The organism is Paraburkholderia fynbosensis, assembly GCF_902859935.1.
Lineage (GTDB): Bacteria > Pseudomonadota > Gammaproteobacteria > Burkholderiales > Burkholderiaceae > Paraburkholderia > Paraburkholderia fynbosensis.
Genome location: NZ_CADIKI010000021.1, coordinates 1 through 115,343 on the forward strand (window position 1 = coordinate 1; position 115,343 = coordinate 115,343).

Genomic DNA, 115,343 nt, shown 5'->3' on the forward strand with positions numbered 1-115,343 from the left:
AACGGGGATCGTTGCCTCGTTCAAGTTTGCCGCTTCGCCGATCACCACAACTCGAAAACGTGCCGCGGACTTCAGCGCTTCGAGCCAAAACAAGACTTTTTCAACACAATCAGAAGGCGAGCCGACGTTCGCAGAGTCGGCACGAAGGGCCCTTATTGGCCGAACGCGGGCCTACGGCGAACGCACCAAATCGACCCATACCGGACACCTATTACTCTAGCTTTAAGGTCGGGAGTTATATGGAAGGCCGACTCGCCATCATCACTATGGTCATTTCCCTCTTGCATCCGACATCTGATCAATCGGCAGTTGAAATCGAAATTTCGCGTGATTAGACATACCCAGCGTGGGATTGTCGGGAAGTAAGACTATATACGTCTCTCGCGACACGGATGATTGGATAGCGTCGCTTTTATGTTCCGCTGCCTCCGCAAACGACCCTTTGATCGCGAGTATAATCAACAGGCCAATGATCAGCAGATAAAATGGGCAAACCGCAATCGCCCACATTGTTCCGAAGGTCGATGTGAAGCTGTTTTTCAAGACACTTGTGTCCATGCTGAACGTAACTGGAGGATTGGCCGTGGAGGCGATTTCGTACAGTTTTCTGTAAAGTCTTTCGTGCCTAAGGTAATATGCATCTAGCCACCAGAAAAGCAAAACCGGCACGATCGCAATATAAAATCCAGATTTCGCGTCGGACGTAACGGCAATAATGGCCGCGACTAGAGCCACTGACCAGCCTTTCACGATAAAAACGTTCCCAGCCATTCGATTTATGGCGCCTTGAATAAACCCTAGGTAAGCGATCTTCGCCTCTTCCATAATTAATTCAACTCATAGAGTTTGTCGAGTGCTTGCGCGCTCTTTGCATTGGTTGATTTGCTCCAACCACTGAGATCGTCGGCACTCAGGGGACTAAGGTGGCTTAAGTCGACGTCATATGCAACATCAACCGAGTCAAAGGTGTATGACTCGTTGGCTGCCTTCACGAGGCGTCTTCCTCGATGCTCGTCCTTAGTCCTCTTTCGAATCAAGCCTGTCATTGCAATTTCCGAATATATCCAAGGGGACATAGTGAAACCGGAATTTCCAATATTGTCATTCAGCGTAATGGATTTTGGCGTATTAATGAAAAACACGCACTCACACGAATCTAGCATTTTTGCTAACGCAATAGTCAGCATCATATGGACATGACTAGTTGTCTGATTTCTCTTCTGGTAACTATATATACCAGTTTTCTTGTCTTGACAGTACTGGTCATCGATCATCTTAAGTAGCGTCTCGGAGTATCCCCAAACGGTTGAATCAATGAACGAAGTCAATCCAAATTTATTTTTTAGCCAGCCTGCAAGCTGAATAACCAGCCGCTCATCCTGATGTGAATGCGACAGAAAAATGTCAGCCTTTACTTCCGGAAACCATTTTGCGCTGATCTTACTGGCGACCAGATGACCTTTTGAATCCTTAAAAGAATCGATCTTATTCTCGATTGCCGTCCGATCCGCATCGAAAATCAATTGGCCTATTTTTTGGTATTCTTCGGCCGCTGTTGGAAAGTGAAAATTTGAAACATTGAATCCCCGATACATAGATCTTCCTTTTTATATCCTAAGAACTCAACACGTGCGAAGAGCTCGTAGTTGTTCAGATTTGGTCGATGTCCGCATGCATTTTAGGAGAGACAGCGAAACAGGTGCGGATTATATAACGACAGCAAGGCACCGGGCGTCGTTAATGCCAGCCGCCTGATTCATTTCGATGCAGCACCCAACGCGAACGCTTTTGTTTTGCAAGCGAATGTCTCTTCATGGCCGAGGCCGTGCAAAAACGCGAGTGATCACCTAGACTTAATGAACCCGTTTCGATGAGAGGCGACGATGGGGCGTTATGTCGAAGGTGAAGACCGCAAGCAGGTTACTCTGCTTCCAGAATGTCTTGAGGATTTCATCACAGAGGACAATCCAGTCAGAATCATCGACGCGTTCGTAGAAGAGCTCGAACTGGCCTCGCTCGGGTTTGAAGGCACCACACCGGCTATCACGGGTCGGCCGTCTTACCACCCAGCGGTATTACTCAAGATCTATATCTACGGCTATCTCAATCGAGTGCAGTCAAGCCGGCGACTTGAACGTGAGTGTCAGCGCAATGTTGAAGTCATGTGGTTGACTGGCCGACTCGCGCCCGACTTCAAGACCATCGCGGAGTTCCGCAGAAGCAACGGCGAAGGCATACGCAATGTATGTCGGCGATTTGTGACGTTGTGCCGGGATCTGAAGCTGTTCACGCAGGCTATCGTCGCCATCGACAGCAGCAAATTCAAGGCAGTTAACAGCCGCGACCGGAACTTCACGCCGAACAAGATCGAAAGACGCCAGCAGCAAATCGAGCAAAGCATTCAGCGTTACCTTGATGCGCTCGAAACCGCGGACCGGACGCAACCGGGCGAAGTCGAAGCGAAGACGAAGCGGTTACGAGAGAAGATAGACACACTCCGCGAACAGATGCGTGATCTGAAGAGAGCAGGAGAACTGCTCAAGGATTTGCCGGAAAAGCAGGTCTCGCTAACCGATCCCGACTCACGTTCGATGATTTCGCAAGCCAAGGGAACGGGAGTCGTCGGCTATAACGTGCAGGTTGCTGTCGACGCCAAACATCATCTCATCGTCACCCACGAAGTCACGAACGTTGGCAGTGACCGTTCACAATTGAGCAAGATGGCAAAGGCTGCACGTGATGCCATGGGGAAGAGAAAAGTCAAAGCGCTCGCCGACCGCGGTTACTTCAATGCTCCCGAAATCAAGGCGTGCGATGAGGCGGGCATCGCCGCGTTGGTGCCCAAATCACTAACCTCGGGCGCGAAGGCTGACGGACGATTCGATCGTGGCGATTTCATCTACCTCGCCACAGACGATCAGTACCAATGCCCAGCGGGGCAACGGGCGATTTACCGGTATAGCTCCGTCGAGCGCGGTGAGCTGACGCTGCGTACATACTGGAGCAGCGCCTGCCCACGTTGCCCGATTAAACACCAGTGCACGCCGGCCGATTATCGGCGCATCCGTCGCTGGGAGCATGAAGATGTGCTTGAAGCGATGCAGCGCCGTCTGGATCGTCAGCCAAATGCAATGACCGTGCGTCGCCGTACTGTCGAGCACGTGTTCGGTACCCTGAAGCACTGGATGGGTTCGACGCACTTCCAGACACGCACTATCAGTCGTGTTGCGACTGAAATGAGCTTGCACGTGTTGGCATACAACTTCAAGCGTGTCATCAGGATCCTCGGGTTCGAAAAGGCGATGCGTGCCATGAGGCTGGCAGGCGCGTGAACCCAGGTGAGCAGAATGGTGACCGCGCGCGACGATCGATCTAACCTTGGCGTGACGAGCGCTTTTGCACCCCGCAACGCTCGAACCGGTGCTTTGAAAAATGCGCGCAGGGGAAAGTCGCGCGCGCCCCTACTGAGGTGGGCGATGACCGCGTTTTTACACGGCCTCGGCCGATTGGGTGAGCCCGCGAACGACCGCCAATTGGCGCTCCAGCTCGAACTACCTGAGTTTGCTAACTGACCGTTGCGGGGAAAGCTATCTGACCGGAGTGGGTCGAAAGCGGGCCAAGGGTCCAGCGGAGTGGGGCAGTACGGGCTGCCGTTGGCGTCCTGCCTGTCAGAGAAGACGCCCGGTCATCGGGTGTCTTCTTTCCCCTACAAGTCGGAATTTTTTTTTCTTTATCTGCGGCAGCGCTTTTTCACTTACCGGGCGCAGTTTTCACTTTCCGTGTCACCCGACAACTGCGCAGGCGCGACCAAATAACCTCACGGTTGCGCGCAGTCCGATGGACATCCGGTTCATGTCGTCACAGTCACCTGGCATAACGCCTTTATCACGCGACTGTGGCCAGGCCGGGGCCGCTACACTCGGTGCATGCGACACTTCGGGGCAAAAATGGACATTCGACCGCTGCACACTGAAGATGACTATCGGACGGCGCTGGCAGAAGTGTCGGCGCTGGTCGATCGAGACCCGGAACCCGGCACGCCGGAAGGCGACAGGCTAGGAATAACGAGCGTCCTCGTGGAGGGCCACTCCGGCACTCTCACGAACGAAGAACGGCTCGCGTTCCTCGCTGGGTGGCGAGCAAAAAATCTCGGCGCTAACCCATGCTGCTCTTTCTAGACACCGAATACACCGGCTTGGGTCAACGACCGCCGAAACTCGTCAGCCTCGCCCTCGTGGCTGAGGACGGCTCGCGCGAGTTCTATGTCGAGCTGGCCGACACATGGGCGATCGATGACTGTACGGCATTCGTGCAGCGGGAAGTGCTGCCGTTGCTCGACAAACCCGGCACGACACGCGCCGAGGCACGCGCAACGCTTCGCAGCTGGCTTGCCGCTTCGCCGCGCACCGTGCAGGCCGCATGCGACTCGGAAACCGATTTTCGATTCTTGGTCGACCTGCTTGGCCCCGATCGCCCTGCGAACCTCGCCGATCGATACTACGACTTACGCCCCCTAATCGATACGACAGTCTATGACCGCGCAGTGCAGGATTACTACCGCAAGGACCGTCGCGTGCATCACGCGCTCGCTGACGCAAGAGCCTACCGGTATGGCTGGCTGGCGTGGATCGACGCACACAAGGGAGCCTGAATTGAACCTACCGCCGGAACCAGCCGCATCGGAAAGTACTGCACCGCACCGGTCGGCAGCGCGCGCGGCACCCTCGCCCGTTGCCCATCCTTTTCGTGAAGGAATGGACGATCGCGGAGCACCGCCTGCGCGACCAGATAACCTCGCGACGTACGCCCGTATGAAGACGTCTCGAAGTTGCGCGCGACCTCGGTTGCGGAAACCTCGCCGCCGATCGTCGCGCTGTGGCAATCCGACTCATGACTACGTACAACGTCATTTCTATGACGTGCAGCCGCTCAAATCTGACATAAGCGCTATTATGCCAAGTTGAATTTTGGCCCACGGAAACTCATTCAGCTTGCCGCAGCAGCCAGTGCCGGACTTCAAATCGCGCTGAGCGCCGACTTGGGAAGGCGAGTTCTTTGCCCGATCTGAATCCGCCTGAAGCAGAGTAAACTTAAGCCCGATACAGGCATCACGAGGGGCAATTGCACCGAAGGCTTTGAAAAAGCTCACAAGCAACGAGCTAACAAGATTCATTTCTCGCGAACGCTCGACAAGTGAGCCGTACCTATTAAAGTTTATTAAAGGGCGCTGTGCGGCTCTCAGACGTACGCCGGTTGCGCTCCTTAACGCGGACCACGACTGCTCGGCATGAAAGTCACGCACTTTTTTTTCGAACTCTTCCGGGCGATCGAGGAGGGATTGTGTCGAGCCAACCCGCGGCAACCAAGGCGTCACTAATGGGTGTTCCTCGTTCTGCCATGTGTGCCAGAAATCGATCCTCCGCGCCCGCGGTCCGATACGCCACGTCCCGCGCAGCTAATGCCAGCTGTATCGGAGCATAATTTACGAATGAAGCATTTTTAGAAAGCATATCGAAAGGCGAATGTTCCGGACGGTCATAACCGCGGTTATTCCAAATCCAAATATCAAAGGTTAACAACCAAGCAACAAGATCAAGATCTTGTTCACTCGCCTCACCTGTATGGACGACCTTTTCCAGCCGAGTCCACTCCTCTAACTGAAGATAGCGTGCGAACGTCAGCGGTACTTTCGCAACCAGCGAAGCCCGAAGAGCCTCGCTCCAGAGCACGTTCGATTTGAGGCCGGCACACGCAAAAACTGCTTCCATGAGATAGACGGAAAACACATCAGATGCGCAAACCATTCGCCAAAAAACGTCGGGGGATGAATCCATTTTCTCGCGGAAAGCGCTGCGAATAATTGGCAGCTCCGAGCGGTCGATTTTCTTGCGCGCTTCACTGGTCGCCTTGCGCCAAGTATTTGGAATTTTCATCATGTCTGCACGCCGCGTCCAAACGAACGCGCGTCGCACACCTGCCGCCTCACTATCGGAACGTGCATGTTTCACGCTTTTGGAGTACAAGCGAGAGAAAAATGCGGCCTCAAATATCCGACCACCTTCTTCATTTTGTTGAATTTCCTGCTTAGGGGTGCGGGGGCGACCCGGAACAAACGAGTTGCGCAAAGCACGATAAATCGTGGGATTAATATTATCCAAAAACGGAAGTGCAATTGATACGATATTTCGACCATTATCCCGATGCGGTCCTGCGGCGCCACTGGCGAGCACGCCAAACTCGCGATCAAATAAACGGCGCGCTGCGGTTTCCGGCTTCAAAATCAACGACATCGAAAAAAGCATCACTCCGGCAAGGTTCGTGTCTGGGCTTTCGAAAGCCAAGACCATGCTCGCCACAAAGAGAGCTTCTGCAAATTCTGGATTCAACGATGGAATGGGCGGGTCAAATATTATTCCCTTCAATAATGCAATCGAAGAATTCGCGCCTCGGCCGGACTCACTAATTTTTAACTTCTGCTCGTCCGAGAGCTGCGGCAACTCCATGCCTGCGCGGATCAATACCGCATCCAGTCTGCGTCGAACGCTTACGGATTCATAGAATTCGTCATGAATTTGAACGGCGAGTGCTTTGTTCTCAACATTTTTGTCAATCCAAGCGCGCAGCGCCCCTTCTATCGCCCTCACATCATTAGACTCGTTACATGTCAACAAACATTCAAATGCCTGCAGTAAAATATCTGCGGAAAATTCCTCTGCGGGTTCGATTGCATCCTTCAATAGGCCGATAAGCAGCAAAACAGCGTCTCGGCTGAGATGCTTCTTATTGCCGTCAACTAATTTTTGTACAAAAAAGCTTTGTCCTTGTATAGACTTTAAGCTCGCCACCAGTAGGCGAACGACTTCGCGCCATCGAGGATGCTGCAATTCGCCACCAAGTTCATCCCAAATTGATTGCGCCCCTTTCACTTCTCCGAACGCCGAAAGGTGTGTGGCACACAAGTACTCTTGGAACGTCAAATGAATGAAACTATAGAGCCCGTCTCCAGCTTCGATAAGTAATCCCGCGGCGTTTTTTATGAACCCAAGAAAAATCTCGGCCTGATCCTCTGCTGGATCATCGGTCTCTTTTGGACGTTCGCGTTCGTTTATGTAATCAGTAAGAAACGCTAGGAGATCATTGTGCGAAACAACCGAGCGCCCCTGAGCGCCAAGACTCCGTTTTTGCATCCAATATGCGATGGCCTCTATTCGCAAACGATTTCTGCGTTCGACGCGCCCCTTTACCGCCTCCTCATCTCGCCGTTTAGCCTTATACCACGTGTTTAATAATGTTTCTGTGCATTTCTGATACAGAATGACTCGCTGATCTGGTAAAACGGCATCAATTCTATGGACTAGCGTGACAATAGTCAGTAATAGGGGATTTCGCGCGAGATCACGAATGGATTCACTGTCCGTATGCTTTATGACACGAATCAGGTCAGCAGCGTTTCTTTTGCTTTCAACGTCATCCTCAATTCTAGCCGCGTACCAATCCAAAATGAACTTCTCAATCTCTGCCGGGCGAAGTTTTGCGACTCGATAGTGCCCATACGTTTCATCAAAGCGGATCTCTGCCTCGTATCCTACAAGCCGAGAGCTTACTATTATGGTGTTGCCTGGATAACTAGTCGAAAATGATTCGATCCGCTTTCGAACCACCGATTTATACCTGGTGCCGGGAAGCTCATCCAAACCGTCAAACAAAATGACGGCTTGCCCGCTCTCCAAATAGAATTCGTAAAATGAAATATCTAGCGCCGGAATGCTAAAATCGGCCCTTGCAACATCCAAAACATACTCCAGAAGCGAGAGGTTTGCGTTCGATTTCAATTCGTCAGCGTAACGGCGTAACGTCACCACAATCGTAAGTCGATTATCGTTGACTTTCCCGCAGCGCGTTTGCAGTGACTCGGCAATTCCGACCAATGCCAAAAATGCCAGTAGCGTGGATTTTCCCGATCCCGGGTCACCCAGTATTATACTTCTTGCACCCGGAGCAAGCAGCGTAACGGGGTCAACGCGAGGCGTGTCGTCAACCTCCTCTGGCGAGCGTTCGGGAAGAACCGAAAGTGGAATGTATATATTTTCTAACGGGACACGTCTTGATGTCTCGTCCTTGTACACAGACATACCGACAAACTCGATACGTCCATATCGGTTTTTCATTTGTTGATTATATAACGTCCGGATCTCTTGTATGGTTTTACGCCGCGTCATTCCGTCAACCACCAATTCAGGGTAGTAAAAAAGACTGAGATGCGGCGCCTGCATAAATAGGGATACGAGCTTAGAATGGCCGATATGTTCTATTTCGAATTTTTCCTTGAATTTTTCTCTTAGACTTTCGAACCAGTCCACATCGCCGCCACCTTCCCGTCGGCCCGAATTTGTAAAATCATTGGGTGTGACAAGAACCCATTTTTGTAGTTTGAGTCGTTTTGCCCTCTTTGTGGCATTTGTCAAAGATGAAGCTATCTCCGCCCGATGATTATCAGACAATGGAGATGGAAAATATTTATATTGATATCCAATGACTTCCTTGGACTTGCTCTTTCGAGAATAGCTGTCCAATCCTTCAAAATCCCCCGCGGCATCATCGAACAGCGAAAATTCCATGCCTAACTTTTTTGCTTCATTAAGTAAAAGGAGTCCGACGATTCGGCCGAATTCTTTCCCGCTCTCTGTCCCCAAGGGTAGGGTGCTTGTTAACGGCAATACAGCGGGTAGACGAGAGCTTTTAGGCATAGGTCACTTTTATAGGAGATATTGACTGTTCATGCTCATCATGTGGATGTCACGCCAGCCCCATTGAGGCAATGCAGCGACATTCCCCACACGCTTTTTTCAGATAACTTTACCCTTTATTTGGGGTCGTTACGAGCACCAGCTGCAGGAGTCAGCGGTGCCCTCGACCAGCCCCCGATACTTTTGACCAGTGCTACTTTGCTGTTCGGACCGCATCGAGCGACCCGACAAGCTCATCGACAATTTCGTGTGCGAAATCAGCAGGAATTGTAAGCACAATGTGTTCAGTAGACACTGCGAGGCTGCCCCTACCCCAGCTTCTTTGCTGGATGAGCCATATGCGCAAGACTCGCTTGCCGGTCGCAATTCGAGGCAGTCGAGGCTATTTGGTCGCACCTTCCGCCCGCCGAAGCGCCCCGAATGACCCGCGACTACTTTGAGTGCCATGAATATGCCGGTCGGTCGCAGTCAAAAATGCGTCGCAAACGACGCACTTTTGACGCATTCAACTGAGCGGACCGACACGCCACTTTCCAGACGACGCGCGTTCAACGCGTCTGTGACGCATTCTTGCACCCTGAACCGGCGGCAGCAGCAGCCTATGCGCTGCCAACAACGTATCCATGACGCAGCCGCCCGTCGGGCGGACTGAGCACGCCCCACCCGGACGTTAACTGGGCTTCTCATTCCGATCGCGTCGCTTCGCGCTAGCGATCTTGAAGCGCGCTAGGCGATCGACCTTCGGCGAATGCTTAATCGGCCGGGATGTCTGAACGGCGAGAGCCTTGACTCGTCCTCCGCCTTTTCGTGCGTGAATCGCATGACCATATTTGCCGATGCTGTAATCGCAGAGGTGCCCCATAAACTTAGCCGCGTCTTCCAACAGGACGTCGGGGTCAGCCTTTAGATCCGAGGCAACTTGGTGGCGGAAGCAATATGGACTCACCCGCGTTCTCAACGCGGGGAATACACTTCTCCCGAGAGCGACGACGCTGTTGTACAAGTAATCTGCGTTGTGGCTAATCTGCCGCTGCCCTGTGCCGTTGACAGTGTTCTGCGCTACCAGCGTTCGCAAGAACGTCAATGCCAGGTTGGCATCGGCATCTATCTTGAACGCATAGTGCCGCTTGGGTTGGCCGCGTTCACGCCCACCGGCATCTGTGCATTTCGCCCCTGACACCTCAATCACTAGAAGATCGTTACGCAACAGCATGCGCACGCCTTGCTCGATTTCGGCGGGACGGCAACCAGTTAACCAGAGTACTGCCAAGGCTGGGAGCAGTTGGGGCCGAGCTTGCCGCCATTCAGGTTCGAATGCGCGCGCCCACATGTCCTCACGCCAGCTTGCAGGCAGCGATTTGAGTGCCGGCTTCTTCGCTTTCCCCATTCCTTTTGCCTCCTTGTGAATTAAATTCTGGCCAGTTCGGTGACCGTCTCAGTTTGATCTCTCATGCGGTCAGAAATCTGCCAAGAACCACCCCCGATCTGCTTCGCATCTCGACCCCTGAGGGGTGTGGGCTTGGCGTTTTCCGGGCGCAACTCGCCATGTCTTTCGCATGTCTGAGTTGTGCCCGGAAAACGCCAAGCCCCCTCTTGTCCGACATGAATTTCGGACAAGAGACCGACATGGTTTCGGCAGGTTGGAAGTCGGCATGGGACGGGGTCTGGTCGAGTGAGAGCGCGTGCATGGCGAGGTGTCGATCAGCCGGTATGCGACGGCTCGTGGCGCACTCGCGCCCGCCCGTGGACGGTTGCGCTGCCCACCCCACTTCGGGCGTGGGCAGCGCCGGCCCGCGTCGCTGGCCGGCGTCCCGCGACCGCCCACCGGCTCCCCGCGGCGATTGCCTTCGGCCTGACGCGCCGCGATGCGGCTTGCCCAAGTTAGAAGCGCTACTCAGCCTCTTCCCTGCAAGCCATAGCGATCGATACACGATCGCGTCTCGCGCGCGCCGTCGCGCCCGGATCGAGGCGCACGGGAACCGCCGCCCGTAGGGCGTGGGAAGAGCGCCGGCCGCGCTGCGGGCGGGCGATCCGGACAGGCCACTGCAGGCTAATGGTGTTTGGGGGCCGTCAAGGCGCGAAGCGCCGGTTTTGCCACCGCTTGCCGGGGCGTAGCAACGTGCAGGGCGCGCACCGCCTCGCGCGCGCGGTTTGTAATACGTTTGTCTACGTTTGTAAACGCGGCAGAGACTTATCTGGTAGGGGTTTCCGGGGCATAAATGGGAGACTTTCCGGGTGAATTGGGAGACTGGCCGGGCGAGTAGGAGAGTTTCCGGGTGCCATCCACAGGCGAAATGGGAGAAAAGCCGGGCGTTATTCACAGTTGTTGATATCCAAGCGTCCTTGCGGATCGCGTTTGAAATCGAAACGCAGTGCCGAAACCTTTCGCCCCGATTTGATTGGTTGCCAGTTGATTTGCCAGCCGTCCTTGTCGGTCAGCTCCGTCACGGCCGGCTCGATTACCCATCGCCGGAGGTCTTTGAAGTTCTTGACATGGCTGGGCTTGGCGTCCATCGCCTTTGCGAAATCTTCGAGGTCGATTCGCTTCCACCCGGTGTCTTTGAACTGCATCAGCATTTCAAGGAGCCGCCATGAGTAGATCGAACGGAGGCCAGCGGCTTGTTTGAGCAAGTAGGTGGTGTGATTGCCGCGCAGCATTGTCAGGTAGGGCGTGGCCTCGTGACTGAAGCGCAGCTCGATCCACGCCTCACCCTCGTGGTAAGTGATGCCGCTGACCCAGTGATCGAGGTGAATTTTGAGGCCGCGCTTGGTCGGCTCCTCGCGCCGGATCATTCGGTCGAGCAGTGACTTCGACACAACCTTCAACTGCTCGTAGGCGGTGTTCGGATCGATGCGGAAAGTCTCCGCATATTCTGCGGCTGAGAGCGTTATCTTGTAGCGCCCCTGATCGAGCCGCACACTGTCGAGCTTGGCCGCACACGACTTCACGACCCGCTGTTCAGCCAGCGTCTTGAGTCCATGTGACGCGGCTACAAGGTCGTTCCTGAGCGTTACATGCCTCTCAGAAAGATGGAGATCTGACCGTATTGACCGCGCGTGCAGCGACGCCTTCAGCTTGACCCGCCGTGGTTTCGGATTTCCCATCGACGTCTCGCCGTCGCACTCCAATGCGAAGGCGACGACGGGCAAGTCGGAGTGGTCTTTGGTCACAACGATAACTTCCCGCGCTAACGGATGTCCGACTTACGCGGTGGCCCCCGGCGCTTCGAGGCCGTATTAAGACCATTCAGCCATTCGCGGACGTCAGCCGCACGCCAACGCACGCAGCGGTTTCGGCTCATGGCAGGGCGAGGAAATTCGCCGTGCATGTTCCGTTGGTAGAAGGCGCCCGGGGTGATGCCGAGAAGGCAAGCGAACTCCTTGGGCGAGATCAGTGCGCTCGGGTCTAGCTGTGCGAACGTGACGCGAAAATCACTGGCAGAACCAGTTTCCTCGATCGGCATTTGCGCGCTCCATATGAATCAGGTAGTCTGATTTCAGATGTTCGGCGCGCCGGCATTTGTCGGGAATGACGGATAAACAAGGGTTTCAAGATGACCAAGCCCCGCAGTGGCAGTACCAAGTACCGAAAGGCGTCGACCTACTGGCTCGGTAAGGAACTCTGGAAACCTGTCGGGAAGGCAAAGAGAACTCAGGCTCTGGCCGAACAGCGCTTAGGACTCGAAGGCGGCAAGATAGCTTCGATGGTTTGCCAGACGACGCGTGGCCTCCAGGAATTTGAATTCGTTCAAATATCGGGAGATGCCTACAGGGATGCCCAATTAAGCGACGAGTTTGTCTTTGAATTTGGATTGGGGCCGCTCGTACAAGAGCGGCTTCTACCCTCGCAAATTGAAACTTATCTCGCTCGTCGCCACGAGGCTTGGAAGATCTTCTCCGATGGCGTCGCTCGACTGCGGAAGGGCCTTTTCCCAGTGACCGAGAACGGGAGACCCAAGAAACTGTTGAAGGCCACCCCAGAGGAGGTTGAAGCCGTAATGCTTGTTTGGCTGCAGAAGATTGAAGCGCTTCGTTGCTTAGTAATGGACTGCGAGGATTACAAACATAGATTCATGTCGGCAGCTGCTGATGGCACCCTCGATGTTGATTTGCGCGGCGATCTAGTTATCAACCTCAATGATCCGGACAGGCTATGCCTCATAACTGATGGTGGTACACCCTACGCTCCATATCCATCGCGCCTTGTCCCAGTGGCGAATGCGACTTGGGACGAAGAGGCAGGAGTCTTCGTTGGAGATTTTGGCTATCTATAGGTATGCCCGACTGGTATTCTGGCGGAAAAGTGGCGGAGTTCGCGACTAATGCGAACGAAGACGAGCTGAAACGACGAGAGCTATACCGATTAAAAAATTAGTATAATCAAAACGTTAGTTGCGCATGGCCTTGCGTACAACTGGGCGATTTCTCCCTCCGAAGGCAGGGGTTGCTGGTTCGATCCCAGCCGGGCGCACCAATTCTGGCCGAAATTTCGGCGCTGGTTTCTTCTCGTTTCATCCCCCCGTCTCTGCTGCATCCTTGAGTTCGTCGCATATCGCAGTCGTCGATCTGGCGTGACCTCAGTTCTATCGACTCGCATTTCCACATTCGCAATCCCCGTCGTCCTACCCACGGCGCGAAAATCCAACGCGCGTCGCTGCCGCTGACATGTCGGCACAAGCTTGTTGAAAGCGGCGCCTGCGATTAGAATCCCCCGGTCACTGGGGAGTAGCCTTCCTTCATCCTTTGAAGGAGAGCGTGTCAACATACTTGGCCTGTGGGTCATGGCGCGTTCGACCGGTTCGGTTTGGCGAGACCATTGACGTACTGCCTCGTTCTGGTCGGACGGGTGGCGGTGCGTCATTGGTTCGTCACATACGTCCGACCGTGGAGTTGCCCTGTGAATCACCGTAGGTTTCCGTCAAGAATCCCCACATATTGCCCGCATGCTTGCGCATCGGCTCATCATCCAGCGAGCAGCCGTGCTTTCGACGCATGCGCCGGGAGCCTTGCATGACCGGTTTGCTTGTCGAACTCGCGATCATGCTGCTCGTCATTCTGGTGGCAGCCGAACTCTTCACCAATGCGCTCGAACATCTCGGCGAACGTTTGAAAATCTCCGAAGGTGTGACTGGCTCGCTGTTCGCGGCCGTCGGCACCGCGCTGCCGGAAACGCTCGTGCCGCTGCTTGCCATCGCGGGCGGCACGAGCGATAACACCGTCAACCATGAAATTGGCGTCGGCGCGATTCTCGGTGCGCCGCTGATGCTCTCCACGCTGTCCACGTTTCTGATGACGCTCGCCATTCTTGGCGCGCGCGGAGTCAAGGGCTGGGTCGCGCCCGAGCGCACCGGCTTCACGCGGGACCTCAACTATTTCCTGTGCGCGTTCGTGCTGGCGGCCGCGGCGATGTACGTGCCGCACGAGCAGATGGTCGTGCGCGCGTTTTTCAGTGTTGCGCTGGTGGGCGTCTACGTGACCTACGTGGTGATGACGTTTCGCGCGTCGAATCAGCTCGTCGACGCCGGGCACGGCACCGAAGCGCCCGGCAAGATGCTGCTGTCGCGTCTCGGCTTACCGACCAATTTCGCGACCATCGTGCTGCAACTGATCGTGGCCGTCGCGTTGCTGGTGTGGGGGGCGGAGGGGTTCATCCACGGCGTGCGGGGTGTGTCGCAAGCGGTGGGCGTGTCGCCGCTGCTGTTGTCGCTGCTGATCATTCCGATCGCCACGGAGCTGCCGGAGAAGGTCAACAGCATCTTGTGGATCCGGCGCGGCAAGGACACGCTCGCGTTTGGCAACATCACCGGTGCGATGGTTTTCCAGGGGACGCTGCTGCCCGCGATCGGCATTCTGCTGACGCCGTGGACGCCGCGTATCGAAGTGGTGACGGGCATCGTTATCACGCTGGCCGCTGCCGCGTGGCTTCGCGTCAATGTGCGCGAGCGCGGTGTGCCGGTGTGGGCGCTGCTTCTATGCGGCGTGCTGTACGTCACTTATCTGGTGGTGACGCTGACGCGTTGAGCGCGCGGCCGCGCAAGTTGGCCGGTTCGAGTGCTCGCTCCGATGAGCGCCGGTGCGGTCACATCGAGGCTCGGTGCCGCCGGGAGCGGCCGATTGTCAGCGGCCTCGACCGGTCGTTAACGGCGGCACTCTGGCCGGCTTGAGGCCTGCATCTGCAACTTGTTTGCTCGATCCGGCAGTGGATGTTTTCGTCTGTCGAATCGACGAATATGCGTGTTGTCGCCATAAAGTTTTTCCTGGACGGGCCGTTACCACAAACAAGGCGGGCGGCAAACGAACATAGCTGCCTCGTTCGCTGATGCCTTGATCTATATGGCATGTAACGGGCTGACGGCCCCCAATAGGAGAATTTTCATGCTCGGAATTAACAGCAACATCAACTCGCTGGTTGCACAGCAGAACCTGACCGGCTCGGGCAGCGCACTGTCGCAAGCAATCACGCGTCTGTCGTCGGGCAAGCGCATCAACAGCGCAGCGGACGACGCAGCAGGCCTGGCAATCTCGAACATCATGCAGACCCAGATCAACGGTCTGACGCAAGGTGTGTCGAACTCGAACGACGGCGTGTCGATGGTGCAAACGGCATCGAGCGGCCTGTCGTCGCTGACTAGCAGCCTGCAACGTATCCGCCAGCTCGCGACGCAAGCGTCGAACGGCAGCATGACCGATACCGATCGCGCAGCGCTGCAACAGGAAGTGACGCAGCAGGTCGCGGAAGTGAACCGTATCGCATCGCAAACGACGTACAACGGCATGAACGTCCTCGACGGCTCGTTGGGCAGTGCGTCGTTCCAGGTCGGCGCAAACGTCGGTCAGTCGATCTCGCTGAATCTCTCGCAGTCGATGTCCGCTGCTTCGATTGGCGGCGGCGTTCCGGCAGCGGGCAACACGCTCGGCTCGTTCTCGGTCTCGCTGGATAACACCGGCAAAGCGGCGGCGGCTCCGGGCATCACGTCGATCACGGCTTCGTGGGATACCTCCAAGGGCGCGGTCTCGTACACGGACCAAAACGGCAACGCTATCACCGACGCATCCACGCTTTCCTACTACACGGCAACTACGACGGGTACGCCCCCGGCTGCAGCGGGCGATCCTTCGGATACGCTCGCGGTTGCTGCCAACGCCAACGCTACTATCACGCAGATCAACGTGCTTGCCGACGGTAAGGGCGGCTTTACCCTCACGGACCAGAATGGCCAGGCCTTGAATGTCACTGCTGCTACCAACATCTTCGCGAGCGCAGCTACTCCTCCTGCTACGGACGCCAACGGCAATACCACGCTGACTGGCGAAACCGGTGCGCAGATGGTGACCGACATCGAAGCGGTCACGGACGCTGGCGTCACGACTGACGCGAATGTCGTGGCTCAGGACAAGGTTACAGCCGCAGTGGGCACGACCATCGACAAGCTGAGCACGTCGAACACGGTTTCGCAGATCGACATCTCGACCAAGGACGGCGCTTCGGCAGCAATGCTGACCATCGACAACGCGCTGAATGCGGTCAACAACCTGCAAGCAACGCTCGGCGCGGCGCAAAACCGCTTCACGGCAATCGCCACGACGCAGCAGGCTCAGTCGACCGACCTGTCGTCGGCCCAATCGTCGATTCAGGACGCCGACTTCGCACAAGAAACTGCTAACCTGAGCAAGGCGCAAGTGCTGCAACAAGCTGGTATCTCGGTGCTGTCGCAAGCGAACTCGCAACCGCAGCAGATCCTGAAGCTCCTGCAGTAATCGGCTTCATGTAGCAACGCAACGCGTCCCGCCCGCCCCACCCGGCGCGTGGGACGCAAAACCATCGGGAGGCCTGCCTCCCGATTACCGCTTTCAGATCTGAATCGATTCACACGGCATCGCCGAAACACGGAGCCTGTCCATGTCCACCGTATCCTCGACCGGAAGTTCGATCGCCAGTACTGTCGCTGCCACCACCGCAGCGAGCAACGCCGCGCTGCAGGCAGCCGCTCAGTCAATCATCAGCGGTTCGACCAATTCGTCGATGGACGTGAATTCGCTCGTGACGGCGCTCGTCAACTCCAAGATCGCCGGCCAGGCTGCGACGCTCGCAGCAGAGCAGACGACGGACAATACCCAGATTTCCGCCTACGGCACGCTCTCGGCGGCACTTTCCGCGCTGCAAGCCGGACTGACCTCTCTCTCGGATGGCACGGCCGTGAACGACTTCACGGCGACGATGAGCGGCACCGGAACCGGCATCACGGCCACGGCGGCCAGCGGTGCCGTGGCCGGCACGTATTCGATTGACGTCGCCCAGGTGGCGACGGCCCAGGTGCTGAGCTCGACCGGCTATGACGCGAAGACGCCGCTCGCCTCCGGATCGAGCACGATGACGCTCTCCGTGGGCGGCAAGAGCACGACGATTTCGCTCGACAAGTCGAACAGCACGATCTCCGGTATCGCCGCGGCCATCAACAGCGCGAGCAACAACCCGGGTGTTTCCGCTACCGTCGTCAACGGCGCGGACGGCGCCCACCTCGTGCTGCACTCGACCTCGACAGGCTCCGCAGGCGCGATCAGCGTGCAGATCACCGATTCGAATGCGAGCGACGCACTGAACAATCTCGCCGTGTCGAGCAACAACGGCACGACGTTGGCCGGTACGTCGGGCGCCACCAGCGCGCAGCTCGCGGCCAACCAGTCGACGCTCGACGACGGCTCGGGAACGGGCGTCAAAAGCACGGCCTACTGGACCCAGACCACGGCCGCGCAGGACGCCTATTTCACGATCGACGGCACCGGCGTCACCAGCTCGACGAACACGGTGAGCTCCGCACTTTCCGGCATCACGCTGAACCTGACTGCTGCTTCCGTCGATACGACCGGTTCGACGCCACAGACGCTAACGGTCGCGCAGGACACTACCTCGCAGGCGAACACGATCAACCAGTTCGTCACGCTGTACAACACGCTCGTCACGACGATGGGCACGTTGACCGCGTACAGTTCGACCGCGACATCGCAGGGCGTGCTGCTGGGCGACTCGACGTTGAACATGGTGCAGAATCAGTTGGCCTCGATCGTCTCGACCGGCGTCAAAAACGGCAACACGACGACGAGCCTCGCTTCGATCGGCATCTCGCTGAATGCGGACGGCTCGCTCACGGTCGACGACGACACGCTGAACAGCGCATTGAAGGACAATCAGTCGACGGTGGCGTCGCTCTTCAACTCGACCAATGGTGTCGCGGAGCAGTTGAACAGCAACATCACCAGCTACCTGTCGGACGGCGGCGTCATCAAGACGCGCACTGACGCACTCAACGCGGACCTGACCAACCTCACGACGCAACAGACCTCGCTGACGAACTATCAAACCCAGCTCACCAGCATGTACAACGCGCAGTTCACGGCGCTCAACACGCTGATGGCGACGATGAACAGCAACTCGCAATATCTGACGCAACTGTTCGGCGGCACGAACAGCGCCGGCGCGCTGTCCGACAACAAGAGCTGAGTGGAAGAGGGAGGCAGGACATGGAATTCGCGACACGCATCGATCGTATCTGGGAACTCACCAAGTCCATCGAGCAGGCTGCGGCCGTCGCGGACTGGGAGCGGGCGGCGCAGCTCGCGGACGAGCGTTCGCCGCTGCTCATGTCGCTCGGTGCGCAGCAGGCGCCCGCCGCGCTCGAGGTGCTCAGGCAGATTCACGAGATCGACACCCGGATCGCCGCGGAGGCGCAGTTGGCCCAGAGCGAACTCGCCGCGGAGTACCAGGCCAGCATGCGGGCCACCCGCAACGTCAGCCAATACCAGCGCATCGCGCAGTTCTGAAGCCGGCGGTGAAGCGCGAGCCGCGTAAAAAATACTGAGCCGCTTGCAGGCTGATCCACTCGATGCGCTGCAGCGCATTCAAAGTGGGCGTATTCTCATTCGTTCGCCCGTTATTGATCGTGGAGAACGCATGCAAAAGCGCAGGATTGGCCGCTCGGAATTGCAGGTCGCGCCGCTTATGTTCGGCGGCAATGTATTTGGCTGGACAGCGAGTGAAGCCGCCTCGTTTTCCATTCTCGATGCGTTCGTCGATGCCGGTCTCGACTTTATCGATACCGCCGATGTTTATTCCGCCTGGGTGCCCGGTAATCAGGGCGGCGAGTCGGAAACCATCCTCGGCAAATGGTTCAGGCAGAGCGGCAAGCGCGACAAGATCGTGCTCGCCACCAAGGTGTCCAAGCATCCGCAGCGCAAGGGCCTGTCCGCGGCCAATATACAGGCGGCGGTCGAGGATTCGCTGCGGCGCCTGCAAACCGATTACATCGATGTTTATTTTTCCCACGACGACGACACCGAAACGCCGCTTGTCGAAACGCTCGGCGCGTACCAGAAGCTGATCGAGGCTGGCAAGGTGCGGGTGATCGGCGCGTCAAACTACAGCGGCGCGCGCGTCGAAGAGGCGCTCGCCGTGGCCCGCCAGCACGGATTGCCCGAGTATCAACTGCTGCAGCCGGAGTACAACCTGTACGACCGCGCGGAATATGAACGCGATACCGAACCGGTGGCGCTCGCCCATCAACTCGGCGTGGTGGTGTATTACAGTCTCGCGAGCGGCTTTCTGTCCGGCAAGTACCGCTCGCAGGCCGATCTGGCCGGCAAGGCGCGTGGCAGCCGGGTCGAAAAGTATCTGAACGAGCGCGGCTTGCGGATTCTCGGGGCGCTCGACCGCGTCGCCGACCGACACGGCAGCACGCCGGCCGCGATCGCGCTGGCCTGGCTGATTGCGCGGCCGAGCGTCACGGCCCCAATTGCCAGCGCGACCTCGGTGGACCAGCTGAAAAGCCTCGCGGCGGCCGTCCACCTGATGCTGACTGGCGACGACATGCGCGAACTGGACGACGCGAGCGCCTGATCGTTTGGAAGACCTGGCGGAATCGCCAAACCCCTGGTAGGATGGAGAGTTTCCTGATATCATCGGGAGTGAATTGAGATCTTTGCCTGTTTCGTCAGCGGTTTTCATTGATGAAAGGTTGGCGAAACGGCAACAGGCGCGGCTTCTGCAATACGTCTGTCCGCGTTCCGCGGTGAGCTCCACACACCTCTCTTTTCCGGCCTCCGTGGCCGCTTTGCCTCTCGTTTCATTCGTGGTTTGGCCGGGGGTTTCCCCGCGTTTGCCTGTTACTGGCCATGAATCGAAACGACCGGAGGGCCGGCGCGTGAGCGGTCTCCCCGCCACGCAAATTAACCCGTATCAAGTGATTGATTTAGGAATTACATGACGACGATTCTTCTGAAGGAAAACGAGCCGTTCGAAGTGGCAATTCGCCGCTTTCGTCGCGCAATCGAAAAGAATGGCCTGATCGCTGAACTGCGTGAGCGCCAATCGTACGAAAAGCCGACTACGGCACGTAAGCGTAAGAAGGCTGCTGCTGTGAAGCGCCTGCACAAGCGCCTGCGCAGCCAGATGCTGCCGAAAAAGCTGCACTAAGCAGGCTTTTCCGGACGCCGAACGGCGGTGTGAGCTTCGAAAGAAGCCACATCGCCGTTTTGCTTTTGGGCGCTGTTTTTGGATCTACGAAGTCGCGACTTTGCGGGGGACTGGCCGAGCGAAGCCCAAGTAGGGCCTCGGCCGGTCCGGGATGCGGTGAACCTCCGGCAAGGCAAACGCGCCTACGGCTGCGCCTCGCCTCGCCGACGCCTTCGCGCCCGTTCGTTATGCGGCGTTCTCCAGCCGGTCGGCCGACAGGCTGAATTGACGGGCAATCGAGCCCAACCGTTCGCGCCATTCCCAGGTGCCGAATACGTCGTGGACATTTTGCAGGCAACTGAGCCGATCGACGGTGGCCTGGTCGTACACGTTGATGCGTGCGCGCGGGAGCGCCTTTTTCAGCGCCGAGACGCCGATGTCCATGTAAGTGGGCACCGCGATTGGCGTTTTGCCGATAAGCGGACCGGAATACCTTCCATCGCAGTCTTGCAGTCGCGCCAGTTGGCGAATTCCGGAGTAGCACGGCGAAAGGCCGTCAAAATTCCCGCGGTCGACGCGTCGTGTCCTGCGCGGAATCGCGGCTGTCACCTGCGCAGCGCACATCACCGCTCATAGCCGTATAACGGTCGAGATGCGCCGGAAGCGCAGTCGGGCTTTGCCGGATAGGTTGTTGATGAGTGTCCTGAAGATATGCAGCACGCCTTCCTCGTCCCTGCGGCCTTGCGCCCGCGGGCCAGATGCCGCGCGAGGCGCGGCGGTGCTCGGGATTTTCCCTGGACGGCTTTCCTTTGTTAGAGCCGCGGCGCCAGGAGACTCCGGTGACCTCGGTGGGCGAGGCGCCGGCCAACCCGTGGCCGGTTCAACCGGCCTTGCGGTTACGCCCCTTCTTCCCCAGCGCGGCGCATCGCGAGCGGCACATGCAATTCGTCTCGTGGTCGTTCACCATGCCGACCGCCTGCATGAATGCGTAGCAGATCGTCGAGCCGACGAACTTGCAGCCGTAGCGCTTGAGCCCCTTGCTCAGCGCGTCCGACACCTCGGTCGACGCGGGTGCCTGCTTGTAAGAGGCCCAATCGTTCTGCATCGGCGTCTGGTCGACGAACGACCACACGAAGTTCGCGAGCGAACCGTGCTCGGCCTGAATCTGCTGGACGGCGCGTGCGTTGCTAATGGCCGCTTCTATCTTGCCGCGGTGGCGCACGATGCTTTCGTCCGTCACCAGCTTATCCACGTGTTTCGGCGTAAAGCGCGCCACTGCGTCGATATCGAAGTCGGCGAACGCGCGGCGATAACCGGCCCGCTTGTTGAGAATGGTCGACCATGACAAGCCCGCCTGAGCGCCTTCCAGCACGAGCATCTCGAACAGATGTTGATCGTCACGCGAAGGCACGCCCCATTCAGTGTCGTGGTAGTGTGCGAGCGCTTCGCTCGATACCCAGTTGCATCGCTGTGTCACTGTCGCGCTCCCGTTGTGATGTCGCCCGCCAGCATAGCGGAAGCGGCGCGCATCGCAAGCTGGCCGTTGGGCCAATTGCGGGATTGAAAATGACCTGCCACGCTATGCGCTATCCACTCACGGAACTCAATCGACTCGATGAACCAGGACTTCTTTCTGATCGGCATTGACGGCGGCGGCACCGGTACGCGCGTGGTGCTCGGCGACGCGCAGGGGCGCGAACTCGCACAAGCGGCGAGCGGGCCGTCGGGTTTGGGGCTCGGCATCGAGCGCGCATGGCAGGCCATCGAGGCCGGCTGCAGCGAAGCGTTCAAGCGCGCGGGCAAGACATTGGACTGGTCGCGCTGCGTGCTCGGCTGTGGCCTCGCGGGCGTCAACAATCGTGACTGGCTGGCCGAGTTTCGCGCGCAAGCGCCGGAGGTCGCCGGACTCGCGGTGGAGCAGGACGCCTATACGACGCTGCTCGGCGCGCACGGCGGCAAGCCCGGCGTGATCGTGGCGCTTGGCACCGGCAGCGTGGCGGCTTCACTGGCCGCAGACGGCGCATTTCTCGTCGCCAGCGGTTACGGCTACCCATCGGGCGACGAAGCGAGCGGCGCGTGGCTCGGCCTGCGGCTCATCGTCCATGCGCAGCAGGTGCTCGACGGCCGTGTGCCTAGCGACGACCTCGCGCGGGCGCTGCTCGCCTGCATCGGAGCGCAGGACCGCGACGGTCTGGTCGTGTGGCTCTGTGCGGCCAATCAGACCGCTTATGCGAAGCTCGCGCCGGTTGCGTTCGAGCATCGCACGCATCCGTTCGCGGCGCGATGGCTCGGCGAGGCAGGCGTCGAAGTGGGCAAGATGATTGACGCGCTGGACGCCTCGGGAACCCTGCCGGTCGCCCTGTGCGGCGGGCTCGGCGCGCCGTTGCGCGAGTATTTGCCGCAGGTCTACCAGGCGCGTCTGCGTGAGCCGCTCGCCGACTCGGCGCATGGTGGATTGCAGCTGGCGCAGCGCGAAGCGGCGCGTCTTGCCGGCTGAGAATCGCTGGCGGTGGCAGCCGAGATCCTGCGTGCGCGACCGGGGACGGTAAAATACGCACTTCGACGCTGCCCCGACCGCTCATACCATGTACAAAGTCATCGCCACCGATCTCGACGGTACCCTGCTCAACGCCGACCATCAGGTGGACCCGTTCACGGTCGCCACCGTGCGCAAACTGGAAAGCGACGGGCTGCGGTTCGTGATCGCAACGGGGCGCCATTTTTGCGATGTCGCGGGTATTCGTGACTTGCTGGGCATCAGTCCGTATCTGATCACGTCGAACGGCGCGCGCATTCATGCGCCGGACAACGCCGTGATCCACGCCGACGACCTGCCGCCGGCCATCGTCCAACGTTTGGTGCAGCCGGAAATCGCCGGTGCGCATGGCCGCGTGATCGTCAACCTGTTCGCCGACCAGGCGTGGCTGATCGACCGCGATGCGCCGGATCTGCTGAAATTCCATCAGGACTCGGGCTTCACCTACGAAGTAACCGATCTGCCGAAACACGACGGCGTCGACATCGCGAAGGCGCTCTATATTGGCGAGCCCGCCGACCTCGCGCACGTCGCGGAGAATCTTGCACGGGAATTCGGCGACGAACTGTACGTGACCTACTCGCTGCCGGATTGTCTGGAAGTGATGACGTCGAACGTTTCGAAGGGGCGCGCGTTGCAAATCGTGCTCGAGCAGCTCAGCGTGGACGCGTCGCAGTGCGTGGCATTCGGTGACAACATGAACGACATTGACCTGCTGGAAACGGCCGGCCACCCTTTCATGATGAACAACGCCAATCCCGATCTCATCGCGCGTCTGCCGAACGTGCCGCGCATCGGCAACAACTTCGAAGCGGGCGTCGCGCACCACTTGCGCAAGCTCTTCTCGCTCGACGACGAGCTGATGTCCTGATCCGCATGAACCCCGGCCCGCATCCACGTTCGTGAAGGCGGGCCGGGTTGGCGAGTGAGGCCGGTCTATCAGCGGCGCGGCGGGTCAAATCAAGGCTACTCACGCCTGGCCGTTCCCCGCGCGAGGATCAAACTCAATCGTGCCAGCCGCCTCGGCGGTCGCCCCTGTTATCGTGGCCCCAGTGGCGATTGTCGTGACCCCAGCCGCGGTCATCCCGATGGTCGCCGCGATAATAGTCGCCGCGCTCATACCGATGATTCCAGCCACCGTAGTACACCGGCTGCGGCGCCGCATAGACGCGGGCGGGCTGTGCATAAACCGGTGCGCCAAGGGACAGGCCGATATTCAGATTTGTATGCGCTTGCGCGACCCCGCATGCGCCCGCCGCGAGCCCGGCAGCAACCAGCAAATGAGTGACGATGCGTTTCATCTTCTTCTCCTGTGAGGCGACGTAGGTGTGTCGCACAGGACCAATGTACGCATTGCGCTCGGCTTTGATTGCGACGAGATGTTACGGACTGAAAGCATCGTCGCAGTGTTCCAGCGGAACGAAGCGCGGCATCGGCTTAGTTCGTGCATCGCATGCAATTCGCTCGACAGCCTGTCGAATAAGGGTTTTCAGCGTATCGAACCTTGCCGGATCACGGACTGTGCTGTACTCGATTCAATTCGCGCCGAGCGCTGCGTAATCGCGGCTTACATCTGTATTACCCAATTAATCTGCCGCATTCGTCGAAACCGCAGCAGAGGCGGCTGCCGACGGCGCCTCCGGCAGCGCCGCGCAAGGACAATCGGTCGCGCGTCCGTCCAGCCCTTGGCGGTCAACCTTGAAACTGGCGCGCGCCGTGCCGTCCCGCCAGTCGAGGCGAACGACATAAATACTGTCGAAGTCGCCGCTTTCCCAATTTGGAACGTCAGCGGAGTTGCCGCCGTGCGCGCTCACCATCTGGCGCAATAGCTTTACGATAAGTTTGTGCTCCCACGCGACGACGATCAGCTTGTTCCGGTTGGCCGGATTGACGAGCGCGGTACCAAGCTGGTCGATCTGCGCAAAGCCGTACGGCGTTTGCACCGGCATCTGGAATTGAATGGCCGTCGGCTCGATCGTTGCCAGCGGACGAACGTAGTAATAAGAACGGCCATTGTCGTCTTTTTGCTGCCCGGGATCGGGCGCATAGATCGCATCCGGTTTGCCGAACTTGGCGGCGATCACGGCCGGCAAAGCAAGCGCCCGGTTGAGGCCCTGGCAGTTCAGTTGACCGAAGCCTTGCGTGGGTTTCTCGCCATGTCGCACGAACACCAGCGTTTCGATGTTGCCATTGCCGTCGGCCGCCTGCGCGGCGGGTAGCGCGAGCACGCCAGCGCACAAACCTCCGATGATAGGTGCGACGCGATGCAGGAATCTGCGGGAGTGAATCATCGGTAGCACCTGTGCGAGCCTGGAAGTGGCCGATTCTAGCAGCGCGTTCATGGCCGGCCACTGCCGGACGACAAGCCAGTGCGTCACGCTTGCACCAATACAAAGCGGGCGCCGTAGCGCCCGCTTTGACTGCGTCGATCAACGAACCTGCCGTTCAGTCGAGCGCCATTTCTTGCGCATTGCCGCTTCGGCTCTCTGCGATCAACGGATAGATCACGCCCGCGATCACGGCGCCGAGGATCGGCGCGACCCAGAACATCCACAACTGATCGACCGCTGCCCCGCCGACGAACAGTGCCGGGCCAGTGGAGCGCGCCGGATTGACCGACGTGTTGGTGACCGGAATCGAAATCAGGTGAATCAGCGTCAGGCACAGACCGATGGCGATCGGTGCGAAGCCGGCCGGCGCGCGCTTGTCGGTTGCGCCGAGAATCACGAACAGGAAGAAGCCGGTCATCACAACTTCGCAGATGAACGCTGCAGCGAGCGAATAGTGCCCCGGGGAGCGCTCGCCGTAGCCGTTACTGGCGAAACCGCTGGCGACGAGGTCGAAGCCCGGCTTGCCCGAGGCGATCAGCGACAGCACCAGCGCACCCAGAATCGCACCGATCACTTGCGCGGCGATGTATGGCACCAGGTCGCGAGCCGGAAAGCGGCCGGCGACGGTCAGTCCGACGCTCACGGCCGGATTCAGGTGGCAGCCGGAAATATGACCGATCGCAAAAGCCATGGTCAGCACGGTCAAGCCGAATGCGAGCGACACGCCCACGAAACCAATGCCCAGGCCATGAACCGGGCCGGCGAAGTTCGCGGCGAGGACCGCGCTGCCGCAGCCCCCGAGCACGAGCCAGAAAGTGCCGAACAGCTCCGCGGCAACGCGCTTTGACAACTGCATGATTGGTAATCCTAAAAAGGTTGATGCTTCCGGAGCACACACGGCGGACTGCGGTGCATGCCTTGACCGCGCAATTCTAGGTAAAGACCGCCAAACAGGGTGTCAACAATTGTCAAGGGCGAGGGCTGCTTTACCGATTATTGGTCGATAAAAATCCTGTTTTATCATTCACCGATGGTTAATAATTATCAGAGGAAATCTTCCTAAATCGGTATTATTGGCCATTGCGAATTTTTATAATTACAGTTAGTCTGCCGTCGAATGAGTTCTAAAAAAGGGGAGAACCGAATGTCTCAATATGCAGACCTCAAGGCGCAGATCGCCAAATTGCAGGCACAAGCAGAAGAAGCGCGGCGTACTGAAATTGACAATGTGGTCGCCGACATCCGCCAAAAGATCGCTGAATACGGTCTAACCGCACAGGACCTCGGCTTTGCCGCCGCCGCCAAGCGCGGACGGCCACCCAAGAAGGCGCCGCTGCCGGCGAAATACCAGGATCCGAAATCAGGCAACACGTGGAGCGGACGGGGCAAGCCGCCCAAGTGGATTGTCGGCAAGAATCGCGAGCGCTTTTTGATTGGCGCGGTTTGAGTCGCGCTGCGGCGAGACCGAAAGCCAATTGAAGGTCGATCGGCGTCCCGTTTTATCTGCCGAACGCTAATTCGGGATGGAAGCGTATCCATTCCCGGCATTAAAAAAGCCGCCCTCGGGGGCGGCTTTTCTGTGGAGGAAGGGATAACGCCGAATTCCTCGCCTGCGCAAACGATTCGCATGTCAGACTTGCCTGCTATTGACCCGCAATTGGGAATGCGCGGGAAAGCGATGCACGCAGCAGGTAAGTGACCCAATCAACTGTCAAAGCGGCTGAACGCGAAAGCGCATCAGCCGTTTCAAACACGGCTGTTAGCCCACGGCAACCTGCCGCAATACCGGGCGGCGCGTTGCATCGATCAGTGCCGAATAGCCATCGACATAGTTTTGCGCCATCGTTTTCGAACTGAAGCGGCGCTCGAACTGCGCGCGGATTTCAGTGCGCGACAATTCATCGAGACGCTGCAGCGCGGCGACCGCCCCTTGCACGTCCTCGACGATGTAACCCGTCACACCGTGATCGATCACTTCCGGCACCGAACCGCGGTTGAACGCGATTACCGGCGTGCCGCATGCCATCGATTCGATCATGACGAGGCCGAACGGCTCCGACCAGTCGATCGGGAACAGCAACGCTTTGGCGCCCGACAGAAACTCAGGCTTCTGCGCTTCGTTAATTTCGCCGACGAACTCCACGTGCGCCATCGACAGCAACGGCTCGATTTCACGCTTGAAGTATTCCTGATCGACCTTGTCCACCTTGGCGGCGATCTTCAGCGGCAAACCGCTTTGCGCAGCGATCTTGATAGCTGTATCGACGCGCTTTTCCGGGCAGATACGGCCGAGGAACGCGAGGTATTCGGGTTTCTTATGCGCTTGCGGCGTCAGCAATTGTTCCGGCAGGCCGTGATAGACCGTGTTGAGCCAATTGGCCTGCGGCAGCGGCAAACGCTGCGAATCGGAAATCGACACCACCGGCACATTCGAAAACGCGTCGAACACTGGCTGCAACTCCGGCAGATCGAGGCGGCCGTGCAACGTCGTCACGAATGGCGTGTCCATCGTGGTGAAGAGCGGGAACGGCATGTAGTCGAGGTGAAAGTGCAGCACGTCGAATTCATGCGCGACCTTGCGTACCTTTTCCATCATCAGGACGTGCGGCGCCAGTGCGTCGCGGATCGTCGGATCGAGGCGCAGTGCACGCGGCCAGCATGCGTCGAGATTCGCGGACGTGACTGAGTCGCCGCTCGCAAACAGCGTGACATCGTGGCCGAGGTCGACGAGGGCTTCGGTCAGATACGACACGACACGTTCGGTGCCGCCATAGAGTTTCGGCGGGACAGCTTCATATAGCGGCGCAATTTGTGCGATTCGCATGCGTTTCTCCTATTCACAACGGCTTCGCACAGCGGCGCTCGAGTAGAGCGAGGAGCGAAGGCCAGACGGACGGTGGGCGCGGTATGCCGCCGCCCGGGGGTGCTCCGAACCTGCATCGGGTAATTCCTTAGCGTTCATTATCGGGATCGGCCGCGCTAATTCGAGTCATTTTTCAAACGCTTAATGTTGTTACAGCGCGAAACATCGCGCGTTACAGCGTATCTGGAGGGCTGTCCCGATAAACGGGACGCACGTGACGTGGCCCGCACCGACGAACGCTGAACGGCTGACAGAGGGCAGTAGCAATTCGCGGGCCTGTGCGGCCGGACGTTGGGAAGAAAGGTCTACACGAGTCACATTGCATAGCAGTGAAAACGTCATATAATTGCTTTTCACCGCTGCACCGATGCGGAGTGTGAACCGACACGAACTCACCGGTTAGTTCGGCCCGCTTTCAGCAAAAAATTCAAGGCGCATCACGCATCCCAAGCTGGGCGCCGCCTCGCTTCATTCAATCCCCCGCGCAGCCGTCCGTGTAGGAAAAATTCCTACAACAATGACGGATTAATCCGTCAAACAGGCAGGGTGTCTCTCCGATTTTCGTTCGTCCCCCCTTTCGAGACAATGGCCGCAAGATTAGGAGCGAGCCAATTCGTGCGGTTTAAGCGCGCGCGTTCGAGCAAACGTTTCCGTAAACGGCCTGACCAGCCAGATATACCCCGGGGGAATCATGAGCGCGACAAGCGATATGCTCAATGAGATCAGAGAAGTCAACCTGTCTTATCTCCTGCTTGCGCAGCGTCTGCTGCGCGAAGACAAGCCTATGGGCATGTTTCGCATGGGGATTTCGGACCAGCTAGCCGATGTGCTTGCCAATCTGTCGTTGGCGCAGACCGTCAAGCTCGCGGCGTCCAATCAGGTGCTGTGCCGTTTCCGTTTCGACGACCATGCCGTGCTGTCCGCGCTCGCGGACAAAGGCAAATCGAGCGCCGTGGCCCAGGCGCATTCCGCGATCCTGATGGCAAGCCAGCCGGTCGAGCAAATCGGCTGATGGCGATCCGCTTCTCACACAAAGCGATCGGGCGAGGGGAATAGCACGCGGATGGCCACTAAAAGCGTCGTACTCGAAGTCAGGGAAATCACCCTGGCCATCGAACTGATTGAGCTTGGCGCGCGTTTGCAATTGCTGGAGGCGGAAACCAGTCTGTCACGCGACCGGCTCATCAAGCTGTACAAGGAACTGAAAGGGGTGTCGCCGCCGAAGGGCATGCTGCCGTTTTCGACCGACTGGTTCATGACCTGGCAGCCCAACTTTCACTCCTCGCTGTTCTACAACATCTACCGTTTCATGGCCGGCCACGGCGGCTGCCAGACGATCCAGTCGATCGTGAAGAGCTACCGGCTCTATCTGGAACACGTCCGGCTGCACGACGACGAGCCCGTGCTCAGCCTCACGCGCGCGTGGACGCTGGTGCGCTTCTTCGACTCGGGCATGCTGCAGATGACCACCTGCTGCCGGTGTCGCGGGCATTTTGTCGCGCATGCCCACGATCCGCAGCACGCCTTCGTCTGCGGGCTGTGTCAACCGCCGTCGCGTGCGGGTAAGACAAAGAAATTCGCCGACGCCCGGGTCCGCGAAAGTCTCGCCGCCGTCCAGGCTTGAGCGCAACCGGCTGGGTTGCGCGCCTCGCATGCCGCCAGCGCTGCGTCCGGCGGGCCTCACGGTCCGTACGACCGGCTGCCGGGCGGCCTCATGCCGCCGCTTACGCCATACGCCGCGCACGCTTGCCGCGCCGGTTGAGCAGCCCTCTGGTTTACACCGCAGCGACCAGCCGCTTTTCCGTCAAAGTTTTCTGCTCCGTTGCCGTAAACCAGATTAACGACGGTCACCGTCGCTTCTTTGTGAGGGCTCGGCAGTGCTGATTTTCGTGGGAACACTCGTGACGCTTTTGTCCGTTTTCGGCGGTTACGCGCTGGAAGGCGGCCATCTCGGCGCGCTGCTGCAGCCCGTTGAAGTGCTGATGATCGTCGGCGCCGGTATCGGCGCGTTCATTCTCGGTAACGGAATGAAGACCATCAAGGCGACGGTGCGCGTCATCCCGACCCTCTTCAAAGGCGCGAAGTACAACAAGGACGTCTACATGGAGCTGATGGGGCTGCTCTATGTCCTGCTGGCGAAGGCGCGCAAGGAAGGCACGTTGACGCTGGAAGCCGACATCGATGATCCGACCAAGAGTCCGATCTTTACGCAGTACCCAAAGATCCTCGCCGACAAGCACATCATCGAGTTCCTGACCGACTACCTGCGCCTGATGGTGGGCGGCAACATGAACGCGTTCGAGATCGAAAGCCTGATGGACGAGGAGATCGAAACGCACCACCAGGAAGGCGAAGCGCCCGCGCATGCGCTGAACAAGGTCGGCGACGCGATGCCGGCGTTCGGGATCGTCGCCGCGGTGATGGGCGTGGTGCACACCATGGCCTCGGCCGACAAGCCGCCTGCGGTGCTCGGCGAGATGATCGCGCAGGCGCTGGTCGGCACCTTCCTCGGCATTCTGCTTTCGTACGGCTTGATCGGACCGCTCGCGAGCGTCGCCGAACAGCGTGTGACCGAGTCGACCAAGATGTTCCAGTGCATCAAGGTGACGATTCTGGCGAGCCTGAACGGCTACGCGCCGGCGATCGCCGTCGAGTTCGGCCGCAAGGTGCTCTTCTCGACCGAGCGCCCGTCGTTCGCCGAGCTCGAAGAGCACGTGCGCCGCGTCAAGGCGAAGTAAAGGGCGCCGGGAACCGAACCGATGAGCAAGGACAAAGACCGCGCCATTGTCGTCAAGCGCTCCGCGCCGAAGAAAGCCGGCCACCACGGCGGCGCGTGGAAGCTCGCGTACGCGGACTTCATGACCGCGATGATGGCGTTCTTCCTGCTGATGTGGCTGCTGAGTTCGGCGTCCACGGTGCAGTTGAAGGGCATCGCCGATTACTTCAACCAGCCGTTGAAGATCACGCTGTGGGGCGGCGACCGCAGCGCCGAGGATTCGAGCATTCTGAAGGGCGGCGGCCGCGACATCTCGACCGACGCGCAAGGCGTGACGCGCTCCACCGACGGCTCGAGCAGCCGCGCCGAGCGCACCGTTTCCCATAGCAACGAAGAGTCGGTGAAGCAGCTGCAAGGCGAGCTGGAGCGTCGCGAGCAGGTCCGCTTGCACGATCTGCAGGTCAAGCTGATGGCCGCGATCGAAGCGAATCCGGTACTGCGCCAGTTCAAGCAGCAGATCCGCATCGACTCGACGCTGACCGGCTTGCGCATCGAGATCGTCGACTCGCAGAAGCGGCCGATGTTCGCGACCGCCAAAGACCAGGTTGAGCCGTACATGCGCGACATTCTGCGCGAAATCGGCCACACGCTGAACGACGTGCCGAACCGCATCATCGTGCAGGGGCACACGGACGCCGCGCAGTATGCGGGCGGCGAGAAGGGCTACAGCAACTGGGAACTGTCCGCGGACCGCGCGAATGCGTCGCGTCGCGAGCTGATCGGCGGCGGCATGGACGAGGCGAAGGTGATGCGCGTGCTCGGCCTCGCCTCGACGCAGAACCTGAACAAGGCGGACCCGATGGACCCGGAAAACCGCCGCATCAGCATCATCGTGTTGAACAGGAAGTCGGAGGATGCGCTCAATCATGACGACTCCACCACGACCACCCTGTCGGACGACGCAGCCGGCTCCAAGCCGCTGCTGCAAAAACTTGCGCAGCCGGTGACGGTTGCACCGAAGTTGCCGGCGCCAGCGCCGGCGGCCCAGTAACAGACAGCGGTCGCCACACCGAAGCACGCGCCCCACTGGCGCGCACGGCGCGGCGATCCCAAGCGTTAAGTGCAGCGAGGTTTCAATGATCAGGCACATCCTGGCAATCGACGATTCGGCATCGATGCGGCAAATCCTGGCCGCAACGCTGACGACAGCGGGCTACGAAGTGACGCTCGCGGCGGACGGCGACGAAGGGCTCGAAAACGCCCTCGCGATGTCGTTCGACCTCGTGCTGACCGACCAGCATATGCCGGGCAAAACCGGTCTCGACCTGATCACCGCGCTGCGCGGCAACCCCGCTTACCAGGCGACGCCCATCCTCGTCCTCACGACGGAATCGGGCGAGCCGTTCAAGGCTGCGGCGCGGGCGGCGGGCGCGACCGGCTGGATCGAAAAGCCGCTCGACCCCGACCTGCTGACCGAACTGGTGGCGGCGCTGGCCGAGCCGGATCAGGCGTAAGCGCCCCTTAGACAAGACACGTTATAGAAAGCGCTCGGCGCGGCGGCATGGCAGCCCAAGCCCAGACAGGAACTCTCGCGGTGACCCAGGCATGACACTCGACATCACTCAGTTCTATCAGACCTTCTTCGACGAAGCGGACGAACTGCTCGCGCAGATGGAGCAGTTGCTGCTCAATCTCGATATCGCCCATCCGGACCCCGAAGACCTCGCGGCGATTTTCCGCGCGGCGCATTCGATCAAGGGCGGCGCGGCGACCTTCGGCTTCACCGCGCTGACGGAGACGACCCACATTCTCGAATCGCTGCTCGATCGCGCGCGCAATAACGAACTCGTGCTGCGCAAGGACATGATCGACACGTTCCTCGAAACCAAGGACGTGCTGTCCGGCCAGCTCGCCGACTATCGCGCGAGCGCGGAGCCGGACGCGGCAGTGGCCCGTGCGATCTGCGCGAAGCTCGAACAGTTGCATGCGGAGAGCCGCTTCGGCGGCGCGCCCGCCGAGGCGCATGCCGTCTTTGACGCGGCGCCTCAAGCCGCGGCAGCGGCACAAATTGAAGTACAGGCAGCAGAAGTACAACGCGGCACCCCGCCCGAGCACGTCGTCGAACAGGCGGTGCAGGCGGCGGGTGAATGGACTGACGGCGAACCGGCACAGACCGGGCAAGCCGCGGAGGCAGGCATTGTCGGCGGCAGCGCCGACAATGCCGGTCCCCATCTGAAAATTACGCTACGGGGCGTTGGTGAGAAGGACCAGGAACTGCTGGCCGAAGAGCTCGGCAACCTGGGCAACATCGTCGGGCAGGTCAAGAGCGGCGGCGATCTGATGCTGTGGCTCGCGACAGACGTACCCTCCGACGACATCATCGCCGTGTGCTGTTTCGTGATCGACGAAAGTCAGATCTCGATCGGCCGCGGCACCGCACCGGCGGACGAGATGCAGCAAGGCGAACCTGGAACGCCCGACGCTGCCGCCTCGATCCCGGTGCAAGCAGCACAGGCAACACCGGCAGCACACGCGGTTCAGGCGGACCAGGCAGCATCGCCGGCGGCCGGCATCGCTGCGTCCGCCGGGTCGGCGGCGCAAGGGCAGTTCGACGCGCCGGCGGCATCGGCAACCTCGGCAGCCCCGGCGCCCGCCGCGGCCCAATCGGCTGCTACGCCCAACGCGGCGGCATCGGGCGCGGCCGCGCCCGCCGAACACGACCGCAAGGCAGCGCGTCCGGCGGCTGCCGCCGCAGGCGCCGAAGGCAGCTCGATTCGCGTCGGCGTCGAAAAGGTCGATCAGCTGATCAACCTGGTCGGCGAACTGGTGATCACGCAGGCGATGCTCGCGGAAACCACCAGCACGTTCGACCCGGCGCTGCACGATCGCCTCTTCAACGGCATGGCGCAGCTCGAGCGCAACGCGCGCGATCTGCAGGAAGCGGTGATGTCGATCCGCATGATGCCGATGGATTACGTGTTCAGCCGCTTCCCGCGTCTCGTGCGCGATCTGGCGGCGAAACTCGGCAAGGAAGTCGAACTCGTCACCTTCGGTCAGGCGACCGAACTCGACAAGAGCCTCATCGAACGGATCATCGATCCGTTGACCCACCTCGTGCGCAACAGTCTCGACCACGGCATCGAAACCGTGGAGGCGCGGCGCGCGGCGGGCAAGGATTCGACCGGGCAACTGGTGCTGTCGGCGGCGCATCATGGCGGCAACATCGTCATCGAAGTAAGCGACGACGGCGCGGGTCTGCGCCGCGACAAGATTCTCGCGAAGGCGGCCAAGCAGGGCATGCAGGTCAGCGAAACCATGACCGACGAAGAAGTCTGGAACCTGATCTTCCTGCCGGGCTTTTCGACGGCGGAACAGGTGACCGACGTGTCGGGCCGTGGCGTCGGCATGGACGTGGTGAAGCGCAACATCCAGTCGATGGGTGGTCACGTCGAAATCACCTCGCACGCCGGCAAGGGCAGCACCACGCGAATTGTCCTGCCGCTCACGCTAGCTATTCTCGACGGCATGTCGGTGAAGGTCGGCAGCGAGATTTTCATTCTGCCGCTGAACTTCGTGATGGAGTCGCTCCAGCCGCGAGCCGAGGACATCTACACGGTGGCCAACGGCGAGCGTGTGGTGCGCGTGCGCGGCGAATATCTGCCGCTCGTCGCCTTGCACGAAGTATTCAACGTCGAAGACGCGAAGCAGGAGCCCACGCAAGGCATCGTCACCATCATGCAAACCGAGGGGCGCCGCTTCGCGATGCTGATTGACGAGCTGGTGGGACAGCAGCAGGTGGTCGTGAAGAATCTCGAAACGAACTACCGCAAGGTGCACGGCATTTCCGCCGCGACCATTCTCGGCGACGGCAGTGTCGCGCTGATCGTGGACGTGGCGGCGCTGAACCGCGAAACCCGTAACGCGCACGGCGCGATGAGCCTCGCATGATGACCGTGACGCGCGCGGAGCGTGCACGGCGCACAGCATTCGCAACACTCATTCAACTTATTTCATCCCAACCGTTTGGGGGCTAACGTGGCAGAAGTCCAATCCATCAATTCGAGCGGCGCGAACGGTACGAGCAGCCGCCGCGACGCGCAGCAGGCGGACGCCGGCGGTCAGGAGTTCCTCGTCTTCACGCTCGGCGCCGAAGAGTACGGCATCGACATCCTCAAGGTGCAGGAAATCCGCGGCTACGACAACGTCACGCGAATCGCCAATGCGCCCGAGTTCATCAAGGGTGTGATCAATCTGCGCGGCATCATCGTGCCGATCGTCGACATGCGCATCAAGTTCCATCTGGGCCGCGTCGAGTACGACCATCAGACGGTCGTGATCATCCTGAACGTCGCGCATCGCGTGGTCGGGATGGTGGTCGACGGCGTGTCCGACGTGCTGACGCTCGCCGCCGACCAGATCATGCCGGCGCCCGAGTTCGGCGCGACGCTGACGACCGAGTACCTCACGGGGCTCGGCACCGTCGACGGCCGCATGCTGATTCTGATGGACATCGAAAAGCTGATGACCAGCCGCGAAATGGCGCTGATCGAAACGCTCGGCGTCTAGGCGGAACACGGCGTGAGCACAACGGCCAGGCCGAAACGAGAGATAGGTAAGGGAGCGTGAAGATGCTGAACAGGTGGTCGATCCGCACGTCGTTGACAACGGTGGGGGTCCTTCTGGTTGCGCTGACCGTGACGGTCGGCGCCCTCGGGCTAAGCGCGTTGAATCGTGCGAGCCAGTCGCTCGATCGCATCGCGCGCGGCGACCTGGTGGCGATTCATGCACTCGACGACGCGGCTTCTTACCTGTTGCGCTCGCGTCTCGCGGTGGACCGCTTCAACACGCTGTCGGCCGCGGGTAATGCGGACGAAGCGAAGAAAGCGATCGACCGCGCGCAGGAACTGCTCGCGAAGGGCAACCAGAACTGGCAGACCTATCTCGACGCACCGAAATCCGGCATCGACCAGGCCTTGCTCGACGACGTGCTCGCGAGGCGCACGGCGGTGATGCACGACGGTGTCGAGCCGGAGTTCGCGGCGCTGAACGCGAACGACATGGCCGCGTATCACGCGATCGCCGATACGAAGATCAGCCCGATGTTCATCGCGTACGACGCGGCGTCGGCGGCGGTCATCAAGGCGTTGCAGCAAGGCGTGACGCAGCAGCAGGAGAGCGCGCAGGCCAACGCGTCGCTGATGATGACGCTGATCGTCGCGATGACGGTGTTCGCATTGCTGCTGGTGGTGGGCATCCGCTTCGCGCTGCGCGGGCTGATCGTGCAGCCGCTGAAAGATGCGACGAACTGCTTCGAGCGGATCGCCTCGGGCGATCTGTCCGAGACGATCGAGGTGTACAGCCGCAATGAAATCGGCCGCCTGTTCGACGGCATCAAGCGGATGCAGCAAAGCCTCTCGACGATGGTGAAGGCGGTGCACAGCAGCGCCGAATCGATCGACACCGGCGCGCGCGAAATCGCGATGGGCAACACCGATCTGTCGCAGCGCACCGAACAGCAGGCCGCTTCGCTGCAGGAAACCGCGTCGAGCATGGAGCAGTTGACCGGCACCGTGCGGCAGAACGCCGAGAACGCGCGCCAGGCGAGCCAGCTCGCCGTCAACGCGTCCGACATCGCCACGCGCGGCGGCGACGTGGTGAGCCAGGTCGTCACGACGATGCAGGACATCGCGACCAGCTCGAACAAGGTCGTCGACATCATCGGCGTGATCGAAGGCATTGCGTTTCAGACCAATATTCTCGCGCTGAACGCGGCGGTCGAAGCCGCGCGCGCCGGCGAACAGGGCCGCGGCTTCGCGGTGGTGGCTGGCGAAGTGCGCAGTCTCGCGCAGCGCAGCGCGAGCGCCGCGAAGGAAATCAAGGAACTGATCGGCGACTCGGTCGACAAGGTGCAAAGCGGCTCGGCGCTGGTCGGCCGCGCGGGCACGACGATGGACGAGATCGTGCAGGCGGTGCGCCGCGTGACCGACATCATGGGCGAAATCAGCGCGGCGTCCGAAGAGCAGTCGGGCGGCATCGAGCAGGTGAATCGCGCGGTCGTGCAGATGGACGCAGTCACGCAGCAGAACGCGGCGCTGGTCGAGCAGGCAGCAGCGGCTGCCGGGTCGCTCGAAGACCAGACGCGTCAGTTGCAGGCGGTGGTGAACGGCTGGAAAGTGGCCGGCGGCCAGACGCGCGCCGGCGGTACGGCGGTGCGTCAGCAGGCGGCAGCGCGAGTGAACGGCGGCGTGGGCTCGCAGTCCGGTAAAGCCGTGGCGAAAGCGTCGACGGCGAACGGCGCGGCGCATCCGGCGGCGTCAAGCGTTTCAAGCGCAACAAGCGCAGCAAGCTCGGACACTGCGGCATCGGCGGCGAACCCCGCGCCGGCTTCAGCGAGCCACGACGCAGGCGCACGCGTCGAACCGGCGCTCAAACCGAAGGCGACGGCCCGCGCAGCTACCGGCGCCGTTGCGCGTCCGGCTCCGGCGATTCCTGCTACGGCAGGCGCAGACGCGGATTGGGAAACGTTTTAGGAAGTGGCACAAAGACATGCAGTCATTCGGCATCTCGCCCGTTGATGGGCGAATCATCGAAGCACGCTGGTTCAGCGTGTCGCGGGCCGACTGCGTGTTGGCAAACCTCGCGGGCGGGCGCGACCCCGCGAACACAACCGTTTCTGCGCTGGCGTCTTCGCCGGGCGGCAAGCGGAATGGCTCGTATCGCAGGCAGGAATTCACATGATGGCAACGCGCGCACAACAGCGACCCGGACGGGCAAGTCCCGAACGGGCCACGCCCGATCGGGCGGAGTCGGGCAGGTCCAGCGAGCAGGCACGGGACTTCGAATTCACGTCGGCGGATTTCGCTCGCATTCGCGAGCTGATTCATCGCAGCGCGGGCATTTCGCTGTCGGATCACAAACGCGACATGGCGTACAGCCGCCTCGCGCGCCGCCTGCGTGCACGCGGCCTCGACACCTTCAAGCAGTATCTCGATCTGCTCGAAGCGGAAAACGACTCTGCCGAGTGGGAAGCGTTCACCAATGCGCTGACTACCAATTTGACGGCGTTCTTCCGCGAAGCGCATCACTTTCCGATTCTCGCCGACTTCGTGCCGCGTCGCGCACAGCCAGTGTCCGTGTGGTGTTCGGCGGCGTCGACCGGTGAAGAACCGTATTCGATCGCGATGACGCTGATCGAAGCGCTCGGCGAAAGCGGCGCGCGCCAGGCGTCGGTGCTCGCCACCGACATCGATACCCAGGTGCTCGCGAAAGCCGAAGCCGGCGTGTACCAGTTCGACCAGGTGAAGCACCTGTCGCCCGAGCGGCTCAAGCGCTTCTTCCTCAAAGGCACCGGCGCGCATGCGGGAATGGTGAAGGTGCGCCCTGAAGTGCGCGCGCTGGTGCGCTTCGAACAACTGAACCTGACCGACCGCGACTACCAGTTGCGCTCGCAGTTCGACGCGATCTTCTGCCGCAACGTGATGATCTATTTCGACAAGCCGACCCAGGCGCAAGTCCTCGGACGCTTCGAGCCGCTGATGAAAGCGGGCGGCCTGCTGTTCGCCGGGCACTCGGAAAACTTCACGTACGTGACGCAGGCATTCAAGCTGCGCGGCCAGACCGTCTACGAATTGACGCGCGACGTGGGCGGCGCCCGCCCTACGTCACGCACGACGGGCGCAACGGGTAACACCGCGCACCACACGACGAGCGGGGTGGCAGCATGAGCAGCGCCCTGCCGATCGCATCGAATCTGTATTACGACAACCACTTCCAGCGCCCAGGCGTGAAGCTGTTGCCGAACGAGTTCTATACCACCAGCGAAGACATGGTGCTCGTCACCGTGCTCGGTTCGTGCGTCGCGGCCTGCATCCTGGATCGCACGGCCGGCATCGGCGGGATGAATCACTTCATGCTGCCCGACGACGGCGCGGACGTCGCGCAAGCCGCATCGGATTCGATGCGCTACGGCGCATACGCGATGGAAGTGCTGATCAACGAACTGATCAAGGCGGGCGGGCGGCGCGAGCGCTTCGAAGCGAAGGTGTTCGGCGGCGGCGCGGTGCTCGCGGGCATGACGACGATGAACATCGGCGACCGCAATTCGGAATTCGTGCGCCGTTATCTGGCGACCGAAAAAATCCGCATCGTCGCCGAGGATTTGCAAGGCTCGCATCCGCGCAAGGTTGCCTTCATGCCGCGCACCGGCCAGGTGATGGTGAAGAAACTGCGCGTGCAGCAGGAAGCGGGCGTCGCCGAACGCGAACGCGCGCTCGTGCGGCAGAGCCCCGAAGCGCGCGCCGAACGGCTCGCGGCGGCGCGCAAGCGGGTCGAACTGTTCGCGGCGCCCGCCGCGGCGCGCCCGCGCATCGAGCTGTTCGGCGCGAGCCCGCGACCGATTAATTCAAACAACGCCAGAACCACAGAGGAGGCGTGAGCGCTGTGCAAAAGATCAAAGTACTGTGCGTCGACGATTCGGCGCTGATCCGCAGCCTGATGACCGAAATCATCAACAGCCAGCCGGACATGACCGTCGTTGCGACCGCACCCGACCCGCTGGTCGCGCGCGAACTCATCAAGCAGCACAACCCGGACGTGCTGACGCTCGACGTCGAAATGCCGCGCATGGATGGGCTCGACTTCCTCGAGAAGCTGATGCGTTTGCGGCCGATGCCGGTCGTGATGGTGTCGTCGCTGACCGAGCGCGGTAACGAAATCACGCTGCGCGCGCTGGAACTGGGCGCGGTCGATTTCGTCACCAAGCCGAAGGTCGGTATTCGCGACGGTATGCTCGACTACTCGGAAAAGCTCGCCGACAAGATTCGCGCGGCGGCCCGTGCTCGCGTGCGCCAAGCCGCGCCGGCGCAGCATGCGGCAGCGCACGCCGCACAGGCCGCGCATGCGTCGGCCGGCGCCGCGCCGCTTTTCAACAATCCGTTGCTCAGTACCGAGAAGCTGATCATCGTCGGCGCGTCGACGGGCGGCACCGAAGCGATCCGCGAAGTGCTGCTGCCGCTGCCGCCGGATGCGCCCGCCGTTCTGATCGCTCAGCACATGCCGCCGGGGTTTACGAAATCTTTCGCGCAACGCCTCAATGGTTTGTGCCGGATTACCGTTAAAGAAGCTGAGCACGGCGAACGCGTGCTGCCCGGACATGCGTATATCGCGCCGGGCCACGCGCACTTGTTGCTGGCGCGCAGCGGCGCTAACTACATCGCGCATCTGTCGGACGAGCCGCCGGTCAACCGGCATCGTCCGTCGGTCGACGTGCTGTTCCGTTCGGCCGCGCAGCATGCGGGCAAGAACGCGGTCGGCGTGATTCTGACCGGGATGGGGCGCGACGGCGCCGCCGGGCTGCTGGACATGAAAAAGGCGGGGGCGTACACCCTCGCGCAGGACGAAGCGAGCTGCATCGTGTTCGGCATGCCGCGCGAAGCGATTGCGCTCGGTGCGGCCGACGAGATCGCAGCGCTGCCGGAAATGAGCCGGCGCGTGATGGCGCGTTTGTCGTCGATGGGTGACCGCGTTCAGCGGGTATGATGCGCACCGGATGGAGCGAGGCGGTCAAGCGCCGCAACATGGAACATGCAAAGGGAATGAAATGGATAAGGGAATGAAGATTCTGGTAGTTGACGACTTTCCGACGATGCGCCGGATCGTCCGCAACCTCCTCAAGGAACTGGGCTACTCGAACGTCGACGAGGCGGAAGACGGTCAGGCGGGTCTCGCGCGTTTGCGCAGCGGCACCTACGAGTTCGTGATCTCCGACTGGAACATGCCGAACCTCGACGGCCTCGCGATGCTCAAAGCCATTCGCGCCGACGCCGCTCTCGCGCATCTGCCGGTGCTGATGGTAACGGCCGAGTCCAAGAAGGAAAACATCATCGCGGCGGCGCAGGCCGGCGCGAGCGGTTATGTCGTCAAGCCGTTCACGGCCGCGACGCTCGACGAGAAGCTCAACAAGATTCTCGAGAAGATGGCGAAGACCGGGAGCTGACGTGAATTTGCCGACCCATGCGCCTCACGCCGAAGCGGTCGGCGAGAGTGGCGACCACGCGTCCGACCGCATTCTCGCCCGCATTGGACAACTGACGCGCACGCTGCGCGATTCGATGCGCGAGCTCGGGCTCGACAAGCACGTCGAGCGTGCGGCGGAAGCCGTGCCCGATGCCCGCGATCGTCTGAAGTACATCGCGGACATGACCGAGCAGGCTGCCGAGCGCGTGCTGTCGGCGATCGATGTCGCCAAGCCGGTTCAGGAGCAACTGCAGAAGGACGCGGGCGAACTCGACGCGCGCTGGGAGCAGTGGTACGCGGCGCCGATCGAGCGCGAGGAAGTGCGCGCGCTGATGAACGACACGCGCACCTTCCTGCGCGGGGTGCCCGAGGCGACCGGCGCGACCAACGCGCAGCTGATGGAGATCATGCTCGCCCAGGACTTCCAGGATCTGACCGGCCAGGTGATCAAGAAGATCACGGATGTCGTGTACCTGATCGAGCAGCAGTTGCTCGGCGTGCTGGTCGAAAACATCGCGCTCGAACGGCGCGAGCAGTTCGCGGCCAACGCGGCGGCGCTTGCCGCCGAGGTGTCCCCGACCGGCAGCCCCGAACATCTGCTGAATGGCCCGCAGATCAATCCGGAAGGCAAGACGGACGTGATGCAGGATCAATCGCAGGTCGACGACCTGCTCGCCAGTCTGGGTTTCTGACGCTGGCAGCGCTGGTGGCCGCCTGTCGGCCACGCGGCCTCGTCAGGCAGCCCAGGCCAGCCATTCGTTCGCTCCGCTCGGCCATCATCACGCATGGCAAGCCGCGCCTCCCCGCGCGCTTGCTGTCTCTGCGCGCGAACCACAGGCATACTACGGGCTCAAGCAGCGGCACGGCGCTCCGGCGGATATAGTCGCCGGCCGGTGGCTCGGTGGGCGAGGCCCCTCATGATTCCCACCGCGGCCGTGCCGTATGATCTGCCTATTTGCAGCCGGTTCGCGCGCGATGCGAACCGAGCCGCAGCTCGGGAGGAGCACCACCATGTGGAGTCATATACGCCGCGCCGGGTTCGTTACGGCGTTAGCCTTGCCCTGTTCGCTGTTGGCCGTGCAGTCCGCTCACGCGGGACTGGGCGGGGCGCCGATGACGCCACCCGCGGACGCATCGGTTTCTTCCCGCGTGGTCCAGCCCGGCGGCGGCATTGCCGCCTCGGCGGCCCAGAGCGTGATGCGTTCGGCATCGAGCACCACTTCTTCCGCTTCCTCGTCCTATACCGTGCGTGAGACCACGCTCGGCAACGGCACCGTGGTGCGCGAATATCTCGCCGCCGACGGCGCCGTCTTCGGCATTGCCTGGCGCGGCCCGCAAATGCCGGATCTGAACGATCTGCTCGGCAGCTATTTCCCGCAGTATGTCGCCGGCGTGAAGGCCGTGCGCGCGGCGCGCGGCGGTGCCCGCGGTCCCGTCAGCGTCGACCAGAGCGGGCTCGTGGTGCGCTCCGGCGGCCACATGGGCGCGTTCAGCGGGCAGGCCTGGCTGACGCCCGCGCTGCCCTCCGGCGTCAGCGGTTCAGACATCCAGTGACGGCGAGGACGACCATGCGAACCCAGCATCTCGGTATGAACCTCAAAGGCTGGCTGCAGGCGGCTCTCGCCGTGGCGCTTCTGGCGACGCTCGCCGCATGCGGCGGCGGAGACGACGGCAGTTCCGGTGGCCATTCGTCGAGCATCCTGAACGGCGGTTCGCTGCCGGCCAGCCCGACCCAGCAGCCGATCGCCGCGACCGCCGCGAACACCACGCCGATCACGGTGGGGCGGGGCGTGAATGGCGTCATCAATATTCCGACGGTCAGCGTAACGATTTGCGCGCCCGGTTCGACGTCCAATTGCCAGACCATCAGCAACATCCAGCTCGACACGGGTTCGTTCGGGCTGCGGGTGGTCAGCTCGGCGCTGAACGCATCGCTGCTCGGCGCGCTGCCGGTCAGCAGCGTGAACGGCGCGCAGCTCGCCGAGTGCGCGACCTTCGCCGACGGCTTCACCTGGGGCACGGTGCGCACCGCGACCATCGCGATCGGCGGCGAAACCACGACGGCCGCGATCCCGCTGCAGATCATCGGCGACAAGGACGCGAGCACGGTGCCCTCGCGCGGCTGCGGCAACGGTTCGGCGGAGAACACGGCCGCCGATCTCGGTGCCAACGGCATACTCGGCGTCGGCACGGCGCCCTTCGATTGCGGCGCGACTTGCGCGGACGCGGCGACCGCTGCGACCTACAGCAACTACTTCGCTTGCCCGGCCGGTACGTCATGCAGCCGCACGGCGGTGCCATTCGCGCAGCAGGTCGCCAATCCGGTGGCCAACTTCGCGCTCAACAACAACGGCTTGATCGTGCAGATGCCGCCCGTGCCGGACGCGGGCGCGCCGTCGGCCAACGGCACGCTGGTGTTCGGCGTTGGCACGCAATCGAACAATTTGCTCGGCGCAACACAGGTTTTCACGACCGACGCCTATGGCGATATGAACGACAGCACTTTCAACGGCACGCCCGTGCAGGCGTTCCTCGATTCGGGCTCGAACGGCTATTTCTTCACCGATAGCTCGCTCGCACTGTGCGGCAGCAATTTCTCGGGCTTCTACTGTCCGAACTCCGCGCAGACCCGTTCGATCACGCTGGTCGGATTGAACAAGACGACCGCGAGTGTCAGCATCGGCATCGTCAGTGCGGGCACGCTGTTCAGCAACGGCAACAACTACGCGTTCAACAACCTCGCCGGGCAGATCGGCGGCGGCAGCAGCTTCGACCTCGGGCTGCCGTTCTTCTATGGCCGCCATGTGTACTACGGCATTGACCGGACCCTGAGCGGCGGCCAGGCGCCCTATGTGGCCTTCTGATGCGTAGCGCCGCAACGTAAGACCGGAGCGCCGCGCGAGTCACGCGCGGCGCTCCGCTTCATCCGTCGAAATACCCCCCTTTCTCCGCCCTTATCCGCCGATCGCCGCTTGCGTCGAGCGGGAATAATCGCTCTCACTGGAAAGAGGCGTCGTGCCTCGGCCGACTGGAGAGCTTTTGTGGCAGAGGACAGCGACCTCGAAAAGACCGAATCAGCCACTCCCCGGCGCCTGCAGAAGGCGCGCGAGGAAGGGCAGATCGCGCGTTCGCGGGAACTGTCGACGTTCGCCCTGCTGGCGGCGGGGTTCTACGGCGTGTGGGGGATGTCCGGCAGCATCGGCGAGCATTTGCAGAACATGCTGCGCGCGTCGCTCACGTTCGACCACGCCAGCAGTTTCGAAACCAGCCGCATGCTGATCGGCGCGGGCGCGGCGAGCCGCGAAGGCTTCTACGCGCTGCTGCCGATTCTCGCCTTCACCGGCCTCGCCGCCTTGCTCGCCCCGATGGCGCTGGGCGGCTGGCAGCTGTCGGCGAAAGGTCTCGAACCGAAGTTCAGCCGGCTCAACCCGATTGAAGGCTTCGGCCGGATGTTCTCGATCAACGGGCCGATCCAGCTCGGCATGTCGCTCGTGAAGACGCTGGTGGTGGGCATCATCGGCGGCACGGCGATCTGGAATCGCCGCGAAGAGATCGTCGCGCTCGCCACCCAGCCGTTGCATATCGCGCTTGCCAACTCCGTGCATCTGATCGCCGTATGCTGCGGCATGACAGTCGCCGGGATGTTCGCGGTCGCCGCGCTCGACGTGCCGTATCAGCTCTGGCAGTTCCACAAGAAGCTGCGCATGTCGAAGGAAGAAGTGAAGCGCGAGCATCGCGAAAGCGAAGGCGACCCGCACATCAAGGGCAAGATTCGCCAGCAGCAGCGCGCCATTGCGCGTCGCCGGATGATGACGCAGGTGCCGAAAGCCGACGTCGTGGTCACCAACCCGACGCACTTCGCGGTTGCGCTGCAATACGCCGACGGCGAGATGCGTGCACCGAAGGTGGTCGCCAAGGGCGTGAACCTGGTGGCCGCGCGGATTCGCGAAATCGCCGCCGAGAACAACGTGCCGCTGCTCGAAGCGCCGCCGCTCGCGCGGGCGCTGTATCACAACGTCGATCTGAACCGCGAGATTCCGGGCCCGCTGTATGGCGCGGTCGCCGAGGTGCTCGCGTGGGTGTATCAGTTGCGGCGCTTCAAAACCGAAGGCGGCGTCGCGCCGGTCGCACCGACCGATTTCGACGTGCCGCCGGAACTCGACAAAGGCGGCCTATCGGATGATGAAGCCGAGCAGGAAGCCGCCGACGTCCTAACCCCCGCTAACGACGACGCTTCAGGAGCCTCCGCATGAACGCTCGCGCCGGTTTCCTCGCCCGACGGCCGGAAGCCTTGAGCAGCACCAACCTGCGCGCCCTCGCCGGGCCGGTGCTGATCTGCATGATTCTCGGCATGATGATTCTGCCGTTGCCGCCGTTCCTGCTGGATCTGCTGTTCACCTTCAACATCGCGCTCTCCGTGATGGTGCTGCTCGTCAGCATGTACACGATGAAGCCGCTCGACTTCGCCGCGTTCCCGAGCGTGCTGCTGTTCTCGACGTTGCTGCGGCTGTCACTGAACGTCGCCTCGACACGCGTCGTGCTGCTCGAAGGCCACACCGGCCCGGACGCGGCCGGCCAGGTGATCGAATCGTTCGGCCACTTCCTTGTGGGCGGCAACTTCGCGGTCGGTATCGTCGTCTTCATCATTTTGATGGTGATCAACTTCATGGTGATCACCAAGGGCGCGGGGCGGATCGCGGAAGTGTCCGCGCGCTTCACGCTCGACGCGATGCCCGGCAAGCAGATGGCGATCGACGCCGACCTGAACGCCGGCCTCATCAACGAAGAGCAGGCCAGAAAGCGCCGCTCGGAAGTCTCGCAGGAAGCCGAGTTCTACGGCTCGATGGACGGCGCGAGCAAGTTCGTGCGCGGCGATGCGATCGCCGGTCTGCTGATCATGGTGATCAACATCGTCGGCGGGCTGATCGTCGGAATGGTCCAGCACAACATGGACTTCGCGGCGGCGGGCAAGAACTACACGCTGCTGACGATCGGCGACGGCCTCGTCGCGCAGATTCCGTCGCTGGTGATTTCGACCGCGGCCGGCGTGATCGTGTCGCGCGTCGCGACCAACGAGGACATCGGCACGCAGCTCACCGGCCAGCTGTTCACGAACCCGCGCGTGCTGATAATCACCGGCTGCATTCTCGTGCTGATGGGCCTGATTCCGGGCATGCCGCACTTCGCGTTTCTGGTGCTCGGCGGCGGTCTGATCCAGCTCGGCCGCACGATGAAAAAACGTGCCGAGGAGCGCAAGACCAGCACGGCACTCGTCGATGTCGCGCCAGCCGCGCTGGCCCCGGTCGAAAACACCGAAGCAAGCTGGGACGACGTGACGATGATCGACACGCTCGGCCTCGAAGTCGGCTACCGGCTGATCCCGCTCGTCGACAAGAACTCGGACGGCGAACTGCTCAAGCGGATCAAGAGCATCCGCAAGAAGTTCGCGCAGGAAATCGGTTTTTTGCCGCCGGTCATTCATATTCGCGACAACCTCGAATTGCGGCCGAACGGTTACCGCATCGCGCTGAAGGGCGTCGAAGTGGGCGTCGGCGAAGCGTTTCCGGGGCAGTGGCTGGCGATCAATCCCGGTCAGGTCTCCGCCGCGCTGCCCGGTACGCCAACTCAAGACCCGGCGTTCGGCCTGCCCGCCATCTGGATCGATACGAATCTGCGTGAACAGGCGCAGGTGTACGGCTACACGGTGGTCGATTCGAGCACGGTGGTGGCCACGCACCTGAATCACCTGGTCGTGACGCACGCGTCGGAACTGCTCGGCCGCCGCGAAGTGCAGGCGCTGCTCGAACGGATGCAGAAGGACACGCCGTCGCTGGTCGACGATCTGGTGCCAAAGACGCTCCCGCTCACCACGCTGCAGAAGGTGCTGCAAAACCTGCTGGAGGAAGGCGTGCCGATCCGCGATTTGCGCACGATTCTCGAAGCGCTCTCCGAACATGCGTCGAAGATCAGCGACGCGCACGATCTCACCGCCGCCGTACGGCTCGCGCTGGGCCGCGCGATCACCCAGCAGTGGTTCCCCGGCACCGGCGACATGCAGGTGATGGGCCTCGATTCGAATCTGGAGCGGGTGTTGTCACAGGCGCTCTCGACCGGGGCGAATCCGGGACTCGAGCCGGGGCTCGCGAACACGCTGCTCAACGAAACGCAGAAGGCGATGACGCGTCAGCAAAACCTCGGCCTCGCACCGGTGCTGCTGGTGCAGCATGCTTTGCGGCCGATGCTCGCGCGCTTCCTGCGCCGCAGCCTGCCGCAGTTGAAGGTGCTCTCGTATGCGGAAGTGCCCGACACACGTAACGTGAAGGTGGTGAATCTGATCGGCGCACACGGTTGACGCGCTGCCCGGCGTTCGCAATCGCACAAGCAGACGCAGACCCGGACGCAGACCTGCGCGCAGCCTTTCGCCGGCGCCCTCGGGCGCCGGTTTTCATTTCGGCGGCTTGCCCGCTGCACCCCGCGCTCGCTCCGATGCAGATCCGCGCTCGTCGCGAAAGCGCCGTGCCAGGCCGCTCGAAGGTCTGTCTGAAACCCGCGTGCACATCGCGCCGGCCGAGTTTCCATCGCGCGAATTGCCCACCTTTAACGGTCTTTATCCATCGATCGTCGTTCGACAGCTTTCGCAATAATTGACCTCAATGGGAAGCGGTGTGTTGCCGGTCCGTCAGTCCGTTTACCTCATCGGGGGTCCAGCTTGAACATTCGTAAATTTGTCGGTGCCAACAGTCGCGATGCACTGCGTCTCGTGCGTGAAGCCTTGGGCCCGGATGCGGTCGTGCTGTCCAATCGCACGATGGACGACGGCAGCGTCGAGATCGTCGCGCTGGCCGACAGCGACCTCGCAGCCATCACGCCGAAGGCTCGCGAAGGCGCCAGTGCGGCACAAGCCGCGCCGACAAGTTCAGGTGCTGGACTGGCACTGCCCGCCGCGCCGCGCGCGCTGCCTGCGATGCAAGCGAACCCGTATGCGAGCGGCATGCCCGACGTGTTTTCGTCGGTGTTCGGCGCGAGTCCCGAAGCGGGCGCTGAAACGATGCCCGCCAGCGCGCCGCTCAGCACAGCCGCGATTGAAGTGACACCGGCCGTTCCGAAAGCAGCGGCGCCAAAAGCGATGCCCCAACTTCAGCCCACAGCCGCAGCAATGGCTCCGACCACGGCCTTGCCGGGCGCGGCAACGAACCCGGCGCCGGCGTTCGGCCAACCTGCAGCGCAGCCGATTCCCGCCGGACCGAGCGCCCGCGCAGCCGCCGCGCGTCTCGCTGAAGACATGCGTGCCGACCTGCTCAAGGCCGCCGGCGTGCCTGTCATGCCCGCCGTGCCGAAGGCAGAGGCCACCGCGCCGCGCACGATGGCCGAATCGAATCCGTGGCTCATCGACCATGCGCGTCGCATCGCCGCCGAACAGCAGCAACAGGGCGAATACAGCGCGCGCCCCGCGGCCATGACGCCGTCCGCAGCCACCGCGAAGGGACTCGGCGCCGCCGTCGAAATCAACCTGGCCGCAGCCCAACCGGTCGCGGCCACGCCCGAGACCGACACGCCCGACTGGGCCCGTGAAGCTGCGCAAGCGGCCGCGCGCCGCAGCGCGCAAAAGCTCGCGCCGGTGCAATCGGGCCAGGACGAAGCACGCACGCCGGCAGCCGTGGCCGAAGCGATCAAGGCGCGCATGGAGCAGGTCGTCAACGACACCGTGATGAACGAACTGTCGTCGATGCGCGGCATGATGGAAGAACACTTCGCCGGCCTGCTGTGGGGCGATCGTCAGCGCCGCAGCCCCGCGCGCGCCGCGCTCACCAAGCACCTGTTCGCCGCGGGCTTTTCCGCGCAGCTCGTGCAGATGATGGTCGACAACCTGCCCGACGAAGTCGAGACGATGGACGGCGGCATGGCGTGGGTGCGCTCGGTGCTCGAATCGAACCTGCCGGTGATGGAAGACGAAGACGCGCTGATGGAGCGTGGTGGCGTGTTCGCGCTGATGGGCCCGACGGGCGTGGGCAAGACGACGACCACCGCGAAGCTCGCCGCGCGCTGCGTGATGCGCTTCGGCGCGAGCAAGGTCGCGTTGCTCACCACCGACAGCTACCGGATCGGCGGCCACGAGCAGTTGCGCATCTTCGGCAAGATTCTCGGCGTGTCGGTGCATGCGGTGAAAGACGGCGCCGATCTGCAACTCGCGCTCTCCGAACTGCGCAACAAGCACATCGTGCTGATCGACACGATCGGCATGAGCCAGCGCGATCGCCTCGTGTCCGACCAGATCGCGATGCTGTGCCGCGCCGGCCAGCCGGTGCAGCGCCTGCTGCTGCTCAACGCGACGAGTCACGGCGACACGCTCAACGAGGTCGTCCAGGCGTATCAGCGCGCGCCGGATCGGCAGCCGCTCGCCGGCTGCATTCTGACCAAGCTCGACGAAGCCACCAATCTCGGCGGTGTGCTCGATACGGTGATCCGCTACAAGCTGCCGGTGCACTACGTGTCGACCGGTCAGAAAGTGCCGGAGAACCTGTACGTCGCCACGAAGAAATTCCTCATCAAGAGCACCTTCTGCATACCGCGCGATAACTCGCCGTTCGTGCCGCATGACGACGATATTCCGGCGCTGCTGTCCTCGCTATCAGCACGTTCGACGGCCGAGTTGCACGAGGTCCGCTTTGGATAAGCTCATTTCGGATCAGGCGGAGGGGCTGCGGCGGCTGCTTGCCCGCAGCGGCGCACGCGTGATTGCGATGACGGGCGGCCCGGCCGGTGTGGGCTGCACCACGGTGGTGGTCAACCTCGCCGCGGCGCTCGCGCAGCAGGGCAAGGACGTGCTCGTGGTCGATGAATGCGTGGGTGAGCGCTCGGTGAGCGCGATGCTCGGCGGCTTGCGCGGCGCCGGCAATTTTTCGACGGTGATGCGCGGCGAGATGACGCTCGACGACGCCGCCGCACGACACGCGCTGGGGTTTTCGGTGCTGGCCGCTTCGCGCACCAACCGCGAAGGTCACACGGCCGCGCAGTTCAACGTGCTGCTCGGCGGTTCCGCCGACATCGTGCTGATCGACGCGCAGCTCGACGAGCAAGGCCACCTGTCGCCATTCGCGCGGCAGGCGCACGACGTGATGATCGTCACGCGCGTATCGGCGCAGGCGATCACCGACACGTACGCATGCATGAAACGTCTGCACTACGCCCATGCGATCGCCCAGTTCCGCGTGCTGACGAACCACGTCCAAAGCATGAACGACGCGCATACGACGTTTGCCAACCTGGCCGGCGTGGCCGGGCGCTACCTGGCGGTGGCGCTGGAAGACGCCGGTTGTATTGCCGCCGATGCGCGGATGGCGCGAGCCGAGGAGTTGTCGCGTTGTGTCGTCGATGCGTTCCCATCGACACCGGCTGCGCGCGACTTCCGCCACCTCGCCGCCGAATTGCAGTACTGGCCGATGCGGCCAGCGATGTCGTCGCAAACGCCCTGGATGGCGCCTGCGACCGTTACAGCGGCGCAACACGCCGACCAACCGTCCGCGCAGCACGCCTGAGAGGCGGCACAAGGACAAGGGGAGCACGATGTATAACGCCCAGGGAAAGATTTCCCAAGCCGAAGTTCTGACGAAGTACGCACCGCTCGTGCGTCGCCTCGGCTTGCAGCTCGTCGCCAAGATGCCGGCGAGCGTCGATCTCGACGATCTTATCCAGGCCGGCATGATCGGATTACTGGATGCCGCTGGCCGCTACAAGGAAGATCAGGGCGCGCAGTTCGAGACCTACGCCAGCCAGCGGATTCGCGGTGCGATGCTCGACGAGCTGCGCAGCAACGACTGGTTGCCGCGCAGCTTGCGGCGCACCTCGCGCGAGGTCGAAACGGCGGTGCATAAGGTGGAGCAGAACCTGGGCCGCTCGGCGAGCGAAACCGAGGTGGCCGAGCACCTGCAGATGCCGCTCGACGAATATCAGTCGATGCTGCAGGACCTGCATGGCAGCCAGTTGATCTACTACGAAGACTTCGACCGCTCCGCCGACGACGAGCCGTTTCTCGACCGCTACTGCGTGGATCATTCCGACCCGCTGTCGGCGCTGCTCGACGACAGCCTGCGCTCGGCGCTCGTGGAGGCGATTGACCGCCTGCCGGATCGCGAGAAGCTGCTCATGTCGCTGTACTACGAGCGCGGCATGAACCTGCGCGAAATCGGCGCGGTGATGGAGGTCAGCGAGTCGCGGGTGTGCCAGTTGCACAGCCAGGCCGTGGCGCGCCTGCGCACGCGGCTGCGGGAAATGGCCTGGGCGAACGCCGAGGCGAACTGAAGCGGGATTGTTCGAGGTTAAACCGGTAGCGCTACACGCACACCGCGTTCCTCAGGCATCAGCCATTTCATGTTCGGCGGCGAGCGCGAGAAAGGCCGAGCGCGACATGCCGCGCGCCTGCGCGTACGCGTCGATCTCATGCACCAGCGCCTCGGGCAGTGAGATGTTGATGCGAACCGCTTTCTTCAGCGCCGGAATATTGCGCGTGGTCACGAGGCCCCACGTGAATCCTGCGAAGCCAGGATTGAGCCGATGCTCGTCGAGCGTCCGGCGTTCGGGCAGCGGCATACCTTCGTCGATCAAGGTCTCGAGATGCGATTCGATGGCCTCTTTCGCGTTCGCGTAGGCTTCCTCCAGCGTATCGCCTGCCGAGTGGCAGCCCGGGATGTCGGGCACCACCACGCCGAACGCATGCTTCTCGTCACCGGGCTCGATGGCGATTGGAAAGACCAGGTTTTTCATTTCAGACCCGCCTGTTTCAGAATGCTGTTCAGGGTGCCGGGCGGCAGATCCTTTTTCGGATGCGGGATGGTCACGAGACCGGGCTTTACCGCGTGCCGAAAATGATGGTGGCTGCCCGTTATCCGGACGAGTTGCCAGCCATCGGCGTGGATCAGTCTGACGACCTCGGCGCTGTTCATATTGCACTCCTGAAACTATACACACGATTACACAACCTCGCTAGTGAGCGGAGTTTTGCCTGTGGATGCGCCGCGACGCCAAAGCCGCGGCGGCGGCGGCGAAAACTCGATTGGGGATGACATTTCAACGCGACGCGGCGTTGTGCGCCAGCTAGCCAGATGGCTAACGTTGGAGCGCGAGAGCGGGCAATGAGGTGAGGGCGCCGCAATAGAAAAAGGCTCGTCGATGACGAGCCTTTGCGTTCAGCCTAGGTGTGGCCGACAGGGCCGGGGTCGGTGCGGCAGCCACCTGGCCGCCGATGCCTTCAAACTCCGGAGTGCGCCGGAATCCGCCCATCGGGCCCGTAGAAGTTGTTGGCCTTGCGCGGTGCGTGCACCTGCAGCGCAGCCAGGGCGCGCTGGTTGTAATCCATTCGCACGCGGATCAACTCGCCATTGTTGGTATTGGCGCGCCGGGCGCGCTCGACGGCTTTTTGCAGCAGCGACCACTGCGCGGCGATCCGCGCATCCGAGTCGGCCGCCAGTTCCATACCGGGCCAGCCGGCCGGCAAGCCCAGCTCGGCCAGTTGCGCGTCGCGCGCTGCTTCCAGGCGCGCGAGCACGCCAATCAGCTCGGTCTTCTTTTCGACGATCGAGGGCAGTTCTTCCAGCGCCGACGCGGAGGCCAGAACCTTGGACTCGATGGTCAGGATCGAGGCGAACGCCTCGACGGTCGAATATTCGTCGATGAGGGTGGCAAGCAGGGCGTCTTTCATCTCAGCAACTCGCTGGGCACGGCGGCTCGCGCATGATTCGCGAGCCGGGTTGGTCGAACGCCGCCCGGCATTTCACCGCACTTCGCTGTGCCGCTCAATGGCCGGTCGACGAGGTCTTGTTCTGCAACAGGTCGCGCGCCGTCTGCAGCACGCCGTCGGCGATCTTGCCGGAATCGATCTGCAGCGTGCCGCCCTTGATGGCCTGCTTGATCGACTCGACGTGCGCCGTGTCGATGTCGGCCGAGCCGGACGCCGCGAGACTGCGCAGATGCTGCGACAGGCCCGACAGGCTGACGCTCGCGTCGCCCGAACCGCTGGCCGTGGTGGCCGCCGCCGTGCTCGCAGTCTGCGCGGTGCCGGCCGCAGGGGTGCTGTCGCTCTGTTGCGAGCGGGACAGGGCGTCTTTCAACGTCGGCAGATTCGAATTGGTTGTGGAATCGACTTTCACGATGGGCTTCCTGAACGATTTGATCCTGATAACGGCAACCGCTGATCAAAACTTTAGCGCAACCGGTCCACACCGGACCCTGCTTTTCCACGCGATCCGTCCCCTTCGATGCCGCCGCCGCCCCAGCCGGTTCCGACGTGTGGCGCAGGGCGGTCCGCCCGTTCACAGTTGAATCTCCACGGTCGCGCCGTCCCTGACGATGCCCGAGATGACCTGCCCGTTCGCGGTTTTCACCCGCACCTGCTGGCCCGGCGACGCGTTGTTCATCGCGCTGCCTTCGGCCGAGATCGAGAAGCCGTTGCCGGCAGCTACGACCCGCACCGTCTGGCCGATCGCGACCGCGGATGCGCTCTTGAGCATGTCGCGGCGCAGCGGCATGCCGCCCGCGATCCGCACGAGCGAGACCGAGCCGACCGCCTGCGAGGGATCGGTGACGATCGCTTGCGGCAGGCCGGTCAGGTCGCCGTCGCGCGCGACCAGGTCGGCGGCGGTGAGCACTTCGCCCGGCGCCATGGCGCGGGCGGCGAGGTAGTAGGTGGCGTGCAGCGAGACGCGCGCCTGTAGATAGATGGTCCACGGACGCTCGCCCGCACAGCGCACGCCGACGGTCATGCGGCCCCACAGGCGCGCGCCTGTCGGCATGAATGGTTCGAGCGAGGCGCAGGCGCTGAGGCCACGCGGAAAGGCCGACGCGACGGTGATGTCGATCTTGCCGGGCAAGCCGGCGGACTGCTGCTGCAAAAAGGCCAGCGCGGCGGCGTGAATCGCTTCGGCGTCCTGCTGGCCGGGCAGCGTCGCGGGCTGCGCAATCGCGGCTGCCTGCATGTTTTTCTGCGCGACGGCCGGCGCTGGCTGGCGCACCGCCGGCGTCCTCGCGATCACGGGACGGCTCGGCATCGCGGCGGCCGCCGGCGCGATCGGCTTGCCGTTCGCGCCGAATTGCGGCGGCTCGCCACGCGACGCGAGCGTGTCGAAACCGCTGCCTTGCGGCGCGCTGGCGTCGACCGGCTGGACGGCGACCGGGGCCGTAGTCGGCGCAGGTGTCACGATGACCGGCATGACCGCGCGCGAAGCCGGCGCGACATTCACGCGCGCCAGGTTCGCCGACGCCCCGGCATTGCCGGGCGCGGGAATTGTCACGACGCCGTTGGTGTCCGGTTTGAAGTTGGTGCGGATCATTGCCGGTGCGGCGGCGGGTTCGTTCGCGCCCGGAATGACGATCGCGCCGCTCGTGCCGGCGGCGCGTGTGAACGGATCGGCGTCGCGCGGCGCGGGACCGCGTCCGATCGATTGCGCCGTGGCGGCGGCGAGCGACGTGGCCGAAGCCGCGCGCTGCGACGGCGTACGCAGCTGCTGCGCGATATCGGCGAGCGCGCCGGGGTTCTTTTCAGCGGGACCCGGAATCACGATCGGGCCGCCGGCTTCCTGCGCCTGGCTCGTGCCCGGCAGCAGCACGATGCCGCCCGCGACCCACAGCGCCACGCTCACCACCAGCCGCGTGAAGACGCGCGAAGCGGCGCGCGTGGCCAGGCGCGCCGCGAGCCGCATGACGCGCGCAGGCCGGCCGGCGCGCAGCGAAGCGACCGCGGCCGCCTCTGCGGATGCATGCACGGACGCACCCGGGCGATGCGCCGCCGCGCGGCTCGCACGCTGCGGCAAATCGGAAGTGGGCTGGTCCATCGTGGGTCTCCATCGAATGCATCGGTACGCCTTGCATTCTAGTGAGCGCCCCGGCCGCGCAAACGTTGAATAGAAGCCCCCTTTCCCGGTTATTCGTCCGATTGCCGCTTGCGTTCGGCCCATAAGATGCACCTCATGCAAAAAGGCCTTCCCGGTCGATGCAGCCCGCGAGCGGCGCAGTGATGGGAAGCCTAGGGAACCCTCTCGGGAGATTTCTATGCTGGACAAACTCGATGCCGAATTTGCCTTCGGCCGTCAGGCGCTGGATGTGCGCGCTTACCGGCAGGAGCTGCTGTCGTCGAATATCGCCAATGCCGATACCCCGGGCTACCGGGCGCGCGACGTCGATTTCGCGTCGTCGCTGGCCGGCGCGCTGAAGAAGACGGGCGGCACCGCCGCCGGCCAGGGCGCGTCGAACAGCTCGACGCTCGCGATGACGCAGCCGGCCGGCGTGACGAGCGGTATGTCGATGGTGTCGACGGAGCCTGGCCACATGGCCGGCAAAGCGACGCTCACCGCGACCGGCGGCGCGCCCGACGACTACGGCAACCTGCAATACCGGATTCCGACGCAGCCCGCGCTCGACGGCAACACGGTGGATATCGACACCGAGCGGGTCCAGTTCGCCGACAACACGCTGCATTTCGAATCGGGCATGACGGTGTTGTCGAGTCAGATCAAAACGATGCTGGCGGCGATCACGTCGGGTTCATAACAGCACACGCAGCAACAGACACAGCAGCAAGCACGAACAAATCGCTACGGGACTTAACTTGAGGCCGGCTCGAACCGGCAGGAGAGGTCAGGAAACCATGCCATCCCTGATGAATATTTTTGGTGTTGCCGGCTCCGCGATGTCCGCGCAGTCGCAGCGGCTCAACGTGACGGCGTCGAATCTCGCCAACGCGGACAGTACCACCGGCCCGGACGGCCAGCCGTACAAGGCCAAGCAGGTCGTGTTCGCGGTAAGCCCGCTCGGCGGCGCTCGCTCGGGTTCCGGCCAGCAGGTGGGCGGCGTGCAGGTCACGGGCGTGGTCGATGACCCGTCGCCGATGAAGACCGCGTACGAGCCCGGCAATCCGGCGGCCAATGCGGACGGCTACGTGACGCTGCCCAACGTCGATCCGGTGCAGGAAATGGTCAACATGATCTCGGCTTCGCGCTCCTATCAGGCCAACGTCGAAACGCTGAACACGGCCAAAACCCTGATGCTGAAAACGCTCACGATCGGAACCTGAGGAGAACGCCTTGACCACTAGCACCACGATCGGCAGCAACGGCACGACCGTATCGCAAACGCTGCTCGACACGATGAACGGCACGAACAGCAGCACGAGTTCGACCAGTAGCACGTCCGGCACGTCGGCCGCCGATCTGCAGAACACTTTCCTGCAATTGTTGGTCGCGCAGTTGAAGAACCAGGACCCGACCAATCCGATGGACAGCTCGCAGATGACCTCGCAGCTCGCGCAGATCAGCACGGTGCAGGGCATCAGCCAGCTGAACACCTCACTGAGCTCGCTGTCGACGCAGCTCTCGGCGGGCCAGCAATCGCAGGCCGCGCTGCTGATCGGCTCGACCGTGCTCGCACCGGGCAACTCGATCTCCGTGGCGAGCGGCAAAACCGGCGCGTTCGGCGTCACGCTCGCGAACGACGTGAGCGATCTGCAGGTCGTCGTGAAGAACTCGGCCGGCACGATCGTCAACACGATCGATCTTGGCAAGCAGTCCGCCGGCACGATTCCGGTCGGCTGGACGCCGACCGACACCGCGGGCAACGCGCTGCCTGACGGCAACTACACGATCACCGCGATGGGCACGATCAACGGACAGCAGGCGACCGCCACCACGCTGACCGGCGCGACGGTGGAAAGCGTCGTCACGCAGAGCTCGGGCACGGCGGGCCTCGTCCTGTCGAATGGGACGACGGTCGGCCTGACCAGCGTCGCCGCGATCCTCTGATTCAGAACAATTCAGTTACGACTTTCCAGACACGGAGAACGTCATGGGTTACCAGCAAGGTTTGAGCGGTTTGTCGGCATCGTCGAGCGATCTCGACGTGATCGGCAACAACATCGCCAACGCCAACACGGTCGGCTTCAAGAGCGGCACCGCCGAATTCGCCGACATGTACGCCAATTCGATCGCGACCGCGGTGAACCAGCAGGTCGGTATCGGCACGAAGCTCGCGGAAGTGCAGCAGCAGTTCTCGCAAGGCACGATCACCTCGACCAATCAGGCGCTGAACGTTGCGATCAACGGCAACGGCTTCTACCAGATGAACAACAACGGCACGCTGACCTATTCGCGTAACGGCGTGTTCCAGCTCGACAAGAACGGCTACATCACCAACGCGCAAGGCCTGCAACTGATGGGCTACGCCGCGAACAGCGGCGGCGTGATCAATAGCGCACAGACCGTGCCGCTGCAGGTGCCGACCGCGAACATCGCGCCGACGGCGACCACCACGATCGCCGCCGGCCTGAACCTGAATGCGCAGGACGATCTGATGCTGGGCACGCCGACGGTGAGCTCCACGGCAGCTACGCCGGTCCAATCCAGCGTGACGATCACCAATGCCGCTGCGGGCACGAACGCCAACGACTATTCGATCAACTTCACCGCCACGGGTTACACGGTCACCGACAGCGTCGGGAACACCGCCACGAGTACCAGCGCATACACCGCGGGCACGGCGATCACGCTCGGCAACGGCGAGACCGTTACGTTCAATGGCACGCCGGCGGCCGGCGATACCTACACCGTTGCGCACAATCCGACCGCGTTCAACCAGAACAGCTCGTCGACGTACAACTACTCGACCAGCACGACCGTCTACGACACGCTCGGCGGCTCCCAGCAGGTCAACATGTACTTCGCGAAGTCGGCGGCCGGCACGTGGAACGTCTACGCGGGCACCTCGACCGGCACGGCGACGCTGGTCGGCCAGGCGAACTTCGACTCGTCGGGCAAGCTGGTCGGCACGACCAATGCGAACGGCACCGCGACCTCGGCGCCGTACACGTTCGACCTCTCGATCCCGACCACCGACGGTTCGGCGACGCCGCAGAGCATCACGCTGAACATCGCGGGCACCACGCAGTACGGCGGCAAGGACGGCGTGAACACCCTGCAGCCGGACGGCTATGCGGCGGGCCAGTTGACCGGCTTCACGGTGGCCGCCGACGGCACGCTGACCGGCAACTATTCGAACGGCCAGACCTCCGCGCTCGGCCAGATCGTGCTGGCGAACTTTGCGAACCAGAACGGCCTGGTCGACCTCGGCAACAACGAATACGGCGCGACCTCGGCATCGGGCGTCGCGCAGATCTCCACGCCGGGCTCGACCAACCACGGCGTGCTGCAAGGCGGCGCGGTGGAAAATTCGAACGTCGATCTGACGAGCGAACTGGTGAATCTGATCACCGCGCAACGCAACTATCAGGCGAACGCGCAGACGATCAAGACCCAGCAGACCGTCGACCAGACCCTGATCAACCTGTAAGCGACCGGGACCCCATCATGGATCGGCTGATCTACACCGCGATGTCGGGCAGCGCCCAGGCGCTCGAACAGCAGGCGATCGTCGCGAACAACCTCGCGAACGCATCGACCACCGGCTTTCGTGCGCAGCTCGAGACTTTCCGTGCCGTACCGATGTCGTTCGGCGACGGCAGTTCGATCAACGACAACACCACCCGCACCTTCGTGCTGTCGTCGACGCCGGGCGCCGACTACACGCCAGGGCCGATCCAGCAGACGGGCAATCCGCTCGACGTGGCGATCCAGGGGCCGGGCTGGCTGTCGGTGCAGACCGCCGACGGCAACGAGGCTTATACGCGCGCCGGCAATCTGCACGTCGACGAAAACGGCCAGCTGGTGAATGCCACCAACCAGGTGGTGCTCGGCAACGGCGGGCCGGTGTCGGTGCCGCCGGGCGCGGAGATCACGATCGGCAAGGACGGCACGGTGTCTGCGTTGACGCCGGGCGATCCGCCGACCGCGGTAGTCACGGTCGATCAATTGAAGCTGGTGAATCCGGACCCGCAAACCATGACGCGCGGCGACGACGGCCTTTTTCGCACCGCCGACGGCAACCCCGCCGACGCCGATCCGGCCGTCACGCTGGCGCCGGCGTCGCTCGAAGGCAGCAACGTGAATCCGGTCAGCGCGATGGTCTCGATGATCACCAACGCGCGGCAGTTCCAGATGCAAACCAAGCTGCTCGAGAACGCCGACAAGAACGATCAGTCCGCCAACCAGCTGCTCAGCTTCAGCTAACGGATCGCCCCGGCATAGCAACCACGGGACCGGAGTAAGCGCCAAAGCGCTAACTCCGGTCGACACAGGAGAACATAAGTGAATCGCTCGCTCTACATCGCCGCTACCGGCATGAATGCGCAACAGGCGCAGATGGACGTGATCTCGAACAACCTCGCGAACGTCAGCACCAACGGCTTCAAGGGCTCGCGCGCGGTGTTCGAGGACCTGCTGTACCAGACCATCCGCCAGCCGGGTGCGAATTCGACGCAGCAAACCGAACTGCCGTCCGGCATCCAGCTCGGCACCGGCGTGCAACAGGTCGCCACCGAGCGCCTGTACACCCAGGGCAACCTGCAGCAGACCGGCAACTCGAAGGACATCGCGATCAACGGCGCGGGCTTCTTCCAGGTGCAGATGCCCGACGGCACCACCGCCTACACCCGCGACGGCTCGTTCCAGACCAACGCGCAGGGGCAGCTCGTGACGTCGAGCGGCTATCAGGTGATTCCGGCCATCACGATTCCGACCAACGCGACGTCGCTCACGATCGGCAGCGACGGCGTCGTGTCGATCACCGTCGCCGGTTCGACCAATAGCCAGCAGCTCGGCTCGATGCAGGTCGCCACTTTCATCAACCCGGCCGGCCTCGACGCGAAAGGCGAGAACCTGTTCTCGGAAACGGCTTCGTCGGGCGCGCCGAACATCGCGCAGCCGGGCCTGAACGGCGCCGGCACCCTGAATCAGGGCTACGTGGAAGCATCGAACGTCAACGTGGTGCAGGAACTGGTGAACATGATCCAGACGCAGCGCGCTTACGAAATCAACAGCAAGGCCGTGACCACCTCCGACCAGATGCTGCAGACCCTCAGCCAGATGCAGGTTTGAGAGACCGGGAATTAAAGGCGGTAATCAAGATGTCGCACTTCACTCGCATTCCGGTTCATTCGCGCACCGCTCAGGCGCTCGTGCAGCTCACGTTGCTCGCGGCCCTGGGAGGCTGCGGCCTCGTGCCCAGGGAGCCGATCACGCAGCAGCCGATGACGGCGTTGCCGCCGGTGCCACCTCAAGCGCAGGCGCCGGGCTCGATCTACAACCCGGGCTATGCGGGCCGGCCGCTATTCGAAGACCAGCGGCCGCGCAATGTCGGCGACATCATCACGATCGTGATAGCCGAAAACATCAACGCGACCAAGTCGTCGGGCGCCAATGCGAATCGCAACGGCAGCACGAATCTGGCGGTGCCGACCGCGGGCTTCCTCGGCGGCCTGTTCGCCAAGGCCAATCTGAGCGCGAGCGGCGCCAACGTGTTTTCCGGCACCGGCGGCGCCAATGCGTCGAATACGTTCAACGGCACGATCACCGTCACGGTGACGGGGGTGCAGGCGAACGGCAACCTGATCGTCAGCGGCGAAAAGCAGATGCTGATCAACCAGGGCAACGAATTCGTGCGCTTTTCGGGCGTGGTGAATCCGAACACGATTTCCAGCCTGAACGCGGTGTATTCGACCCAGGTGGCCGACGCCAAAATCGAGTACTCGGCGAAGGGCTATCTCAACGAGGCCGAGAATATGGGCTGGCTGCAGCGCTTCTTCCTCAACGTGTCGCCGTGGTGATCATGCGTACCGTCTCCCTTCGCCGCGCAGCCCGCGCCGTTCTTGGCGCCGCCCGGGCCGTGGGCGTCACTGCCCAGCGTGCCGGCCGTGCGCTCGCGCTCGTCGCGCTCACCTGTGCGGCGCTGCCGGCCGCCACGCCGGCACATGCCGAACGCCTGAAAGATCTCGTCCAGATCCAGGGCGTGCGAGACAACCCGCTGATCGGCTACGGCCTCGTGGTCGGTCTCGACGGTACCGGCGACCAGACCACGCAGACGCCGTTCACCACGCAGACGCTCGCCAACATGCTGGCGAACCTCGGCATCTCGATCAACAATCAGGCGGCGGGCTCGAGCAACGCGCAGTCGTCGCTGTCGAACATCCAGTTGAAGAACGTCGCCGCCGTGATGGTGACGGCGGTGCTGCCCCCGTTCGCGCGGCCGGGCGAACAGATCGACGTCACCGTGTCGTCGCTCGGCAATGCGAAGAGCCTGCGCGGCGGCACGCTGCTGCTCACCCCGCTCAAGGGCGCCGACGGCCAGGTGTATGCGCTCGGCCAGGGCAATCTCGCGGTTGGTGGCGCCGGGGCCAGTGCCAACGGCAGCAGGGTGCAGGTCAATACGCTGGCAGCAGGTCGCATCGCTGGCGGCGCGATCGTCGAACGCGCAGTGCCGACCTCGGTGTCGCAAGCGGGCACCATGCAGCTCGACCTGAACGAGATGGACTACGACACCACGCAGCGCGTCGTCGCGGCGGTCAACAACGCGTTCGGCGGCGGCACCGCCACCGCGCTCGACGGCCGCACGATCCAGTTGCGCGCGCCGAGCGATCCCGAGCAGCAGGTCGCCTTCATGGCGCAACTGCAGAACCTCGACGTAAGGCCCGCGCAGGCCGCCGCGAAGGTGATTCTGAACGCGCGCACCGGCTCGATCGTGATGAACCAGATGGTCACGCTGCAGAACTGCGCGGTCGCGCACGGCAACCTCTCGGTGGTGATCAACACGCAGCCGGTGGTGAGCCAGCCGGGCGCGTTCTCGAACGGCCGCACCGTGGTTGCGCAGCAGTCGCAGATCCAGATGAAGCAGGACAACGGTGCACTGAAGCTGGTGAGCGCCGGCGCGAATCTCGCCGACGTGGTGAAGGCGCTCAACGCACTCGGTGCGACGCCCGCGGATCTGATGTCGATCCTGCAGGCCATGAAGGCGGCGGGCGCGTTGCGCGCCGACCTGGAAATCATCTAAGGAAGACGCCAGATGAATTCGGATACGACCAATACCGCGAACGACCTGACCAGCCGGTTCGCGCTCGACGTGCAGGGCTTCGCGAGTTTGAGCGCGCAAGCCAAGGCCTCGCCGCAAGCCGGCACGAAGATGGCTGCGCAGCAGTTCGACGCCGTGTTCACGCAGATGATGCTCAAGAGCATGCGCGATGCGACGCCGCAGGACGGCCCGTTCGATTCGCACGACAGCGCGACCTTCACGTCGATGATGGATCAGCAGATGTCGCAGCAGTTGTCGAAGAAAGGCATTGGCGTGGCCGACGCGATGCTCAAGCAGCTGATGCGCAATCAGGGCATCCAGACAGGCGGTGGCGCGGGCGGTTTCGCCGGCATGGCCAACGCATTGGGCGGTGGCGGCAGCGGTGGGGACGAAGGCCAGACCGCCGCGCTCAACGCGCTCGCGAAGGCCTACGGCAACGCGCAGGCCAACGGTCAGCTGGCGATGGGCAAGGGCTACTCGGCCAATAGCGCATTGACGCCGCCGTTGCGCGGCGACGGCAGCTCGCCGAAGGTCGACGCGTTCGTCGACAAGCTCGCCGCGCCAGCCCAGGCGGCGAGCGCCGCGACCGGCATTCCGGCACGCTTCATCATCGGCCAGGCCGCGCTCGAATCGGGCTGGGGCAAGAGTGAGATCAGGAAGACGGACGGTTCGCCAAGCCACAACGTGTTCGGCATCAAGGCGAGTAAGGACTGGACCGGCAAGACCGTCTCGACCGTCACGACCGAATATGTGAACGGCAAGCCGCAGCGCACCGTCGAGAAATTCCGCGCGTACGACTCGTATCAGGAAGCGATGACCGATTACGCGAACCTGCTCAAGGGCAACCCGCGTTACGCGCAGGTGATCAATTCGTCGCGCGACGTGAACGGCTTTGCCAACGGCATGCAGCGCGCGGGTTACGCGACCGACCCGCATTACGCCAAAAAACTGATGTCGATCATGCAGAAGATGGGCTGATCTGCCGTCGATGCAGCGACGCAGTCATGCAGCGGCATCGCGCCCTATCCACCCGCGAGAGGTCCTTGCGTTTTAACGTTTGCGGCAAATATTTCATTAAAGCCCCTAAATTTTGGCTGGATGCTGCCGCTAATCAGCTAAGACCCGATACCGGAAAAGCGTCATAACGTCCGATTGAATGCGTGTGTCGCGGCTTCGATCGGGGCCGCGCGAAAACTCCGGCAGGAGCCCTGGCACGCGCCCGCAAGAACATGCATACCGGCAAGCCCATGGATATGAATCAGTCGAACGGCCAGACCGACACGCACGGCCAGCCGCACGCCCCGCAAGACGATAGCGCGCCGGATTTCGGCCGCCGCAATCCGCTGGAGATCGGCGTTCAGTTGCGCAATCTCGTCAATCGCGGCGATTTCCTCACCGTCGAATATGCAGGCGGCCAGCTCGTGACGCGCCTGCTCGACGTCGACGTGCGCGGACGCACCTTCACCTTCGATTGGGGCGCGTTGTCCGACCAGAACGCGAGTCTGCTGGCCGCGCCGCGCTGCAAATTCCACGCGGCGCCGGACGGCGTGCGCCTCGAGTTCGTCACCGCGACGCCGCGCGAGACCCGCTTCGAAGGACTGCCCGCGTTCGAGGCCGACTTCCCCGAAGTGCTGTTTTACGTGCAACGCCGCGAGTATTTCCGCGTCGATGCGCCGATTCTCGATCCGTACATGTGCAGCGGCCGTCTGCCCGCGGGCGACACGTTCCGCTTCGAAGTGCACGATCTGTCGCTCGGCGGCGTTGGCATGCGCACCACGGATGAACGCGTCGCCGAATTGCCGATGGACACGCGCCTGGAAGATTGTGAACTGTCGCTCGGCGCGCTCGGCCGGCTGTCGCTCGATCTGCAACTGGTGTCGCACCGCGCCACGGCGTTGCCGAACGGCACGCAGCGCTACCAACTCGGTTTCCGTTTTCTGACGCTGCCGGGCAGCGCTGAAAACACGCTGCAACGTCTGATCACGCAGCTTGAAATGAAGCGCCGTTCGCTGGTGCGTTAAGCGGATGCGGGGCGGGTGGACCGGCGTCGATCCAGGCCTTGCGCGCTTGCCGCGTGAGGAACGGGCCGCGCGCTTCGTCTGAACGAGCGCGGCGGAACGCACGCAATGAGGCGCACGTGAAGTCGCGCCAGCGCCGCGCCCGGCCAGCCTCGCAAACGTTGCAACAAAGTCGCGCACGCATCGCAATGGCCCTCAATTTTTTTCACTGTGGGCCGTTAAACAGACTGTTCAAGTAACGTGGCGGCATGTCTGCGGTGTCGCTCTTCAGGATGACGCATGTCCAGCAATCTCTTAAACATCGGCCTCAGCGGACTCAATGCAGCCCAGTGGGGTTTGACGACGACCGGCGAGAACATCAGCAACGCGTCGACGCCTGGCTATTCGATCGAGACGCCGGTCTATGCGGAAACCGGCGGCAGCTACACCGGTTCGGGCTATCTGCCGTCGGGCGTGTCGACGACCACCGTGCAGCGCCAATACAGCCAGTACCTCGCGACCCAGCTGAACAACGCGCAATCGTCGAGCAGCGCGCTGTCCACCTATAACACGATGATCACGCAGCTGAACAACCTGGTCGGCAGTCCGACTGCGGGGATCGCGAGCGCTATCACCGGTTACTTCACGGGCTTGCAGAACGTCGCCAACGGCGCGTCCAGCGTCTCGACGCGCCAGACGGCGATGAGCGATGCGCAGACACTCGCGAACCAGATCAACGCCGCCGGCGAGCAGTACGACCAGTTGCGCTCGAGCGTCAACACCCAACTGAGCAACGCGGTCACTCAGATCAACAGCTATACGCAACAGATCGCCCAGTTGAACACGCAGATCACCGCGGCGAGCAGCCAGGGCCAGCCGCCGAACCAACTGCTCGACCAGCGCGATCTGGCGGTATCGAACCTGTCGCAACTGATCGGCGTGTCGGTCGTGCAGAACAACGGCGGCTATAGCGTGTTCATGTCCAATGGCCAGCCGCTCGTGTCCGCCGGCAACAGCTTCAATCTCGGCACGGCGACGTCCGCCAGCGACCCGAGCGAACTATCGGTCCAGTATCTCGGCCAGGCCGGCGCGAAGCCGGCGCCGACGCCGCAGACGTTGTCCGACACCAACGTTGCCGGCGGCACGCTCGGCGGCCTGCTGCAGTTCCGTTCGCAGACGCTCGACCCGGCGCAAGCGCAGCTCGGCGCCATCGCCACCAGTTTCGCCGCGCAGGTGAACGCGCAGAACGAACTCGGCATCACGCTGAACGGCACCGCGGGCGGCGCGCTGTTCACGGTCGGTTCGCCGACGGTGTATGCGAATGGGCAGAACACCGGCAACGCGTCGCTCTCCGTGTCGTTTGCCGACGCAACGCAGCCGACCACCAGCGATTACACGCTGTCGTACAACGGCACCGCCTACACGCTGACCGACAACGCGACCGGCAGCATCGTGGGTTCGGCGACGAACCTCACCAACCCGATCGGCGGGCTGCAGTTCTCAGCCACCGGCACGATGAAGGCCGGCGACTCGTTCTCGGTCGAACCGACGCGCGGCGCGCTGAACGGCTTCGCTTTGACGACCACGTCGCCGTCGGCGATCGCGGCCGCCTCGCCGGTGCTGGCGTCGGCCTCCGCGTCGAACACCGGCAGCGCGGCGATCACCCAGGGCGCCGTCACGGCGGGCTACAGCGCGCCGACCACGGCCTCGACCATCACCTACACCGCGGGCACGGGCCTGACGGGTTTCCCGTTGAATTCGGTGGTGACGGTGGCCGGCACGCCGCCCACTTCGTACACGATCACCTCGGCGACGACCGCCGTGCCGTACTCGCCCAGTTCGGGCGCGACGCTGACGATCGACAACCCGACCAACTCGACCGCTGCCGGCAGCATGAACGCCGTGACGGTCACGCTCAGCGGCACGCCTGCGGACGGCGACACGTTCTCGATCGGTCCGAACACCGGCGCGACCAACGACGGCCGCAACGCGCAACTGCTGTCGAACCTGACCACCTCGAAGGTGATGTCGGGCGGCACGTCCACGCTGACGAGCGCGTACGCGTCCTACGTGAACGACATCGGCAATCAGGCGAGCCAAGTGCAGACGTCGAGCACCGCGCAGGCCTCCCTCGTCACACAGATCACCGCCGCGCAGCAGTCCGTGTCAGGTGTCAATATCAATGAGGAAGCAGCTAACCTGCTTCAGTATCAGCAGCTCTATCAGGCCAACAGCAAGGTCATCCAGACCGCGCAGACCCTGTTCCAGACGTTGCTCGGCATCTTCTCGTAAGGCGTTGAACCATGCGTATCTCCAGCTCGCAATACTTCAGCATGAACGTCGAGACAATGAGCAACCAGCAGGCTCAGTTGTCCCAGATCTACCAGGAAATCTCGAGCGGCATCAGCCTGAACACGGCGGCCGACAATCCGCTCGGTGCGGCCCAGGCGGTGCAGTTGAGTTCGACGGCGACGGCGCTGTCGCAATACACGACCAACCAGAGCGCCGCGCTGTCGTCGCTGCAGGCCGAGGACTCGACGCTCAGCGGTGTGCTCAGCACGCTGCAAAGCGTGAACACGCAAGTGCTCAGAGCGGGCGACGGTGGGCTGAACGATTCGAACCGCAGCGCCATTGCCGCCGAGCTGACAACCCTGCGCGACCAGTTGCTGACCTACGCCAACGCGACCGACGGCGCGGGCAATTCGCTGTTCTCCGGATTTCAGAACAGCACGCAGGCATTTACGACCGACCCGAGCGGCAACGTCGTCTATTCGGGCGATACCGGCACGCGCACCGTGCAGGTCACCGACAGTAACCAGGTGGCGACGGGCGACAACGGGCTTACCGTGTTCATGAGCGTCGGCGCGGTCAATGCGGAGCCGGTCGCCGGCGGCAGTTCGACCAACCAGGGCACCGGCGTGATCGGCTCGGTGACGGTCAACGATCCGACCAACGCAGCGAACGCGGACGCGTATCAGATCCAGTTCACCGGCAGCGGCGCGTCGCAGACCTATACCATCACGGACACGACCACCGGCGTCGCAGGCACGCCGCAAGCCTATACCGATGGAGCCAACATCACGATGGGCGGTCAGACTGTCGCGATCACCGGCACACCGGCCGACGGTGACACCTTTACGGTCAAGACGGCCAAGCAGGCTGGCACGGACGTGTTCGCCAACATCAACGCGATGATCGCCGCACTGCAACAGCCGGTGGCGGGGAATACTGCGGCGACCGCGAACCTGCAGAACGCGCTGAACACTGGCCTCACGCAGTTGTCCAACACGCTGAGCAACGTGACGGCGGTGCAGGCGTCCGTGGGCGGGCGCGAGCAGGAGGTGAAGGCGCTGCAAACCGTCACGCAGACCAACTCGCTGCAAACGCAAAGCAACCTCGCGGACCTGACCCAGACCGACATGGTGGCGACGATCAGCAAGTACACGATGCAGCAGGCGGCGTTGCAGGCTTCGCAGCAAGCGTTCGTGCAAATCCAGAACATGTCGCTGTTCCAGTACATCAACAACTGATGCACGAACGCGACAGAAAAAAAACCGGCGCGAGCCGGTTTTTTTATGCCGTGAATTCCGGCGCGAAGGGTCTGCCGAGCCGCGGCGTTATCGCAAGCCCGCCGCGACCCGCCCCATCTCGTCGATGCCGCCGTCGAACAGCCGCACGAAGAACGGGATCATATTGGGCAGCATCAGTTGCACCAGCAGCAGACCAACCAGCATCGTGAGCGGAAAGCCGATCTGGAACACGCCGATCTGCGGTGCGGCGCGATTGAGAATGCCGAGCGCGAGGTTGGCGATCAGCAGCGCCACCACCACCGGCAGCGACAGCAGCAAGCCCGCCGCGAAGATCGAGCCGCCCCAGTTGGCGAGCGTCTGCCAGCCGTGCGGCGCGAGCAGGTTCGCCGATACCGGCACCGACTGGAACGTCGTCACCAGCGCGGCCAGCATCTGCAAGTGGCCGTCGACGGAAAGAAACACCAGCATCGCGATGGTCGTCATGTAGCGCGAGATCACCACGCCCGAGCCGGTCGCCTGTGCGTCGAAGAAGGTCGCGAAGCCGAGGCCCATGCCGAGGCCGATGAAGTAGCCGGTGGCGTCGATCGCCTGGAAGACGACCTGCATCGTCACGCCGAGCGCGATGCCGATCAGGAACTGGTTGACGAGCACCCACACGCCGGCCGCCGAAAACACCGTGACTTGCGGCATGGCGCCGATCGTCGGCGCGACAATGATGGTGGTGAAAGCGGCAAGGCCGATCTTCACACGGGCAGGCATCGACACGTTGCTGAACACCGGCGCGGTGGCGATCAGCGCGGCGATCCGCGCGAACGGCCAGAGGAACGCGGTCAGCCAGCCGTTCAGTTGAGCGTAAGTGACCGTGAACATGGCGAGGGAAGTGGCGGCGCGCCGCTCAGTTGACGAGCGTCGGAATACTGGTGAGCGTGTGACGCAGATAGTCGAGCATCGTCGTCAGCATCCACGGGCCGGCGATCACCATCGTGACGGCGATCGCAAGCAGCTTCGGAATGAACGAGAGCGTCGATTCGTTGATCTGCGTGGCCGCCTGGAACAGACTCACCACCAGGCCGACGACCAGCGCGACCAGCAGGAGCGGGGCGGCCAACAGCAGGCCGACATACATCGCCTGGTGGGCCAGCGTCATGACTGCTTCAGGTGTCATGGTGAGTGCGCCAAAAAATGCGGGTTAAACGAAACTCTGCGCGAGCGAGCCGAGCAGCAACTGCCAGCCGTCGACCAGTACGAACAGCATCAGCTTGAACGGCAGCGAGATGGTGGCGGGCGACACCATCATCATCCCCATCGACATCAGCACGCTCGCCACCACCATGTCGATGATGAGGAACGGGATGAAGATCGTGAAGCCGATCGTGAAGCCGGTCTTCAGTTCGCTGGTCACGAACGAGGGCACGAGGAGCGACAGCGGCACGTCTTCCGGACCCTGCATCGGCGCCGCGTGCGAGATGCGCGCGAATAGCGCGAGATCGCTTTCGCGGGTCTGGCGCAGCATGAACGTCTTGAACGGCGCGACGCCGCGCGAGACCGCCTGGTCCATCGAGATCGTGCCGTCGGAAAACGGCTTGTAGCCCTCACTGTAGGCCTTGTCGAGCACCGGCGACATCACGAACAGTGTGAGGAACAGCGCGAGACCGACCAGCACCTGATTCGGCGGCGTGGTAGTCGTGCCGAGCGCCTGACGCAGCAGCGACAACACGATGATGATGCGCGTGAAGCTCGTCATCATCAACACCATCGCCGGGAGGAACGACAGCATCGTGAGCAGCAGCATCGTCTGCACGCTCAGCGAGTAGGTGGTGCCGCCGTTCGGACCGGGGCTCGTGTTGAACGCCGGCAGGCCGGCGGTTTGCGCGAACGACAGCGTCGGCAGCGCGAGCATCAGCGCGGGCACGACGAGGGGCAGCGCCAGTGGCGCGACACGGCGCAACACTTTGAGTGCGGCTTGCGCCGGGGCAGGGCGTGCGTCACGCAGCGACGAAACGCTGACTTGCATGGAACTGAACTGCATTACCGATCCCCGCCGCCGTGCGCGTTGAAACGTTTGCCTACTTCACCCTTCAAAGCGTCGCGAAAGCGTTGAGCGAAGGTGCCCGGCAGCGGTGCGCGAGCAGCGCCGTTTTGCGGGGCCGTAACGGCGACGCTATCGGGCGTGGCGGAGCCCGCTGGCATCGTATGCAGGAGACGCACGTTGCCGGGCGCCGCGCCGAGCACGAGCCACGTGTCGCCGATCTCGACGACCGCGACGCGCTCCTTGCCGCCGAGCGACGCACCGCCGACGGTCTTCACGAGCCCGCCGCGCTGGCCCGGCTGCAGGCCGAAGCGGCGCGCAAGCCACGCGCAACCGAACACCAGACCGATCACGACCAGCAGGCCGACGATCGTTTGCAATACCGCGCCGACGCCGAGCGCCGGAACGGACGAGCCGGCGCCGACACCCGAAGCGATGTTCGCGGCGTTGTTGACCGCGTTCATGTCGGCGGCATGCGCCGATAGGGGCACGGCGAGCGCCGCCGTGGCGACCACGCCGGCGCGAAGCAGGGCTTCCCGCGAAGCGTTCAGCACGGCGCGTGCGGTCAAGCGTTTCATCGATTCAACTTCCGGATGCGTTCGGACGGCGTGATGATGTCGGTCAAACGGATGCCGAACTTGTCGTTCACGACCACCACTTCACCCTGAGCGATCAGGCAGCCGTTGACCAGCACGTCCATCGGTTCGCCGGCGAGGCCGTCCAGCTCCACCACCGAGCCCTGCGCGAGTTGCAACAGGTTGCGGATCGCGATCTTGGTGCGACCGAGTTCGACGGTCATCTGGACCGGAATGTCCAGGATCATGTCGATGTCGTTGCGTGTCGAGGTCGGCTCGACTTTCGAGAGCGGCTGGAACACGCCGGCCGTCGTCGCGCTGACTTCGCTGTTGTCGTTCTGCTCGGCCAGCGCGCTGGCCCAGTCGGCCATCGCGTCATCGTCCTCGGCCGCGCCGGCGGCCAGTTGCGGCTCGCCGGCAGCCAGTTCGGCCTCGGGCTTTGCGTTCAGGTCACTCATATCCACCTTCCTTCATCGTGTCGGCTGCGCTGATCATTTTCTGGACCCGCAACGCGTACTGACCATTGAAAATTCCGTAGCCGCATTCCATCACCGGCACGCCATCGACTTTCGCCGTGATGCGCTCGGGGATGTTGATCGGCAGAACATCGCCTTTGCGCATGTTCAGGATCTGTTCGAACGTAACCGGCACCTGCGCGAGGTCGGCGCTCAGCTCCACTTCCGCCGCCTGCACCTGCTGCGACAGCACGCGCACCCAGCGGCGGTCGATGTCCATCGCTTCGCCCTGAATCGGCGAAGAGAGGACGTCGCGGATCGGCTCGATCATCGAATACGGCATGCAGATGTGCAGCGTGCCGCCCGTCGTGCCGAACTCGATCGAGAACTGCGTGACGATCACGATTTCATTCGGCGTGGCGACGTTGGCGAACTGCGTGTGCATTTCCGAGCGCACATATTCGAACTGCAGCGGCCGCACGCTTTTCCACGACGCCGCGTAGTGCTCGAACGTCAGATTGAGCAGCTTCATGATGATGCGCTGCTCGGTCTGCGTGAAGTCGCGCCCTTCGACGCGGGTATGGAAGCGTCCATCGCCGCCGAACAGGTTGTCGACCACGAAGAACACGAGGTTCGGGTCGAACACGAACAGCGACGTGCCGCGCAACGGCTTCACGTGGACCAGGTTCAGGTTGGTCGGGATCGGCAGGTTGCGGGTGAATTCGCTGTACTTCTGCACCTTCACCGGACCGACGGAGATTTCCGCCGAACGCCGCATGAAGTTGAAAATCCCGACGCGCAACAGACGCGCGAAACGGTCGTTGATGATTTCGAGGCCGGGCATCCGGCCGCGAACGATGCGTTCCTGCGTCGCGATGTTGTACGGGCGTACGCCCGAGCGGTCGCTTTGCTCGGCTTCCGAGTCGGACTCGCCGGTGACGCCCTTGAGGAGGGCATCGACCTCCTCCTGGGACATGAACTCTTCGTGGCCCATTGCTTATTCCTCGTGCGTCCCGTGGCGGTTGATGGTGGCGGCGCTAGATAACGTCACTGAGCGTCACTGCACGACGAATTCGGTGAACAGCACGTCCTGCACGTGGATCGGCGCGGCGCCCTTTTCGGTCGGCTGCGCGATCAGCGTCTGGAGCTCTTCGGCCAGCGCGCGCTTGCCTTCCAGCGGCGCGAGATCGTCGGGGTGCTTGTTCGAGAGCGCGAGCAGGATGTGGCTGCGCACTTCCGGCATGTGCTCGGTGAGCTGCTGCTGGGAGGCGGCGTCGCCGAGCCGGAGCGTGAGGCCGATGCGCAGGAAGTGCTGCTGGCCGTCGTCCGATTGCAGGTTGACCGTCATCGATTCGAGCGGGAAGAACAGCGGCGCCGCGGTCGGCGACGGCGCGGCTTCCGCTGAGGTCGCGGCCGGCGCGCGTTTGGACATGAAGAACCACACACCCGCGCCGGCTGCGCCCGCGGCGACGATCGCAATGAGGGCGATCAGGATGATGCGCTTCAACGGGCCCGGGGAGGCGGGCGCGGCTTGCTGGTTTGCGGTCGTGGATGCCATGTGGTTTGCTTTGCGTGCCTTTAGTGCTGGTGAGGGTGATTGTTGTTGATTTGGGCTTGGATCGATGGGTCGAAAAGAAGGGGGATTGCGGGCTATCTCTGGTTTTTGGGTTGTTTTTTGGGTTGACGTGTTTGGCTGTTGGCCTTCGGTGTTGGCCTTTCCTTGATGTCGCGGTGGTCTATTGGCGTTGCCCCTGTGCGGGGCGGCACTTACTTTCTTTGCCGCCGCAAAGAAAGTAAGCAAAGAAAGCGGCTTCACACCGCTAATTCTTAAGCGGGTCCCCTGGCTTGGAGGGGGCAGTGGTCCATCTGGAATCAGTGCCCCCGCACATTCAGCCCCAGTGACAAGGCAGTCATTCTTCCGGCGGCGCTTCGCGCGCCGTCGCGGTAGTTCATCGAACCAGTGGAGCGCTCAGGGGCGCTCGAATCGAGAAGTCTTTGAGGGTTGCTTTCAGGTCCCGACTTGCGTGCGCGCAATTGCCGCAGGTCGCATGCGAAGGCCGCTCCGCGGCCAAGCGTCAGGCGTCAGGCGTCAGGCGTCAGGCGTCAGGCGTCAGGCGTCAGGCGTCCGGCGTCCGGCGTCAGGCGAATGTATCGACCAGCCCAACCTTGCGCTTCACCGTGACGTTGGCCACCGTGTCTATCGCGTCCGATGTACCGCCGCCAAACGATCCGCCGCCGCTGCCGGATTTGCCGCCCGTGCGGCCCGAATCGGCGTTCTGTTGCTGGCCGCCGCTCTGGCGCGCGAAGCCGTCGCTGACGCTCGCACTGCCCAGCCCGATGCCGTTCGATTCCATCGCCTCGCGCAGTTTCGGCAACGCCGCCTCGACCGCCTCACGTACCGACTGGTGCTGCGAAACGAACAGCGCATGCGCGTGGTTGTCGGCGACCTGCAAGACGACTTGCAGCGGGCCGAGATCCTTCGGGTTCAACGTCAGTTCGGCACTCTGCGAATGCGCGTTCGACAGGAACACCACCTTCTGGCTCAGCGCATCTTCCCAGTCGGTCGTGCCGACCTGCGGCGCCAGTGCGTTCGCCGCTTCCGCCGCGCTCGCGGTGCCTGTGCTTTGGGCGGCGGCCGTCGTCGCGGCGCTCGCCGCGGCTTGCGTGGCGGCCAGGGCCGCAGTCGCCGCGTCGGCCGCGCTCTTGAAGGACGACAGGTTGTCGGTCTGAGCGCCGGCGGCCGTTGCTGTCAGCGTGTCGACCGCCGATCTCGCTGCGGCCGCCGGGTCGGCCAGCGTCGTCGGCGCAGCCGTCGCCGTCGCGGCGCCCTTCGATGCGTTCGATCCCTTGCCCACGCCGAACAGCCCGCTTGCGAGCGACTTGCCGTCCGCCGAGCCGCTCAGCCCGCCGTTCGCGCTCGCCAGTCCGTTGGCCGCCGCCGCGGCGTTCGCTGCCGCGCCGCTCGCCAGCGCCTGGGCCGGCACCGCGCCCTGGCCGCTCGCCAGTGCGGCGAGCGCCGCCTGCAATGCGTCCTGGAGCGACTTCGGATCGGTTGCGGTGGTTTTCTTGCCCGCCGCCAAGCCGGGTGTCGTGGTGGTGGCCGTGCCCGTCGGCGCGGTCGCGGCGTCGGCCAAGGCCGTGGCGGGATCGGCGGTCGTCGTGGCGCTGTTCGCGTCCGCCTGGGCTTGCGCCTGAGCTTGAGCGGCGGCCGCCGCCGCGGCCGCGCCCGCATCGGCCGGTGTCGTGTTGTTGCCGGACTTTGCCGGCGTCGTCGGGGTTTTGCCGTTTGACGCCTGCTGCGCGTGATCCGGAGATGTCGTGGATGAAGCCGCGTTCGTCGAGCTGTCGCTGTTGCTGCTGCTCTGCGCGTCGTTTGCCTGTTGCGTGGCGGAATCGGCCGGCGGCGCGTCGTGCACGCTCGACGAAGCCGCCGACGATGACGAAGCCTGCTGCTGGCTCGCGCTCTGCGCGGCCGCGTTGCTCTGCTGGTCGATGCTTTGCTGCAAGGTTTGCGAGAACGGGTTGGCGCTCGCCGCGGCGGCCATCGCCGCGCTGGTCGACGAGTTGCCGGCGGAGCCGAGCAGCGAACCGATTTGTGAGCCGATCTGTGAAAGAAGCGACATAAGGAATCCTGTCAATCTGTCATACGGGTGGTCGGTGAGACGAGGCGACGCTCGCCTCCCTCAGATGCCTTCGGCGCGCATGCGCAGAATCCGCGCGGCGAATTCGTCGGCGTCGCGCTGTTCGCGCCGCGCGACGGTTTTTGCTTCGGCTGCTTCGCCGCGCGCCTGCAGCACTTCGTAGGAGCCGAGCTTCTGCTTCTGGCGCTGCCAGTCGGGCTTCGCCGCTTCGACACGGGCGGCGGCCGTCGCGAGCAGATTGCGCTGCTGGTCGATGGCGGCGTCGAGCGTGTCGATGAACGCCTGGAAGTTGCGCATGTTGCCGGCGGGCATGCCGCTCTGGGCGGTCGTCGTGAAGCGCGAGTGGTATTCATCGCGGTACTGCACGAGCGCATCGAGCTGCGCCTCGACGTCGTTGCGCTCGCGCTGCGCGCGGCCCAGACGCTGCGCGGCGGCGTCCACATCGTCCTGCGCGAGGCCGATGAGCGTCTTGATCGGAAAGTGTTTCGCCATCGTCAGCCTCCTTGGGCAAACAGTGCGTCCAGCATCTCGACGCTGGGTTCAAAGTTTGCGCATTCGCGAAAACCTTGCTGCAAAAATGCTTCCATCCGCGGATACAGCGCGATTGCGCGATCGAGCACAGCGTCGCGCCCGCTCGAATACGCGCCGACGTTGATCAGATCGCGGTTGCGCTGATAGCGCGACAGCATCTGCTTGAACATACGCGTCTTGTTCAGATGGTTATCGTCGATCAGCGCGGTCATTGCCCGGCTAATCGACGCTTCGATGTCGATCGCCGGATAATGGCCGGCCTCGGCGAGCGAGCGCGACAGCACGATGTGACCGTCGAGAATCGCTCGCGCGGAGTCGGCGATCGGGTCCTGCTGGTCGTCGCCTTCGGTCAGCACGGTGTAGAACGCGGTGATCGAACCGCCGCCCGCCGGGCCGTTGCCGGTCCGCTCGACGAGCGCCGGCAGCTTGGCGAACACCGAAGGCGGATAGCCCTTGGTGGCGGGCGGCTCGCCCACGGCCAGCGCGATTTCGCGCTGCGCCATCGCGTAGCGTGTCAGCGAGTCCATGAGCAGCAGCACGTGCTTGCCCTGGTCGCGGAAATATTCGGCGAGTGAAGTGGAATACGACGCGGCCTGCATCCGCAACAGCGGCGAGACGTCGGCGGGCGCCGCGATGACCACGGAGCGCGCGAGACCTTCCTCGCCCAGAATCTGCTCGATGAATTCCTTCACTTCGCGACCGCGTTCGCCGATCAGGCCGATTACGATCACCTCGGCGCTGGTGTAGCGCGCCATGGTGCCGAGCAGGACCGATTTACCGACGCCCGAACCGGCAAAGAGCCCCATGCGCTGACCACGGCCGACGGTCAGCAGCGCGTTGATCGCGCGCACGCCGACGTCGAGCACCTTGTGAATCGGCTCGCGGTTCAGCGGATTGATGACCGGCGCGGACAGCGGCGCGTCGGCCTGCGCACCGAGCGGGCCGAGTCCGTCGAGCGGACGGCCCGACGCGTCCAGCACTCGGCCGAGCAATTCCCAGCCGACCGGCAGGCGTTTCGCGCCCGCCATCGGGTCGGCGATCGGCGCGCTTTCGAGCGGATAGACGCGTGCGCCGGGCAGCAGGCCGATTACTTCGGTGGTCGGCATCAGAAACAGTTTGTCGCCGGAGAAGCCGACGACTTCGGCTTCGGCCATCGGCAGCGAACTGCCGGGCGGCAGTTCGATCATCACCTCGGCGCCGACCGACAGGCGCAGGCCGACCGCTTCGAGCACGAGGCCGGCGGCGCGCGTCAATCGTCCGCAGGCGCGCAGCGGCTTCGCGATCGCATTGCGCGCGCGCAGTGCGTCGAGGCGGCCTCGCCAGGCTTGCATGTGCGGGTTGCTGTCGAGCGCGGGGTCGTAGGCTGCGTGGATGGCGGCAGCGGAGGCAGCGCCTGGAGCGGCGGAATCACGGCTCGCGGCGGCGCCCGTCGCCGGATGCGCGTGAGCCGGATCGCGCAAGGCCGCTTCGATCGCGGCAACCGCGGCCGCGGCGGACGCCACCGAAGAGGTCGCCGCGGGCATGACCCCATCCGCCGCATCCACATCCGCAAGCGCTTCGGCGCCGAACGACGCCAGCGCCAGTTCGCGTTCGAGCGGCGTCAGGTCGCTGGCGCGAATCTCTTCGAGGGTCGGCTTCACCATGTGCTCACCTTGCCGAGCGCGGCCGCGACACGTTCCCAGCGCGTGTCGATGCCGGCATCCACTTCGCCGGTGCCGGCCTGGGCGCGGCAGCCGCCGCGTTCCACCGACGCATCCGTGCGCACCGTCCAGCCGCGCGTTTGCAACTCTTCCATCAGATAGGCCTCGACGACCGGCAGATCGGCGGGACTCACGATCAGGGCCGGCGCGCCGACCAGCGCGGGTTCGGTGGCCAGCACCTCACGCGCGGCGGCGATCAGCGCGGTCGGGTCGTGCTGCACGTGCTGGCGCACCACCTGCTGCGCGATGTCCAGCGCCAGCGCGACCAGCGTTTCGGAGATCGCGCTCTGGGCGCCGTCGAGCGCCGTCTTGAAGGTTGCCGCCAATGCGGCGAGCTGCGCCGCTTCTTCGCGCGCTTCGCTCTGGCCCTGCTCGAAACCCTGCGCATGACCCTGGTCGTAACCGGCCTGGTAGCCGAGCGCCTGGCCGGCCACGTGGCCGGACGCGATGCCCTGCGCGTGCGCGGCGTCGCGCAGGCGTTCCAGTTCGGCTTCGAACGCGGCGCCGTCGTCGACCTCGGGCTCGGGCGGCGGCGCCGGCGGCACCGGATCGAACGAGGCCATCTCCCAGCGCTGGTAGGCCGAGAGGCTTGCCTTCGCCGAGGAGTTCTGATCAGACATATGCATCTTCCGCCTTGCCGCCTAGCACGATCTGACCGCTCTCGGCCAGATTGCGCACGATCTGCAGGATGCGGCGCTGTTGCGTTTCGACTTCGGAGACCCGTACCGGACCGCGTGCATCGAGGTCTTCGGCGAGCAGTTCGGCCGCGCGTTGCGACATGTTCGACAGGAACTTCTGGCGCAGCGCGGGCGGCGCGCCCTTCAGCGAGATGATCAGCGCCTCGGACTCGACTTCCTTCAGCAGCAGCTGGATCGCGCGGTCTTCCAGATCGAGCAGGTTCTCGAACACGAACATCTGATCGATGATCTTCTGCGCAAGTTCCGCGTCGTATTGGCGGACGTTCTCGATGACGCCTTCCTCGTGGTTGCTCGACATGAAGTTGAGAATCTCGGCCGCCGTGCGGATGCCGCCCATCGGGCTGCGCTTGAGGTTGTCGCTGCCGGACAGCAGGCCCGTCAGCACGTCGTCGAGTTCGCGCAATGCGGCCGGCTGGATGCCGTCTAGCGTGGCGATGCGCAGCAGCACGTCGTTGCGCAGCCGCTCGGTGAAGCAGGCGACGATTTCCGACGCCTGATCGCGGTCCAGGTGCACGAGGATGGTCGCGATGATCTGCGGATGCTCGTTCTTGATCAACTCGGCGACCGCCGCGGAATCCATCCACTTCAGGCCTTCGATGCCGCTGGTGTCGCTGCCTTGCAGGATGCGGTCGATGATCGCGCCGGCCTTGTCGTCGCCGAGCGCCTTGGTCAGTACCGAACGGATGTACTCGTTCGAATCGAGCGACATGCCGGTGTGCTGCTCCGCTTCCTTCACGAACTCCTGCAGGACTTCGTCGACCTGCTCGCGGGTCACGTTCTTCAGCGCGGCCATCGCGACGCCGATCTTCTGGACTTCGCGCGGCCCGAGGAACTTGAACACCTGCGCGGCTTCTTCCTCGCCGATCGACATCAGCAGCAGCGCGCTTTTCACTACGCCTTCAGCGCTCATCGGACACCCAATTTTTCACGACGGTTGCAACGATCTTCGGATCCTGGCGCGCGATGCTGCGTGCGAATTCCAGGTTCCGTTCGTATTTGTGTTTCGCGTTTTCGAGCGCGAGCGTTTCGCTGTCGGTCTCGATCTCGACCACGGCGCCATCGCGCTCCGCAGCCGGAATGCCGTCCAGCAGGACCGGCTCGTCCGGCGAGGCCAGCGCGGCCACGGCGACCGGTTCCGGCGGCGGGAAAGCGCGGCGCAGCGCGGGTTTGACCATCACGAAGTAGAGGAACAGGGCCACCGCGCCGATGCCGAGATAGGTCGCGATCTGCTTGTAGAGCGCCAGCATGTCCGGCGTGCGCCACCACGGCAGGTTCGCATTCGGATCGATGTCGGCGGTGAACGCGCTGTTGACCACGTTGACCGAGTCGCCGCGTGCCGCGTCGAAGCCCATCGCGTCCTTCACCAGTTGCGTGACTTGCGCGAGCTTGTCGGCGGTGACCGGCTGCATGGTCACATTGCCCTTCGCGTCGGCGACCCGCAGGTAGTTCACCACCACCGCCACCGACAGACGCCGGATGCCGCCCATCGGCCGGTCGACGTGGCTCACGGTCTTGTCGAGCTCGTAGTTGGTGGTCGAATCCTTGCGGTCGCTGACCGGCGTGGTCGTGACGCCGCTCGCGCCATTGCCCGCCGTGATCGGCGCGGAGGCAGGTTGCGGCGGCTGGTTCGACAGCGCGCCGGGCACGCCCGAAGCGCCGCCTTGCGACATTTCGGTGGCGCTGCTCGACTGCTGGCTGCGGATCGCCGCCTGCTGCGGGTTGCCGTTCGGGCCGTAGTTTTCCGAAGTTTGTTCGCTGTGCGAGAAGTCGATGTCGGCGCTGACCTGCGAGTGCGCGTTGCCCGCGCCGAACAGCGGCGCGAGGATCGCGTTGATGCGCTGCTGCGTGTTGCGCTCGATCTGCTGGCGGTACTTCAGCTGCGTCGCGTCGAGTCCGCTGCCGGTGCTCGGCTGCGTCAGCAGATTGCCGTCCTGGTCGAGAATCGTCACGCCATGCACCGGCATTTCCGGCACCGCCGACGACACCATGTGCGTAATCGCGACCACCTGGCCTTCGTCGAGCACGCGGCCCGGATAGAGGTTCACCAGCACGGCCGCCGACGGCGCTTCCTTGTCGCGCACGAATACCGAGGGCTTCGGAATCGCCAGATGCACGCGCGCGGACTTCACCGTCGAAATCGATTCGATCGTGCGTTCCAGCTCGCCCTCCAGCGCGCGCTGATAGTTGATCTGCTCGTCGAACTGGCTGATGCCGAACTTCTGGTTGTCCATCAGCTCGAAGCCGACCGAGCCGCTCTTGGGCAGGCCTTGCGAGGCGAGCCGCAGACGCATCTCGTGCACCTGCTCGGCCGGCACGAGGATCGCGCCGCCATTGTCGGAGATCTTGTACGGAATGTTGGCCTGCTGGAGCGCGGCGATGATCGAACCGCCGTCGCGGTCGGACAGATTGCTGAACAGCACCTTGTAGTCCGGCGCGCGCGACCACAGGAAGAGGCCCACGACGATCGCGACCAGCAGTGCGACCGCGAAGATCAGCGGGGCGCGCGGGTTGCCGCGCATCTGCGCGAGGCCCGACAGACGCTGGGTGAAGTTGCCGCCCATGCCGCCCAAGTTGCCGCCGAGCCCGCCCAGGTCGGCGCCGGCCTGGCCGGCGCCGACCGCGCCGGTGCCGGGCTGCGCGCCGGCCAGCCCCATGCGGGCGTCGGGGTTGATCAAAGAGTTGGCTGACGAATCCATGCGTCGAGTATCTCCGGGATGCCTTTGCGTTCTGCCGCCTGAGCGCGCCGAGGGTCGGCAGGCGTACGGACAGAGACTTTCACCCTTGAAATTATCCGCAGCGCCGCTCAACCCGATTGCTTGAATAGAGCGGGGTTTCCCCTCTACTTTCGGGCCTGTTGCGACGGGGGCGCTTGCTATGCTTCGGTTCAGATCGGTACGGCTGTGCAGGTGCGGCTATAACCGCCGGTCCTTCATTCAACGGAGAGAACATGACCATGCCCGTGAACGCGCTCTCGTCGGCGCTGCAACAGATGCAGGCGATGGCGGCGCAGGCGGCCGGCGGCACCACCCCGGCGGCCGAGCAGTCCGGCGCGGCGACCACCGGCGGCTTCGCGTCGGCGCTGAAGGCGTCGCTCGACAAGATCAGCAACGACCAGAAAACCGCGATCGGCGAATCGCAGGCGTTCGAACTGGGCTCGTCGAACGTGTCGCTGAACGACGTCATGGTCGACATGCAGAAGGCCAACGTCGGCTTCCAGTTCGGGCTGCAGGTGCGCAACAAGCTGGTTTCCGCCTACAACGACATCGCGCAGATGGCGGTCTGAGCGAGCCGCCCGCGGCCTCGCTCGCCTGAACCTGCTCGAGCCTGCTTGAGCTTGCACGACTGCCGGCCGCGCCGCCCGCGACGGCGGCGCACTCGCTCGCGTTCGCGCCTTCGCGGGCGTGGCGCAGTCGCTGCGGCCCGCATGCGGCCGGCGTGGTTCGTCACGGACACTGACGAATCCTGTCGATATGGCGTCGGCTCATGCGCGATGCGCCCCTTAATCCTCCTTACATCGGCCTAAAGCTTTGTCGTTGCGTATCCGATAACCCGGATACAGGGCAACTTCGGGCGCTGCGACGCTCCGAACGGCCATGCCACGACCAAACCGCAGTCTGTATGAGAAGAGGAGCGCCGATGTTTTCCCAAGGACACGCTGGAGCCAATGCGTATGCACGCGTGGGTGTCGAGACAAGTGTGATGGGCGCAAGTCCGCATCGTCTGATCGTGTTGCTGTACCAGGGTGCAAGGCAGGCGATCGCGCAGGCGCGGATGCATTTGCAGCAAGGCAATGTGGCCGAGCGTGGCATGGCGATCAGCAAAGCGATTCGCATTATCGAAAGCGGGCTGCAGCAGTCGCTCAACCTTGAGGTGGGCGGCGAGATTGCAGAGCGGCTGAACGCGCTGTACAGCTACATGGCGCGCCGGCTGCTCGAAGCCAATATCAAACAGAGCGAGACGATGCTAGTCGAAGTCGACGGCCTGCTGGCGACGCTCGAAGAAGCATGGATCGGCATTGCCCCGGAGATCGCGCGGATGGCAGCCCAGCCGGCCGCGGAAAGCATGAGATGACATCGAACGCAGAATATTTTGCCCGCTACGAGGCGATCGCAGCGATTTCCTGCCGCATGCTGACGGCTGCCCGGCGCGCACTGTGGAACGACCTGGTCCATTTGCAGGAGGAGTACCGGCATCTGGTGGAAGCGTTGAAGGAGGCCGACTCCGATGTGAAGCTCGACGAAGCCGAGCGCCTGCGTAAATACGCGCTGATCCGCCAGATTCTCGCGGACGACGCCGCCATCCGGGATCTGGCGAATCCGCGCATGGCCAACCTGTCGGCGCTGTTCGCCGGACGGCCGACGCGCGTGCTTAAGGAACTGTACGGCGTGCGCTGAGCCGGCGTGCGTACGCCGCGTGTCCGGATCGCGGAGCCAGACCGGACTGATTTGAGATTGAGCGCGCTGCCGCCAATGTGACCAAGGAATCGGCATGAACGGAATCGACACGGCCATCGCTTCGGTGCTTACGAGCCGGGTCGACAGTCTGCTCAACATCGCGCCGGGCAGTACGGCCACCTCGCAGACCGGTGCGACGGGTCTCGATGCCGCGCCGATTACGGTACCCCCGGCCGCGCCGGCCGCGCCGCCGCCTTCCGCGCAAACCGCCCTTTCCGCCGTCGCGCTGACGCTCAATGCGATCGCGCACGCGGGCGGCGAGGCCACCTTGGCGGTGCTCGGCCAGACGCCGATCTGGCCGGCCGCGCCGGCGCTCGATATTGAAGTCGGCGGCTTGCCGCTGTTCGACACCTCCGCTGAGTCCGCCACGCTGAAGGGAAATCCCGCCACTGCCGGCACGACGAGCACGGCTGCTGCGGCCACCGCCAGTATCGCGGCAGCCCAGGTGCCGGTCGCGGCGCTCGCGGCCGCGCTCGAACGGACGGTGAGTGGTAGCGGTCTGTTCTACGAAGCTCATCTCGCGCAATGGCTGGCGGGCCAGCGCTCGCCGGCGGACCTCGCCGACGAGGCGCAAAACAAGCTGGTCGCCGCCGCGCAAGTGCCGGTCGACCGGACCAACGAAGACGGTGACGCGCCGCTGCCGAACGGCTCGACGCGGCAGGGCACCGGCACTACTTCCAATGGCGGCGTGCAGGGCGGCGCACCCGAGAACGCCGCCACGGCCCGCGCGACTGCGTCGATCCTGACTGCGCAGGCCGCACGTTTCGTCGCCGGTGAAGTGCTGGCCGATTCGCTGTCCGAACTGACCGGGCAGCCCGCGCATGCCGGGCTGCACAGCGCGGCGGCGCAAACCGCCGACACGGGCGCGGGGCAGAATTCGCCATCGATGGCCGCGGCGGTGCATCCCGCGACCGTGCCGCTGGTGCGGCAGCAACTGGATCTGCTCGCGACCGGCCAGTTTCGCTGGAGCGGCGAAGCATGGCCGGGCGCACGGCTCGACTGGACCATCGAACAGGACGGCGACGAATGGGACCGCAGCGGCGGCGGCATGGCGAGCGAGGATGACCAGCCTTGGCGCACGCGCCTGACGTTGTCGCTTCCAACGCTCGGCACTGTCGACGCCGAACTGACGCTGACCGGCATGCGGCTCATGGCGCGCGTGCAGGCGAGTCCGGGCGGCGCGGCGCGCCTCGCGATGCAAGGGGAAAGCTTCCGGCAGCGGCTCGCCGCGGCGGGCATCGAACTGAACGGCCTGACGATCCGCGAGATCGGCGGTGGTGTGCCTGGCGCCGCGGCCACGGCGGCGAGCGCGGCGCAGGCGCAGGCTGCGGCATCGGCCTATGCGCGCTCGGCGTCGACGGTGGCTTCGGCTTCCGCAACCTCCGCGAGCCCGGCGGCCGATGCCGGGACGACGGCCCGCCGCAACACGCGCGGCGCTCGCGCGCCGGCCGCGCCGAGCAATGATTTCGACTGGGATATCTGATGAGCCGCACACACCGCCGCACCGCGGCTGCGCTCGTCTACGACACGCAAAGTGGCGACCCCGCGCCGCGCTTGGTCGCCAAAGGCTATGGGCTGCTGGCCGACATGATCGTGCAGCGGGCCAAGGAAGCGGGCCTGTATGTTCACGAGGCGCCCGAGATGGTCTCGCTGCTGATGCAGGTGGACCTCGACGCGCGTATCCCGCCACAGCTTTATCAGGCGGTGGCGGAATTGCTCGCGTGGCTGCATCGGCTGGAAAGCGGCGCCGAGAATGAACCGGCACACGGCGGCGCCACCGCGCAGGACGTGACCGACGTGGTGGCCACCGAGATCGAGGGCGGTACGGCGGCGCGCTAGACGGCGTCCGTTGCGCCGGCTGGGCGGATTCATCAGAAGCGCATCATCAACTTCAGCAACGCGTCGACCCGCCTGCCATATGGCGGCGCGATCCAGCCGCGCGCGTTCAGCCGCGACTGCGTCAGCACCGGCTTCATCTTCGAGAAGGTCACGAAGCCTTCATAGCCGTGATACGCACCCATTCCGCTCGCGCCCACCCCGCCGAATGGCAGGCTTTTCGCACGCGAGGTGCATCAGCGTTTCGTTGACCGCCATGCCGCCGGCGATCGTTTCGTGCGTCACGCGTTCGATTGTCGGCGCATCGTCGGCGTACAGATACAGCGCGAGCGGACGAGGGCGCGTGTTGATGTACGCGATCGCGTCGTCGAGCGTGTCGTAAGGGATGATCGGCAGCAGCGGCCCGAAAATTTCCTCCTGCATCAGCGCGCATTCGTCGGGCGCGTTCGTGACGACGGTCAGCGCAAAGCGGCGGCTCGCCGGGTCGGGCGCGGCGTCGGTCAGCGCATGCAGTTGCGCGCCGCCAGCGCGGGCTTCGTCGGCGAGACGCTCGAGCCGCGCGAAGTGGCGCGGCGAAATGATTGACGTGTAATCCCGGTTGGTCGCAAAGGCCGGATACATCTTCGCCATCCGCTCGCGCGCGCGGTCGATGAACGCCTGCTCCGTGCCGCGCGGCACCAGCACGTAGTCCGGCGCGACGCAGGTTTGGCCCGCGTTGAGCGTCTTGCCGGCGACGAGGTTGTCGACCGCGTTGTTAAAGCGCGCCTGCGCGCCGATGATCGCCGGCGACTTGCCGCCGAGTTCGAGCGTGACCGGCGTCAGATGCTCGGCCGCCGCGCGCATCACTTCGTGGCCGACCCGGGTCGAGCCGGTAAACAGCAGGTGATCGAACGGTTGCGCGCTGAACGCGGCGCCGAGCGTCGCGTCGCCATTGACCACCGCGACGTGATCGCGCGCGAAGGTCTGGCCGATTAGCTGCTTGAACAGCGCCGACGTTCGCGGCGTCAGTTCGGACATTTTGATGATCGCGCGATTGCCCGCGGTGAGCGCGCTGATCAGCGGCCCGGCGGCAAGCAGCACCGGATAGTTCCATGGCACGAGAATGCCGACCACGCCGAGCGGCTGCGGCACGACCTTCGCGCGCGCCGGCAGCAGCCATTTGCTGGTGCTGCGGCGCTGCGGTTTCATCCAGCGTTTGCCGTGTCTGAGCGCGGCGTCGATCTCTTCCTTCACCAGCAGGAACTCGGCGAGCAGCACCTCTTGTTTCGCGCGATTGCCGAAGTCCACGCTCATCGCGTCGGCGAGCGCGTCGCGATTGTCGAGCATGACCTGGCGCAACGCTTTCAAATGCCTCGCGCGCGTGTCCCATGACGGGTACGGCGCGCGCAGGTAGGCATCGCGTTGATCGCGCAGCAGTGCTTCGAGCGCGGCGAGCTCGGGCAAATCGTTCTTCATGCGGGTCCACTCCCTGATTGGGTGACGGTGCGCGTTGGGTCGCGCTTATTGATCTGGCGGTGTCTGTTTCGAGTGTTTCACATTGAGGTAGGCACGAATCTCACGCGGGAAACGCGCGTTCGATGATCGCCGCATGATCGAACGTGGCCGGCAGCGTGCCGTACACGCGGCCGCTTTCGCCGCAGCCCTCGGCGAGACGCGTGGTGATGAACGCGTCGGCGATCGCGGCGGGCGCATGTTCGGCGAGCAGCGTGGCCTGCGCGATCAGCACGATCTGCTGGGCGATCCGGCGTGCCGACGCCTCGCGCTCATCGGCCGGGCCATTGAGCGTGGCGGCCAGCTTGCCGAGCGCGGCGCGCAACGCCGGCTGCGCGCCTGCCTGCGCCTGCCACGCGGCGAACAGCGCTTGCGCTGCCTCCGGCTCGCGCTCCAGCGCGCGCAGCACGTCGAGGCACATCACGTTGCCTGAGCCTTCCCAGATCGAATTCACCGGCGCTTCACGATAGAAGCGCGCCATCGGACCGGTTTCGATGTAGCCGTTGCCGCCCCAGACTTCCATCGCCTCACCGGTGAATTCCAGCGTCCGCTTGCAAACCCAGTACTTCGCCGCCGGCGTGACGATGCGCCGCCACGCGCGCTCGGCGGGTGAGCTGGACGAAGCGTCGGCGCATGCCTCGAACGCGCGCGCGAGGCGCATGAACAGCACCGTTGCCGCTTCGGACTCCAGGGCGAGATCGGCCAGTACGTTGCGCATCAGCGGCTGGTCGGCCAACTGACGGCCGAACGCGCTGCGATGGCGCGCATGGTGGATCGCCTGCACCAGCGCCGCGCGCATCAACGCCGCGCTGCCGATCACGCAATCGAGCCGCGTGTAGTTCGCCATTTCGATGATGGTCGGCACACCGCGCCCTTCGTCGCCGATCATGACGCCGAACGCGTCGAGGAATTCGACTTCGCCGCTCGCATTCGAGCGATTGCCGAGCTTGTCTTTAAGGCGCTGGATCTGCACGGTGTTCTTGCGGCCGTCCGGCGCAAAACGCGGCACGTAAAAGCACGACAGGCCGGTGTGATCGTCGGTGCGCGCGAGCACGAGATGGGCGTCGCACTGCGGCGCGGAGAAAAACCACTTGTGCCCGACGAGCCGGTAGGCGCCGTCGCGGCCACCGGCGGCGAGCGCATGCGCGTGAGTCTGATTGGTGCGCACATCGGAGCCGCCCTGCTTCTCGGTCATACCCATGCCGATCATCGCGGACATTTTCTGCGTGAGCGGCACGTCGCGCGGATCGTGCTCGCGGGAGTAGAGCTTCTCGCGCAACGTATCGAACAAGCCGGGCTCGCGCTGCAATACCGGGATGCTGGCGAAGGTCATCGTCAACGGGCAGAGCGAACCGGATTCGAGCTGCGCATGCAGAAAGTAGCCGGCGCAGCGTGCGGCCATCGCGCCGTTTTGCGGATCGGAGAACGGCAGCGCATGCACTCCCTCGCGTCGCAAAAGCGAGAGCAGCGTATGCCACGAGGGATGGAACTCCAGCGCGTCGATGCGCTCGCCGCGCGGGCTGTGCGTGAACAGTTCGGGTGTGTGACGGTTGGCCAGTTCAGCGAGCGCCAGCGTCTCGGGGGCGCTGAGCGCCGCGCCATGCCGCAGCAGGGCTTCGCGATGCCAGCCGGCATCGCCGCGTTCGAGGGCCGCGGACAACGCGACGTCGCTCGAAAAGAGGTTGTAGTCCGCTAGCGGCGGAACCTGATTCGTCACGTCGTGCGTCTGGCCGAAGTGATGCCGTTCCATGTGCTGTCTCCGTTCACCGCAGGCTCGCCGGTGCTGATCGACGGGAGCTGCGACGGTGTGCCGTTTAATCGCCGCGTGTCGTGCCGCACGCTGGGGGAGAGCGCCTGCCGCGCCTGTTTGAATGACGTGCGGCCGGCTGGCGGGCGGGCGCGCGTCTTTCATCATAGGGGGCGCGGCCGCGCTTGCGTTTAGAGGAATCGCTCTGGCGCGAAGGCGGCGCAGCCTTGGAGCGCTCCTTAGAATGCCGGTGAAGCACACGTAGACAAGTGTGCACGAGACAGGGTGCGCGAGCAACGCGGCCCATCAGGAGGAGCGGATGCAATACGACTACATCATTGTCGGCGCGGGCTCCGGTGGCTGCGCGCTGGCGAGCCGTCTCGCGGATAGCTGCCCCGATGCGACGATCGCACTGATCGAAGCCGGTCCGCACACCGACCGCAATCTGTTCGTGAACATGCCGCTCGGCGTGGCGGCCGTGGTGCCCAACAAACTCAAAACCAATTACGGCTATCTGACGACGCCGCAGCCAGGCTTGGGCGGGCGGCAAGGCTATCAGCCGCGCGGGCGCGGCGTCGGCGGATCGAGCGCGATCAACGCGATGATCTATACGCGCGGCCATCCGCTCGATTACGACGAATGGGCGCAGCTCGGTTGCGATGGTTGGTCGTGGGCCGAGGTGCTGCCGTACTTCCGCCGCGCCGAAGGCAACGAGCGCGGCGCCGACGCGTGGCACGGCGACGCCGGCCCGCTCACCGTTTCCGACTTGCGCTACCGCAATCCGTTTTCGACGCGCTTCGTGCAGGCCGCGCTCGAAGCCGGGTACGAACCGAATCGCGATTTCAACGGGGCGGACCAGGAAGGCATCGGCTTCTACCAGGTGACGCAGCGCGATGGCCGCCGCTGCAGCGTCGCGCGCGCTTATATCTACGATCGCACGCGCCCCAATCTGCACACGATTGCCGATGCGACCGTGCTGCGCGTCACCTTCGACGGCAAACGCGCGAGCGGCGTGGAGATTGTGCGCGGCGGCCGCACCGACACGCTCGAAGCGCGCGCCGAGGTAGTGCTGGCGGCGGGCGCGTTCAATTCACCGCAACTGCTGATGTGCTCGGGCATCGGGCCGGCGGCGCATCTGCAATCGCTCGGCGTCGCCGTGCTGCACAACGCGCCCGAAGTCGGCCAGAACCTGATCGATCACGTCGATTTCACGATCAACAAGCGGGTTGCGTCGATCGAGCCGACGGGTTTTTCGGTGCGCGGAATTGCGCGGATGCTCCCGCAGTTCGTCACTTTCATGCGCCACGGGCACGGCATGCTGTCGAGCAACGTCGCCGAGGCGGGCGGTTTTCTGAAGAGCCGGCCGACGCTCGCGTGGCCCGATCTGCAACTGCATTTCTGCGCGGCGATCGTCGACGATCACAACCGTCACATGCATTGGGGCCACGGCTACTCGCTGCACGTGTGCGTGTTGCGCCCTCACAGCCGCGGCGCGGTGACACTCGCGAGTGCCGATGCGCGTACCGCGCCAATCATCGATCCACGTTTTTTCAGCGACGCGCGCGATCTCGATCTGCTGGTGGAGGGCGTGAAGATGGCGCGGCGCATTCTCGATGCGCCGTCGCTCGCGCTGCATGGCGGCGCCGAGTTGTACACGCATGTGGGACAGTCGGACGCGCAATTGCGCCAAACCATCGCCGGGCACGCGGACACGATCTACCACCCGGTGGCCACCTGCCGCATGGGCGGCGACGCTCGCTCGGTGGTCGATCCGCAACTGCGGGTGCGCGGGGTGAGCGGCTTGCGGATCGTCGATGCCTCGGTGATGCCGACGCTGATCGGCGGCAACACCAATGCGCCGACGGTGATGATCGGCGAGCGCGCGGCCGAACTGATCGTGGCCAGCCGCCGTGATGGCGCGACGGGGCGGAGCACGTCGCCGCGGGGCATCGGCGGCATGGCGGCGCGGGCCGCTTGAGGCACATCAAAGTCCTCAATCTGTTTTCATTTGCAAGGAAAATTTGAACAACGTCGGTCAATTGTCATAAATTGTCCAGCTTCGATTTTGAGATTCCTCAGCTCCTATAATCGCGCCGCGAAAAAGAGCGCGTCATGTGGCGCGCCCGGAATTTCAAGGAAGCGAAGCGATGAGTCTCAATGTGATCCAGTTGGTTCAGTCCGTGCTGACGGACGATATCGTGCGGCAACTCGGCGCCCGCCTGGGGTTGCCGGCGGAAACCGCCCAGAAGGCGTTGACTGCCACCGGCCCCGCGCTCGTCGCAGGCCTGATGCACAAGGGTGCGACGCTCGAAGGTGCGCGCTCGCTGTTCACGACGATCCTTTCACCGGAGGTGGACGGACACATCGCCGAACAGTTGCCGCATCTGCTCGCCAGCACGAGCGGTTTGAACCAGCTGGAAACCGTCGGGCGCCAACTGCTCGAACGCGGGCTCAATCGCCCAACCGATCAGATCAGCGACGAGGTCGCCCGGCAAACCGGCGCGCCCGCGCACGCCGCGCATGCCATCACGGGCATTGTGGGCGCAACGCTGTTCGGCGTGCTCAAGCGGCATCTGCTCGACGGCCGGGGCAATGTCGGCCAGTTGCCTGCTTTGCTGAGCCAGCAGCTTCCCATCATTACGCCGTATCTGAACGACCATCTGCTAGGCGCGCTGGGCGTGGGCGGACTGAGCGCGTTCGCCGGCAGCATCCTGTCGCAACTCAAAGCGGTATCGGCGCATATCGACCAGCCCACACCGGCCGGCAAGCCGGTGCCGGAAATGCTGGCACCGATCCACGTGCCGGCGGACGCGGTGGTGCGCGAAGAGCGCCGGTCGCACGCATGGCTCTGGTGGCTGCTGGCGGCCGTCGCGGCCGTGCTGGCTTTTCTGTTTTTGCGCGGCAGCCACGGCGGGTTAGGCGGCGAGGCGATTTCCGCGACTAGCGGCGCGCAAACGGCTGTTGCTGCGCAGCCGGCTTCCGCAGCGCGCGTAGCGTCGGGGACGTCAGCCACCGCCACCGCCACCGCCGCGAGCAGCGATGCCGCCGCGTCGACAGTCGAAGCCAGCGCCCCCAGCGCGCCAGCCGCCGCGCTCGAGCCGACCAAAGACAGCCAGCTCGCCTTTACGGTCAACGCCGCCGGCAAGCCGACGCTCACCGCCACGGTCGGCAACGAAGCGGAAAAAACCCAGTTGATCGACGAACTGACGAAGCGGCTGGGCGTCGCCAATGTCGTGCAGAACGTCACAGTCGATCCGCAGGTGAAGCCCGCCGACTGGCTCGCGCATCTCGACGGCCTGTTGCCGCTGATGGCGCTGCCGGGCGCTGAAGTGAAAGTGGATGGCACGCGCGTCGAACTCAGCGGCAGCGCCGCCGACACGAAGCTCGGCTGGCTCGGCAAGCTGAAGTCGCTGTTCGGCGCGTCGTATCAGATCGGTACGTTCGATGTCGCGCACGCGGTCGCCGACGCCACCGAAAACTTCCGCAGCGCGGTCAAAGGATTGTTCGCACCCGATAGCACGTGCGTGGCGGCGGACATCGTCAAGGTGCTGAATCTGCAGGTAATCAATTTCTCGAGCGCGAGCGCCCGTGTGCCGGCTTCGGCGGTGGAAGACCTGAACCAGTCGGCGCGGGGGTTGAACGCCTGTGCGCACAACGGCAAGACGGTGCGGCTCGAAGTGGCCGGCTATTCGGATAATGTCGGCGGCGCGCAAGCCAACCTGCAACTGTCGAAGAAGCGCGCCGAGGCAGTTCGCGCGTATCTCGTCAACGCAGGCGTGCCGGCCGACTCGTTGATCGCGCAAGGATACGGCGATGCAAATCCGGTCACGAGCAACGACACGGCTGGCGGGCGCTTCACCAACCGTCGCATCGAGTTCGTCGCGCAGCAGTAATTGGCTGCGTCACGCGCGGGCATCGGATGCCGGCCGGCATTCTGTCATTCGGCGGCCGGAGTTCGCGTCGGCGGCGCGACGCCCGTCATGCCGATGCCCGGACCCAGCATGAAATCGTCGCCGGCCTGGCCGGGCAACGCCTCGCGCGCGACGTCGAGCCACGCGCGCGCGGCATGCGACAGATAACCGTTGCGGCGCCAGCCGATCGCCATTTCCCACCGAATCTCCGGGTCGATCACCGGCAGGCAGGTGAACTGCGCCGGGTCGAGCCGGCGGCAATACGGCGCCGGCAGCAGCGCGATGCCGACGCCGGCCAGCACCAGCGCCGCCATGAAATCCCAATGCCCGCTTCGCCCGACGATGGTCGGCGCGAACCCCGCCGTGCGGCACGCGTTCAGCACGACATCATTGAGCGCGAGGCTCTCGCCGTAGAACACGAACGGTTCGTTGGCGAGTTGCGCAAGCGGCACCTCGTGCAGGTGATCCCAGCGCGAGCCGGTACGCGCGACGAGCCAGAGCAACTGGCGCGTCATCGGCAGCACCTCGATGTTTTCAGGGTCGACCGGTTGCAGCACGCCACCCAACTCCAGCTCGCCGTTGATCAGCGCCGCTTCGATCGCGCGCGAGCCCTGCTCGAAAAGCTTCAGCTCGATCTTCGGATAACGCTGGCGGAACGCGGCGATGGCCGGCGTGAACAGCGAGCCGCCCATCGGCGGAATGCCGATAGTGAGCTCGCCACGGCCGAGCGTGTCGAGATCGTTCAGTTCCGCCTGCAATTGCGCGTGCGCCGCCAGCACGTCCTGACCGCGCTGGTAGACGATACGGCCAGCATCGGTCAGCACCATCTGACGGCCGTCGCGCAGCAACAGCGGCGAGCCGATCTCGTCTTCCAGTGACTTGACCATCTTGCTGATGGTCGGCTGCGTGACGAACATCTGCTCGGCCGCGACGGTGAAACTCTGTTGACGAACCACTTCGACGAAATACCGCAGCGCACGTAGTTCCACGATCCCGACCTCTGGAATTCCAAATTGGAATGATTCGAATGATTGTAAGTCATTATATTTATGTTGCGGTGCAACCTATACTGGCTTTCATTCGAAGTCACCCAGGAATTGCCATGACGACGCCCGTTCCCGCTTATACCACCCGTGCCCACGCCGGCCGCGCCAGCGGTGCGTCGCGCGTCGCGCGGATCGTCGTGCAAAGCGCCGCGCTGGCGGGTATGTGGGTCGTCGCCGATTTCGCCGTGCGCATGTTCCACCTGCCGGTGCCGGGCGGCGTGGTCGGCTTGGTCGTGTTGCTCGCGCTGCTGTTTTGCGGCGGTATTGCGCCGCGCTGGATCAAGGCCGGCGCGGACTGGCTGCTGTCCGACATGCTGTTGTTCTTCATTCCGGCCGCAGTTGCCGCCGTGCAGTACGGCGGCCTGTTCCGCGAGGACGGCTGGCGTCTCGCGCTCGTGGTGGTCGGCGGCACGCTGATGGTGATGATCGCGGTCGCCTTCGCCGTCGAGCAGGCTGCCCGTCTCGAGCGCCGCCTTGCGCTGCGCCGCGTGATGGTCGCGCGGCACGCGGCGCGCACCTGAGTTTTCCTGACCTGCCATTTCCGTCCAGGGCCCTCGATGAGCACGCTCTATTCGTCCCTGTTCGCCGACGATGCCTCGCGTCTGATCGCTGCCGGCTGTTTCGTGCTGACGGTGGCGCTGTATTTCGCGTCGAAGGCGCTGTACGCGCGCTTTGGATCGCCGTGGCTGACGCCGCTGCTGGCGGTGCCGGCCGTGCTCGCGGCGATTGTCGTGCTCGCGCACATTCCGTATCCCGTCTACTTCCAGGACACGCGCTGGCTGATGTGGCTGCTCGGGCCCGCGACCGTCGCGTTCGCGGTGCCTATCTACGAATACCGTGAACTGCTGAAGCGGCACTGGATTTCGCTCACGGTCGGCGTGACGGTGGGCATCGTCGTGGCCGTTGGCGGCTCGTTGATGCTTGCTAAGCTGCTGCATCTGTCGCCGGAGTTGCAACGCAGCCTGATGACCCGCTCGGTGTCGACACCGTTCGCGCTCGCCGTCTCCGACCGGATCCACGCACCGCGGGATCTCACCGCGCTCTTCGTGATCGCCACGGGTGTCTGCGGGATGCTCTTCGGCGAACTCGTGCTGGGTCTCGTGCCGCTGCGCACGCGGCTCGCGCGCGGCGCGCTGTTCGGTGCGGCGGCGCATGGCGTGGGGACAGCGAAAGCGCGCGAGCTCGGTAGCGAAGAAGGCGTGGTCGCGAGTCTGACCATGATGATCGCCGGCGTGGTGATGGTGCTGCTCGCGCCGATGCTGGGGCTGCTGCCAGTTTAAGGCAGCGGCCCGCCGATCAGGTCGTCGAGACGCCGCCTTTTTCAAGATGGATGCCGCGAGAAGCGGGCTAACATCGACGGCTTTCCAACGTCGAGCCCCACGCCCGCTTCAACTCATGACGCCCGTCTCGATCCTCATTCCCTGCTACAACGGCGCGGCCACCCTCGCTCGCGCGTTGCAAAGCTGTCTGATCCAACCTGAAGCCGCGCAAATCGTCGTGGTGGACGACGGTTCGACCGATGCGTCCGCGCAGATCGTCGCCCATTACGGCCGCCTCGATCCGCGTGTGGGTCTGCTGCGCATGCCGTACAACGGCGGCGCGGCGCGGGCGCGTAACTGGGCCGCGCTGCACGCCTCGCACGATCTGCTCGCCTTCCTCGACGCCGACGACGAATACCTGCCCGGCGCACTTCACGCCGCAAGCGCGTTTCTCACGCAGAATCCGGCGGAAGTCTCGGTGCGGCTCGACGTCGAGTACACGGATTTTCCCGTCGAACTCACCGCGCATCCCGACTTCGCGTTACACGCGCAGACGCTCAGCAATACGGTGCCGAGCAGCCTGATCATCCGCCGTGCAGTGTACGCAGCGCTCGGCGGCTTTCCGATGGACGATGCGTTTCGACGCCTGGGCGGCGAAGACGGCGCGTTTTCGTGGGCGCTGCGCGAGATTTTCGGCAACCCGCGTCTCGATGACGTGAAGCGCGTGCGCATGCATTACCACGCAGGCATTCACGCCGAACGCTACTTCCGCGTTGCGCTCGGGCTTCAGATTCCGGCCGCGGCCGATATTGCCGATGCGTTCCGCTTCTCCCGGCAGTTCCTCGACACCGCTCGCGCGGGCGTCGGGCGATTGCGCGCGGCGCGGGTGATCGAAGGCTGACGCCTGCCGCGCCCGCGCGCCCCGAAGCCATCTCGATTTGCTACAATCGCCGTTCGTCTTCGAGGAGCGTTGCGACGGGTACCGCGAATCAGCATATTCGCCGGCCGCCCGCCAGGCTCGAAGGCTTCAATCGGTGGGTCGGACGCGCATGACGCTGTCCTATCCACCGCATCGAACCGCGCTCACGTCAAATTTCTAGTCAATTTCTTAGAAAGGAGGGCGTGATGAACGCCGCAGTTATCGATTCGCAAGCTTCCCAGGATTTCATCGTTGCCGACATGTCGCTTGCCGACTGGGGGCGCAAGGAACTCACCATTGCCGAGACGGAAATGCCCGGTCTCATGCAAACGCGTGAAGAGTACAAAGCGCAGCAGCCGCTGAAGGGCGCGCGCGTCGCAGGTTCGCTGCACATGACGATTCAGACCGGCGTGCTGATCGAGACGCTCACCGCGCTCGGCGCCGACGTTCGCTGGGCTTCGTGCAACATCTTCTCGACCCAGGACCATGCCGCTGCGGCCATCGCGCAAGCCGGCACGCCGGTGTTCGCGTTCAAGGGCGAATCGCTCGACGAATACTGGGAGTTCTCGCACCGCATCTTCGAATGGCCGAATGGCGAATTCGCCAACATGATCCTCGACGACGGCGGCGACGCCACGTTGCTGCTGATCCTCGGCTCGAAGGCGGAGAAAGACCGTTCGGTCATCTCGAAGCCGACCAACGAAGAAGAAGTCGCGCTGTACAAGTCGATCGCGAAGCACCTCGACGCGGACCCGACGTGGTACTCGACGCGTCTGTCGCACATCCAGGGCGTGACGGAAGAAACCACGACCGGCGTGCACCGTCTGTATCAGATGGAAAAGGAAGGCCGCCTGCCGTTCCCGGCGATCAACGTCAACGACTCGGTCACGAAGTCGAAGTTCGACAACCTGTATGGCTGCCGTGAGTCGCTGGTCGACGGCATCAAGCGCGCGACCGACGTGATGATCGCGGGCAAGATCGCGGTGGTCGCCGGTTACGGCGACGTGGGCAAGGGCTGCGCGCAATCGCTGCGCGGTCTGGGCGCCACCGTGTGGGTGACCGAAATCGATCCGATCTGCGCGCTGCAGGCGGCGATGGAAGGCTATCGCGTCGTGACAATGGAATACGCCGCCGACAAGGCCGACATCTTCGTGACGGCCACCGGCAACTACCACGTGATCGGCCACGACCACATGAAGGCGATGCGCCATAACGCGATTGTCTGCAACATCGGTCACTTCGATTCGGAAATCGATGTCGCGTCGACCCGTCAGTACCAGTGGGACAACATCAAGCCGCAAGTCGACCACATCATTTTCCCGGACGGCAAGCGCGTGATCCTGCTGGCCGAAGGCCGCCTCGTGAATCTGGGTTGTGCGACGGGCCACCCGTCGTTCGTGATGTCGAACTCGTTCACGAACCAGACGCTCGCGCAGATCGAGCTGTTCACGCAGGGCGAGAAGTACGAGAACAAGGTGTACGTGCTGCCGAAGCATCTGGACGAGAAGGTCGCCCGTTTGCATCTGGCGCGCATCGGCGCGACCCTGACCGTGCTGTCCGACGATCAGGCCGGCTACATCGGCGTCGACAAGAACGGTCCGTTCAAGCCGAACCACTACCGTTACTAAGCACGCGGGCGGTTTTCGCATGACGGCTTGAAGACAGGGCGGCGCGTAATGCGCCGCTTTGTTCGCCATGCCGTCATTTTCCCGTGCTTTTTTTGTCAATGGACATCCTGCCGACAAGGAGCTCTACATGACCGTGCTGTTGACCTGGCTGATCAACGCGCTTGCGCTGCTGATCATCACCTATCTCGTTCCGTCGATCCATATCCGCAGCTTCGGCACCGCCTTGCTGGTCGCGGTGGTGCTCGGGTTGATCAACACGATCCTGCGCCCGGTGCTGATCCTGCTGACGCTGCCCGTCACGATTCTCACGCTCGGACTCTTCATTCTGGTGGTCAATGCGCTGTGCTTCTGGCTGTGCGCGTCGCTGCTGAAGGGCTTCGAAGTGTCGGGATTCTGGTCGGCGTTCTTCGGCTCGATTCTGTACAGCATCGTTTCGTGGCTGCTGTCCGCGCTCATTTTCGGCAACCGCAGTTTAGGTTGACTTACTGAATCATGAACCCGATCGAACTTTCATTCGAATTCTTCCCGCCGAAAACGCAGGAAGGCGTCGACAAGCTGCGCGCCACGCGCGCACAACTCGCGTCGCTCAAGCCCAAGTTCGTGTCCGTCACGTTCGGCGCCGGCGGCTCGACGCAACAGGGCACGCTCGATACCGTCGTCGACATGGCGAAGGAAGGGCTCGAGGCGGCGCCGCACCTGTCGTGCATCGGCTCGTCGAAAGAGAGCCTGCGCGCGATCCTCAACGAGTACCGCAAGCATGGCATTCGCCACATCGTCGCGCTGCGCGGCGATCTGCCGTCCGGCATGGGCGAAGTCGGCGAACTGCGTTACGCGTCGGAACTGGTGAGCTTCATCCGCGCTGAGTTCGGCGACTGGTTCTGGATCGAAGTGGCCGGCTATCCGGAATACCATCCGCAGTCGCGCTCGCCGCGTCACGATCTGGAAAACTTCGCGAACAAGGTGAGGGCGGGCGCCAATTCGGCGATCACGCAGTACTTCTTCAACGCCGACGCGTATTTCCGTTTCGTCGACGACGCGCGCAAGCTCGGCGTCGATGTGCCGATCGTGCCGGGCATCATGCCGATCACGAACTTCTCGCAGCTGATGCGCTTCTCCGAAATGTGCGGCGCCGAAGTGCCGCGCTGGGTCGCGCGCCGGCTGGAGAGCTTCGGCGACGACCGCGAGTCGATTCGCGCGTTCGGGCTCGATGTGGTGACGGACCTCTGCCAGCGGCTGATCGACGCGAAGGTGCCGGGGCTGCATTTCTATACGCTGAACGGTGCCGCGGCGACCAAGGCGATCTGCGAACGGCTCGGCGCGTGATCAAGCCATCAAGCAGCAGGCCATGAAAAGTCCGCGCGGCTGCAACGGCCGCGCGGACTAATCCGATACCTTCCGCACGTAGAGCTGATACAACGGCGCGGACAGCACTTCCAGCTTGCGGAAGTTCAGATTGACGAACGTGTCGATTGCGGGCTTCGGGCAACGCAGCGGGTCTTTCCCTGACGGCAACGGCTCCGACCACAGGTAGTCGTCGAACACGATGATGCCGCCCACCTTCAAGAGCTTGAAGCCGAGGACGGCATCGGTCAGCACGTCGGCCGCCTGGTGCGAGCCGTCGACGTACACGAAGTCGAAGTAACCCTTCCTGCCCGCGGCGATCAAACGCGCGAGGCATTCGTCCGAGTACCCCTTGTGTACCGTGAGCTGCGCGCGGCTCGGATATTTGCCGGCCGCGAGCGTCACATTGTGATGAAAGCGCGCCTCGACCGCGCTCATGTCGGCCGGCGCGACGCCGCCGGACTGGTGCTCGATGCCGCCTTCCCAGCTGTCGATGCAATGCAGCTCGATGGGCTGGCGCGGCGCTAGGGTGTCGATCAGATAGCAGGCGCTCGCGCCTTCGTACGAACCGATTTCGAGAATCCTCGCGGGCGCATGGTGCGTCATCAATTGGTCCCACACGCCTTTGGCGAGGGTGTCGAACCAGTTGTTGGTGAATTGGTACGAGGTCATGATGCCAATTAAAGGATCGCCTAAATCAACCATTATCACGCGCTGGTTATTTCAAAAAAGATCGCGGCGCGCATACGGCTGCGCCGCGCGCGACGTGGTAAGTCCCGGTTGAAGCTCATTTTTGTGCTGTCTATGATCGAAGCGCAGCTGACCCGGCTGCTGTGCGGAGGACGATATGACAGTGTCACAGAGGCTGTTTGCGCTTCACCAGTTCTGCCTGCCCGCTCTTGCCGCTTTCGCGGTCGCCGCGAGCGGCATGGCGCCTGTCGCGTCGCACGCGGCCACGCTGCCCGACAAGACCCTCGTGTTCTGCTCCGAAGGCAGCCCGGCGGGCTTCGACACCGCGCAATACACGACGAGCGTGGAATTCAGCGCCGGCTCGTACACGGTCTACAACCGGCTGATCGAGTTTGCGCACGGCAGCACCGATATCGAGCCCGGCCTCGCCGAAAAATGGGAGGTGTCGCCGGACGGCCTGACCTATACGTTCCATCTGCGCCACGGCGTGAAGTTCCAGACAACGTCGTTCTTCAAGCCGACGCGCGAATTCAACGCCGACGACGTCGTCTTCACCTACGAGCGAATGCTCGATCCCGAACAGCCATTCCGCAAGGCGTACGCGGTGCCGTTTCCGTATTTCACCGATCTCGGCCTGGCCAAGAACATCACGAAGATCGAGAAGGTCGATCCCTACACGGTGCGCTTCACGTTGAAGGAAGTCGACGCGCCGTTCCTGCAGCAAATCGCGATGCCGTTCGCGTCGATCCTGTCGGCCGAATATGCGGATCAATTATTGAAGGCGGGCAAGGCGTCCGATATCAATCAATACCCGGTCGGCACCGGCCCATTCATTTTTCGCAGCTACACGAAGGACGACACGATTCGCTTCGACGGCAATCCCGACTACTGGAAGCCGGGCGTGGTCAAAGTCAGCAAACTGATATTCGCGATTACCGTCGATCCCGCGGTGCGTCTGCAGAAGTTGAAACGCGGCGAATGCCAGGTGATGTCGTATCCGCGTCCCGCCGATATCCCGACGGTCAAAGCCGACGCATCGCTTGCGATGCCGAACGAGGTGGGTTTCAACCTCGGCTATATCGCGTACAACACCACGAAAAAGCCGCTCGACAACGTGCTGGTGCGCCGCGCACTCGATATGTCGATTCACAAGAAAGCGATTATCGACTCGGTCTATCAGGGCGCCGGCCAGCCGGCAACCAACCCGATGCCACCGACGCAGTGGGGTTACGACAAAAACCTGAAAGACGCGCCATACGACGTCGAAAAGGCGAAAGCGCTGCTGAAACAGGCGGGTTATCCCGACGGCTTCGACCTGACGCTGTGGGCGATGCCGGTGCAACGCCCGTATAACCCGAACGCGCGGCTGATGGCGGAAATGCTGCAGGCCGATTGGGCGAAGATCGGCGTGAAGGTCAAGATTGGCACTTATGAATGGGGCGAATACATTCGCCGCGGCCATCAGGGCGAGCATGAAGCGATGCTGATTGGCTGGACCGGCGATTATGGCGATCCGGATAACTGGCTCGCGGTATTGCTGGGTTGCGACGCGGTGAATGGCAGTAACTTTTCCAAATGGTGCTACAAACCTTACGACGATCTGATCAAAAAAGGCCGGGGCACCACCGATATGGCGGAGCGCACGAAAGCCTATATGCAGGCTCAGGAAATCTTTAAAGACCAGGTGCCATTTACGCCGATCGCCCATTCCACGGTGTATCAGCCGATCAGCAAGAACGTGGTGGGTTTCAAGATCGACCCGTTCGGCCCGACGCAGTTCATGAACGTCGGCCTCAAATAGGCGCGGCAGGCCGTCTTTTTGCCGCACTTACCCGCTGAAGCCGCACGCTCCGGCCCTCGCCGGCGTGCGGCTGTCTCTATGCACGAAGTGTTTCCGATCGTCAACGGTGGGAATTTCCTCCGCTTGTTGCCGCGAGCCAAGCTCAAGTAATATCGCGCTACGCTGGCGGGAGCCGGCCCTGAACCTGGAGGAAACATGAAGCAAAACAACCTGTTGCGCGCCGCGCGTGTTACGACGCTCGTCGCTGCTGCAGCGGCATCGCTGGTGGGCGCGAACAACGCGCGCGCCGAGATTCCGAACAAAACGCTCGTCTACTGCTCAGAAGGCAGCCCCGCGGGTTTCGATCCCGCTCAATACACGACGGGTGTCGACTTCACGGCCAACACGTTCACCGTTTATAACCGTCTCGTCGAATTCGAACGCGGCGGCACCAAGGTCGAGCCGGGTCTCGCTGAAAAGTGGGACGTGTCGGCCGACGGCAAGGTTTACACGTTCCATCTGCGCCACGGCGTCAAGTTCCAGACCACCCCGTTCTTCAAGCCGACGCGCGAATTCAACGCCGACGACGTCGTGTTCTCGTTCCAACGCATGCTGGACCCGAACCAGCCGTTCCGTAAGGCTTATCCGGTGCAGTTCCCATACTTCACCGACATGGGGCTCGACAAGCTGATCACCAGCGTCGAAAAGGTCGACCCGTACACGGTGAAGTTCACGCTGAAGGAAGTCAACGCGCCGTTCATCCAGAATCTGGCGATGGAATACGCGTCGATCCTGTCGGCCGAATATGCGGACAAGCTGCTGAAGGCCGGCAAGGCGGCCGACATCAACCAGTTCCCGGTCGGCACGGGCCCGTTCATCTTCCGCAGCTACACGAAGGACGCGACGATCCGCTTCGACGGCAATCCTGACTACTGGAAACCGAACGCGGTGAAGATCTCGAAGCTGATCTTCTCGATCACGCCGGACGCCGGCGTGCGCGTGCAGAAGATCAAGCGCGACGAATGCCAGGTGATGAGCTATCCGCGTCCGGCCGACATCGCGCCGCTGAAGGCCGAGGCGAACATCGACATGCCGTCGCAGCCGGGCTTCAACCTCGGCTACCTCGCGTACAACGTGACGCACAAGCCGGTCGATAAGGTCGAAGTGCGTCAGGCGCTCGACATGGCAATCAACAAGAAGGCGATCGTCGAATCGGTGTACCAGGGCGCAGGTCAACTCGCCACGAACCCGATGCCGCCGACCCAATGGTCGTTCTACAAGGACCTGAAGGCCGCGCCTTACGATCCGACCCAGGCCAAGGCGTTGCTCGCGAAGGCCGGCTATCCGAACGGCTTCGACCTCACGCTGTGGGCGATGCCCGTGCAGCGCGCGTACAACCCGAACGCCCGTCTGATGGCGGAAATGATCCAGGCCGACTGGGCCAAGATCGGCGTGAAGGCGAAGATCGTCACGTATGAATGGGGCGAGTACATCAAGCGCGCACACGCGGGCGAAGATGACACGATGCTGATCGGCTGGACCGGTGACAACGGCGATCCGGACAACTGGCTCGGCACGCTGCTCGGCTGCGAAGCGGTGAACGGCAACAACTTCTCGAAGTGGTGCTACAAGCCGTTTGACGATCTGATCCAGAAGGGCCGCGTGACGTCCGACGTGGCCGCGCGCACGAAGGCATACATCGAGGCGCAGCGGATCTTCGCGCAGCAACTGCCGTTCTCGCCGATTGCTCACTCGACGGTCTACCAGCCGGTCAGCAAGAAGGTGGTTGACATGCGCATCGAACCGCTCGGCTACGCGCGCTTCGACGGCGTGAGTGTCAAGTAAGCTGGGGCATCAGCCTGCAAGCAAGCCGTAAATTTCGCGCAGTACGCTTTTCGCACGGTTAGAAAACTGGTCGAAATGGTCCGGCGACCGGGGTCACAAGCCCTCGTCGCCGGTTGCGTTTTTTCTTCATCAAGACCATAGGGACGAACCATGTTCCGCTTTGTTTTGCGCCGCGTCGGCATGGTGATACCGACGTTCATCGGCATCACGATCCTGGCGTTCGCGCTGATTCACCTGATACCCGGCGACCCCATCGAAGTGATGATGGGCGAGCGCGGTGTCGATCCCGCGATGCACGCCGCGGCGATGCACCGCCTCGGGCTCGACGAACCCCTGCCGATGCAGTACGTCCATTACATTGGCCGCGCGCTGCACGGTGATCTCGGCACTTCGATCATCACCAACACGAGTGTGATGGGCGAATTCCTCGCACGCTTTCCCGCTACCGTCGAACTGTCGATCTGCGCGATGCTCTTCGCGCTGATCGTCGGCCTCCCGGCGGGCGTGTTCGCCGCGCTCCGGCGCGGCACGGTGGTCGATCACGGCGTGATGGGCACCGCGCTCACCGGCTACTCGATGCCGATCTTCTGGTGGGGCTTGATCCTCATCATGGTGTTCTCGGTGAAGCTCGGCTGGACGCCGGTGTCGGGCCGTATCGCGGTCGAATACGACATTCCGCACGTGACCGGCTTCATGCTGATCGACGCGATGATGTCCACCGACGAAGGCGCGTTCAAATCCGCGCTGAGCCATCTGATCCTGCCGGCGATCGTGCTCGGCACGATTCCTTTGGCCGTGGTCGCGCGCATGACACGTTCGTCGATGCTCGAAGTGCTGCGCGAGGACTACATCCGCACCGCGCGCGCGAAGGGCTTGTCGCCTGGGCGCGTGATCGTCGTGCATGCGTTGCGCAATGCGCTGATTCCCGTCGTGACGGTGATCGGCCTGCAGGTCGGCACGCTGCTCGCGGGCGCGGTGCTGACCGAGACGCTGTTCTCGTGGCCGGGCATCGGCAAATGGCTGATCGACGCGATCGGCCGGCGCGACTATCCGGTGGTGCAGGGCGGTATCCTGATGATCGCCACGCTGGTGATCGTCGTGAACCTCGTCGTCGATCTGTTGTACGGCGTGCTCAACCCACGCATCCGCCATACGAGGTGAAATATGAACCCCCACGCTCACTCACGTTCTCTGCCCCCCGCGGGGGCGCATGCCTCCCTTGAGGCGGCTCTGCGGGAGGCATGACCACCATGGCAGACATACAAAACACAGTCCCCCAGGCGGTCACTCCGCCAAGCGGCCGCGCCATCGCGGCCCGTGAATTCTGGGCCAACTTCTCGCGCAACCGTGGCGCGGTCGGCGCAGGTGTCATCGTGCTCGTGCTGATCTTCGTCGCGATCTTCGCGCCGTTGATCGCGCCGCACAGCCCGATCGAGCAATATCGCGACTTCGTGAAGATTCCGCCCGCGTGGCTCGACGGCGGCAACTGGAAGTTCATTCTCGGTACCGACGAAGCGGGCCGCGACATCCTCTCGCGTCTGATGTACGGCGCGCGGCTGTCGTTCTGGATCGGCTTCGTGTCGGTGGTGCTCGCGCTGATTCCGGGCATCGTGCTCGGCCTGATCGCGGCGTTCTTCGAGAAGTGGGCCGACACGCCGATCATGCGCATCATGGACGTGCTGCTCGCGTTGCCGTCGCTGCTGCTCGCGGTCGCGGTGGTCGCGATCATCGGCCCCGGCCTCGTCAACACGATGCTCGCGATCGCGATCGTCGCGCTGCCGGGTTATGTGCGTTTGACGCGCGCATCGGCGCAGGGCGAGTTGCAGAAGGAGTATGTGACGGCGTCGCGCGTAGCGGGCGCCAGCACCTTGCGGCTGATGTTCTCGCAAGTGCTGCCGAACTGCACCGCGCCGCTGATCGTGCAAGCCACGCTCGGTTTTTCGTCAGCGATTCTCGATGCCGCCGCACTCGGTTTTCTCGGACTCGGCGTGCAGCCGCCGTCGGCGGAGTGGGGGGCGATGCTGGCCTCGGCGCGCGATTACATCGAAAGCGCCTGGTGGATCGTCACGATGCCGGGGCTGTCCATCCTGATCTCGGTGCTCGCGATCAACCTGCTCGGCGACGGGCTGCGCGACGCACTCGACCCCAAACTGAAACGGATGGCATGACATGGCTAATTTATTGACCATCCGCAATCTGGCGGTGAATTTCAACGGCCTGCCCGCGGTCGATCGCATCAATCTCGACGTCGCACCGGGCGAAGTGGTCGGCGTGGTCGGCGAATCGGGCTCGGGCAAGAGTGTCACGATGATGGCGCTGATGGGCCTGATCGACGCGCCCGGCAAAGTCACCGCCGACGAAATCACTTTCAACGGCAAAAACCTGCTGAAGGCATCGGCGAAGGAGCGCCGCAAGATCATCGGCAAGGACATCGCGATGGTGTTCCAGGATGCGCTCACGAGTCTGAATCCGAGCTACACGGTCGGCTATCAGATCAAGGAAGTGCTGAAGCTGCACGAAGGCCTGCGCGGCAGCGCGCTCGACAAACGCGCGCTCGAACTGCTCGACCAGGTCGGCATTCCCGATCCGAAAGGCCGCGTCGGTTCGTTTCCGCATCAGATGTCGGGCGGCATGAACCAACGCGTGATGATCGCGATGGCGATTGCCTGCAACCCGAAGCTGCTGATCGCCGACGAGCCGACCACCGCGCTCGACGTGACGATCCAGGCGCAGATCATGGAACTGCTGATCAAGCTGCAGAAGGAGCGCGGCATGGCGCTCGTGCTGATCTCGCACGACCTCGCTGTGGTGTCCGAGGTCGCGCAGCGCGTCGCGGTCATGTACGCTGGCGAAGTGATCGAAACGAACCAGGTGCCGGACATCTTCGCGGCGCCCCATCATCCGTACACGGAAGCGTTGCTGGCGGCGATTCCCGAGCACAACGTCGGCGCGGTGCGGCTGGCGGCGTTGCCGGGCATGGTGCCGGGGCGCGACGATCGCCCGAAAGGGTGCCTGTTCGCGCCGCGCTGCAAGTACGTGGTCGACGACTGCATGAAGGCGCGGCCCGCGCTTGCGCCGATGCAAGGTCACGCCGAAGTGGCGCGCGTGCGCTGCATCAAACCCCTGAACCTGAGCGGCGACGCCAACGTTCACACCCGTGGAGGCGCACGATGAACGCAGTACTCGAAACGCGGCGCCAGTCAAAACCTACGGGTGATCACGTGCTGGTCGCCGACCAGCTCGCGCGGTACTACACGGTCAAGCGCGGCATGTTCGCGTCGGGCACGGTGAAGGCGCTCAACGGCGTGTCGTTCGCGCTGGAACGCGGCCGGACGCTCGCGGTGGTCGGCGAATCCGGCTGCGGTAAGTCCACGCTTGCGCGTCAACTGACGATGATCGAAACACCCACGGCTGGGCGTCTGCTGATCGACGGCGAGGACGTGGCGGGCGCCGATCACGCGAAGATCGCGGCGCTGCGGCGGCGCGTGCAGATGGTGTTCCAGAACCCGTTCGCGTCGCTCAATCCGCGCAAGACCGTCGAGCAGACGCTCGGCGAGCCGCTCGCGATCAACACACAATTGAGCGCTACCGAGCGCGCCGAACGGATCGCGCAGATGATGCGCACCGTCGGCCTGCGTCCGGAGCATGCGAAGCGCTATCCGCATATGTTCTCCGGCGGCCAGCGGCAGCGCGTGGCGATTGCGCGCGCGATGATTCTCGATCCGCAGATCGTGGTCGCCGACGAACCGGTGTCGGCGCTCGACGTGTCGATCCAGGCGCAGATTCTGAACCTGTTCATGGACCTGCAGGAGCAGTTCAAGACCAGCTACGTGTTCATCTCGCACAATTTGTCCGTGGTCGAGCATATCGCCGACGATGTGATGGTGATGTACTTCGGCGGCGTGGCCGAACTCGGCGACAAGAAGCGGATTTTTTCGAAACCGCGCCATCCGTACACGCGCGCGCTGATGTCGGCGACGCCTTCGATTTTCGAGGCGGATCGCAGCATCAAGATCAAGCTGCAAGGTGAAATGCCGTCGCCATTGAATCCGCCTTCGGGTTGCACGTTCCATCAGCGCTGCCCGTATGTGATCGACCGCTGCCGCAGTGAGGAACCGAAGCTGCGCGAAGTGGATGGCCGTCAGGTGTCGTGTCACCGCGCCGAGGAGGTGGGGGACGTGGATGCCTGATGCGGTAGCGGCGCGTCGTCTTGCGCGCCGCTTGCGTGATGGCGGCTGCGGTGCTGCTTTCGCGCGGCGCTGGCGAGCGCGTGCACTGAACGGTGCCGCGCTCGTCGGCGTGTGTTGTGCTCTTTGTCTCGGCTCGGCACCCGCCGAGCTCGCGCATGCGGCGGGCGCGGCGGCTACCGCGCCGGCTCAGGCGGGGCGCCCGGCGGTGCCGATGCCCGGCATGCAGGCGCCGCCGCGCGCGAGCGTGCCGGGCTTCAATCCACCGCCGCCGTCGCCTGCGCCGCCCGGCACCACCGCGAGCGGCCCGGTGCGCACGCAGCCGGCGCGCATGCCGTTCTATGTCGCCACGCGCGGCACGACCACGATCTACGTGCTGGGCACGCTGCATGTCGGCGACCCCGCCGACTATCCCGCCGCCCAGCCGTTCCGGCCACCGATCCTCGCAGCGCTGGCCGCCTCGCCGACGCTGGCGCTCGAACTCTCCCCCGACGAACTGCTGATCTCGCAGGACGACGTGTCGAAGTACGGCGTGTGCAAGCGCGACTGCCTGCCGGGCTCGTTGCCGGAACCGTTGTGGCACAAGCTGGCGTTGCGTCTGCGCGGCAATCCCGCCGCGCTCGATGCGATCAAGAAGATGCGGCCCTGGCTCGCCTCGCTGGTGGTCGAAACCTACGATTCGCTGAGCGCCGGCCTGCAGACCGAGTACGGCACGGAAGCGCAACTGCAGAATGTGTATCTGAAGACGCGCGGCAAGATCGTCGGACTCGAAACGCTGCCGCAGCAGATGCGCGCGTTCACGGGGCTGTCGCTTGCGCAGCAACGCGAAATGCTCGCGCAGGACCTGGTGCAGACGCCCGCGCAAAACGTCGCCGATGTGCGCGCGCTGCATCGGCTGTGGCGGGTCGGCGATGCCGATGCGATCGCCGCGTGGCAGGCCGCCAAATCCGAAAATCTGGCGCGCGACCAGCGGATCTCCGACTCGATCGACAACAGGATCGTCTATGAGCGTAACCGGCGCTTCGTGTCGCGGATGCTGCAGATCGCCGCGCCGAACAAGCCGGTGTTCGTTGCGATCGGCGCGCTGCATCTGGGCGGACCCAAGGGCGTATTGCAGCTTTTGCGGCAGCGCGGGTTCGTGGTGGAACCTGGTTGAGCCGGATTGAGTTGCGGCGGTCCTATTGCCGTTGCAGAGCCTGCGCGACTTCCGCCACCACCGCCTCCCAGTCTCCCATCGTCTTTTGCCTGAACAACCTCATTCCCGGATACCACGGCGTGTCGTTGCGCGCTTGCAGCCAGCGCCAGTCGGCGTTGGCGGGCAGTAGCAGCCACACCGGCTTGCCCAGCGCGGCCGCCAGATGCGCGACGCCGGTATCGACAGCGATCACCAGATCGAGCAGCATGACCAGCGCGGCGGTCTCGTCGAAGCTCGTCAGATCGGCGGTGAAATCGCGTGCGCGGAAGACTGGCGGCGCGTCGGCCAATTGCGCATGCGCCGCGCCTTTCTGCAGCGGATACCACACGATGTTCTTCAATCCGCTCAACGCGCTCAGGTCCGCCAGCGTCATGGAGCGGTAGCGGTCGTTGCCGAACGCGGGACTGCCGGCCCATACCAGGCCTACTTTGCGTTTCAATTTATTGACGGGGCCCAACCGCTGGCGCCATGCCTTCAGCTTCGCCTTGTCGGCGAACAGGTAGGGCAGTTCGGCGGGAATGGTGTCGATCCCGGTGCCGAGGCAGGACGGCACGCTCATCATCGGCACCCAAAAATCGTACTCGCCATCGGGCTTGCCGCTGAACGCGCGATTCACGCCCGGTATCCGTTCGACCAAGGGCAGCAACAGCTCGCGCACGCGGAGGTCGACCGTCGCGCCGCGCGCCTGCAGCACGCGCGCAAAGCGCAGAAACTGGAAGTGGTCGCCGAAACCCTGTTCGCCGACCACCAGCAGACGCCGTCCGTCGAGCGGCTCGCCACGCCATTCGGCGACGCCAGGCACTGCGATCGCGTCGTAGTCCCGCTTGCGCCAGCGCAGCGCGAACTCCGCCCAGCCTTGCCTGTAATCGCCGCGCTTGAGCAGCAGCCACGCGAGATTCTGATGCGCATCCGCGTAGTGAGGATCGAGCGCGAGCGCCTCGCGATACAAGCCTTCTTCTTCGCCGTCTTCTTTCAGTCGGCCTTGCGCCGCCAGCGACCCGCCGAGGCACACGAGATGGGTCGGACTCGGCCTGAGCGCGACCGCGCGCCGGTAATGCGCTTCGGCGCCCGCATAGTCGCCGAGCCGGCCAAGCAGGCTGCCCAGATTGACGTGCGCCTCGACGTAATCCGCGCGCAACGCGAGCGCCCGCTCGAAACTGGCGAGCGCAGCGTCCTGACGGCCTTGCGCTTGATACGCATTGCCCGCGTTGAAATGCGCTTCGGCCATGTTCGGGTCGTGCGCAAGCACATTGCGATAGCTCGCGAGCGCTTCGTCGAAACGGCCGAGCTTGCTCAGCACCGTGCCGAGGTTCAGATGCGCGTCGATCATCGCGGGGTTCGACGCCAGCGCGAGCCGGTATTGTTCGAGCGCTTCGTTCAGCGCGCCTTGCGCTTGCAGCGCGACACCGAAGTTGTTGCGCGCGTCGGCGAAATCCGGCTGGAGCTGCAGCGCCTGGTCGTAGCAGATCGTGGCTTCGTCGAGGTGGCCGAGCGCGGCGGCCACGAGACCACGATTACTCCAGCACGCGGCGTCGCGGCGATCGAGCTTGAGCGCCCGGCTCATCAGGCGAGCGGCGGTGTCGTGCTGGCCGCGCTGATAATGCAGCACGCCGAAGTAATGCAGCCCCTTCGCATGCGAGGGGTCGAGTGTGAGGGTTTGGCGGTAGAGTGCGTCGGCGGCGTCGAGCTGGCCTGCCTGGTGCGCGGCCAGCGCGGCGTCGATCAACGAGGTGACGCGGGCGGCGGAGCCGTCGTCGCGGCGGGATGGATGTTCCATGGACACCTGCAGAGGATCGCAAGCGGCGCGCGCTGCACGCACCGGCGCGTGGGATGGGAGACCATCCGCGATCTTAGGTGCCGCCCCCGGTTCCGACGATCGGACGCTTCCTAATTCGGTCACGTACGGTCAGCAACGAGTGCTTGAGCGACGCATCGCAGCTGCGCGCTGCGATGCGTCGGCGTAGACCGCCTTGAAGGCAGGCGCCCTACAGGAACATCAGGAAATTCAACAGGAAGATGTTAATGACCAGCAAGGTGAGCGCGGTGGGAATCTGCACCTTGATCACCGCGTTCTTGTCCGGCAGTTCGAGCAGCGCGGCGGGCACCATATTGAAGTTCGCGGCCATCGGCGTCATCAGCGTGCCGCAGTAGCCGGAGAACATGCCGATCGCGACCATCACCGCCGGGTTGCCGTGAAACACGCCGACCAGAATCGGCACGCCGACGCCGCCCGTCATCACCGGGAACGCGGCGAAGCCATTGCCCATCACCATCGTGAAGAGCGCCATGCCGATGCAGTACACGGCCACCGCGACGAAGCGGTAGTCGAGGCTGATGTACGACGTGGTCACGTGCGCGACGGCCTTGCCGACGCCCGCGTCGGAGAACACGAGGCCGAGCATGCCGAGCATCTGCGGCAGCACCGCAGCCCACGACAGCGCATCGACCAGGCGGCGCGCTTCCTTCATCGACTGGCCGACGGTGTCGCGCGTCATCACGCAGGCCACCGCGAGCGCGATCACGCAGCCGATGCCAAAGCCGATCAGCGTGACGTTGGCCTTCTCGATCAGCGGCATACCGCCGAATACCAGGTGGCTCGCCGACAGCGTGATGATCACGGTGATGACCGGAATCGTCAGCGCGGGCACGAACAGCTTGTTACCCAGACGTGCGGCACTTGCCTTGCGCGCGTCGAGCGACAGCGTTTTCGGCTTGGCCGCGGTGACGCCGCCGAAACCGGCGATCAGCGCCATCACGATCACCGCGACGCCAACCACCGCCGGCGGCAGCCGGTCGCCGATCAGAAAGATCAGCGCATAGAGAATCCAGAAGCCCCCTGCGGTGAGACGGCGCGGATGCGTCCTGTCGGTGACGATCATGCCGCCGACGATCAGCAGCACCACGCCCAGCAGCCAGAACAGATAGGTGATCGTAAACGTCATGCTTTGTCTCCCGCTGCGGATTGCGTCGACGACACGGCAGCGCTGCCGCCCCTGGCATGGCCGTGCAGTTCGCGTTCGAGCCGGCGGTCGAGCAGATACAGCCGGAAGCCGTGCACGATGAACGCGCAGATCGCGGTCGGAATGCCCCACACCGCGACGTGAATCGGCTCGACGACGATGCCCGCTTCCTTCAGGAAGGTCGTCATCAGCACGATCGCGCCGAACGCGACGAAGATGTCCTCGCCGAAGAAGAGGCCCACGTTGTCGGTGGCCGCGGCGTACGCGCGCAATTTGAAACGCACCGCGTCGCTGATCTTGCCGAAGCGCGTTTCGGCCGCGCCTTCGGCCATCGGCGCGATCAGCGGGCGCACCATCTGCGGATGCCCGCCGAGCCCGGTCAGGCCGACTGCGGCGGTCAGCTCGCGCACCAGCAGATAGACGATCAGCAGACGCCCGGCGGTAGCCGCCTTGATGCCGCCGATCCACGCTTGGGCGCGCTCGCGCAGCCCGTGCCGTTCGAGCAGGCCGATCACGGCGAGCGGCAAGAGAATGATCAGCGGGATGTTGCGCGTCTTGATGAAGCCGGTACCGATCTGCGCGAGGATTTTTTCAGGCGGGAAGTGCGCGGCGAGACCGGTGACGATCGCAGCGACCGCGACGATCAGCATCGGATTGAACCGCAATAGAAAGCCGACGATGATGACGGCTACGCCGATGAGCGGCCAAAGACTGACAGTTGACTGCATCAGGATCTCCAAACAGGGTTTCAACCTCGCCGCGGGTAGCGGCAGACGTGGGCCGGCGCGTGGTGTTCCGTGCGCCGTCTTGGTGTTGCCACGGCTCTTGATGGCCGCGTTGCTTCGAACTGCGTACATCTGCACTTCAAACTGCACCTGCACCTGCACCTGCACCTGCACCTGCACCTGCACCTGCACCTGCACCTGCGTTCGCGGTTTGCCCGCCGGGTACTGCAATGCATCCTGCACCTGGCAAACGCCCCGCTCGAAAGCGGGGCGTCGGAGTGTCGCTGGCAGTGATTTGCGCTGTCTGTCTGGCCGCCGATGCCGCCGCTCAGACGCGTGCGGCGTTGGCCGCGTGAACGTCAATGCCGGCAGCCTCCAGGGCGCCGCGAATGCGCCGCGCGAACGCCAGCGCATGCGGCCCGTCGCCGTGCAGACAGATGGTCTGCGCGTTCAGCGGCACCCATTGGCCGTCCACGGCCTGCACGCGCTGCTCGCGGATCATGGCGAGCGTGCGTTCGAGCACTTCGTTTTCATCGTCGAGCAGCGCGCCCGGTTCCTTGCGCGGCACGAGCGAGCCGTCGGCGCGATAACCACGGTCGGCGAACACTTCTTCGATCGCGACGAGACCCGCGTTGCGAGCCGCCGTCACGAGACCGCTGTTGGCGAGCGCGAACACGGCCACCGACGGATCGAAATCGTGCACCGCCGAAACGATCGCGTCGGCGATCTTCGCGTCGCGCGCGGCCTGGTTGTACAGCGCGCCATGCGGCTTGACGTGCGCGATGCGTCCGCCCTCGGCCTGGGCGATCGCCGACAGCGCGCCGAGTTGATACAGCACGCCCGCGTAAATCTCGCCGGCCGGCAGATCCATTTCCTTGCGGCCGAAATTCTCCGGGTCGTTGAAGCTCGGATGCGCGCCGATCGACACGCCTTTCTGCACCGCCCAGCGCACGCATTCGCGCATGACATTGGGACCGCCCGCGTGCCAGCCGCAGGCGATATTCGCCGAGCTGACGAGATCGAGCAGCGCCTCGTCGGAGCCGCAGCCTTCGCCGAGGTCGGCGTTCAAATCGATTTCCATGGTGTTCCCCTACTGAGTGTTACAGCGCCGCGAGCGCCGACGGGCGCGCGCAGCGTTCTTCATGCATCGCGATTGCGGCGTCGATCTGCCGCAAGTACGTACGTTCTTCCAGCAAAGCCTGGCGCGCTTCAAACAGCGTGGTGGGGATGAAGCGCACTGCGGCGTTCAGACGGACTTGCGCGAGCTTCCACAGATCGGCCTGGATCACCGCGCCGATCTTCGGATAGCCGCCGGTGGTTTGCGCGTCGCTCATCAATACGATCGGCTGGCCGTTCGGCGGCACCTGGATCGTGCCGGGCAGCACCGCGTGCGAGAGCAGATCGGTTTTGCGGGCGCGTTCCAGTTCGACGCCGGCGAGGCGATAGCCCATGCGGTTGCTGTTCGGCGTGACGAGCCATTCGTCCGCCCAGAACGATTCGTGCGCGGCCGCGGTGAAGCTGTCGTAATCCGGGCCGCGCAGCACGCGGATCGGCACCGCCCACGGCACGCCTGACGGATGCCGGCCGCGCCGCAGCGGCTCGTGAACCAGCACGAACTTGCACCAGCTGGGCGCCTTCACGCCGAACTCCGGCGCTTCGGGCGTGAAGCCGACCTGGCCGCGCTGCTGCGGCACGCCGACCGGCAGGCGGTCGCCGTCGCGCAGCGCGCGGCCGCCGAGTCCGCCGAAATGACCGGCGAGATCGGTGCTGCGCGAGCCGAGCATCGGCAGCACGTCGATGCCGCCCGCCACACTGACGTAGCCGCGCATGCCGCGTTTCGCCACGTTCAGCACCAGCTCCTGGCCGGCTTGCACGGGCAGGCTCCACCACGAATAGACCGGCTTGCCGTCGAGCGTCGCGCCGAATTCGGTGCCGGTGATGGCGACCCGCGACGCGCGCAGAAAGCGCAGCACGGTCGGACCGAAGGTGATTTCCAGCCCGGCCGCGTCGGGCCGGTTGCCGACCAGCCGGTTGCCGACTTCGAGCGACAGCCGATCGAGCGCGCCCCCCATCGCGACGCCCAGATGCCGTTGGCCGTGACGGCCGAGGTCCTGGATCGTGGTCAACAGACCTGCGCGAATCACATCGATCATGCATGTATCTCCGCGATGGTGAAGCGCACACGGTCGCCCGGCTGCAACAGGGTGGGCGGGCGGCGCGCCGGGTCGAACAGCGGCAGTTCAGTGCGGCCGATCAGCTGCCAGCCGCCGGGCGAGACGGCCGGATAGATGCCGGTCTGTTCTCCGCCGATGCCGACCGAGCCGGCCGGCACTTCCAGCCGCGGCGACGCGCGGCGCGGCGTATGCAAGGCGGCGTCGAGACCGCCCATGTACGCGAAGCCCGGCTGGAAGCCGAGGAAAAAGACCACGTATTCGCCATCCGCGTGACGCTGCACGACCTCGCGCACGCTCAGACCCGTGTGATCGGCGACCGCCTGCAGATCGGGGCCGAACTCACCGCCATACTGCACCGGTATTTCGACCTCCCGACCCGGCTCGGGCGTTTTGCCCGCGGCGTCCCACGCAGCCAGCAACTGTTCGGCGAGCGCGTCGCGATCGGCTTCGAGAGGATCGAACACGAGCGTCAGATTGTTCATGCCCGGCACGACCTCCAGCACATGCGGCCAATCGCGCGCGAGCGCGGCGGCCGCCCACACGCGCCGCTGGCACGCCAGCGTGGCGGGCGGCGGCGCTTCGCAGACAAGCGCGGCGTCGCCGAGCGGAAAGATTCTTCGTTGGTTCATGGGTTAACGGCCCAAGTCGGATGGCAGGCAGCGGGCACGGCGGACTCTGTGACGCGCAATGCGCGCCGGTATGCGGTAGTTGAAGCGTACATTATCAATAAAATATCAACAATTTCTCAATAAGCGTTTGTGCCAGGCTCGCCGGGATCGTTGGCTCGTCGTACACTCCCGACACCTTCTCATCCTGTCTCTCGGACTCTTTGTCATGTCGCGTCATCCCACCAAGATCGTCTCGTCGGAGCATCTCGTCTCCGAGACCAGCGCAGAACTGTCCGAACTCGAATACGCGCTGATCATGGCGGGCAACGCCTTCAACCGGTGGATGGTGCGCTGCATGTCGGCGGCCGGCGACAAGGACATGACCGCGATCGAAGTGTCGCTGCTGCACCACGTCAGCCACCGCGAGCGTCGCAAGAAGCTCGCGGACATCTGCTTCGTGCTGAACATCGAAGACACGCACGTCGCCACCTATGCGTTGAAGAAGCTCGTAGCTAGAGGGTACGTAAAAAGCGAAAAGACCGGCAAGGAAGTGTTCTTTTCGGCGACCGAGGCGGGCCGCGAGTTGTGTCTGAAGTATCGTGAGGTGCGCGAGAGCTGTCTGATTTCAACGCTGAAGGAAAGCGGCCTGACCAACGAACAGATTGGCGACGCGGCGCAGCTGATGCGCAACGCGTCCGGTCTGTACGACACGGCCGCGCGGGCGGCGGCGTCCCTATAACGGGCTGCTGGGCTGCTGGGCTGGTGCGGCTGCGTGAAGCCAGTACGCGCGCCGCATGCGCGGCTCAACCTGCCGGGCGTGGATGGAAACCCGCCTCGGTAACGATCAGATCGAGAGCAATGTCGTGCGCTTCGCGTTGCAGTGCCGGCGCGCGGCACGCCTCATACGCGATGCCCACCGTCAGCGGCCGTTTCGAACCCGGCCATGCGGCCAAGGTGCGATCGTAATAGCCGCCGCCGTAACCGAGCCGGTAGCCGGCGTCGTCGAAACCGACGCAGGGCACGAGCAGCAACTCCGGAATCACCACCTTGCCCGGCACCGGCTCTGCAATCCTGTGATGACCGATCTTCATCTCCATGTCGGGGTGCCACGCATGGAATTCGAGCGGTGCGCCGCGTGTCTTGATAATAGGCAAGCTGGCTTCTCGTTGAGCGTTGGCCGCAAGCCACAGAGAGATCGCAGCGCGTGCGTCGAATTCGCCGGAAAGCGGCCAGTAGAATCCTACGCTGTCCACACCATAGTGCTCCAGCGCATCGAGCACGTGGCGGCCGAGCGCGGCGTTGTGCGCCGGCTCGGAAGCCGCTTGCAGCCTCGTTTCCAATAGCGTCCGGCGCAGCGCCTTTTTCGCGGCCGGCACAGGGTTGCATGCTATGCTTTGGTCCAATTCGCGCTCCAGAAACAACGATGTCAAAAAGCCTTTATCGAGTATATCGCGCGGCCAGTCTGGCGCTCGCCGCAGCGGCACTCGTCGCGTGCAGCACGGCCTCCGCCGTCAAGCCCGTTCCCTTTTCGCAACTCACCAACGACGACCAGATTTTCGTCCAGTTGCGCGAGGCAGCCCGCAATAACGATGCGGCGCGCGCGGCGCAACTGGCGAGCATGATCCCGAACTATCCGGCGCCTTCGTATCTGGAGTACTTCCAGCTCAAGCCGCAACTGTTCGATTCGACCGGCCATGCGCGCGTCGACGCGCCGGATGCGCCCGTGCTCGCGTTCCTGCAGAAGTACGACGGCCAGGCGATTGCCGACCGTCTGCGCAATGACTACCTCACGGTGCTCGGCACGCGTCACGACTGGCGCAACTTCGACCAGCAATACGCGCGCTTCGTGCTGAACGACGACACTCAGGTGAAGTGCTACGCGCTCGAATCGCGCGCGTCGCGCGGCGAAAACGTCGCCGACGCGGCGCGCGCGCTGCTGGTCGATCCGAAGTGGTACGGCGACGGCTGCGTCGATCTGATCACCGTGCTCGCCGTGAACCGCCAGCTCAGTGCCGACGACGTCTGGCAGCAGATCCGTCTCGCGTACGAACAGAACTACACGAGCACCGGCAGCAAGCTGCTCGACGCGCTCGGCAACCAGGCGCCCGACCCGGTGCTGTTCAGCCAGGCCACGAGCACCCCGCCGTTGCTGCTGGCGCGCGGCGTCGGTCCCGATGCGCAGTCGCATCAGCTGGCGCTGCTGGCGATTACGCGCATGGCGCGCAACGATCCGGCGATGGCCGCGGCCACGTTCGCGTCGGTCGCGCCGTCGCTGAACTCGCCGGAGCGCGCGATCGGCTGGGGCACGATTGCCTATCAGGCGGCTGCCAAGCAGATGCCGAGCGCGGTGGACTGGTACCGGCTGTCGGCGAACGCGCAGCTGTCGAATCCCGCGTATGAATGGCGCACTCGCACCGCGCTGCTGGCGGGTGACTGGAACATGGTGCGCTGGTCGATCGAGCAGATGCCGGAGGCGTTGCGCAAGCAGCCGTCGTGGGTCTACTGGCACGCGCGCGCGCTGAAGGAGGCGGGCGACACGACCACGGCCAACCAGGAGTTCGAGTCGATCGCGCAGGGCTTTAACTTCTACGGTCAACTGGCCGCCGAGGAACTGGGCCAGAAGATCTCGGCGCCGCCGAAAACCTCGGTGAGCGACGCCGAAGTCCAGCAGGCGGGCAACACGCCGGGCTTCGATCTCGCACAGCGGTTCTATGCGATGAATCTGCGGCTCGAAGGCAATCGCGAATGGAACTGGCCGCTGCGCACGATGAGCGACCGCCAACTGCTCGCGGCGGCCGAATA

General features: G+C 63.5%; 106 protein-coding genes, 2 pseudogenes and 2 riboswitches (1 of these 110 running past the window's edge). Of the genes and pseudogenes, 67 read left to right on the forward strand and 41 right to left on the reverse strand.

All coding sequences use genetic code 11. The features are described from left to right. Window positions 1-270: 270 nt before the first annotated feature. Together HV770_RS28630 and HV770_RS28635 are read right to left on the reverse strand one after the other, a co-directional pair. The gene (locus HV770_RS28630) at window positions 271-825 is read right to left on the reverse strand and encodes a hypothetical protein (protein WP_175164930.1); all 555 of its coding nucleotides are present in this window, start codon (window positions 823-825) and stop codon (window positions 271-273) included. Window positions 826-827: 2 nt separating this feature from the next. Next, a complete protein-coding gene (locus HV770_RS28635; protein WP_175164931.1) occupies window positions 828-1,595 on the reverse strand; it encodes a toll/interleukin-1 receptor domain-containing protein in 768 nt (255 codons plus the stop codon). 288 nt (window positions 1,596-1,883) lie between these two features. Between HV770_RS28635 and HV770_RS28640 the strand changes: the two genes are divergently transcribed. Further along, on the forward strand, window positions 1,884-3,332 hold the full coding sequence (locus tag HV770_RS28640; RefSeq protein ID WP_175164932.1) for an IS1182 family transposase: 1,449 nt from the start codon (window positions 1,884-1,886) through the stop codon (window positions 3,330-3,332). Window positions 3,333-4,162: 830 nt separating this feature from the next. After that, window positions 4,163-4,651 (forward strand): 3'-5' exonuclease family protein, encoded by a 489-nt coding sequence (locus HV770_RS28645; RefSeq protein ID WP_175164933.1) that lies wholly within the window; start codon window positions 4,163-4,165, stop codon window positions 4,649-4,651. A gap of 643 nt (window positions 4,652-5,294) precedes the next feature. Here the strand turns inward: HV770_RS28645 and HV770_RS28650 are convergent. The 4 genes from HV770_RS28650 to HV770_RS28665 form a co-directional block, all read right to left on the reverse strand. Further along, complete coding sequence (locus tag HV770_RS28650) at window positions 5,295-8,618, reverse strand: NACHT domain-containing protein (RefSeq protein ID WP_175164934.1); 3,324 nt, start codon at window positions 8,616-8,618, stop codon at window positions 5,295-5,297. Between the two features lie 799 nt (window positions 8,619-9,417). Next, window positions 9,418-10,134, reverse strand: coding sequence for a site-specific integrase (locus HV770_RS28655; protein WP_175164935.1), 717 nt, complete (start codon window positions 10,132-10,134; stop codon window positions 9,418-9,420). A gap of 926 nt (window positions 10,135-11,060) precedes the next feature. Continuing rightward, window positions 11,061-11,918, reverse strand: coding sequence for a replication initiation protein (locus HV770_RS28660; protein WP_246291271.1), 858 nt, complete (start codon window positions 11,916-11,918; stop codon window positions 11,061-11,063). A gap of 17 nt (window positions 11,919-11,935) precedes the next feature. Continuing rightward, window positions 11,936-12,211: a helix-turn-helix transcriptional regulator gene (locus HV770_RS28665; RefSeq protein WP_175164936.1), complete on the reverse strand. Its 276-nt coding sequence runs from the start codon at window positions 12,209-12,211 to the stop codon at window positions 11,936-11,938. Between the two features lie 90 nt (window positions 12,212-12,301). Here HV770_RS28665 and HV770_RS28670 point away from each other — a divergent pair, with 90 nt between their 5' ends. The 7 genes from HV770_RS28670 (at window position 12,302) to rpsU (ending at window position 20,214) form a co-directional block, all read left to right on the forward strand. After that, on the forward strand, window positions 12,302-13,021 hold the full coding sequence (locus HV770_RS28670; protein WP_175164937.1) for a hypothetical protein: 720 nt from the start codon (window positions 12,302-12,304) through the stop codon (window positions 13,019-13,021). 434 nt (window positions 13,022-13,455) lie between these two features. Further along, window positions 13,456-13,623: riboswitch (yybP-ykoY riboswitch) on the forward strand. Between the two features lie 134 nt (window positions 13,624-13,757). After that, a complete protein-coding gene (locus HV770_RS28675; RefSeq protein WP_175164938.1) occupies window positions 13,758-14,768 on the forward strand; it encodes a sodium:calcium antiporter in 1,011 nt (336 codons plus the stop codon). A gap of 354 nt (window positions 14,769-15,122) precedes the next feature. After that, complete coding sequence (locus tag HV770_RS28680) at window positions 15,123-16,505, forward strand: flagellin N-terminal helical domain-containing protein (RefSeq protein WP_175164939.1); 1,383 nt, start codon at window positions 15,123-15,125, stop codon at window positions 16,503-16,505. 142 nt (window positions 16,506-16,647) lie between these two features. Then, entirely contained in the window at window positions 16,648-18,246 is a 1,599-nt protein-coding gene (fliD, locus tag HV770_RS28685) for a flagellar filament capping protein FliD (protein WP_175164940.1), read from the forward strand. A gap of 20 nt (window positions 18,247-18,266) precedes the next feature. After that, on the forward strand, window positions 18,267-18,566 hold the full coding sequence (gene fliT, locus HV770_RS28690) for a flagellar protein FliT (protein WP_175164941.1): 300 nt from the start codon (window positions 18,267-18,269) through the stop codon (window positions 18,564-18,566). Between the two features lie 130 nt (window positions 18,567-18,696). Next, on the forward strand, window positions 18,697-19,638 hold the full coding sequence (locus HV770_RS28695; RefSeq protein ID WP_175164942.1) for an aldo/keto reductase: 942 nt from the start codon (window positions 18,697-18,699) through the stop codon (window positions 19,636-19,638). Window positions 19,639-20,001: 363 nt separating this feature from the next. Then, complete coding sequence (rpsU, locus tag HV770_RS28700) at window positions 20,002-20,214, forward strand: 30S ribosomal protein S21 (protein ID WP_006050883.1); 213 nt, start codon at window positions 20,002-20,004, stop codon at window positions 20,212-20,214. Between the two features lie 225 nt (window positions 20,215-20,439). Here rpsU and HV770_RS28705 read toward each other — a convergent pair. Together HV770_RS28705 and HV770_RS28710 are read right to left on the reverse strand one after the other, a co-directional pair. Then, window positions 20,440-20,711 (reverse strand): annotated as a pseudogene (locus HV770_RS28705) (hypothetical protein); the annotation flags it as partial. Window positions 20,712-21,073: 362 nt separating this feature from the next. Beyond that, a complete protein-coding gene (locus HV770_RS28710) occupies window positions 21,074-21,670 on the reverse strand; it encodes a DNA-3-methyladenine glycosylase I (protein WP_175164943.1) in 597 nt (198 codons plus the stop codon). Between the two features lie 138 nt (window positions 21,671-21,808). On the opposite strand from HV770_RS28710, the gene HV770_RS28715 reads away from it, so the two are divergent. Further along, window positions 21,809-22,690 carry a glucosamine kinase nucleotide-binding domain-containing protein gene (locus tag HV770_RS28715; protein ID WP_175164944.1) on the forward strand — a complete coding sequence of 294 codons (882 nt, stop codon included), beginning with the start codon at window positions 21,809-21,811 and terminating at the stop codon, window positions 22,688-22,690. Between the two features lie 88 nt (window positions 22,691-22,778). Beyond that, window positions 22,779-23,600, forward strand: a complete 822-nt coding sequence (locus tag HV770_RS28720; protein WP_175164945.1) for a Cof-type HAD-IIB family hydrolase — start codon at window positions 22,779-22,781, stop codon at window positions 23,598-23,600. Window positions 23,601-23,733: 133 nt separating this feature from the next. Here HV770_RS28720 and HV770_RS28725 read toward each other — a convergent pair whose 3' ends face one another. The 3 genes from HV770_RS28725 to aqpZ all read right to left on the reverse strand — a co-directional run bounded on the left by HV770_RS28725 (window position 23,734) and on the right by aqpZ (window position 25,915). After that, window positions 23,734-24,030 (reverse strand): PXPV repeat protein, encoded by a 297-nt coding sequence (locus HV770_RS28725; protein WP_175164946.1) that lies wholly within the window; start codon window positions 24,028-24,030, stop codon window positions 23,734-23,736. A 285-nt stretch (window positions 24,031-24,315) separates the two neighbouring features. Then, the gene (locus tag HV770_RS28730) at window positions 24,316-25,020 is read right to left on the reverse strand and encodes a histidine phosphatase family protein (RefSeq protein WP_175164947.1); all 705 of its coding nucleotides are present in this window, start codon (window positions 25,018-25,020) and stop codon (window positions 24,316-24,318) included. Between the two features lie 154 nt (window positions 25,021-25,174). Continuing rightward, entirely contained in the window at window positions 25,175-25,915 is a 741-nt protein-coding gene (gene aqpZ, locus HV770_RS28735; RefSeq protein ID WP_175164948.1) for an aquaporin Z, read from the reverse strand. A gap of 288 nt (window positions 25,916-26,203) precedes the next feature. Between aqpZ and HV770_RS28740 the strand changes: the two genes are divergently transcribed. Then, window positions 26,204-26,506 carry an H-NS histone family protein gene (locus HV770_RS28740; RefSeq protein ID WP_121316031.1) on the forward strand — a complete coding sequence of 101 codons (303 nt, stop codon included), beginning with the start codon at window positions 26,204-26,206 and terminating at the stop codon, window positions 26,504-26,506. A 312-nt stretch (window positions 26,507-26,818) separates the two neighbouring features. Here the strand turns inward: HV770_RS28740 and HV770_RS28745 are convergent, their stop codons facing one another. Next, window positions 26,819-27,883, reverse strand: a complete 1,065-nt coding sequence (locus HV770_RS28745; RefSeq protein ID WP_175164949.1) for a glycosyltransferase family 4 protein — start codon at window positions 27,881-27,883, stop codon at window positions 26,819-26,821. A 730-nt stretch (window positions 27,884-28,613) separates the two neighbouring features. On the opposite strand from HV770_RS28745, the gene flhD reads away from it, so the two are divergent. The 21 genes from flhD to HV770_RS28850 all read left to right on the forward strand — a co-directional run bounded on the left by flhD (window position 28,614) and on the right by HV770_RS28850 (window position 50,951). After that, window positions 28,614-28,934, forward strand: a complete 321-nt coding sequence (gene flhD, locus HV770_RS28750) for a flagellar transcriptional regulator FlhD (protein WP_175164950.1) — start codon at window positions 28,614-28,616, stop codon at window positions 28,932-28,934. 51 nt (window positions 28,935-28,985) lie between these two features. Continuing rightward, window positions 28,986-29,546: a flagellar transcriptional regulator FlhC gene (flhC, locus tag HV770_RS28755; protein ID WP_175164951.1), complete on the forward strand. Its 561-nt coding sequence runs from the start codon at window positions 28,986-28,988 to the stop codon at window positions 29,544-29,546. A gap of 253 nt (window positions 29,547-29,799) precedes the next feature. Then, the gene (gene motA, locus HV770_RS28760; RefSeq protein WP_175164952.1) at window positions 29,800-30,660 is read left to right on the forward strand and encodes a flagellar motor stator protein MotA; all 861 of its coding nucleotides are present in this window, start codon (window positions 29,800-29,802) and stop codon (window positions 30,658-30,660) included. A gap of 21 nt (window positions 30,661-30,681) precedes the next feature. Continuing rightward, window positions 30,682-31,689, forward strand: a complete 1,008-nt coding sequence (gene motB, locus HV770_RS28765; protein WP_175164953.1) for a flagellar motor protein MotB — start codon at window positions 30,682-30,684, stop codon at window positions 31,687-31,689. An 85-nt stretch (window positions 31,690-31,774) separates the two neighbouring features. Further along, window positions 31,775-32,152 carry a response regulator gene (locus tag HV770_RS28770; RefSeq protein ID WP_121316026.1) on the forward strand — a complete coding sequence of 126 codons (378 nt, stop codon included), beginning with the start codon at window positions 31,775-31,777 and terminating at the stop codon, window positions 32,150-32,152. Between the two features lie 91 nt (window positions 32,153-32,243). Next, window positions 32,244-34,586 carry a chemotaxis protein CheA gene (gene cheA, locus HV770_RS28775; RefSeq protein ID WP_175164954.1) on the forward strand — a complete coding sequence of 781 codons (2,343 nt, stop codon included), beginning with the start codon at window positions 32,244-32,246 and terminating at the stop codon, window positions 34,584-34,586. A gap of 87 nt (window positions 34,587-34,673) precedes the next feature. Further along, entirely contained in the window at window positions 34,674-35,204 is a 531-nt protein-coding gene (cheW, locus tag HV770_RS28780; protein ID WP_175164955.1) for a chemotaxis protein CheW, read from the forward strand. 62 nt (window positions 35,205-35,266) lie between these two features. Further along, window positions 35,267-37,168: a methyl-accepting chemotaxis protein gene (locus tag HV770_RS28785; protein ID WP_175164956.1), complete on the forward strand. Its 1,902-nt coding sequence runs from the start codon at window positions 35,267-35,269 to the stop codon at window positions 37,166-37,168. A gap of 16 nt (window positions 37,169-37,184) precedes the next feature. Beyond that, a complete protein-coding gene (locus tag HV770_RS28790; protein WP_121316023.1) occupies window positions 37,185-37,376 on the forward strand; it encodes a hypothetical protein in 192 nt (63 codons plus the stop codon). Next, window positions 37,373-38,362: a CheR family methyltransferase gene (locus tag HV770_RS28795; RefSeq protein WP_175164957.1), complete on the forward strand. Its 990-nt coding sequence runs from the start codon at window positions 37,373-37,375 to the stop codon at window positions 38,360-38,362. Before HV770_RS28790 ends, HV770_RS28795 begins: the two co-directional genes overlap by 4 nt. Next, entirely contained in the window at window positions 38,359-39,072 is a 714-nt protein-coding gene (gene cheD, locus HV770_RS28800) for a chemoreceptor glutamine deamidase CheD (protein ID WP_175164958.1), read from the forward strand. The genes HV770_RS28795 and cheD overlap by 4 nt, the downstream gene beginning before the upstream one ends. A 5-nt stretch (window positions 39,073-39,077) precedes the next feature. Next, window positions 39,078-40,175 carry a protein-glutamate methylesterase/protein-glutamine glutaminase gene (locus HV770_RS28805; protein ID WP_175164959.1) on the forward strand — a complete coding sequence of 366 codons (1,098 nt, stop codon included), beginning with the start codon at window positions 39,078-39,080 and terminating at the stop codon, window positions 40,173-40,175. A 61-nt stretch (window positions 40,176-40,236) separates the two neighbouring features. Further along, entirely contained in the window at window positions 40,237-40,632 is a 396-nt protein-coding gene (gene cheY / locus HV770_RS28810) for a chemotaxis response regulator CheY (RefSeq protein WP_175164960.1), read from the forward strand. A 1-nt stretch (window position 40,633) separates the two neighbouring features. Next, the gene (cheZ, locus tag HV770_RS28815) at window positions 40,634-41,344 is read left to right on the forward strand and encodes a protein phosphatase CheZ (RefSeq protein ID WP_175164961.1); all 711 of its coding nucleotides are present in this window, start codon (window positions 40,634-40,636) and stop codon (window positions 41,342-41,344) included. A gap of 319 nt (window positions 41,345-41,663) precedes the next feature. After that, complete coding sequence (locus HV770_RS28820; RefSeq protein WP_175164962.1) at window positions 41,664-42,206, forward strand: DUF2844 domain-containing protein; 543 nt, start codon at window positions 41,664-41,666, stop codon at window positions 42,204-42,206. 14 nt (window positions 42,207-42,220) lie between these two features. Continuing rightward, window positions 42,221-43,516, forward strand: coding sequence for a DUF3443 domain-containing protein (locus HV770_RS28825; RefSeq protein ID WP_175164963.1), 1,296 nt, complete (start codon window positions 42,221-42,223; stop codon window positions 43,514-43,516). A gap of 177 nt (window positions 43,517-43,693) precedes the next feature. Further along, window positions 43,694-44,905, forward strand: coding sequence for a flagellar biosynthesis protein FlhB (flhB, locus tag HV770_RS28830; RefSeq protein ID WP_175164964.1), 1,212 nt, complete (start codon window positions 43,694-43,696; stop codon window positions 44,903-44,905). Then, window positions 44,902-47,004 carry a flagellar biosynthesis protein FlhA gene (flhA, locus tag HV770_RS28835; RefSeq protein ID WP_175164965.1) on the forward strand — a complete coding sequence of 701 codons (2,103 nt, stop codon included), beginning with the start codon at window positions 44,902-44,904 and terminating at the stop codon, window positions 47,002-47,004. Before flhB ends, flhA begins: the two co-directional genes overlap by 4 nt. Window positions 47,005-47,361: 357 nt before the next feature. Then, a complete protein-coding gene (flhF, locus tag HV770_RS28840) occupies window positions 47,362-49,326 on the forward strand; it encodes a flagellar biosynthesis GTPase FlhF (protein WP_175164966.1) in 1,965 nt (654 codons plus the stop codon). Further along, entirely contained in the window at window positions 49,319-50,188 is an 870-nt protein-coding gene (locus tag HV770_RS28845; RefSeq protein WP_175164967.1) for a nucleotide-binding protein, read from the forward strand. The genes flhF and HV770_RS28845 overlap by 8 nt, the downstream gene beginning before the upstream one ends. Before the next feature lie 28 nt (window positions 50,189-50,216). Continuing rightward, complete coding sequence (locus HV770_RS28850; RefSeq protein WP_121316010.1) at window positions 50,217-50,951, forward strand: RNA polymerase sigma factor FliA; 735 nt, start codon at window positions 50,217-50,219, stop codon at window positions 50,949-50,951. A 51-nt stretch (window positions 50,952-51,002) separates the two neighbouring features. Here the strand turns inward: HV770_RS28850 and HV770_RS28855 are convergent, their stop codons facing one another. The 5 genes from HV770_RS28855 to flgA form a co-directional block, all read right to left on the reverse strand. Then, the gene (locus tag HV770_RS28855) at window positions 51,003-51,413 is read right to left on the reverse strand and encodes a type II toxin-antitoxin system HicB family antitoxin (protein WP_175164968.1); all 411 of its coding nucleotides are present in this window, start codon (window positions 51,411-51,413) and stop codon (window positions 51,003-51,005) included. Next, window positions 51,410-51,592, reverse strand: coding sequence for a type II toxin-antitoxin system HicA family toxin (locus HV770_RS28860; RefSeq protein WP_175164969.1), 183 nt, complete (start codon window positions 51,590-51,592; stop codon window positions 51,410-51,412). Before HV770_RS28860 ends, HV770_RS28855 begins: the two co-directional genes overlap by 4 nt. A gap of 305 nt (window positions 51,593-51,897) precedes the next feature. Continuing rightward, the gene (locus HV770_RS28865) at window positions 51,898-52,347 is read right to left on the reverse strand and encodes a flagella synthesis protein FlgN (protein WP_175164970.1); all 450 of its coding nucleotides are present in this window, start codon (window positions 52,345-52,347) and stop codon (window positions 51,898-51,900) included. A gap of 94 nt (window positions 52,348-52,441) precedes the next feature. Beyond that, window positions 52,442-52,795: a flagellar biosynthesis anti-sigma factor FlgM gene (gene flgM, locus HV770_RS28870; protein WP_175164971.1), complete on the reverse strand. Its 354-nt coding sequence runs from the start codon at window positions 52,793-52,795 to the stop codon at window positions 52,442-52,444. A 162-nt stretch (window positions 52,796-52,957) separates the two neighbouring features. After that, window positions 52,958-54,475 carry a flagellar basal body P-ring formation chaperone FlgA gene (gene flgA / locus HV770_RS28875; RefSeq protein WP_175164972.1) on the reverse strand — a complete coding sequence of 506 codons (1,518 nt, stop codon included), beginning with the start codon at window positions 54,473-54,475 and terminating at the stop codon, window positions 52,958-52,960. Window positions 54,476-54,692: 217 nt separating this feature from the next. Between flgA and flgB the strand changes: the two genes are divergently transcribed. The 12 genes from flgB (at window position 54,693) to flgL (ending at window position 67,116) form a co-directional block, all read left to right on the forward strand. After that, the gene (gene flgB / locus HV770_RS28880; protein WP_121316004.1) at window positions 54,693-55,190 is read left to right on the forward strand and encodes a flagellar basal body rod protein FlgB; all 498 of its coding nucleotides are present in this window, start codon (window positions 54,693-54,695) and stop codon (window positions 55,188-55,190) included. Between the two features lie 97 nt (window positions 55,191-55,287). After that, entirely contained in the window at window positions 55,288-55,713 is a 426-nt protein-coding gene (gene flgC / locus HV770_RS28885) for a flagellar basal body rod protein FlgC (protein ID WP_175164973.1), read from the forward strand. Between the two features lie 10 nt (window positions 55,714-55,723). Beyond that, window positions 55,724-56,437 carry a flagellar hook assembly protein FlgD gene (locus HV770_RS28890; protein WP_175164974.1) on the forward strand — a complete coding sequence of 238 codons (714 nt, stop codon included), beginning with the start codon at window positions 55,724-55,726 and terminating at the stop codon, window positions 56,435-56,437. A gap of 43 nt (window positions 56,438-56,480) precedes the next feature. Continuing rightward, complete coding sequence (locus HV770_RS28895; RefSeq protein ID WP_175164975.1) at window positions 56,481-57,980, forward strand: flagellar hook protein FlgE; 1,500 nt, start codon at window positions 56,481-56,483, stop codon at window positions 57,978-57,980. Between the two features lie 17 nt (window positions 57,981-57,997). Continuing rightward, entirely contained in the window at window positions 57,998-58,756 is a 759-nt protein-coding gene (flgF, locus tag HV770_RS28900; RefSeq protein ID WP_121316001.1) for a flagellar basal-body rod protein FlgF, read from the forward strand. A gap of 78 nt (window positions 58,757-58,834) precedes the next feature. Further along, entirely contained in the window at window positions 58,835-59,623 is a 789-nt protein-coding gene (gene flgG / locus HV770_RS28905) for a flagellar basal-body rod protein FlgG (protein WP_121316000.1), read from the forward strand. Between the two features lie 29 nt (window positions 59,624-59,652). Further along, window positions 59,653-60,351, forward strand: a complete 699-nt coding sequence (flgH, locus tag HV770_RS28910) for a flagellar basal body L-ring protein FlgH (RefSeq protein WP_121315999.1) — start codon at window positions 59,653-59,655, stop codon at window positions 60,349-60,351. A 2-nt stretch (window positions 60,352-60,353) separates the two neighbouring features. Then, the gene (locus HV770_RS28915; protein ID WP_246291277.1) at window positions 60,354-61,571 is read left to right on the forward strand and encodes a flagellar basal body P-ring protein FlgI; all 1,218 of its coding nucleotides are present in this window, start codon (window positions 60,354-60,356) and stop codon (window positions 61,569-61,571) included. Window positions 61,572-61,583: 12 nt separating this feature from the next. Then, on the forward strand, window positions 61,584-62,567 hold the full coding sequence (gene flgJ / locus HV770_RS28920; protein WP_175164976.1) for a flagellar assembly peptidoglycan hydrolase FlgJ: 984 nt from the start codon (window positions 61,584-61,586) through the stop codon (window positions 62,565-62,567). 275 nt (window positions 62,568-62,842) lie between these two features. Then, complete coding sequence (locus HV770_RS28925) at window positions 62,843-63,610, forward strand: flagellar brake protein (RefSeq protein WP_484555942.1); 768 nt, start codon at window positions 62,843-62,845, stop codon at window positions 63,608-63,610. A 276-nt stretch (window positions 63,611-63,886) separates the two neighbouring features. Then, entirely contained in the window at window positions 63,887-65,878 is a 1,992-nt protein-coding gene (gene flgK / locus HV770_RS28930) for a flagellar hook-associated protein FlgK (RefSeq protein WP_175164978.1), read from the forward strand. Window positions 65,879-65,889: 11 nt separating this feature from the next. Next, on the forward strand, window positions 65,890-67,116 hold the full coding sequence (flgL, locus tag HV770_RS28935; protein WP_175164979.1) for a flagellar hook-associated protein FlgL: 1,227 nt from the start codon (window positions 65,890-65,892) through the stop codon (window positions 67,114-67,116). 87 nt (window positions 67,117-67,203) lie between these two features. Here flgL and fliR read toward each other — a convergent pair whose 3' ends face one another. From fliR to fliF, 13 genes are all read right to left on the reverse strand, one after another. Next, window positions 67,204-67,986: a flagellar biosynthetic protein FliR gene (gene fliR / locus HV770_RS28940; RefSeq protein ID WP_121315993.1), complete on the reverse strand. Its 783-nt coding sequence runs from the start codon at window positions 67,984-67,986 to the stop codon at window positions 67,204-67,206. A 25-nt stretch (window positions 67,987-68,011) separates the two neighbouring features. Further along, window positions 68,012-68,281: a flagellar biosynthesis protein FliQ gene (gene fliQ / locus HV770_RS28945; RefSeq protein ID WP_121315992.1), complete on the reverse strand. Its 270-nt coding sequence runs from the start codon at window positions 68,279-68,281 to the stop codon at window positions 68,012-68,014. Window positions 68,282-68,305: 24 nt separating this feature from the next. After that, window positions 68,306-69,130 (reverse strand): flagellar type III secretion system pore protein FliP, encoded by an 825-nt coding sequence (fliP, locus tag HV770_RS28950; RefSeq protein WP_175164980.1) that lies wholly within the window; start codon window positions 69,128-69,130, stop codon window positions 68,306-68,308. Window positions 69,131-69,144: 14 nt separating this feature from the next. After that, window positions 69,145-69,723 carry a flagellar biosynthetic protein FliO gene (fliO, locus tag HV770_RS28955; RefSeq protein ID WP_175164981.1) on the reverse strand — a complete coding sequence of 193 codons (579 nt, stop codon included), beginning with the start codon at window positions 69,721-69,723 and terminating at the stop codon, window positions 69,145-69,147. Beyond that, on the reverse strand, window positions 69,720-70,178 hold the full coding sequence (fliN, locus tag HV770_RS28960; RefSeq protein ID WP_175164982.1) for a flagellar motor switch protein FliN: 459 nt from the start codon (window positions 70,176-70,178) through the stop codon (window positions 69,720-69,722). The genes fliO and fliN overlap by 4 nt, the downstream gene beginning before the upstream one ends. Next, on the reverse strand, window positions 70,171-71,169 hold the full coding sequence (gene fliM / locus HV770_RS28965; protein ID WP_175164983.1) for a flagellar motor switch protein FliM: 999 nt from the start codon (window positions 71,167-71,169) through the stop codon (window positions 70,171-70,173). Before fliM ends, fliN begins: the two co-directional genes overlap by 8 nt. Window positions 71,170-71,232: 63 nt before the next feature. Beyond that, window positions 71,233-71,733, reverse strand: coding sequence for a flagellar basal body-associated protein FliL (gene fliL / locus HV770_RS28970; RefSeq protein ID WP_175164984.1), 501 nt, complete (start codon window positions 71,731-71,733; stop codon window positions 71,233-71,235). 580 nt (window positions 71,734-72,313) lie between these two features. Beyond that, the gene (locus tag HV770_RS28975) at window positions 72,314-73,798 is read right to left on the reverse strand and encodes a flagellar hook-length control protein FliK (RefSeq protein ID WP_175164985.1); all 1,485 of its coding nucleotides are present in this window, start codon (window positions 73,796-73,798) and stop codon (window positions 72,314-72,316) included. Window positions 73,799-73,858: 60 nt separating this feature from the next. After that, window positions 73,859-74,308 carry a flagellar export protein FliJ gene (fliJ, locus tag HV770_RS28980; RefSeq protein WP_175164986.1) on the reverse strand — a complete coding sequence of 150 codons (450 nt, stop codon included), beginning with the start codon at window positions 74,306-74,308 and terminating at the stop codon, window positions 73,859-73,861. 2 nt (window positions 74,309-74,310) lie between these two features. Further along, on the reverse strand, window positions 74,311-75,990 hold the full coding sequence (gene fliI / locus HV770_RS28985; protein WP_175164987.1) for a flagellar protein export ATPase FliI: 1,680 nt from the start codon (window positions 75,988-75,990) through the stop codon (window positions 74,311-74,313). Then, window positions 75,984-76,673 carry a flagellar assembly protein FliH gene (fliH, locus tag HV770_RS28990; protein WP_175164988.1) on the reverse strand — a complete coding sequence of 230 codons (690 nt, stop codon included), beginning with the start codon at window positions 76,671-76,673 and terminating at the stop codon, window positions 75,984-75,986. Before fliH ends, fliI begins: the two co-directional genes overlap by 7 nt. After that, complete coding sequence (fliG, locus tag HV770_RS28995; RefSeq protein WP_121315983.1) at window positions 76,660-77,655, reverse strand: flagellar motor switch protein FliG; 996 nt, start codon at window positions 77,653-77,655, stop codon at window positions 76,660-76,662. Before fliG ends, fliH begins: the two co-directional genes overlap by 14 nt. Beyond that, window positions 77,645-79,441: a flagellar basal-body MS-ring/collar protein FliF gene (fliF, locus tag HV770_RS29000; protein WP_175164989.1), complete on the reverse strand. Its 1,797-nt coding sequence runs from the start codon at window positions 79,439-79,441 to the stop codon at window positions 77,645-77,647. The genes fliG and fliF overlap by 11 nt, the downstream gene beginning before the upstream one ends. A gap of 251 nt (window positions 79,442-79,692) precedes the next feature. Here fliF and fliE point away from each other — a divergent pair, with 251 nt between their 5' ends. The 5 genes from fliE to HV770_RS29025 all read left to right on the forward strand — a co-directional run bounded on the left by fliE (window position 79,693) and on the right by HV770_RS29025 (window position 83,038). Then, on the forward strand, window positions 79,693-80,028 hold the full coding sequence (gene fliE, locus HV770_RS29005; protein ID WP_121315981.1) for a flagellar hook-basal body complex protein FliE: 336 nt from the start codon (window positions 79,693-79,695) through the stop codon (window positions 80,026-80,028). Between the two features lie 353 nt (window positions 80,029-80,381). After that, the gene (gene fliS / locus HV770_RS29010; RefSeq protein WP_175164990.1) at window positions 80,382-80,816 is read left to right on the forward strand and encodes a flagellar export chaperone FliS; all 435 of its coding nucleotides are present in this window, start codon (window positions 80,382-80,384) and stop codon (window positions 80,814-80,816) included. Continuing rightward, window positions 80,813-81,139 (forward strand): flagellar protein FliT, encoded by a 327-nt coding sequence (locus HV770_RS29015; RefSeq protein WP_175164991.1) that lies wholly within the window; start codon window positions 80,813-80,815, stop codon window positions 81,137-81,139. The genes fliS and HV770_RS29015 overlap by 4 nt, the downstream gene beginning before the upstream one ends. A gap of 94 nt (window positions 81,140-81,233) precedes the next feature. Further along, complete coding sequence (gene fliK / locus HV770_RS29020; protein ID WP_175164992.1) at window positions 81,234-82,682, forward strand: flagellar hook-length control protein FliK; 1,449 nt, start codon at window positions 81,234-81,236, stop codon at window positions 82,680-82,682. Continuing rightward, window positions 82,682-83,038 (forward strand): EscU/YscU/HrcU family type III secretion system export apparatus switch protein, encoded by a 357-nt coding sequence (locus HV770_RS29025; RefSeq protein ID WP_175164993.1) that lies wholly within the window; start codon window positions 82,682-82,684, stop codon window positions 83,036-83,038. Before fliK ends, HV770_RS29025 begins: the two co-directional genes overlap by 1 nt. Window positions 83,039-83,070: 32 nt before the next feature. Here HV770_RS29025 and HV770_RS29030 read toward each other — a convergent pair. Further along, window positions 83,071-84,490, reverse strand: a pseudogene (locus HV770_RS29030) (coniferyl aldehyde dehydrogenase). A 100-nt stretch (window positions 84,491-84,590) separates the two neighbouring features. Beyond that, window positions 84,591-86,276, reverse strand: a complete 1,686-nt coding sequence (locus tag HV770_RS29035; RefSeq protein ID WP_175164994.1) for an isovaleryl-CoA dehydrogenase — start codon at window positions 86,274-86,276, stop codon at window positions 84,591-84,593. Between the two features lie 316 nt (window positions 86,277-86,592). Between HV770_RS29035 and HV770_RS29040 the strand changes: the two genes are divergently transcribed. Beyond that, window positions 86,593-88,251, forward strand: coding sequence for a GMC family oxidoreductase (locus HV770_RS29040; protein ID WP_175164995.1), 1,659 nt, complete (start codon window positions 86,593-86,595; stop codon window positions 88,249-88,251). A 169-nt stretch (window positions 88,252-88,420) separates the two neighbouring features. After that, a complete protein-coding gene (locus tag HV770_RS29045; protein ID WP_175164996.1) occupies window positions 88,421-90,166 on the forward strand; it encodes an OmpA family protein in 1,746 nt (581 codons plus the stop codon). Between the two features lie 44 nt (window positions 90,167-90,210). On the opposite strand, the gene HV770_RS29050 is transcribed toward HV770_RS29045, so the two are convergent. Continuing rightward, window positions 90,211-91,173 (reverse strand): LysR family transcriptional regulator, encoded by a 963-nt coding sequence (locus HV770_RS29050; protein WP_175164997.1) that lies wholly within the window; start codon window positions 91,171-91,173, stop codon window positions 90,211-90,213. A gap of 113 nt (window positions 91,174-91,286) precedes the next feature. Here HV770_RS29050 and HV770_RS29055 point away from each other — a divergent pair, with 113 nt between their 5' ends. The 6 genes from HV770_RS29055 (at window position 91,287) to metF (ending at window position 96,359) form a co-directional block, all read left to right on the forward strand. Then, window positions 91,287-91,751 (forward strand): CidA/LrgA family protein, encoded by a 465-nt coding sequence (locus HV770_RS29055; RefSeq protein WP_175164998.1) that lies wholly within the window; start codon window positions 91,287-91,289, stop codon window positions 91,749-91,751. A 36-nt stretch (window positions 91,752-91,787) separates the two neighbouring features. Beyond that, window positions 91,788-92,510, forward strand: coding sequence for an LrgB family protein (locus HV770_RS29060; RefSeq protein ID WP_175164999.1), 723 nt, complete (start codon window positions 91,788-91,790; stop codon window positions 92,508-92,510). A 115-nt stretch (window positions 92,511-92,625) separates the two neighbouring features. Beyond that, entirely contained in the window at window positions 92,626-93,390 is a 765-nt protein-coding gene (locus tag HV770_RS29065; RefSeq protein WP_175165000.1) for a glycosyltransferase family 2 protein, read from the forward strand. Between the two features lie 55 nt (window positions 93,391-93,445). Continuing rightward, a riboswitch (S-adenosyl-L-homocysteine riboswitch) is annotated at window positions 93,446-93,581 on the forward strand. A gap of 33 nt (window positions 93,582-93,614) precedes the next feature. Beyond that, window positions 93,615-95,036 carry an adenosylhomocysteinase gene (gene ahcY / locus HV770_RS29070; protein WP_168661428.1) on the forward strand — a complete coding sequence of 474 codons (1,422 nt, stop codon included), beginning with the start codon at window positions 93,615-93,617 and terminating at the stop codon, window positions 95,034-95,036. Between the two features lie 127 nt (window positions 95,037-95,163). Further along, the gene (locus HV770_RS29075; RefSeq protein ID WP_121315967.1) at window positions 95,164-95,517 is read left to right on the forward strand and encodes a phage holin family protein; all 354 of its coding nucleotides are present in this window, start codon (window positions 95,164-95,166) and stop codon (window positions 95,515-95,517) included. An 11-nt stretch (window positions 95,518-95,528) separates the two neighbouring features. Beyond that, window positions 95,529-96,359: a methylenetetrahydrofolate reductase [NAD(P)H] gene (gene metF / locus HV770_RS29080; protein WP_175165001.1), complete on the forward strand. Its 831-nt coding sequence runs from the start codon at window positions 95,529-95,531 to the stop codon at window positions 96,357-96,359. Window positions 96,360-96,416: 57 nt separating this feature from the next. Here metF and HV770_RS29085 read toward each other — a convergent pair whose 3' ends face one another. Further along, window positions 96,417-97,049, reverse strand: coding sequence for a class I SAM-dependent methyltransferase (locus HV770_RS29085; RefSeq protein WP_175165002.1), 633 nt, complete (start codon window positions 97,047-97,049; stop codon window positions 96,417-96,419). A gap of 175 nt (window positions 97,050-97,224) precedes the next feature. Between HV770_RS29085 and HV770_RS29090 the strand changes: the two genes are divergently transcribed. From HV770_RS29090 to HV770_RS29120, 7 genes are all read left to right on the forward strand, one after another. After that, the gene (locus HV770_RS29090) at window positions 97,225-98,868 is read left to right on the forward strand and encodes an ABC transporter substrate-binding protein (RefSeq protein ID WP_175165003.1); all 1,644 of its coding nucleotides are present in this window, start codon (window positions 97,225-97,227) and stop codon (window positions 98,866-98,868) included. Window positions 98,869-99,063: 195 nt separating this feature from the next. Continuing rightward, complete coding sequence (locus HV770_RS29095; RefSeq protein WP_175165004.1) at window positions 99,064-100,692, forward strand: ABC transporter substrate-binding protein; 1,629 nt, start codon at window positions 99,064-99,066, stop codon at window positions 100,690-100,692. A gap of 150 nt (window positions 100,693-100,842) precedes the next feature. Further along, window positions 100,843-101,853, forward strand: coding sequence for an ABC transporter permease subunit (locus HV770_RS29100; protein ID WP_175165005.1), 1,011 nt, complete (start codon window positions 100,843-100,845; stop codon window positions 101,851-101,853). An 89-nt stretch (window positions 101,854-101,942) separates the two neighbouring features. Further along, window positions 101,943-102,860, forward strand: a complete 918-nt coding sequence (locus tag HV770_RS29105; RefSeq protein ID WP_175165006.1) for an ABC transporter permease subunit — start codon at window positions 101,943-101,945, stop codon at window positions 102,858-102,860. Between the two features lies 1 nt (window position 102,861). Beyond that, window positions 102,862-103,866, forward strand: coding sequence for an ABC transporter ATP-binding protein (locus HV770_RS29110; RefSeq protein ID WP_175165007.1), 1,005 nt, complete (start codon window positions 102,862-102,864; stop codon window positions 103,864-103,866). Then, window positions 103,863-104,882 (forward strand): peptide ABC transporter ATP-binding protein, encoded by a 1,020-nt coding sequence (locus HV770_RS29115; protein WP_175165008.1) that lies wholly within the window; start codon window positions 103,863-103,865, stop codon window positions 104,880-104,882. The genes HV770_RS29110 and HV770_RS29115 overlap by 4 nt, the downstream gene beginning before the upstream one ends. Next, on the forward strand, window positions 104,875-106,035 hold the full coding sequence (locus HV770_RS29120) for a TraB/GumN family protein (RefSeq protein WP_175165009.1): 1,161 nt from the start codon (window positions 104,875-104,877) through the stop codon (window positions 106,033-106,035). The genes HV770_RS29115 and HV770_RS29120 overlap by 8 nt, the downstream gene beginning before the upstream one ends. A gap of 22 nt (window positions 106,036-106,057) precedes the next feature. On the opposite strand, the gene HV770_RS29125 is transcribed toward HV770_RS29120, so the two are convergent. The 6 genes from HV770_RS29125 to pxpB form a co-directional block, all read right to left on the reverse strand. Continuing rightward, complete coding sequence (locus HV770_RS29125) at window positions 106,058-107,851, reverse strand: tetratricopeptide repeat protein (RefSeq protein WP_175165010.1); 1,794 nt, start codon at window positions 107,849-107,851, stop codon at window positions 106,058-106,060. 208 nt (window positions 107,852-108,059) lie between these two features. Further along, on the reverse strand, window positions 108,060-109,016 hold the full coding sequence (locus HV770_RS29130) for a DUF979 domain-containing protein (protein WP_175165011.1): 957 nt from the start codon (window positions 109,014-109,016) through the stop codon (window positions 108,060-108,062). Further along, window positions 109,013-109,762 (reverse strand): DUF969 domain-containing protein, encoded by a 750-nt coding sequence (locus HV770_RS29135; RefSeq protein ID WP_175165058.1) that lies wholly within the window; start codon window positions 109,760-109,762, stop codon window positions 109,013-109,015. Before HV770_RS29135 ends, HV770_RS29130 begins: the two co-directional genes overlap by 4 nt. Before the next feature lie 325 nt (window positions 109,763-110,087). Next, window positions 110,088-110,840: a 5-oxoprolinase subunit PxpA gene (gene pxpA / locus HV770_RS29140; protein WP_175165012.1), complete on the reverse strand. Its 753-nt coding sequence runs from the start codon at window positions 110,838-110,840 to the stop codon at window positions 110,088-110,090. A gap of 19 nt (window positions 110,841-110,859) precedes the next feature. Next, on the reverse strand, window positions 110,860-111,912 hold the full coding sequence (locus HV770_RS29145; protein WP_175165013.1) for a 5-oxoprolinase subunit C family protein: 1,053 nt from the start codon (window positions 111,910-111,912) through the stop codon (window positions 110,860-110,862). Then, the gene (gene pxpB, locus HV770_RS29150) at window positions 111,909-112,562 is read right to left on the reverse strand and encodes a 5-oxoprolinase subunit PxpB (RefSeq protein WP_175165014.1); all 654 of its coding nucleotides are present in this window, start codon (window positions 112,560-112,562) and stop codon (window positions 111,909-111,911) included. Before pxpB ends, HV770_RS29145 begins: the two co-directional genes overlap by 4 nt. 205 nt (window positions 112,563-112,767) lie before the next feature. Here pxpB and HV770_RS29155 point away from each other — a divergent pair, with 205 nt between their 5' ends. Beyond that, window positions 112,768-113,280: a winged helix DNA-binding protein gene (locus HV770_RS29155; RefSeq protein WP_042327041.1), complete on the forward strand. Its 513-nt coding sequence runs from the start codon at window positions 112,768-112,770 to the stop codon at window positions 113,278-113,280. A gap of 64 nt (window positions 113,281-113,344) precedes the next feature. Here the strand turns inward: HV770_RS29155 and HV770_RS29160 are convergent, their stop codons facing one another. Further along, window positions 113,345-113,944, reverse strand: a complete 600-nt coding sequence (locus tag HV770_RS29160; RefSeq protein ID WP_246291279.1) for a 5-formyltetrahydrofolate cyclo-ligase — start codon at window positions 113,942-113,944, stop codon at window positions 113,345-113,347. 20 nt (window positions 113,945-113,964) lie between these two features. Between HV770_RS29160 and HV770_RS29165 the strand changes: the two genes are divergently transcribed. Then, window positions 113,965-115,343 carry the 5' portion of a lytic transglycosylase domain-containing protein gene (locus HV770_RS29165; RefSeq protein WP_175165015.1) on the forward strand. Its footprint extends 589 nt past the window's final position, so the window shows 1,379 of its 1,968 coding nt (coding positions 1-1,379); the start codon lies at window positions 113,965-113,967; its stop codon lies beyond the right edge, outside the window.

Bases quoted from the DNA above. Each gene is read 5' to 3' on its own strand.
- HV770_RS28630 (WP_175164930.1), bottom strand. From the start codon at position 825: ATGGAAGAGGCGAAGATCGCTTACCTAGGGTTTATTCAAGGCGCCATA.
- HV770_RS28635 (WP_175164931.1), bottom strand. From the start codon at position 1,595: ATGTATCGGGGATTCAATGTTTCAAATTTTCACTTTCCAACAGCGGCC.
- HV770_RS28640 (WP_175164932.1), top strand. From the start codon at position 1,884: ATGGGGCGTTATGTCGAAGGTGAAGACCGCAAGCAGGTTACTCTGCTT.
- HV770_RS28645 (WP_175164933.1), top strand. From the start codon at position 4,163: ATGCTGCTCTTTCTAGACACCGAATACACCGGCTTGGGTCAACGACCG.
- HV770_RS28650 (WP_175164934.1), bottom strand. From the start codon at position 8,618: ATGGAATTTTCGCTGTTCGATGATGCCGCGGGGGATTTTGAAGGATTG.
- HV770_RS28655 (WP_175164935.1), bottom strand. From the start codon at position 10,134: ATGGGGAAAGCGAAGAAGCCGGCACTCAAATCGCTGCCTGCAAGCTGG.
- HV770_RS28665 (WP_175164936.1), bottom strand. From the start codon at position 12,211: ATGCCGATCGAGGAAACTGGTTCTGCCAGTGATTTTCGCGTCACGTTC.
- HV770_RS28670 (WP_175164937.1), top strand. From the start codon at position 12,302: ATGACCAAGCCCCGCAGTGGCAGTACCAAGTACCGAAAGGCGTCGACC.
- HV770_RS28675 (WP_175164938.1), top strand. From the start codon at position 13,758: ATGACCGGTTTGCTTGTCGAACTCGCGATCATGCTGCTCGTCATTCTG.
- HV770_RS28680 (WP_175164939.1), top strand. From the start codon at position 15,123: ATGCTCGGAATTAACAGCAACATCAACTCGCTGGTTGCACAGCAGAAC.
- fliD (WP_175164940.1), top strand. From the start codon at position 16,648: ATGTCCACCGTATCCTCGACCGGAAGTTCGATCGCCAGTACTGTCGCT.
- fliT (WP_175164941.1), top strand. From the start codon at position 18,267: ATGGAATTCGCGACACGCATCGATCGTATCTGGGAACTCACCAAGTCC.
- HV770_RS28695 (WP_175164942.1), top strand. From the start codon at position 18,697: ATGCAAAAGCGCAGGATTGGCCGCTCGGAATTGCAGGTCGCGCCGCTT.
- rpsU (WP_006050883.1), top strand. From the start codon at position 20,002: ATGACGACGATTCTTCTGAAGGAAAACGAGCCGTTCGAAGTGGCAATT.
- HV770_RS28715 (WP_175164944.1), top strand. From the start codon at position 21,809: ATGAACCAGGACTTCTTTCTGATCGGCATTGACGGCGGCGGCACCGGT.
- HV770_RS28720 (WP_175164945.1), top strand. From the start codon at position 22,779: ATGTACAAAGTCATCGCCACCGATCTCGACGGTACCCTGCTCAACGCC.
- HV770_RS28725 (WP_175164946.1), bottom strand. From the start codon at position 24,030: ATGAAACGCATCGTCACTCATTTGCTGGTTGCTGCCGGGCTCGCGGCG.
- HV770_RS28730 (WP_175164947.1), bottom strand. From the start codon at position 25,020: ATGATTCACTCCCGCAGATTCCTGCATCGCGTCGCACCTATCATCGGA.
- aqpZ (WP_175164948.1), bottom strand. From the start codon at position 25,915: ATGCAGTTGTCAAAGCGCGTTGCCGCGGAGCTGTTCGGCACTTTCTGG.
- HV770_RS28740 (WP_121316031.1), top strand. From the start codon at position 26,204: ATGTCTCAATATGCAGACCTCAAGGCGCAGATCGCCAAATTGCAGGCA.
- HV770_RS28745 (WP_175164949.1), bottom strand. From the start codon at position 27,883: ATGCGAATCGCACAAATTGCGCCGCTATATGAAGCTGTCCCGCCGAAA.
- flhD (WP_175164950.1), top strand. From the start codon at position 28,614: ATGAGCGCGACAAGCGATATGCTCAATGAGATCAGAGAAGTCAACCTG.
- flhC (WP_175164951.1), top strand. From the start codon at position 28,986: ATGGCCACTAAAAGCGTCGTACTCGAAGTCAGGGAAATCACCCTGGCC.
- motB (WP_175164953.1), top strand. From the start codon at position 30,682: ATGAGCAAGGACAAAGACCGCGCCATTGTCGTCAAGCGCTCCGCGCCG.
- HV770_RS28770 (WP_121316026.1), top strand. From the start codon at position 31,775: ATGATCAGGCACATCCTGGCAATCGACGATTCGGCATCGATGCGGCAA.
- cheA (WP_175164954.1), top strand. From the start codon at position 32,244: ATGACACTCGACATCACTCAGTTCTATCAGACCTTCTTCGACGAAGCG.
- HV770_RS28785 (WP_175164956.1), top strand. From the start codon at position 35,267: ATGCTGAACAGGTGGTCGATCCGCACGTCGTTGACAACGGTGGGGGTC.
- HV770_RS28790 (WP_121316023.1), top strand. From the start codon at position 37,185: ATGCAGTCATTCGGCATCTCGCCCGTTGATGGGCGAATCATCGAAGCA.
- HV770_RS28795 (WP_175164957.1), top strand. From the start codon at position 37,373: ATGATGGCAACGCGCGCACAACAGCGACCCGGACGGGCAAGTCCCGAA.
- cheD (WP_175164958.1), top strand. From the start codon at position 38,359: ATGAGCAGCGCCCTGCCGATCGCATCGAATCTGTATTACGACAACCAC.
- cheY (WP_175164960.1), top strand. From the start codon at position 40,237: ATGGATAAGGGAATGAAGATTCTGGTAGTTGACGACTTTCCGACGATG.
- HV770_RS28820 (WP_175164962.1), top strand. From the start codon at position 41,664: ATGTGGAGTCATATACGCCGCGCCGGGTTCGTTACGGCGTTAGCCTTG.
- HV770_RS28825 (WP_175164963.1), top strand. From the start codon at position 42,221: ATGCGAACCCAGCATCTCGGTATGAACCTCAAAGGCTGGCTGCAGGCG.
- flhA (WP_175164965.1), top strand. From the start codon at position 44,902: ATGAACGCTCGCGCCGGTTTCCTCGCCCGACGGCCGGAAGCCTTGAGC.
- HV770_RS28850 (WP_121316010.1), top strand. From the start codon at position 50,217: ATGTATAACGCCCAGGGAAAGATTTCCCAAGCCGAAGTTCTGACGAAG.
- HV770_RS28855 (WP_175164968.1), bottom strand. From the start codon at position 51,413: ATGAAAAACCTGGTCTTTCCAATCGCCATCGAGCCCGGTGACGAGAAG.
- HV770_RS28860 (WP_175164969.1), bottom strand. From the start codon at position 51,592: ATGAACAGCGCCGAGGTCGTCAGACTGATCCACGCCGATGGCTGGCAA.
- HV770_RS28865 (WP_175164970.1), bottom strand. From the start codon at position 52,347: ATGAAAGACGCCCTGCTTGCCACCCTCATCGACGAATATTCGACCGTC.
- flgA (WP_175164972.1), bottom strand. From the start codon at position 54,475: ATGGACCAGCCCACTTCCGATTTGCCGCAGCGTGCGAGCCGCGCGGCG.
- flgB (WP_121316004.1), top strand. From the start codon at position 54,693: ATGCTGGACAAACTCGATGCCGAATTTGCCTTCGGCCGTCAGGCGCTG.
- flgC (WP_175164973.1), top strand. From the start codon at position 55,288: ATGCCATCCCTGATGAATATTTTTGGTGTTGCCGGCTCCGCGATGTCC.
- HV770_RS28895 (WP_175164975.1), top strand. From the start codon at position 56,481: ATGGGTTACCAGCAAGGTTTGAGCGGTTTGTCGGCATCGTCGAGCGAT.
- flgF (WP_121316001.1), top strand. From the start codon at position 57,998: ATGGATCGGCTGATCTACACCGCGATGTCGGGCAGCGCCCAGGCGCTC.
- flgH (WP_121315999.1), top strand. From the start codon at position 59,653: ATGTCGCACTTCACTCGCATTCCGGTTCATTCGCGCACCGCTCAGGCG.
- HV770_RS28915 (WP_246291277.1), top strand. From the start codon at position 60,354: ATGCGTACCGTCTCCCTTCGCCGCGCAGCCCGCGCCGTTCTTGGCGCC.
- flgJ (WP_175164976.1), top strand. From the start codon at position 61,584: ATGAATTCGGATACGACCAATACCGCGAACGACCTGACCAGCCGGTTC.
- HV770_RS28925 (WP_484555942.1), top strand. From the start codon at position 62,843: ATGAATCAGTCGAACGGCCAGACCGACACGCACGGCCAGCCGCACGCC.
- flgK (WP_175164978.1), top strand. From the start codon at position 63,887: ATGTCCAGCAATCTCTTAAACATCGGCCTCAGCGGACTCAATGCAGCC.
- flgL (WP_175164979.1), top strand. From the start codon at position 65,890: ATGCGTATCTCCAGCTCGCAATACTTCAGCATGAACGTCGAGACAATG.
- fliR (WP_121315993.1), bottom strand. From the start codon at position 67,986: ATGTTCACGGTCACTTACGCTCAACTGAACGGCTGGCTGACCGCGTTC.
- fliQ (WP_121315992.1), bottom strand. From the start codon at position 68,281: ATGACACCTGAAGCAGTCATGACGCTGGCCCACCAGGCGATGTATGTC.
- fliP (WP_175164980.1), bottom strand. From the start codon at position 69,130: ATGCAAGTCAGCGTTTCGTCGCTGCGTGACGCACGCCCTGCCCCGGCG.
- fliO (WP_175164981.1), bottom strand. From the start codon at position 69,723: ATGAAACGCTTGACCGCACGCGCCGTGCTGAACGCTTCGCGGGAAGCC.
- fliN (WP_175164982.1), bottom strand. From the start codon at position 70,178: ATGAGTGACCTGAACGCAAAGCCCGAGGCCGAACTGGCTGCCGGCGAG.
- fliM (WP_175164983.1), bottom strand. From the start codon at position 71,169: ATGGGCCACGAAGAGTTCATGTCCCAGGAGGAGGTCGATGCCCTCCTC.
- fliL (WP_175164984.1), bottom strand. From the start codon at position 71,733: ATGGCATCCACGACCGCAAACCAGCAAGCCGCGCCCGCCTCCCCGGGC.
- HV770_RS28975 (WP_175164985.1), bottom strand. From the start codon at position 73,798: ATGTCGCTTCTTTCACAGATCGGCTCACAAATCGGTTCGCTGCTCGGC.
- fliJ (WP_175164986.1), bottom strand. From the start codon at position 74,308: ATGGCGAAACACTTTCCGATCAAGACGCTCATCGGCCTCGCGCAGGAC.
- fliI (WP_175164987.1), bottom strand. From the start codon at position 75,990: ATGGTGAAGCCGACCCTCGAAGAGATTCGCGCCAGCGACCTGACGCCG.
- fliH (WP_175164988.1), bottom strand. From the start codon at position 76,673: ATGCATATGTCTGATCAGAACTCCTCGGCGAAGGCAAGCCTCTCGGCC.
- fliG (WP_121315983.1), bottom strand. From the start codon at position 77,655: ATGAGCGCTGAAGGCGTAGTGAAAAGCGCGCTGCTGCTGATGTCGATC.
- fliF (WP_175164989.1), bottom strand. From the start codon at position 79,441: ATGGATTCGTCAGCCAACTCTTTGATCAACCCCGACGCCCGCATGGGG.
- fliE (WP_121315981.1), top strand. From the start codon at position 79,693: ATGACCATGCCCGTGAACGCGCTCTCGTCGGCGCTGCAACAGATGCAG.
- fliS (WP_175164990.1), top strand. From the start codon at position 80,382: ATGTTTTCCCAAGGACACGCTGGAGCCAATGCGTATGCACGCGTGGGT.
- HV770_RS29015 (WP_175164991.1), top strand. From the start codon at position 80,813: ATGACATCGAACGCAGAATATTTTGCCCGCTACGAGGCGATCGCAGCG.
- fliK (WP_175164992.1), top strand. From the start codon at position 81,234: ATGAACGGAATCGACACGGCCATCGCTTCGGTGCTTACGAGCCGGGTC.
- HV770_RS29025 (WP_175164993.1), top strand. From the start codon at position 82,682: ATGAGCCGCACACACCGCCGCACCGCGGCTGCGCTCGTCTACGACACG.
- HV770_RS29035 (WP_175164994.1), bottom strand. From the start codon at position 86,276: ATGGAACGGCATCACTTCGGCCAGACGCACGACGTGACGAATCAGGTT.
- HV770_RS29040 (WP_175164995.1), top strand. From the start codon at position 86,593: ATGCAATACGACTACATCATTGTCGGCGCGGGCTCCGGTGGCTGCGCG.
- HV770_RS29045 (WP_175164996.1), top strand. From the start codon at position 88,421: ATGAGTCTCAATGTGATCCAGTTGGTTCAGTCCGTGCTGACGGACGAT.
- HV770_RS29055 (WP_175164998.1), top strand. From the start codon at position 91,287: ATGACGACGCCCGTTCCCGCTTATACCACCCGTGCCCACGCCGGCCGC.
- HV770_RS29060 (WP_175164999.1), top strand. From the start codon at position 91,788: ATGAGCACGCTCTATTCGTCCCTGTTCGCCGACGATGCCTCGCGTCTG.
- HV770_RS29065 (WP_175165000.1), top strand. From the start codon at position 92,626: ATGACGCCCGTCTCGATCCTCATTCCCTGCTACAACGGCGCGGCCACC.
- ahcY (WP_168661428.1), top strand. From the start codon at position 93,615: ATGAACGCCGCAGTTATCGATTCGCAAGCTTCCCAGGATTTCATCGTT.
- HV770_RS29075 (WP_121315967.1), top strand. From the start codon at position 95,164: ATGACCGTGCTGTTGACCTGGCTGATCAACGCGCTTGCGCTGCTGATC.
- metF (WP_175165001.1), top strand. From the start codon at position 95,529: ATGAACCCGATCGAACTTTCATTCGAATTCTTCCCGCCGAAAACGCAG.
- HV770_RS29085 (WP_175165002.1), bottom strand. From the start codon at position 97,049: ATGACCTCGTACCAATTCACCAACAACTGGTTCGACACCCTCGCCAAA.
- HV770_RS29090 (WP_175165003.1), top strand. From the start codon at position 97,225: ATGACAGTGTCACAGAGGCTGTTTGCGCTTCACCAGTTCTGCCTGCCC.
- HV770_RS29095 (WP_175165004.1), top strand. From the start codon at position 99,064: ATGAAGCAAAACAACCTGTTGCGCGCCGCGCGTGTTACGACGCTCGTC.
- HV770_RS29100 (WP_175165005.1), top strand. From the start codon at position 100,843: ATGTTCCGCTTTGTTTTGCGCCGCGTCGGCATGGTGATACCGACGTTC.
- HV770_RS29105 (WP_175165006.1), top strand. From the start codon at position 101,943: ATGGCAGACATACAAAACACAGTCCCCCAGGCGGTCACTCCGCCAAGC.
- HV770_RS29110 (WP_175165007.1), top strand. From the start codon at position 102,862: ATGGCTAATTTATTGACCATCCGCAATCTGGCGGTGAATTTCAACGGC.
- HV770_RS29115 (WP_175165008.1), top strand. From the start codon at position 103,863: ATGAACGCAGTACTCGAAACGCGGCGCCAGTCAAAACCTACGGGTGAT.
- HV770_RS29120 (WP_175165009.1), top strand. From the start codon at position 104,875: ATGCCTGATGCGGTAGCGGCGCGTCGTCTTGCGCGCCGCTTGCGTGAT.
- HV770_RS29125 (WP_175165010.1), bottom strand. From the start codon at position 107,851: ATGGAACATCCATCCCGCCGCGACGACGGCTCCGCCGCCCGCGTCACC.
- HV770_RS29130 (WP_175165011.1), bottom strand. From the start codon at position 109,016: ATGACGTTTACGATCACCTATCTGTTCTGGCTGCTGGGCGTGGTGCTG.
- HV770_RS29135 (WP_175165058.1), bottom strand. From the start codon at position 109,762: ATGCAGTCAACTGTCAGTCTTTGGCCGCTCATCGGCGTAGCCGTCATC.
- pxpA (WP_175165012.1), bottom strand. From the start codon at position 110,840: ATGGAAATCGATTTGAACGCCGACCTCGGCGAAGGCTGCGGCTCCGAC.
- HV770_RS29145 (WP_175165013.1), bottom strand. From the start codon at position 111,912: ATGATCGATGTGATTCGCGCAGGTCTGTTGACCACGATCCAGGACCTC.
- pxpB (WP_175165014.1), bottom strand. From the start codon at position 112,562: ATGAACCAACGAAGAATCTTTCCGCTCGGCGACGCCGCGCTTGTCTGC.
- HV770_RS29155 (WP_042327041.1), top strand. From the start codon at position 112,768: ATGTCGCGTCATCCCACCAAGATCGTCTCGTCGGAGCATCTCGTCTCC.